91 protein-coding genes, 1 tRNA gene and 1 pseudogene are annotated in these 102,733 nt (G+C 67.0%); 47 read left to right on the forward strand and 46 right to left on the reverse strand.

Translation table 11 applies throughout. The features are described 5' to 3' along the window. Positions 1 to 527: 527 nt before the first annotated feature. The 4 genes from LR948_RS14105 to eno all read left to right on the forward strand — a co-directional run bounded on the left by LR948_RS14105 (position 528) and on the right by eno (position 4,921). Positions 528 to 1,331 carry a DUF533 domain-containing protein gene (locus tag LR948_RS14105; protein WP_232754716.1) on the forward strand — a complete coding sequence of 268 codons (804 nt, stop codon included), beginning with the start codon at positions 528 to 530 and terminating at the stop codon, positions 1,329 to 1,331. An 11-nt stretch (positions 1,332 to 1,342) separates the two neighbouring features. Further along, positions 1,343 to 2,230, forward strand: a complete 888-nt coding sequence (locus tag LR948_RS14110; RefSeq protein WP_232754717.1) for a DMT family transporter — start codon at positions 1,343 to 1,345, stop codon at positions 2,228 to 2,230. Positions 2,231 to 2,532: 302 nt separating this feature from the next. Continuing rightward, complete coding sequence (locus LR948_RS14115) at positions 2,533 to 3,489, forward strand: DMT family transporter (protein WP_232754718.1); 957 nt, start codon at positions 2,533 to 2,535, stop codon at positions 3,487 to 3,489. A 154-nt stretch (positions 3,490 to 3,643) separates the two neighbouring features. Further along, entirely contained in the window at positions 3,644 to 4,921 is a 1,278-nt protein-coding gene (gene eno, locus LR948_RS14120) for a phosphopyruvate hydratase (RefSeq protein WP_232754719.1), read from the forward strand. A 264-nt stretch (positions 4,922 to 5,185) separates the two neighbouring features. On the opposite strand, the gene ccmE is transcribed toward eno, so the two are convergent. The 4 genes from ccmE to LR948_RS14140 all read right to left on the reverse strand — a co-directional run bounded on the left by ccmE (position 5,186) and on the right by LR948_RS14140 (position 7,629). Continuing rightward, positions 5,186 to 5,644, reverse strand: a complete 459-nt coding sequence (gene ccmE, locus LR948_RS14125; protein ID WP_232754807.1) for a cytochrome c maturation protein CcmE — start codon at positions 5,642 to 5,644, stop codon at positions 5,186 to 5,188. A 61-nt stretch (positions 5,645 to 5,705) separates the two neighbouring features. Further along, positions 5,706 to 6,560: a lysophospholipid acyltransferase family protein gene (locus LR948_RS14130; RefSeq protein ID WP_232754720.1), complete on the reverse strand. Its 855-nt coding sequence runs from the start codon at positions 6,558 to 6,560 to the stop codon at positions 5,706 to 5,708. Then, complete coding sequence (locus LR948_RS14135; RefSeq protein ID WP_232754721.1) at positions 6,557 to 7,318, reverse strand: GNAT family N-acetyltransferase; 762 nt, start codon at positions 7,316 to 7,318, stop codon at positions 6,557 to 6,559. Before LR948_RS14135 ends, LR948_RS14130 begins: the two co-directional genes overlap by 4 nt. A 122-nt stretch (positions 7,319 to 7,440) precedes the next feature. Then, entirely contained in the window at positions 7,441 to 7,629 is a 189-nt protein-coding gene (locus LR948_RS14140; protein ID WP_232754722.1) for a DUF3553 domain-containing protein, read from the reverse strand. Between the two features lie 11 nt (positions 7,630 to 7,640). Between LR948_RS14140 and LR948_RS14145 the strand changes: the two genes are divergently transcribed. Further along, positions 7,641 to 8,315, forward strand: a complete 675-nt coding sequence (locus LR948_RS14145; protein ID WP_232754723.1) for a histidine phosphotransferase family protein — start codon at positions 7,641 to 7,643, stop codon at positions 8,313 to 8,315. A gap of 323 nt (positions 8,316 to 8,638) precedes the next feature. Here LR948_RS14145 and LR948_RS14150 read toward each other — a convergent pair whose 3' ends face one another. The 7 genes from LR948_RS14150 to LR948_RS14180 form a co-directional block, all read right to left on the reverse strand. Then, on the reverse strand, positions 8,639 to 9,904 hold the full coding sequence (locus tag LR948_RS14150) for a glutamate-5-semialdehyde dehydrogenase (RefSeq protein ID WP_232754724.1): 1,266 nt from the start codon (positions 9,902 to 9,904) through the stop codon (positions 8,639 to 8,641). A 40-nt stretch (positions 9,905 to 9,944) separates the two neighbouring features. Further along, positions 9,945 to 11,051: a glutamate 5-kinase gene (gene proB, locus LR948_RS14155; protein ID WP_232754725.1), complete on the reverse strand. Its 1,107-nt coding sequence runs from the start codon at positions 11,049 to 11,051 to the stop codon at positions 9,945 to 9,947. Then, positions 11,039 to 12,091 carry a GTPase ObgE gene (gene obgE, locus LR948_RS14160; protein WP_232754726.1) on the reverse strand — a complete coding sequence of 351 codons (1,053 nt, stop codon included), beginning with the start codon at positions 12,089 to 12,091 and terminating at the stop codon, positions 11,039 to 11,041. The genes proB and obgE overlap by 13 nt, the downstream gene beginning before the upstream one ends. 80 nt (positions 12,092 to 12,171) lie before the next feature. After that, positions 12,172 to 12,711, reverse strand: a complete 540-nt coding sequence (locus LR948_RS14165; RefSeq protein WP_232754727.1) for a GNAT family N-acetyltransferase — start codon at positions 12,709 to 12,711, stop codon at positions 12,172 to 12,174. Positions 12,712 to 12,910: 199 nt separating this feature from the next. Further along, positions 12,911 to 13,180, reverse strand: a complete 270-nt coding sequence (gene rpmA / locus LR948_RS14170; RefSeq protein WP_232754728.1) for a 50S ribosomal protein L27 — start codon at positions 13,178 to 13,180, stop codon at positions 12,911 to 12,913. Between the two features lie 28 nt (positions 13,181 to 13,208). Beyond that, the gene (locus tag LR948_RS14175; protein ID WP_232754729.1) at positions 13,209 to 13,859 is read right to left on the reverse strand and encodes a 50S ribosomal protein L21; all 651 of its coding nucleotides are present in this window, start codon (positions 13,857 to 13,859) and stop codon (positions 13,209 to 13,211) included. A gap of 250 nt (positions 13,860 to 14,109) precedes the next feature. Then, a complete protein-coding gene (locus tag LR948_RS14180; RefSeq protein WP_232754730.1) occupies positions 14,110 to 14,928 on the reverse strand; it encodes a DUF2059 domain-containing protein in 819 nt (272 codons plus the stop codon). A gap of 146 nt (positions 14,929 to 15,074) precedes the next feature. On the opposite strand from LR948_RS14180, the gene LR948_RS14185 reads away from it, so the two are divergent. The 10 genes from LR948_RS14185 to LR948_RS14230 all read left to right on the forward strand — a co-directional run bounded on the left by LR948_RS14185 (position 15,075) and on the right by LR948_RS14230 (position 25,675). After that, positions 15,075 to 15,164: transfer RNA gene (locus LR948_RS14185), tRNA-Ser, on the forward strand. A 154-nt stretch (positions 15,165 to 15,318) separates the two neighbouring features. After that, positions 15,319 to 15,900: a TetR/AcrR family transcriptional regulator gene (locus LR948_RS14190; RefSeq protein ID WP_232754731.1), complete on the forward strand. Its 582-nt coding sequence runs from the start codon at positions 15,319 to 15,321 to the stop codon at positions 15,898 to 15,900. 3 nt (positions 15,901 to 15,903) lie between these two features. After that, complete coding sequence (locus tag LR948_RS14195; RefSeq protein WP_232754732.1) at positions 15,904 to 16,986, forward strand: efflux RND transporter periplasmic adaptor subunit; 1,083 nt, start codon at positions 15,904 to 15,906, stop codon at positions 16,984 to 16,986. A 4-nt stretch (positions 16,987 to 16,990) separates the two neighbouring features. Then, positions 16,991 to 20,035 carry an efflux RND transporter permease subunit gene (locus LR948_RS14200; protein WP_232754733.1) on the forward strand — a complete coding sequence of 1,015 codons (3,045 nt, stop codon included), beginning with the start codon at positions 16,991 to 16,993 and terminating at the stop codon, positions 20,033 to 20,035. Between the two features lie 229 nt (positions 20,036 to 20,264). Continuing rightward, positions 20,265 to 20,972: an ABC transporter permease gene (locus LR948_RS14205; protein ID WP_232754734.1), complete on the forward strand. Its 708-nt coding sequence runs from the start codon at positions 20,265 to 20,267 to the stop codon at positions 20,970 to 20,972. Continuing rightward, positions 20,965 to 21,735: an ATP-binding cassette domain-containing protein gene (locus LR948_RS14210; RefSeq protein ID WP_232754735.1), complete on the forward strand. Its 771-nt coding sequence runs from the start codon at positions 20,965 to 20,967 to the stop codon at positions 21,733 to 21,735. The genes LR948_RS14205 and LR948_RS14210 overlap by 8 nt, the downstream gene beginning before the upstream one ends. 42 nt (positions 21,736 to 21,777) lie before the next feature. Next, positions 21,778 to 22,596, forward strand: a complete 819-nt coding sequence (locus LR948_RS14215; RefSeq protein WP_232754736.1) for a substrate-binding domain-containing protein — start codon at positions 21,778 to 21,780, stop codon at positions 22,594 to 22,596. 724 nt (positions 22,597 to 23,320) lie between these two features. Beyond that, the gene (gene paaI / locus LR948_RS14220) at positions 23,321 to 23,770 is read left to right on the forward strand and encodes a hydroxyphenylacetyl-CoA thioesterase PaaI (protein ID WP_232754737.1); all 450 of its coding nucleotides are present in this window, start codon (positions 23,321 to 23,323) and stop codon (positions 23,768 to 23,770) included. After that, positions 23,767 to 25,074 (forward strand): phenylacetate--CoA ligase PaaK, encoded by a 1,308-nt coding sequence (paaK, locus tag LR948_RS14225; protein WP_232754738.1) that lies wholly within the window; start codon positions 23,767 to 23,769, stop codon positions 25,072 to 25,074. The genes paaI and paaK overlap by 4 nt, the downstream gene beginning before the upstream one ends. A 1-nt stretch (position 25,075) precedes the next feature. Beyond that, the gene (locus LR948_RS14230) at positions 25,076 to 25,675 is read left to right on the forward strand and encodes a TetR/AcrR family transcriptional regulator (RefSeq protein ID WP_232754739.1); all 600 of its coding nucleotides are present in this window, start codon (positions 25,076 to 25,078) and stop codon (positions 25,673 to 25,675) included. Positions 25,676 to 26,036: 361 nt separating this feature from the next. On the opposite strand, the gene paaZ is transcribed toward LR948_RS14230, so the two are convergent. The 7 genes from paaZ to LR948_RS14265 all read right to left on the reverse strand — a co-directional run bounded on the left by paaZ (position 26,037) and on the right by LR948_RS14265 (position 32,860). Continuing rightward, positions 26,037 to 28,097 (reverse strand): phenylacetic acid degradation bifunctional protein PaaZ, encoded by a 2,061-nt coding sequence (gene paaZ / locus LR948_RS14235; RefSeq protein ID WP_232754740.1) that lies wholly within the window; start codon positions 28,095 to 28,097, stop codon positions 26,037 to 26,039. A 52-nt stretch (positions 28,098 to 28,149) separates the two neighbouring features. After that, positions 28,150 to 29,223: a 1,2-phenylacetyl-CoA epoxidase subunit PaaE gene (gene paaE, locus LR948_RS14240; RefSeq protein WP_232754741.1), complete on the reverse strand. Its 1,074-nt coding sequence runs from the start codon at positions 29,221 to 29,223 to the stop codon at positions 28,150 to 28,152. Between the two features lie 13 nt (positions 29,224 to 29,236). Then, complete coding sequence (gene paaD / locus LR948_RS14245) at positions 29,237 to 29,782, reverse strand: 1,2-phenylacetyl-CoA epoxidase subunit PaaD (protein ID WP_232754742.1); 546 nt, start codon at positions 29,780 to 29,782, stop codon at positions 29,237 to 29,239. Between the two features lie 2 nt (positions 29,783 to 29,784). Then, on the reverse strand, positions 29,785 to 30,591 hold the full coding sequence (gene paaC / locus LR948_RS14250; RefSeq protein ID WP_232754743.1) for a 1,2-phenylacetyl-CoA epoxidase subunit PaaC: 807 nt from the start codon (positions 30,589 to 30,591) through the stop codon (positions 29,785 to 29,787). Beyond that, the gene (gene paaB, locus LR948_RS14255) at positions 30,591 to 30,875 is read right to left on the reverse strand and encodes a 1,2-phenylacetyl-CoA epoxidase subunit PaaB (RefSeq protein WP_232754744.1); all 285 of its coding nucleotides are present in this window, start codon (positions 30,873 to 30,875) and stop codon (positions 30,591 to 30,593) included. The genes paaC and paaB overlap by 1 nt, the downstream gene beginning before the upstream one ends. 26 nt (positions 30,876 to 30,901) lie before the next feature. After that, on the reverse strand, positions 30,902 to 31,894 hold the full coding sequence (gene paaA / locus LR948_RS14260) for a 1,2-phenylacetyl-CoA epoxidase subunit PaaA (protein WP_232754745.1): 993 nt from the start codon (positions 31,892 to 31,894) through the stop codon (positions 30,902 to 30,904). Positions 31,895 to 31,984: 90 nt separating this feature from the next. Next, positions 31,985 to 32,860, reverse strand: coding sequence for a PaaX family transcriptional regulator C-terminal domain-containing protein (locus tag LR948_RS14265; RefSeq protein ID WP_232754746.1), 876 nt, complete (start codon positions 32,858 to 32,860; stop codon positions 31,985 to 31,987). Between the two features lie 136 nt (positions 32,861 to 32,996). On the opposite strand from LR948_RS14265, the gene LR948_RS14270 reads away from it, so the two are divergent. From LR948_RS14270 to LR948_RS14280, 3 genes are read left to right on the forward strand one after another with little or no spacing between them, the layout of a single operon-like run. Then, a complete protein-coding gene (locus tag LR948_RS14270) occupies positions 32,997 to 34,418 on the forward strand; it encodes a cytochrome ubiquinol oxidase subunit I (RefSeq protein ID WP_232754747.1) in 1,422 nt (473 codons plus the stop codon). Positions 34,419 to 34,428: 10 nt separating this feature from the next. Then, on the forward strand, positions 34,429 to 35,430 hold the full coding sequence (cydB, locus tag LR948_RS14275; RefSeq protein ID WP_232754748.1) for a cytochrome d ubiquinol oxidase subunit II: 1,002 nt from the start codon (positions 34,429 to 34,431) through the stop codon (positions 35,428 to 35,430). Further along, the gene (locus tag LR948_RS14280; protein ID WP_232754749.1) at positions 35,430 to 35,558 is read left to right on the forward strand and encodes a DUF2474 family protein; all 129 of its coding nucleotides are present in this window, start codon (positions 35,430 to 35,432) and stop codon (positions 35,556 to 35,558) included. The genes cydB and LR948_RS14280 overlap by 1 nt, the downstream gene beginning before the upstream one ends. 3 nt (positions 35,559 to 35,561) lie before the next feature. Here LR948_RS14280 and LR948_RS14285 read toward each other — a convergent pair whose 3' ends face one another. Then, positions 35,562 to 36,164, reverse strand: a complete 603-nt coding sequence (locus LR948_RS14285; RefSeq protein ID WP_232754750.1) for a gamma-glutamyl kinase — start codon at positions 36,162 to 36,164, stop codon at positions 35,562 to 35,564. 184 nt (positions 36,165 to 36,348) lie between these two features. Between LR948_RS14285 and recA the strand changes: the two genes are divergently transcribed. The 3 genes from recA (at position 36,349) to LR948_RS14300 (ending at position 40,926) form a co-directional block, all read left to right on the forward strand. Further along, entirely contained in the window at positions 36,349 to 37,413 is a 1,065-nt protein-coding gene (gene recA / locus LR948_RS14290; protein WP_304621978.1) for a recombinase RecA, read from the forward strand. A 548-nt stretch (positions 37,414 to 37,961) separates the two neighbouring features. Beyond that, positions 37,962 to 40,619: an alanine--tRNA ligase gene (alaS, locus tag LR948_RS14295; protein ID WP_232754751.1), complete on the forward strand. Its 2,658-nt coding sequence runs from the start codon at positions 37,962 to 37,964 to the stop codon at positions 40,617 to 40,619. A gap of 1 nt (position 40,620) precedes the next feature. After that, positions 40,621 to 40,926, forward strand: coding sequence for a DUF1330 domain-containing protein (locus LR948_RS14300; protein ID WP_232754752.1), 306 nt, complete (start codon positions 40,621 to 40,623; stop codon positions 40,924 to 40,926). 412 nt (positions 40,927 to 41,338) lie between these two features. Here LR948_RS14300 and typA read toward each other — a convergent pair whose 3' ends face one another. The 11 genes from typA to LR948_RS14355 all read right to left on the reverse strand — a co-directional run bounded on the left by typA (position 41,339) and on the right by LR948_RS14355 (position 55,626). After that, positions 41,339 to 43,156 (reverse strand): translational GTPase TypA, encoded by a 1,818-nt coding sequence (gene typA, locus LR948_RS14305; RefSeq protein ID WP_232754753.1) that lies wholly within the window; start codon positions 43,154 to 43,156, stop codon positions 41,339 to 41,341. Positions 43,157 to 44,232: 1,076 nt separating this feature from the next. Next, positions 44,233 to 45,588, reverse strand: a complete 1,356-nt coding sequence (locus LR948_RS14310) for a TRAP transporter large permease subunit (protein WP_232754754.1) — start codon at positions 45,586 to 45,588, stop codon at positions 44,233 to 44,235. 3 nt (positions 45,589 to 45,591) lie between these two features. Next, positions 45,592 to 46,902: a TRAP transporter small permease subunit gene (locus LR948_RS14315; RefSeq protein ID WP_232754755.1), complete on the reverse strand. Its 1,311-nt coding sequence runs from the start codon at positions 46,900 to 46,902 to the stop codon at positions 45,592 to 45,594. Positions 46,903 to 47,011: 109 nt separating this feature from the next. Next, on the reverse strand, positions 47,012 to 48,109 hold the full coding sequence (gene dctP / locus LR948_RS14320) for a TRAP transporter substrate-binding protein DctP (protein WP_232754756.1): 1,098 nt from the start codon (positions 48,107 to 48,109) through the stop codon (positions 47,012 to 47,014). Positions 48,110 to 48,451: 342 nt separating this feature from the next. After that, the gene (locus LR948_RS14325; RefSeq protein ID WP_232754757.1) at positions 48,452 to 49,993 is read right to left on the reverse strand and encodes a UdgX family uracil-DNA binding protein; all 1,542 of its coding nucleotides are present in this window, start codon (positions 49,991 to 49,993) and stop codon (positions 48,452 to 48,454) included. Next, positions 49,993 to 51,225: a putative DNA modification/repair radical SAM protein gene (locus LR948_RS14330; RefSeq protein ID WP_232754758.1), complete on the reverse strand. Its 1,233-nt coding sequence runs from the start codon at positions 51,223 to 51,225 to the stop codon at positions 49,993 to 49,995. Before LR948_RS14330 ends, LR948_RS14325 begins: the two co-directional genes overlap by 1 nt. Positions 51,226 to 51,305: 80 nt before the next feature. Then, entirely contained in the window at positions 51,306 to 51,986 is a 681-nt protein-coding gene (locus LR948_RS14335) for a DUF1045 domain-containing protein (protein WP_232754759.1), read from the reverse strand. Between the two features lie 99 nt (positions 51,987 to 52,085). Next, complete coding sequence (locus LR948_RS14340; protein ID WP_232754760.1) at positions 52,086 to 52,913, reverse strand: metal ABC transporter permease; 828 nt, start codon at positions 52,911 to 52,913, stop codon at positions 52,086 to 52,088. Then, on the reverse strand, positions 52,910 to 53,773 hold the full coding sequence (locus tag LR948_RS14345) for a metal ABC transporter permease (protein ID WP_232754761.1): 864 nt from the start codon (positions 53,771 to 53,773) through the stop codon (positions 52,910 to 52,912). Before LR948_RS14345 ends, LR948_RS14340 begins: the two co-directional genes overlap by 4 nt. Beyond that, positions 53,770 to 54,663: a manganese/iron ABC transporter ATP-binding protein gene (locus LR948_RS14350; RefSeq protein ID WP_232754762.1), complete on the reverse strand. Its 894-nt coding sequence runs from the start codon at positions 54,661 to 54,663 to the stop codon at positions 53,770 to 53,772. The genes LR948_RS14345 and LR948_RS14350 overlap by 4 nt, the downstream gene beginning before the upstream one ends. 66 nt (positions 54,664 to 54,729) lie before the next feature. Further along, positions 54,730 to 55,626 carry a metal ABC transporter substrate-binding protein gene (locus LR948_RS14355; protein ID WP_232754763.1) on the reverse strand — a complete coding sequence of 299 codons (897 nt, stop codon included), beginning with the start codon at positions 55,624 to 55,626 and terminating at the stop codon, positions 54,730 to 54,732. Positions 55,627 to 55,729: 103 nt separating this feature from the next. Here LR948_RS14355 and LR948_RS14360 point away from each other — a divergent pair, with 103 nt between their 5' ends. Beyond that, the gene (locus LR948_RS14360; RefSeq protein ID WP_232754764.1) at positions 55,730 to 56,173 is read left to right on the forward strand and encodes a Fur family transcriptional regulator; all 444 of its coding nucleotides are present in this window, start codon (positions 55,730 to 55,732) and stop codon (positions 56,171 to 56,173) included. A 203-nt stretch (positions 56,174 to 56,376) separates the two neighbouring features. On the opposite strand, the gene LR948_RS14365 is transcribed toward LR948_RS14360, so the two are convergent. The 4 genes from LR948_RS14365 to LR948_RS14380 form a co-directional block, all read right to left on the reverse strand. Next, a complete protein-coding gene (locus tag LR948_RS14365) occupies positions 56,377 to 57,702 on the reverse strand; it encodes an aspartate aminotransferase family protein (protein WP_232754765.1) in 1,326 nt (441 codons plus the stop codon). Positions 57,703 to 57,705: 3 nt separating this feature from the next. After that, entirely contained in the window at positions 57,706 to 58,134 is a 429-nt protein-coding gene (locus LR948_RS14370; protein ID WP_232754766.1) for a universal stress protein, read from the reverse strand. Between the two features lie 10 nt (positions 58,135 to 58,144). After that, positions 58,145 to 60,781, reverse strand: coding sequence for a TRAP transporter permease (locus LR948_RS14375; RefSeq protein WP_232754767.1), 2,637 nt, complete (start codon positions 60,779 to 60,781; stop codon positions 58,145 to 58,147). Positions 60,782 to 60,893: 112 nt separating this feature from the next. Further along, positions 60,894 to 61,865, reverse strand: coding sequence for a TAXI family TRAP transporter solute-binding subunit (locus LR948_RS14380; RefSeq protein ID WP_232754768.1), 972 nt, complete (start codon positions 61,863 to 61,865; stop codon positions 60,894 to 60,896). A gap of 144 nt (positions 61,866 to 62,009) precedes the next feature. On the opposite strand from LR948_RS14380, the gene LR948_RS14385 reads away from it, so the two are divergent. Then, complete coding sequence (locus tag LR948_RS14385) at positions 62,010 to 62,858, forward strand: MurR/RpiR family transcriptional regulator (RefSeq protein WP_232754769.1); 849 nt, start codon at positions 62,010 to 62,012, stop codon at positions 62,856 to 62,858. Between the two features lie 226 nt (positions 62,859 to 63,084). Here the strand turns inward: LR948_RS14385 and fahA are convergent, their stop codons facing one another. The 3 genes from fahA to putP form a co-directional block, all read right to left on the reverse strand. Continuing rightward, positions 63,085 to 64,377 (reverse strand): fumarylacetoacetase, encoded by a 1,293-nt coding sequence (gene fahA / locus LR948_RS14390; protein WP_232754770.1) that lies wholly within the window; start codon positions 64,375 to 64,377, stop codon positions 63,085 to 63,087. Between the two features lie 97 nt (positions 64,378 to 64,474). After that, positions 64,475 to 65,380: a DMT family transporter gene (locus LR948_RS14395; RefSeq protein ID WP_232754771.1), complete on the reverse strand. Its 906-nt coding sequence runs from the start codon at positions 65,378 to 65,380 to the stop codon at positions 64,475 to 64,477. Continuing rightward, the gene (gene putP, locus LR948_RS14400) at positions 65,377 to 66,834 is read right to left on the reverse strand and encodes a sodium/proline symporter PutP (RefSeq protein WP_232754772.1); all 1,458 of its coding nucleotides are present in this window, start codon (positions 66,832 to 66,834) and stop codon (positions 65,377 to 65,379) included. The genes LR948_RS14395 and putP overlap by 4 nt, the downstream gene beginning before the upstream one ends. A 235-nt stretch (positions 66,835 to 67,069) precedes the next feature. On the opposite strand from putP, the gene LR948_RS14405 reads away from it, so the two are divergent. Both LR948_RS14405 and LR948_RS14410 read left to right on the forward strand, forming a co-directional pair. Further along, positions 67,070 to 68,008, forward strand: a complete 939-nt coding sequence (locus tag LR948_RS14405; RefSeq protein ID WP_232754773.1) for a LysR family transcriptional regulator — start codon at positions 67,070 to 67,072, stop codon at positions 68,006 to 68,008. A gap of 128 nt (positions 68,009 to 68,136) precedes the next feature. Next, on the forward strand, positions 68,137 to 69,615 hold the full coding sequence (locus LR948_RS14410) for an aldehyde dehydrogenase family protein (protein ID WP_232754774.1): 1,479 nt from the start codon (positions 68,137 to 68,139) through the stop codon (positions 69,613 to 69,615). 311 nt (positions 69,616 to 69,926) lie between these two features. Here LR948_RS14410 and LR948_RS14415 read toward each other — a convergent pair whose 3' ends face one another. The 6 genes from LR948_RS14415 to LR948_RS14440 form a co-directional block, all read right to left on the reverse strand. Beyond that, positions 69,927 to 70,676 carry an SDR family oxidoreductase gene (locus LR948_RS14415; RefSeq protein ID WP_232754775.1) on the reverse strand — a complete coding sequence of 250 codons (750 nt, stop codon included), beginning with the start codon at positions 70,674 to 70,676 and terminating at the stop codon, positions 69,927 to 69,929. 12 nt (positions 70,677 to 70,688) lie between these two features. Continuing rightward, a complete protein-coding gene (locus LR948_RS14420; protein WP_232754776.1) occupies positions 70,689 to 71,357 on the reverse strand; it encodes an ABC transporter ATP-binding protein in 669 nt (222 codons plus the stop codon). Beyond that, the gene (locus LR948_RS14425; RefSeq protein ID WP_232754777.1) at positions 71,357 to 72,109 is read right to left on the reverse strand and encodes an ABC transporter ATP-binding protein; all 753 of its coding nucleotides are present in this window, start codon (positions 72,107 to 72,109) and stop codon (positions 71,357 to 71,359) included. Before LR948_RS14425 ends, LR948_RS14420 begins: the two co-directional genes overlap by 1 nt. Further along, entirely contained in the window at positions 72,106 to 73,110 is a 1,005-nt protein-coding gene (locus LR948_RS14430) for a branched-chain amino acid ABC transporter permease (protein ID WP_232754778.1), read from the reverse strand. Before LR948_RS14430 ends, LR948_RS14425 begins: the two co-directional genes overlap by 4 nt. Positions 73,111 to 73,121: 11 nt before the next feature. Next, positions 73,122 to 74,027 (reverse strand): branched-chain amino acid ABC transporter permease, encoded by a 906-nt coding sequence (locus LR948_RS14435; protein WP_232754779.1) that lies wholly within the window; start codon positions 74,025 to 74,027, stop codon positions 73,122 to 73,124. 66 nt (positions 74,028 to 74,093) lie between these two features. Next, complete coding sequence (locus tag LR948_RS14440) at positions 74,094 to 75,392, reverse strand: ABC transporter substrate-binding protein (protein WP_232754780.1); 1,299 nt, start codon at positions 75,390 to 75,392, stop codon at positions 74,094 to 74,096. Positions 75,393 to 75,643: 251 nt separating this feature from the next. Between LR948_RS14440 and LR948_RS14445 the strand changes: the two genes are divergently transcribed. Beyond that, positions 75,644 to 76,786 carry a CaiB/BaiF CoA-transferase family protein gene (locus LR948_RS14445; protein ID WP_232754781.1) on the forward strand — a complete coding sequence of 381 codons (1,143 nt, stop codon included), beginning with the start codon at positions 75,644 to 75,646 and terminating at the stop codon, positions 76,784 to 76,786. 254 nt (positions 76,787 to 77,040) lie between these two features. Here LR948_RS14445 and LR948_RS14450 read toward each other — a convergent pair whose 3' ends face one another. Next, complete coding sequence (locus LR948_RS14450) at positions 77,041 to 78,531, reverse strand: fumarate hydratase (protein WP_232754782.1); 1,491 nt, start codon at positions 78,529 to 78,531, stop codon at positions 77,041 to 77,043. Between the two features lie 858 nt (positions 78,532 to 79,389). Between LR948_RS14450 and LR948_RS14455 the strand changes: the two genes are divergently transcribed. From LR948_RS14455 to LR948_RS14550, 21 genes are all read left to right on the forward strand, one after another. Further along, positions 79,390 to 79,743, forward strand: a complete 354-nt coding sequence (locus LR948_RS14455; protein ID WP_232754783.1) for a MarR family EPS-associated transcriptional regulator — start codon at positions 79,390 to 79,392, stop codon at positions 79,741 to 79,743. 99 nt (positions 79,744 to 79,842) lie between these two features. Next, entirely contained in the window at positions 79,843 to 81,234 is a 1,392-nt protein-coding gene (ahcY, locus tag LR948_RS14460; protein WP_232754784.1) for an adenosylhomocysteinase, read from the forward strand. A 17-nt stretch (positions 81,235 to 81,251) separates the two neighbouring features. After that, a complete protein-coding gene (gene metK, locus LR948_RS14465) occupies positions 81,252 to 82,436 on the forward strand; it encodes a methionine adenosyltransferase (RefSeq protein ID WP_232754785.1) in 1,185 nt (394 codons plus the stop codon). Between the two features lie 39 nt (positions 82,437 to 82,475). Continuing rightward, positions 82,476 to 83,768: a nucleotide sugar dehydrogenase gene (locus LR948_RS14470; protein WP_232754786.1), complete on the forward strand. Its 1,293-nt coding sequence runs from the start codon at positions 82,476 to 82,478 to the stop codon at positions 83,766 to 83,768. An 11-nt stretch (positions 83,769 to 83,779) separates the two neighbouring features. Continuing rightward, a complete protein-coding gene (locus LR948_RS14475) occupies positions 83,780 to 84,727 on the forward strand; it encodes a Gfo/Idh/MocA family protein (RefSeq protein WP_232754787.1) in 948 nt (315 codons plus the stop codon). After that, positions 84,724 to 85,347: an acyltransferase gene (locus LR948_RS14480; protein WP_232754788.1), complete on the forward strand. Its 624-nt coding sequence runs from the start codon at positions 84,724 to 84,726 to the stop codon at positions 85,345 to 85,347. The genes LR948_RS14475 and LR948_RS14480 overlap by 4 nt, the downstream gene beginning before the upstream one ends. 1 nt (position 85,348) lies before the next feature. Continuing rightward, entirely contained in the window at positions 85,349 to 86,467 is a 1,119-nt protein-coding gene (locus LR948_RS14485; RefSeq protein WP_232754789.1) for a DegT/DnrJ/EryC1/StrS aminotransferase family protein, read from the forward strand. A gap of 4 nt (positions 86,468 to 86,471) precedes the next feature. After that, complete coding sequence (locus LR948_RS14490; RefSeq protein ID WP_232754790.1) at positions 86,472 to 87,506, forward strand: polysaccharide biosynthesis protein; 1,035 nt, start codon at positions 86,472 to 86,474, stop codon at positions 87,504 to 87,506. Continuing rightward, positions 87,503 to 88,624 (forward strand): NAD-dependent epimerase/dehydratase family protein, encoded by a 1,122-nt coding sequence (locus LR948_RS14495; protein WP_232754791.1) that lies wholly within the window; start codon positions 87,503 to 87,505, stop codon positions 88,622 to 88,624. The genes LR948_RS14490 and LR948_RS14495 overlap by 4 nt, the downstream gene beginning before the upstream one ends. Before the next feature lie 14 nt (positions 88,625 to 88,638). Then, on the forward strand, positions 88,639 to 89,757 hold the full coding sequence (wecB, locus tag LR948_RS14500) for a non-hydrolyzing UDP-N-acetylglucosamine 2-epimerase (protein ID WP_232754792.1): 1,119 nt from the start codon (positions 88,639 to 88,641) through the stop codon (positions 89,755 to 89,757). 27 nt (positions 89,758 to 89,784) lie between these two features. Then, a complete protein-coding gene (gene wecB / locus LR948_RS14505) occupies positions 89,785 to 90,876 on the forward strand; it encodes a non-hydrolyzing UDP-N-acetylglucosamine 2-epimerase (protein WP_232754793.1) in 1,092 nt (363 codons plus the stop codon). 92 nt (positions 90,877 to 90,968) lie between these two features. Beyond that, entirely contained in the window at positions 90,969 to 91,445 is a 477-nt protein-coding gene (locus tag LR948_RS19020; protein WP_370634973.1) for a GNAT family N-acetyltransferase, read from the forward strand. Further along, positions 91,442 to 92,590 (forward strand): DegT/DnrJ/EryC1/StrS aminotransferase family protein, encoded by a 1,149-nt coding sequence (locus tag LR948_RS14510; RefSeq protein WP_232754794.1) that lies wholly within the window; start codon positions 91,442 to 91,444, stop codon positions 92,588 to 92,590. The genes LR948_RS19020 and LR948_RS14510 overlap by 4 nt, the downstream gene beginning before the upstream one ends. 3 nt (positions 92,591 to 92,593) lie before the next feature. Further along, on the forward strand, positions 92,594 to 93,352 hold the full coding sequence (locus LR948_RS14515) for a class I SAM-dependent methyltransferase (protein WP_232754795.1): 759 nt from the start codon (positions 92,594 to 92,596) through the stop codon (positions 93,350 to 93,352). A gap of 32 nt (positions 93,353 to 93,384) precedes the next feature. After that, the gene (locus LR948_RS14520; RefSeq protein ID WP_232754796.1) at positions 93,385 to 94,242 is read left to right on the forward strand and encodes a transketolase; all 858 of its coding nucleotides are present in this window, start codon (positions 93,385 to 93,387) and stop codon (positions 94,240 to 94,242) included. Continuing rightward, entirely contained in the window at positions 94,235 to 95,161 is a 927-nt protein-coding gene (locus LR948_RS14525) for a transketolase family protein (protein ID WP_232754797.1), read from the forward strand. Before LR948_RS14520 ends, LR948_RS14525 begins: the two co-directional genes overlap by 8 nt. Beyond that, positions 95,151 to 95,939, forward strand: a complete 789-nt coding sequence (locus tag LR948_RS14530; RefSeq protein ID WP_232754798.1) for a sugar transferase — start codon at positions 95,151 to 95,153, stop codon at positions 95,937 to 95,939. Before LR948_RS14525 ends, LR948_RS14530 begins: the two co-directional genes overlap by 11 nt. Before the next feature lie 39 nt (positions 95,940 to 95,978). Next, positions 95,979 to 97,241, forward strand: a complete 1,263-nt coding sequence (locus tag LR948_RS14535; RefSeq protein ID WP_232754799.1) for a lipopolysaccharide biosynthesis protein — start codon at positions 95,979 to 95,981, stop codon at positions 97,239 to 97,241. Between the two features lie 83 nt (positions 97,242 to 97,324). Then, the gene (locus LR948_RS14540) at positions 97,325 to 98,608 is read left to right on the forward strand and encodes a hypothetical protein (RefSeq protein WP_232754800.1); all 1,284 of its coding nucleotides are present in this window, start codon (positions 97,325 to 97,327) and stop codon (positions 98,606 to 98,608) included. After that, entirely contained in the window at positions 98,605 to 99,771 is a 1,167-nt protein-coding gene (locus LR948_RS14545; protein WP_232754801.1) for a glycosyltransferase family 4 protein, read from the forward strand. The genes LR948_RS14540 and LR948_RS14545 overlap by 4 nt, the downstream gene beginning before the upstream one ends. 9 nt (positions 99,772 to 99,780) lie before the next feature. Then, entirely contained in the window at positions 99,781 to 101,031 is a 1,251-nt protein-coding gene (locus LR948_RS14550) for a glycosyltransferase family 4 protein (protein WP_232754802.1), read from the forward strand. A 46-nt stretch (positions 101,032 to 101,077) separates the two neighbouring features. On the opposite strand, the pseudogene LR948_RS14555 reads toward LR948_RS14550, so the two are convergent. Together LR948_RS14555 and LR948_RS14560 are read right to left on the reverse strand one after the other, a co-directional pair. After that, positions 101,078 to 102,298, reverse strand: a pseudogene (locus LR948_RS14555) (IS3 family transposase). A 77-nt stretch (positions 102,299 to 102,375) separates the two neighbouring features. Next, positions 102,376 to 102,733: calcium-binding protein (locus LR948_RS14560; RefSeq protein ID WP_232754803.1), on the reverse strand; the 358-nt coding region annotated here is incomplete at its 5' end.

Consider the following 102,733-nt stretch of genomic DNA (forward strand, 5'->3'; position numbering starts at 1 on the left):
GGCTGGTCTGGTTCGGCTGATTGGCCTGGTCGGACTGATTGGTCCGGTCGGACTGGTTGGGCTTGCCGGGCAGGTCTGGCCCGGCTGATTGGGCTGGTTAGGCTGGTCGGGCCGGTTGGGCCGGTTGGGCCGGTTGGGCCGGTTGGGCCGGTTGGGCCGGTTGGGCCGGTTGGGCCGGTTGGGCCGGTTGGGCCGGTTGGGCCGGTTGGGCCGGTTGGGCCGGTTGGGCCGGTTGGGCCGAGACAAGTCTGGGCAGAGCGCCTCCGTCAAGGCCGCACCCGAGCAGCCGCTCCTCACACGCCCCTCACACGTCCCTCACCTGTCCCCAACGCCAACCACCACCAAACACCCACCGCCCTCACCGCCCACACCCTTGGTCGACACCAACCTCCGCCATATATCCTCCCCCATCACCCGCCGGGAAAAATGGCTGCGCGGCGGGGCGTTCTGTGCCACCCTCGGCCTCAGAGCACCCCGGAGCACCACGCATCCGCAGGCCCCGGTTCAGCATTCAAGGAGTCCCGCCCATGAGCCTGATGAAGACCCTCACCAAAGTTGCCATCGGCTATGCCGCCGCGCGGGGCGTCGACCGGCTCTCGGGCGGCAAGGGCCTCTCGGGGCTCTTCGGCGGCGGGGCGCAGATCAAGGGCCACCACCCCGCCACCCAGGCGGGCAGCCAGATGACCGAGCAAATGCAGGCCGGGGCCACCCAGGCCTCCGCGCCGATGCAGTCGCTCCTGGGCAACCTCAGGACCGCGGGCTTCGACCTCTCGGCGATGATGGGCGGCGCCGCGACCGGCGGCGGCCAGGGCGGCGCGCAGGGCAAGGGCAAGGGTCTTCTGACCGCCATGCCCTCGACGGGCTCCGGCGGGCTCGCGGGGATGCTCGCCGCCGCCGGCGGGGCCGCGGCCATGGGCGGCAAGGGCGCGGGCGCGCTCATCGACCAGTTCAACGTCGACAAGACCGCCCCCGACCTCGAGAAAAGCGCGGGCCTCATGCTGCGCGCGATGATCCAGGCCGCCAAGGCCGACGGCCATATCGACGCCGAGGAGAAGGCCAAGATCCTCGAGCTCGTGGGCGATGACGCCACCGAGGAGGACCTGGCCTTCGTCAAGGCCGAGCTCGAGGCGCCGATCGACATCGCGGGTCTCGCCGAGGCGACGCCGGAAAACCAGAAGATGCCGGTCTATTCCGCCTCGCTGATGACCATCCGCGTCGACACCGACGAAGAGGCCGAATATCTCGACCGGCTGGCCAATGCGCTGGGGCTCGACGAGCCCACGGTCAACGCGCTGCACCTGCAGATGGGCAACAAGCCTCTCTACGTCTGATCCGAGGCCCCATGCCGACGAAACACCCGGCCTTCGGGATCGGGCTGGCGGCCTTCGGCGCGCTGGTCCTCTCCCCCGACGCGCTTTTCATGCGGCTCTCGGGCATGGAGGGGCTGCAGATGGTCGCCTGGCGCGGCAGCCTCATGGGCCTTCTGTTCCTTGCGGCCTGGGCACTGACCCGGCGCGGCGCGCCGCGGGCGCGGGCGGGCGACCTGGCGGCGCTGGCCAGCGGCGCGGGCCTCGCGGTCCTTGGCGCGCAGGTGGCGAGCGTGCTGCTCTTCCCGACCGGCATCGCGCTGGCGCCGGTGGCGATCATGCTGATCGGCGTGGCCACCTCGCCGGTCTGGGCGGCGCTCCTGTCGCGGTATTTCTTCGGCGAGAAAACCGGCCGGGCGACCTGGATCACCATGGCGGTGGTGCTTGTCGGGATCGCCATCGCGGTCAGCGGGCACGGCGATGTGGCGATCTCGCCCCGGGCGCTTCTGGGGGCGCTTTGCGGGGTCGGCGTGGCCTTCATGCTGGCGCTCAACTTCACCATCCTGCGCTTCGTGAGCGAGATCCCGATCCTCTTGGTCATGGGCCTGGGCTCGGGACTGGCGGGCCTGCTGGCCCTGGTGGTGAGCGGCCCGGCGGGGCTGACCGAGGGCCATGTGCCGGCGATCCTGGTCACGGCGCTCCTGATCCTGCCCATCTCCTTCTTCGCGCTGTTCCTCGCGCCCCGGCACACGGCGGCGGCCAACGTCAGCCTGTTGATGCTGCTCGAGACGGTGCTCGGGCCGCTCTGGGTCTGGGTCGGCATCGGCGAAGCGCCCACGCCGCGCATGCTGGCGGGCGGGGCGCTGGTGATCGGGGCGCTGGCGATCTACCTCGCGCGCCCGAAGCGCCGCGCGCGGATGTGAGCGGAGCGCGGGCGGGCGTGAGACGGCACCGAGGCGGGCGGCTCCGCGCGTCCGGCTGAGGGCTGCTCGTCGCGTCCGGGCTTAGGGCTCGAGGCTAGGCCCCTGAGATTTTCTGTCTTTGGCATAGTAACCCACGCCTAACGGCGCTCTGCCGCATGCAGCGCGCAATCGCCCCCCAAGCAGCCCCTCGCCTCCAGCCGGAGCCTCTGCCCTTCACACCTCGCCCAGCCCCACCCCGCCGAACCGCCTTTCCCCCGGCGCCGACACAGGATACCGCTGGCCCCGCAAGCATCGGAGATCCCATGGACAATCTGCGCGGCGCCCTTCTGATGATCCTGGCCATGGCGGCCTTCGCGGTGGAGGACGCCTTCATCAAGACCGCCGCGCGGGAGCTGCCGACCGGGCAGATCCTGATCGTGATCGGCGTCGTGGGCGGGCTGTTCTTCGGGCTCCTCGCCCGGCGGCGCGGCATCCGGCTTTTCACCCGCGACCTCCTCGATCCGCCGATCATGGTGCGCAACATCTCCGAGATCCTCGGCACCATCGGCTTCATCACCGCGATCACCACGATCCCGCTGTCGACCGCTTCGGCGGTGGCCCAGGCCATGCCGCTGGTGGTGACCCTGGGCGCGGCGTTGATCTTCGGCGAGCCGGTGGGCTGGCGGCGCTGGTCGGCGATCTTCGCGGGGCTCGCGGGCGTCCTGGTGATCATCCGCCCCGGGCTTCAAGGCTTCGACCCGAACGCGCTCTGGGCGGTGCTGGCGGTGGTGGGCCTCGCCGGGCGCGACCTCTCGGCCCGCGCGGTGCCCGGACGGGTGCCGCATATGCAGCTCGCCGCCTACGGCTTCCTGACGCTGATCCCGACGGGGCTCATTCTGCTCGCGGCCTCGGGCGCGCGGCTAGTCTGGCCGGACCTCCTGCACGCGGGGCTTCTGGCGGGCGCGGTGGGGACCGGGATGATCGCCTACTACGCGATCACCTCGGCCTCGCGGACGGGGGATGTCTCCTTCGTGACGCCCTTCCGCTTCACCCGAATGCTCTTCGCGCTGGCGATCGGCATCGCGATCTTCGGCGAGCGGCCGGACGCGCTGACCTATCTCGGCGCCACGGTGATCGTGGGCGCGGGCATCTACACCTTCCTGCGCGAGCGCCGCCTCGCCCAGCAGGGCGCCAAGACCCCGGCCCGGGGCGGCGCGGCCGGCACGCCGGGCGCCCCGGCCCCCGCCGAGAGCCAGGGCAAGGGCCGCCCCCCGCGCTGAGGCGCGCGTCACCGGCGCGCAGGACACCATGCCGACGTTCACCCGGTGTCGTTACCGCTAACAAATTCCCGCCGAGCCGCGTTTACAGCCACGCCCGGGCTGGTATAGGTCGATACCGACCGGACATGCCCCAGGCACAGAGGAGGCCTCATCCATGAGCATCATCATCGACATCCATGCCCGCGAGATCATCGACAGCCGCGGCAACCCGACCGTCGAGGTCGACGTGACGCTCGAGGACGGCACCATGGGCCGCGCCGCGGTGCCCTCGGGCGCCTCGACCGGCGCCTATGAGGCGGTCGAGCGCCGCGACGGCGACCAGGCGCGCTACAAGGGCAAGGGCGTCCTCGAGGCCGTCGCCGCGGTCAACGGCGAGATCGCCGAGGAGATCATCGGCATGGAGGTCACCGAGCAGGTCGGCATCGACCGCGCGATGATCGAGCTCGACGGCACCGACAACAAGGGCCGGCTCGGGGCCAACGCGATCCTCGGCGTGTCGCTGGCCGTCGCCAAGGCCGCCGCCGACGATTGCGCCCAGCCGCTCTTCCGCTACGTGGGCGGCACCTCGGCGCGGGTCCTGCCGGTGCCGATGATGAACATCATCAACGGCGGCGAACACGCCGACAACCCGATCGACATCCAGGAGTTCATGATCATGCCGGTCGCCGCGGAGAACATCCGCGAGGCGGTCCGCATGGGCTCCGAGGTCTTCCACACGCTGAAGAAGGAGCTCGCCGCGGCGGGCATGTCGACGGGCCTCGGCGACGAGGGCGGCTTCGCGCCCGAGCTGAAGGGCACCCGCGACGCGCTCGATTTCATCCTGAAGTCCATCGAGAAGGCCGGCTACACGCCCGGCGACGACATCTGCCTGGCGCTCGACGCCGCCTCGACGGAATACTTCAAGGACGGCAAATACGAGATGAAGGGCGAGGGCCTCTCGCTCACCCCCGAGGAGAACGTCGACTACCTCGCCAAGCTCTGCGCCGACTACCCGATCATCTCGATCGAGGACGGCTGTTCCGAGGACGACTGGGAGGGCTGGAAGATCCTCACCGAGAAGCTCGGCGCCAAGGTGCAGCTGGTGGGTGACGACCTCTTCGTGACCAACCCCAAGCGGCTCTCGGACGGGATCTCGCGCGGGGTGGCGAACTCCATGCTGGTCAAGGTGAACCAGATCGGCACGCTGACCGAGACCCTGCAGGCGGTCGATATGGCGCATCGCGCTGGCTATACCAACGTCATGTCGCACCGCTCGGGCGAGACCGAGGACGCCACCATCGCCGATCTCGCGGTGGCGACGAACTGCGGGCAGATCAAGACCGGCAGCCTCGCGCGGTCGGACCGGCTGGCGAAATACAACCAGCTGATCCGCATCGAGGAAATGCTCGCCGAGACCGCGGAATACGCGGGCCGGTCGATCCTGAAGGGCTGAGGCCTTCTGTTTGGCGGACTGCGGGCGCCGCGCCTTGTCAGGCGCGGCGCCCGCAGGCGTTTTGGCCTCGTCCGGGGCCTGGCGGCCCCGGCCTCAGGTTGCCTCCGGCGGGAGGTATTTGAGGCCCGGTCAAGCCTGGAGGGGTGGCGCGCCGGGGGAGAGGGCGCGGCGCGGATGGCGGGCCGGGGATATTTGGTGGGTGTGTGACTGGCGTCGCGTGGGGCGCGTGTGGCGCGGTTCGCGAGGGACCGCGCGGGCCCTGGCTCAGCTGCCGGGGGTGCCGCCGCTTTCCGGCTGGTAGACGCCTTGTTCCTTCAGCGCGTCGACCACTTCCTTCGGCATATAGGTCTCGTCGTGTTTGGCGAGGATTTCCGAGGCCTCGAAGGTGCCGTCCACGTAGCGCCCGGTGCCGACCATGCCCTGGTTCTCCTCGAAGAGGTCGGGCAGCACGCCGGTGTAGCTCACCGCCACGCTGGCGCCGCCGTCGGTGACGCGGAAGCGCACCGTCTCGCCCTGGCCGCGCACCAGGCTGCCCTCTTCGACCAGCCCGCCGATGCGGAAGACCTCTTCGGGGCCCGGGGGGGCCTCCGTCACCTGGCTCGGCGAGCGGAAGAAGTTGATCCCGTCGCGCATCGCGTAGCCGATCAGCACGGTCGCCACCACCAGCGCCGTGGTGGTCAGCGCCAGGATCTGGATGCGGCGGGTCTTCTTGAGCGAGGTCAGGGCCATGGGTCTTCCGGTCTGGGCGTCACGTCCGAGATATAGGCAAAAGCGCCGGGCCCGCCTAGGGGCGGTGCTGCCGCAGGGGCGCGGGCGCGGCGCCGGCGCTCTCGAAACCCGCGCGGACATGGGCCTCGAGCGCGCGGGCCAGCGACTTGCGGTTGGGGTAGGCGTCGACCCGGAGCGGCGGGTGGTAGACCAGCGTCACCGAACCGTGGCGGCGCCGCGCCAGCATCTGCACCAGGTGGCCGCCGAAGGTCATCTCGCCCCACCAGCCGTAGAGGTCGGCGCGGGCGCCCTCGGGGGCGTGGTAGCAGAGGCTCACCGCCTGCAGCCGCATCTCGTGGCGCAGGCCCTCGGCCAGGAAAGCCTCGAAGAGCGTGGTCTTGAACGGCAGGACCCGGCGCCCGTCGGTCGAGGTGCCCTCGGGGAAGAACAGGAGCCTGTGGCCGTGGTGCAGCCTTGTCTCGAATAGCCGCGCCTGGCGGGCGGCCTCGCGGCGGTCGCGGGCGATGAAGACCGTGCCGGTGGCGCGCGCCAGCCAGCCGATGCCGGGCCAGCCCGAGACTTCCGCCTTGGAGACGAAATAAAGGTTGGCCTGGGCGTTCAGCACGAAGATGTCGAGCCAGGAGGAATGGTTGGCCACCATGGCGCCGCGCTCGGCGAGCGGGCGGCCGCGGCGGGTGACCTTGAGGCCCAGGATCGCGAGCGACACGCGGCAGACCCCTTGGGTGATCCAGGGGGTGACCGGGCGGCGGGTGCCGAAGATCGGCGCCTCGATGAGCCGCAGGAGGAGAAGCAGCGCCAGCCCGCCGAAGACCGTGGTGCCCATGGCGAGGCCCCGGAGCGCTACCCGCAGCCAACCGAGCGGCCCGGGCGGAGCGTCCTGCGGCAGGGGCCGCGCGTCCCAGGGCGTCACGTCCGGCCCTCGGCGTAGAGCGCCCGCCGCTTGGGATCGAGCGCGGCGGTGTCCATGACCAGGCAGATGTCGACGGTGTTGAAGGCGCGGTCGATGAAGGCGCCCTCGCCCACCATGCCGCCGAGCCGCAGATAGCCCTTGATCAGCGCCGGGGTCTCGCGCACCGCGCGGGGGCGGTCGATGGCCGCTTCGGGCAGGAGGTCCATGGGCTGGAACTGGCGCGAGCGCACCCGCAGTGCCTCGGGCGCGAGGTGGCGGTAATGCAGGTTCGACAGCGGCTGCGCCAGGTCCTCGGGGTCGGTGCCATGGAAGCTCGCCACGCCGAAGAGCAGCTCGATGCCGCGCGCCTGGACGTAGTCCGCGAGCCCCTGCCAGAGCAGCATGACCCCCGCCCCGCCGCGGTAGTCGCGGTGCAGGCAGGAGCGGCCAAGCTCGAGAAGCCGCCGGCCCGAGGCGCGGAGCGGCGCGAGGTCGTATTCGTCCTCGGAATAGAACTGGCCGATCTGCGCGGCGCCCGCCTCGGTCAGGAGCCGGTAGACACCCACGACCGGGGCCTCGGGGCGGGCGTCGTCGAAGAGCAGGAGATGGTCGAAGACCGGATCGAAGCGGTCGCGCTCGAGCCGCGCGGCGTGGTCGACCAGGGCGCCGGTGCTGCCCAGTTCCGCGACGAAGACCTCGTAGCGCAGACGCTGGGCGGCGCGGATCTCGGCCTCGGTCTGGGCCAGGGCGACGCGGAAGCGCGGCGCGGTGGTGAGCATGGGCCGGTCCTCCGGGGTCCTCTGGCCCGAGGGATAGGCAGCGCGGACGGCATTTGCAACTCGGGGCCGGCGGGTCCCGGGGCGCTGCGGGCGGCGGTTAACCTTTCCCTTACCCGGGGGCGCTAGTCTTCGCCGAAGACCGGAAGCAGCGCGACCCGGCGGCCGTCGATCACCACCTTGCCCTCGTCGGGGAAGTTCACGGTGATCCGCCCGCCGATGTTCGACTGCACCTGGCCCCGGCCCCATTCGGGCTTTCCGGGATGTTCCACGAGCATGCCGGGCTCGAGCAGGGCGTTGAGGTCGTTGGACATGGAGGTGCCTCATGGATGAACGGGTGCTGCAGGACAAGGCCCGGAACGGGACGGCGGGCGCCGACCCGCCGGGCCAGGGCGGGCCTGGCCGCGAGGCTAACGCAGAACTCTGGCCGCTGATAGCCGCGCGGATCTGCCACGACCTGGTCTCGCCCCTGGGCGCGATCGGCAACGGGCTGGAGTTGCTGGAACTGGCGGGCGGCGCGGGCCGGGCCGAGGCGGCGTTGATCGCCGAGAGCCAGCGTGCCTGCACCGACCGGGTGGCCTTCTTCCGGGTGGCCTTCGGCGCGGGCGGCGATGCGCGCAGCTTCTCGGCCGAGGAGGCGGGGGCCATGCTGCACCGCTTCGCGCTGTCTTCCGGCGCGGCGCGGCCGCATTGGCAGGTGTCCGATCCGGTCACCCGGGCCGAGGCGCAGCTGGGCTTCCTGGGCTATCTCTGCCTCGACCGCTGCCTGCCCGCGGGCGGCGCGGTGACGCTGGCCCGCGCCGCGGGACGCTGGCGGCTGAGCACCGAGGGGGCGGAGCTGCGCGCCCTGCCCGACCTCTGGCGCGCGGCACGGGGCGGGCCCGCCCCGCCGCTCAGCCCCGCCGAGGTGCAATTCGGCCTGCTGCCCCGCTGTGCCTTGGCGCTGGGGCGCGAGCCGGAGCTGTCCGAAGGCGCGGGCGGGCTGGTGCTGACGGTGTGACTTGGGCGGTGCGATGGGCGCGGGGATTGGTGGAGCGGGCGTGGAGGCGGATCACGCTCCGGCAGGGTCGTCGCAGAGGCAGCGTCGAGGCCGGCAGCCCTCTTGAGGGCGCGTCATGCCTTGGAGGGCTCCAGTCGAAGCGCCTTGCCCACTCGGGAGCACGTCGGGCCGGCAACTGCGACGCCACCGCCGCCCCGCCGGCTCAAGTCGACGCCGCCCTGCCCGTTCAGGCCGACGCCGCTGTGCCCGTTCAGACCGACGCCGCTCTGCCGGTTCAGGCCGTCGCCGCGCTGCCCCGGTCAGGCCCGCGCCGCCTGCCCCGCTCAGGCCCGCGTCGTCCCGTCGCCTTCGACGATATACTTGAAGCTCGTGAGCTGCTCGACGCCGACCGGCCCGCGGGCGTGCATCTTGCCGGTGGCGATGCCGATCTCGGCGCCCATGCCGAACTCTCCGCCGTCGGCGAACTGAGTCGATGCGTTGCGCATCAGGATCGCCGAATCGACCCGCGCGAAGAAGCGCTCCGCCGTGGCGTCGTCCTCGGTCAGGATGCAGTCGGTATGCGCGGAACTGTAGCGCCGGATATGCGCGATGGCGCCGTCGACATCGGGCACCACCTTGGCGGCGATGATCATGTCGAGGTATTCGCAGCCCCAGTCGGCCGCCTCGGCCGGCTTCACCCCGGGCACCTCGGCGAGCCGCGCATCGCCGCGCACCTCGACGCCCGCGTCGACCAGCGCGCGCAGGACGCCCTGCCCGATGGTGTCGACCACCTCCTCGTGGATCAGCAGGCATTCCGCCGCGCCGCAAATGCCGGTGCGGCGGGTCTTGGCGTTCATCACCACGTCGAGCACCTTTTGCGGGTCGGCGCCCTTGTCGATATAGACATGCACGATGCCCTCGAGATGGGCGAAGACCGGCACCCGCGCCTCGCGCTGCACCAGGCCGACGAGCCCCTTGCCGCCGCGCGGCACGATCACGTCGACATGTTCGGTCATGCCCAGAAGATGGCTCACCGCCGCGCGGTCGCGGGTCGGCACCCGCTGGATCGCCGCCTCGGGCAGGTCTGCCGCGCGCAGCCCCGCGGCCAGGCAGGCGTGGATCGCCTCGGAGGAATGGAAACTCTCGGAGCCGCCGCGCAGGATCACCGCGTTGCCTGCCTTGAGGCAAAGCGCCCCGGCGTCGGCGGTCACATTGGGGCGGCTCTCGTAGATCACCCCGATCACGCCCAGGGGCGTGCGCACCCGGCGGATCTTGAGCCCCGTCGGGCGGTCCCATTCGGCCATGGTGGCGCCCACCGGATCGGGCAGCGCGGCGATCTCGCGCAGGGCCTTGGCGATGCCCGCCACGCGGGCCTCGTCCAGCATCAGCCGGTCCATCATCGCGGGGCTCAGCCCTTTCTCGCGCCCGAACGCGAGGTCTTGCGCATTGGCGGCGATGATCGCAGCGGTCTGCGCCTCGATCTCGTCGGCCGCGGCCTCCAGCGCCCGGGTCTTGGCCTCGGGCGCGGCAAAGGCCAGCTCGGCCGCGGCATCCCTGGCCCGCGCGCCGATCTCCTCCATCAGCGTCTCGATCTCGCCCTGGTCCTTCATCGCCTTCCGCCTTTCTTCAGCGCGCCATGCCTAGCACGGATCACAGCGCCATGTCGTCCCTGTGGATCAGCACCGCCCTGCCCGGATAGCCGAGGATCGCCTCGATCTCCTGGCTGCGGTGGCCGCGGATCGCGCGGGCCTCCTCGGCGGTGTAGCGGGTCAGCCCCTGCCCCAGCGCCGCGCCCTCGGGCGTGCGGATCGCCACCGGGTCGCCGCGCCCGAAGGCGCCCTCGACCCGCGCGATGCCCGCCGGCAGCAGCGACCGCCCGGCCCGCAGCGCCGTCACCGCTCCCGCATCCAGCGTCAGCGTGCCGCGCGGCTTCATCGCCGCGATCCAGCGCTTGCGCGCGGTATGCGGGTCGCCCTGCGGGGTGAACCAGGTGGCCGGCGCGCCGTTTTCCAGCGCCGCCAGGGGGTTGAGGCCCGATCCTTCGGTGATCGCCATGGCGCAACCCGCCGCGGTGGCGGTCTTGCCGGCCATGAGCTTGGTCTTCATCCCGCCTTTCGACAGGCCCGAGCCCGCGTCGCCGGCCATGGCCTCGATCTCGGGGGTGATGGTCTCGATCACTTCGAAGCGCCGCGCCGAAGGGTCCTCGGCGGGATTGCCGGAATAGAAGCCGTCGACGTCCGACAGCAGGATCAGCTGGTCGGCGCCCACCGTCACCGCCACCTGGGCGGCCAGCCGGTCGTTGTCGCCGTAGCGGATCTCGTCGGTGGCCACGGTGTCGTTCTCGTTCACGATGGGCACGACGCCATGCGCGAGAAGTGCCTCCATGGTGGCGCGGGAATTGAGGTAGCGCCGGCGGTCGGCGCTGTCCTCGAGCGTGACCAGGATCTGCGCGGTGGTGATGCCGTGCGGCGCCAGCCCCTCTTCCCAGGCGCGGGCAAGACGGATCTGCCCCACCGCCGCCGCCGCCTGGCTTTGCTCGAGCGGCAGCTCGGCGCGCGGCAGCCCGAGGATCCCGCGCCCCAGCGCGATCGATCCCGAGGAGACCAGCACCACATCGGTGCCCCGCGCGCGCAGCCGGGCGACATCCTCGGCCATGGCGCGCAGCCAGGCGTCGCGGAAGGCCCCCGTCGCCTTGTCGACCAGGAGCGCCGAGCCGATCTTGACGACGACCCGGGCCGCCTCGCTCAGGGCTGCCATCCGCCGCGCTCCTGCTCCTCGTCCTCGCGGTCCTCGCGGCGGCGCAGGGCGCGGGTCTCCTCGACCTCGGCCTTGAGCGCGCGCAAGACGCCGGTTACCCCGTCGCCCGAGATGCCCGACATGGTGAAGACGCGGCACTGCGCGACCTCCTCGAGCTCCTCGCGCAGGAAGGCGCGCTCTTCGTCGTCCATGGCGTCGACCTTGTTGAGGACGGTGATCCGCGGCTTGTCGGCCAGCCCCGCGCCATATTCCTCGATCTCGTTGATGATCGTGCGGTAATCTTCCAGGAGCGAGCCCGAGGTGCCGTCGACCAGGTGCAGCAGCGCCGCGCAGCGCTCCACGTGGCCGAGGAACAGATCGCCGAGCCCGCGGCCCTCATGCGCGCCCTCGATCAGACCGGGGATGTCAGCCACGACAAATTCCACGTTGTCGACGCCCACCACCCCGAGGTTGGGGTGCAGCGTGGTGAAGGGATAATCCGCGATCTTCGGCCGGGCGTTGGAGGTCGCCGCCAGGAAGGTCGACTTGCCGGCGTTCGGCAGGCCCAGGAGCCCGACGTCGGCGATCAGCTTCAGCCGCAGCCAGAGCGTGCGTTCGACCCCGGCCTGGCCGGGATTGGCCCGGCGCGGCGCCTGGTTGGTGGCGCTCTTGAAGTGGATGTTGCCCCAGCCGCCGTTGCCGCCGCGCGCGAGCTGCACGCGCTGGCCCAGCTCGGCCAGGTCGGCGATCACCGTCTCCTGGTCCTCGTCGAGGATCTCGGTGCCGACCGGCACCCGCAACACGATGTCGCCGCCGTCGCGCCCGGTGCGCTGGCGGCCCATGCCCTGCTTGCCGTTCTCGGCGAAGTAATGCTGCTGGTAGCGGAAATCGATCAGCGTGTTCAGCCCGTCGACGGCCTCGGCCCAGACCGAGCCGCCCGAACCGCCGTCGCCGCCATCCGGCCCGCCGTATTCGATATACTTCTCGCGCCGGAAGCTCGCCGCCCCCGCGCCGCCGGAGCCGGAGCGGATGTAGACCTTGCAGAGGTCGAGGAATTTCATCGGGGCGCCCCTTGAGTGATGCGTCAGAGGCGATACTGGACAACGCCCGGTCCCTCAAGTCCCGGGCGCGTCCACGCCTCTCAGTCGAGTTTTTTCAGATAGGTCCAGGTCGGCACCGTGGCCTGCCGCGCGATGCAGAAGACCTCGGCATCGCCGATGTAGTCGAAGCCGCAGTTCACCAGCACCCGCGCCGAGGCGACATTGTCCTGGAAGACCGTGGCGAACATCGTGGCGTTCTGCATCGGGTTGGCCTCGACCAGCGCCTGCACGGCGTCCGAGGCGAGCCCGGTGTTCCAGAAGGCCGGCGCCACCCAGTAGCCGATCTCGGACTGGTTGCGGTCCATGCGCTTTAGCGCGATCACACCCATCAGCTCGGGCGCATCCATGCGCTGGCCGTCGATGGCCCAGATGTCCTCGGTCCGGTCGGGGGCCTGGGCGCGGGCGATATAGGCCTCGGCGGCGCCCGGCGGATAGGGATGCGGGATCGCCCCGGTCATGCAGGCCACGCGCTTGTCCCCGGCGTAAAGCTCGATCAGGCCCTGATCCGAGCGGCGCAGCGGGCGCAGCTGGAACCGGTCCGTGTCGATGACGGGCTGGGCGAGGGTCTGGTCGAGGCTCATCGGGTTACTCCTCCGGGGGTCGGCGCCGCTCCTCCACGGCTACCGGGATGCCTTAGTATCTGGGTGCGGACGGGGCACATGTCATCGCCCTATCCGGGAAAAATGTCTTAACGCGTCCCGTCAGGTGCCTGATCCGGAACGAAAAAGGGGACCGGCGGTATCGCCGATCCCCCTGCTTTTCGCTGCATGCCGGGTCGGCTTACTCAGCGGCCTCCGCCTTGGGAAGCACGGATACGAAGGTGCGGCCCTTGAACCCCTTGCGGAAGTTCACGGCGCCCTCGGTGGTCGCAAAGAGGGTGTGGTCCTTGCCGATGCTCACGCCCGCGCCGGGATAGAACTTCGTGCCGCGCTGGCGGACGATGATGTTGCCCGGGATGGCGCTCTGGCCGCCGTACAGCTTCACGCCGAGGCGACGACCGGCAGAGTCGCGACCGTTGCGGGAGGAACCGCCTGCTTTTTTGTGTGCCATTGGTAAATCTCCTTGATCTTGCCGGCTCTTACGAGCGCGCCTTGGCCTCTTCGACCCACTCCGGCTTCACCTTCACCGCGTCGAAGCTGTCGACGTCGAGGGTGGCGAGCTGGGCGAAGGTCAGGATGCCCGCTTCGTTCAGTTTCTTCTCGGCCGCGGGGCCGATGCCGTTGATCTCTTTCAGGTCGTCCTTCGCGCCTTCGGCGACGGCGGCCTTGGGCGCGGATTTCTCCTGCGCCGCGTCGTTCTTCACGCGGGCCTTCATGTCGGCCTGCTCGGCACGGTTGGCGGTGTAGCGGCTTTCGCCTTCGCCGCGCGGCAGGACGCCGGCGCCGACCGCGGCCTTCACGCCCGACTTGTCCGCGCCCGAGGCGAGGATGTCGGTCACGCGGATCATCGTCAGCTGCTGACGGTGGCCCTTGGTGCGCTTCGACGAATGTTTCCGGCGGCGCTTCACGAAGTGGATGACCTTGTCACCCTTGATCTGGTCGACGATCTCGGCCTGCACGGCCGCGCCATCGACGAAGGGGGCGCCGACCGTCAGGTCATCGCCGCCCAGCATGAGAATCTCGTTGAACTGGACCTTGTCGCCAGCATCGGCCGCGAGCTTTTCGATCCGCAGGGTGTCGCCTGCCTGGACCTTGTACTGCTTGCCGCCGGTCTTCATCACCGCGAACATACGCGTCTTCCTTGTCTTCTACCGCGTTCTTCGGCCCCGGGAGCACTCCCGGTCGTTCTGGGGTCGGACCCCGCCTCGAACAGCGCGCCCTGGCGGGCGTCGTTGGGTTTAAAAACGACAATCGGGGCCGTGGCCCCGTTGTCAGAGCCCCGCGTATGCCGCCCTCGGCCCTGCATGTCAAGCGCCGCAGGGGCGTTGCGGGGGCTTTTTCGCCCGCGCGCGGGGGCGGGCCCGCAGGGCCCGGTCCGCCTCAGAGGTCGGTGCCTGCCATCTGCCCTGCCGCGGCCAGTCCCATGGCATAAGAGATGTCGTTATACATCTGGTTAAAGCCCGAGAAGAGCGCCCGGTTCAGCGCCCCGCCCTCGGGGCTTTCGGACATCTCCACATAGGCGCCCAGTTCCTCGGAGCTGAGCGGGCCATAGGCCATGAGCAGGTAGCCGTGCACCCATTCCACCGTGTCGGCGCGCGTCTCTTCCTCCTGCCCCCAGATGTCGGACAGCATCTCGGCCTCGCCCATCTCCAGCGCGCCGCCGTCGGCCAGCCCCTCGTAGAAGGCGAAGGAGGCATTGAGCGCGCCCGAGACGTTCTGCTCCACCAGGTCGTTGACCTCGATGAAGCGCGAGACCTGCGCGAGCCGCGCGTCCTCGGTCCCGGCCAGCTCGGCGTAGCGGTCGCGGGCGGCCTCCTCGACCTCGCTGTCGAGCATGGCGCGGCGGGCCTCGATCTCGAGGGTCACCACCTCCTGCCCGAGGTCCGAGGAGAAGAAGTCGATCAGCGGCTCGATCTCCTCCGCCGTCAGCTCTTCGTCGAAGCCCGCGCGCACCGCGGCGCGCATGGTGCCCATGTCGTAGATCCGGTCGACCGCCTGGTCCCAGCCGCGGGTCGGCCCGCCGAACATCTCCTGCGCAAGCGTGTCGCCGTAGTCGAGCCCCTCGGCGCGCATGACCGTCAGCGTCTCCTCGATGCGCAGCGCCTCGAGGAGGTCGTCGACCGGCGCGGCGGCCAGCGGGGCGGCCAGCGGAAGGGTCAGAAGCGCGAGGGCCGCGGGGGCGAAGGCGCGTTGGCTCATGGGGCTGTCCTTGTCATGCTGCCCTTCACAGATACGGCGCGCGGGGGCGTTTTCCAAGAACCCGCAGGGGGCAGTGAAATTTTCCGCATTGCCCGGGTTGCACACCCCCGCAGCCTTCGTTACATCGCCGCCTCACAGACCCCCGCGGAGAGGTGCCGGAGTGGTCGAACGGGGCGGTCTCGAAAACCGTTGACCCTTCACGGGGTCCGAGGGTTCGAATCCCTCTCTCTCCGCCACTATCCCTCCAGACAGACCACGTTTCTTCCCCGGCTTTCCGCCGAGGGCCATGGCCCTATGTGCCCGGCCCGGGCCACGCCTCGGCCACTGCGGCGGCATTTTTTCACCGCCGCACTTCTTGACATCTGTCAAAAAACTCCGATTTCGCCTGCCATGGACCCGCGCCGACACAGAACCCGGCTGCGCCTGCAGGCCGCCCTGCGCGCGCTTCTGGCCGAGAAGCCGCTTTCGACGATCTCGGTCGAGGCGCTGGCGCGCCGCGCCGGGACGACCCGCCAGAGCTTCTACAGCCATTACGGCGACCTGGCCTCGATGCTGGGCGACTACCTCGACGGGCTCCTGGCCGAGATCGAGCGCCGCAACCTCGAAATGTTCGGCGAGGGCGGCGATTGCCCCAGCTACGACGACCACCTGCGCAAGTTCACCCGGCTCTTCGGCGACCTCGACCGCGACGACCCGCGGCTGCATGCGCTTTTCGACGGGGTGCCGGGGCTCGCGCCCGAGGACCGCTTCGCCGAGCTGATCGAGACCCTGATGGGCCGGCTGCCCGCGGGCCCCGGCGTGCCCGACCCGCAGCTCCGGCGCATCGCCGCCCGCTTCTACACCGGCGCCTTCGTCGCCGTCTTGCGCGACTGGCTCCGCGCCCGGGAGCCGATCCCGCCGCACGAGCTGGCCGCCGCCTTCACATCGCTGGCCTTCGGCGGCTGGCCCGACGCCCCTCAGAGTGGAACCTGACCCATGTTGCATCGCCCCCTCCTCCGCCGGCTCCTGCCCCTTCTGCCCGCGCTTCTCCTGGATGCCGGCGCGCTCCAAGCCCAGACCGAGGCGCCCGAGGCCCCGCCGGTCCGGCCCGCCAAGATCATGACGCTGGGGGCCGATGCCGCCGCCATCTCGCGCGAGTTCTTCGGCCGGGTCGCCGCCAAGGAGACGGTCGAGCTGGCCTTCCAGGTCAGCGGCCAGATCGCCCGGCTGCCGGTCACCGAGGGCGAGACCTATGACGCGGGCACCCTGCTGGCCGAACTCGACCTCGAGCCGCTGGAGCGCAACGTGCGCCAGGCCGAGGTGCAGCTCAATAAGGCCCAGCGCGACCTCGACCGGCTCGAGAACCTCTCGAGCGCGACGGTCTCGGCGGTGCAGATCGAGGACGCCCGCACCCAGCGCGACCTGGCGCAGATCTCGCTGGAGAACGCCCAGAACAGCCTCGACGACGCCAGCCTGCACGCGCCTTTCGACGCGCTGATCGTGCGGCGGCTGGCGGCGGAGTTCGCCACCGTCTCGGCGGGCCAGCCGGTGCTGCGGGTCTCGGACATGTCCGAGATCCGGGTCGACATCGACGTGCCTGAGGTGCTCTTCCGCCGCGCCCAGGACACCGACAGCGTCGAGTTCCGGGCCAGCCTGCCCGGCCGCGACGAAAGCTTCGCGCTGATCCCGCGCGAGTTCGAGGCCGAGACCGCCGACGTCGGCCAGACCTACCGCACCACGCTGGCCTTCGCCGAGGACCCGGGCGACTACGTGCTGCCCGGCTCCTCGGTCACGGTCACCGCCGAGGCGCGCTATGCCGGGCGCAGCCAGATCGTCGTGCCCGCCACCGCGCTGGTCTACCAGCCCGACCGCAGCCCCACGGTCATGGTCTTCACCCCCTCCGAGGAGGACGCCGACCGCGGCACCGTGCGCCAGACCCCGGTCGAGATCGAGATCCGCGACGACGGCCAGGTGGTCCTGACCGAGGGCCCCGAGGCCGGCACCGAGATCGTCATGGCCGGCGCCTCGATGCTGACCGACGGCCAGCGCGTCCGCCGCTTCACCGGCATCGGGGAGTAAGCCCATGTCCATCGCACGCGCCGCCATCGACCGGTCGCTCCTGACCTGGATGCTGATGATCGGCTGCCTCCTGGGCGGCCTCTGGGGCTTTGCCACCATGGGGCGGCTGGAGGATCCGGCCTTCACCATCAAATCCGCCGTGGTCTTCACCGAATACCCCGGCGCTTCCGCCGAACAGGTCGCCACCGAGGTCAGCGAGCCGCTGGAATCGGCGATCCAGCAGATGGCCGAGATCGACTTCATCACCTCGTCCAACAAGCCCGGGGTCAGCCGGATCACGGTGCAGATCGAATCGACCTACGACGGCACCGAGCTGCCGCAGATCTGGGACAAGCTGCGCAAACGGGTCGAGGACGCCCAGGCGCAGCTCCCGGGCGGCGCGGGCCCGAGCCGGGTCAACGACAACTTCGGCGACGTCTACGGCATCTTCTACGGGGTCACCGCCCCAGGCTTCACCGACGCCGAGATCCACGACCTCGGCGATTACCTCCGCCGCGAGCTTCTGACCGTGGAGGGCGTCGCCGACGTGGCGCTGGCGGGCCTGCCCGAGGAACGCATCTTCGTGGAGCCCAACAAGGCGCTGATCACCAACCTCGGGCTGCCGCCCGGGGCCATCGCCCAGGCCATCTCGAACTCCAATGCGGTCTCGGACGCGGGCTCGGTCACGCAGTCCGGCCAGGAGGTGCGCATCGACGCCCCAGAGGGCTCGGGCACCGTCGACGACATCCGCAGCCTGACCATCGGGGTCAACGGCGAGGTGGTCGAGATCACCGACTTCGCGCGGGTCTACCGCGACCGGGTGGCCGAACCCTCGACGGTGATCCGCTTCGACGGCACCGAGGCCTTCACCCTCGGCGTCTCGGGCAAGGAGGGCGAGAACATCGTCGACGTCGGCCGCGCGGTCGACGCCAAGCTCGACGCGCTGGAGCCCGACATCCCGCTGGGCGTCAGCCTGCACCCGATCTACCAGCAGCACGTCGTCGTCGACGAAGCCTCGACGAGCTTCCTTCTGAACCTCGCGCTTTCGGTGTCGATCGTGGTGGTGGTGCTGGCGCTTTTCATGGGCTGGCGCGCGGCGGTCGTGGTGGGCAGCACGCTCCTGCTCACCGTCGTCGGCACGCTGTTCTTCATGGCCCTGGCCGATCTGCAGATGCAGCGGATCTCGCTCGGGGCGCTGATCATCGCCATGGGCATGCTGGTCGACAACGCCATCGTGGTGGCCGAGGGCATGCAGGGCGACATGGACCAGGGCAAATCCTCGCGCGAGGCGGCCTCGGATGTCGCGGGCAAGACGCAGATCCCGCTGCTGGGGGCGACCGTGATCGGCATCATGGCCTTCGCGGGCATCGGCCTCTCGCCCGATGCGACGGGCGAGTTCCTCTTCTCGCTCTTCGCGGTGATCGGGATCTCGCTTCTGTTGTCCTGGGTGCTGGCGATCACCGCCACGCCGCTCATGGCCCATTACGTCTTCAAGCGCGGTTCGGGCGAAGGCGGAGATCCCTACGGCGGGCCGATCTTCCGGGCCTATGGCGCGGTGCTGCGCGGCGCGCTGCGGGTGCGCTGGCTGGTCATCGCCGGCCTCGTGGCGTTGACGGTGGTCTGCTACTGGGGCTTCGGCCAGGTGAAGCAGCAGTTCTTCCCCGACAGCAACACGCCGATCTTCTACGTCCACTACAAGCTGCCGCAGGGCGCCAGCATCAACCAGACCGCCGCTGACATGGAGGTGCTGGAGGGCTGGCTCGACGAGCGGGAGGACGTGGTCTCGGTCGCGACCTTCGTGGGCGGCGGGGCGACGCGCTTCATGCTGACCTATGCGCCCGAGGAATCGCTGCCGACCTACGGCCACCTGGTGATCCGCACCGAGGCGCTCGAGGACATCCCGCCCCTGCGCGACGCGCTCGAGGACTTCGGGCGCAGCGCCCTGCCCCAGGGCGAGTTCCGCACCGAGCGGCTGGCCTTCGGCCCCGGCGGCGGCGCGCCCATCGCGGTGCGCTTCTCGGGCGCCGACGCCAATGTCCTGCGCGAGCTGGCCGCCGAGGCCAGCGACCGGATGCGCGCGGCCACCGACCAGGTCCAGGACCTGCGCACCGATTGGCGCGAGCGCGAACTGGTGCTGCGCCCGGCCTATGCCGAGGCCCGCGCCCAGACCGCCGGGGTCGCCCGCGAGGACCTGGCCACCGCCTTCCTCACCGCGACCGATGGCGCCCGCGCGGGCGTCTACCGCGAGGAGGACCGGCTGATCCCGATCCTGGTGCGGATGCCCGGCGGCTCGGAAACCGGCGCCGAACACCTGATCGACCAGGTGGTCTATTCGGAGGCCGCGCAGAGCTTCATCCCGGTCGAGCAGATCATCGACGGCTTCGACCACGGCGTCGAGGACACGCTGATCCAGCGCCGCAACCGGGTGCCCACGATCACCGTGGAGGCGGGCGTGCCCGCGGGCGTCAACGCCTCGGCGGTCTTCACCGAGATCCGCCCGGAGATCGAGGCCATGGAGCTGCCCGACGGCTACGCGATGGAATGGGGCGGCGAGTTCGAAAGCTCGAGCGAGGCGCAGGAAAGCCTCGGCCAGCAGCTGCCCCTGTCGCTGATCATCATGGTGGTGATCTCGATCCTGCTCTTCGGGCGGTTGCGCCAGCCGCTGATCATCTGGCTCCTGGTGCCGATGGCGGTGAACGGCGTGGCGATCGGGCTCTTGGGGACAGGGCTGCCCTTCTCCTTCACCGCGCTTCTGGGGCTCCTGTCGCTCTCGGGGATGCTGATCAAGAACGGCATCGTCCTGGTCGAGGAAATCGACCTCACCCGCGCCGAGGGCCTGCCCTTCCGCGAGGCCATCGTGCGCGCCTCGACCTCGCGTCTGCGCCCGGTGGTGCTGGCGGCGGGCACGACGATCCTGGGGATGATCCCGCTCCTGTGGGACGCCTTCTTCGCCTCGATGGCGGTGACGATCATGGGCGGGCTCGGCTTCGCCTCGGTGCTGACGCTGATCGCGGCGCCGGTGGTCTATTCGCTGATGTTCCCCAAGGCCGACCGCGCGGCCCGGGCCTGAACCTCCGGCGGGCGCTCCAAGACCGGGGAGCCCGCCGGTTCGTTTTCCTCTCTTGCGCGGCTTCGGGGCCTGCCCCGGAACCCGCGCCGGAAATTATGCAAGGTTGCGCGCCGGGCCACCCGGCCCGCCCCGCACCCTGAATTTCACCGCAAAACCCGCTTCTCCCCTTGCCTCTCCGTCCGCGCGAGGCATAGTCTGACGCTGCAGCGTTTTCGGGAGGCGGGAAATTTTGCAAGGCATCGCAGAGGCCATATCCCTCGCGCTGGAGCTTGTGCTGCGCGCCGATGCCGACCTTCTGGAGATCGTCGTCCTCTCGCTGCGCGTCTCGCTCACCGCGACGCTCACCGCCTGCCTGATCGGCCTGCCGCTCGGCGCGCTCCTGGCCGTGGCGCGCTTTCCCGGCCGCCAGGCCGCCATCGTCGTGGTCAATGCTCTCATGGGGCTGCCGCCGGTGGTCGTGGGGCTGCTGGTCTACCTGCACCTCTCGCGCGCGGGCCCGCTGGGCTTCCTGGGCCTTCTCTACACCCCAAGCGCCATGATCATCGCCCAGACCATCCTGATCGCCCCGATCGTGACCGCGCTGTCGCGGCAGGTGCTCGAGGACCTGCACGGCGAATACGCCGAGCAGTTCCGCTCGCTCTGCCTCAGCCGCAGCCAGATGGTCGGCGCGCTTCTCTGGGACGGGCGGTTCTCGCTGATGACCGTGGCGCTGGCGGGCTTCGGCCGCGCCGTGGCCGAGGTCGGCGCGGTGATCGTCGTGGGCGGCAATATCGACCATCTCACCCGGGTGATGACCACCGCCATCGCGCTCGAGACCTCGCGCGGGGACCTGGCGCTGGCGCTGGCGCTCGGCATGGTGCTCCTGGTCATCGCGCTCGGGGTCAATGCCGCCGTCCAGGGGGTCCGCATCAACGCCGCGAGGCACGCCCATGTCTGACGCCGCCATCCTGCCCTTCGAGCGCGCCGAACCCAGCGCGTCCCTGCCCCGGCCGATCTTTCCGCTCGCGGTGCGCGGGCTGGCGCTCAGCTACGGCGCGACGCAGGTGCTGGCGGGGGTGGACCTCGATCTGGGCGCCCGCGGCTGCACCGTGGTCATGGGGCCGAACGGCGCGGGCAAGAGCCTGCTTCTGAAGCTCCTGCACGGGCTCATCGCGCCCAGCGGCGGGGTGATCGACTGGGCCGGGCAGAGCCCCTCCGAGGTCACCCGCCGCCAGGCGCTGGTCTTCCAGCGCCCGGTGCTGCTGCGCCGCTCGGTCGGGGCCAATATCGACTTCGTGCTGAAGGCGCGCGGCTTGCCCCGGGCGACGGTGCGCGAGCGCCGCACGGCGCTTCTGGCCCATGTCGGGCTGGCCGAGAAGACCGACCTGCCCGCCCGGCGCCTCTCGGGCGGCGAGGCGCAGCGGCTGGCGCTCGCCCGCGCGCTCGCCACCGAGCCCGAGGTGCTGTTTCTCGACGAGCCGACCGCCAGCCTCGACCCCGCTTCGGCGCTGGCCATCGAGGAGATCGTGACCCGCGCCCGCGACCTCGGGACCCGGGTGATCTTCGTCACCCATGACGTGGGCCAGGCCCGGCGCCTGGCCGATGACGTGGTCTTCCTGCACCGGGGCCGCGTCGCCGAGCACCGCCCCGCCGAGGCCTTCTTCGCCGCGCCCCGTTCCGAGGCCGCCGCCGGCTACCTCGCCGGCCGTATCGTCGTCTGACCACCTGTTTCCTTTGCCCCTCGACCCCCAGGGAGATTGCCCATGTTCACCCGCCCCCTCGGCGCCCTTTGCGCCGCGCTCTGCCTCGCCGGTCCCGCCTTTGCCCAGGACGACCGGATCATCGTGCAATCGACGACGTCCACAGCGAATTCAGGGCTTTACGACCACATCCTGCCGCGCTTCGAGGCGGCGACCGGGATCCGCGTCAGCGTGGTCGCCGTGGGCACCGGCCAGGCGATCCGCAACGCCGAGAACTGCGACGGCGACCTGCTCCTGGTGCACGCCAAACCCGCCGAGGAGGCCTTCGTGGCCGCGGGCCACGGCAGCTGGCGGCGCGACCTGATGTACAACGATTTCGTCATCGTCGGCCCCGAGGCGGACCCCGCCGGGATCGCCGGGACGCAGGACGCCGAGGCGGCCCTGGCCCGGATCGCCGAGGCCGGGGCGCTCTTCGCCTCGCGCGGGGACGACAGCGGCACCCACAAGAAGGAGATGGCGCTTTGGTCCGCGTCGGGCGTCTCCCCCGAGGGCGCCTCGGGCACCTGGTACCGCGAGACCGGCTCGGGCATGGGTGCGACGCTCAACGCCGCGGTCGGCATGGGGGCCTATACGCTGACCGACCGGGCGAGCTGGATCAGCTACGAGAACCGGCAGGACTTCGCGGTGCAGGTCGAGGGCGACGCGGATCTCTTCAACCAATACGGCGTGATCCCGGTGAGCGCCGCGCATTGCCCCTCGGTGAAGGCGGAGGCGGCGGAGGTCTTCGCGGGATGGCTGTTGTCGGACGAGGGACAGGCCGCGATCGCCGGGCACGAGGTGGCGGGGCAGCAGTTGTTTTTCCCCAACGCTGGGGCGGAGTGAGCGGGCGGTTTTCGTAGGGTTTTGGGTGCGTCGGGACTGAGTGCATCGGTTGTTGGGTGCATCTTGGCGGGGGAATGGATTCATCCTGACGGGGCAGTGGGTGCATCCTAACGTGTGTCATCTCGTGGGGGCTTGGCGGCGGGCGTCGGTTCGCGGTGGCATGGCGGCGGCCTGACGGGTTGAGCGCCCTGCCCCGCTGAGCACAGAGCCACGTTGCGGCCTAGGACCCCGAGACCCGGTGCAGCCCTGTGAACTCCGTCGGCCTCCCGGCCGAAAGCCCACCCTCTCAGCAAGGGCGCGCGCCGGACCGGGGGCCGGCGCTTCTGACCTTCGAGCGATGCGCTTTATCCGGGCAAGGTCAGGACGAAAGACGAACTAGGTACGCCATCCCAAGGAGCGCCGGCCCAAGGGGCCGGTCCGGCGCGCGCCCGGCACCTTCGGTGCTGTTCGGGCGCAAGGGGGTGGGCTGGCCCCTGCCGCCGCGCGCCGGGGGCTAGGTAGCTTGTGCTCCGGCACTGCCCGTCTCACTCCAAAGGCACACCGGCGACACCCGCGAGACATGCACGCCAGACCGGCTTGCCCGGCGCCGCAGCCGCCTTGCCAAGCCAAGTGCCTCACATACTGTGCCAACAGCCCCCTCCCCCCCACAAATTCGTTGACCGACCGGACGGTCTATGTATTCTACCGCCGCCGGAAGAGGAGCCGGCGACAGGGAGGAGTTAGCATGTCGGACGCCGATCCGGACGCGCTCGCGCGCGCCTGCGCCGAGGCGATGTGGCAGGAGGACCACGCGAGCCGCGGGCTCGGCATGGAGATCACCGCGATCTCCGCCGGCCGGGCCGAGATCGCCATGACCCTGCGCCCGGAGATGGCCAACGGCCATGGCATCGCCCATGGCGGCTTCATCTTCACCCTCGCCGACACCGCCTTCGCCTTCGCCTGCAACGGCTATGACGACGTGACCGTCGCCCAGTCGAACAGCATCACCTATCTCGCGCCCGGCCGGGTCGGCGACCGGCTGATCGCCCGCGCCCGCGAGATCGCCCGGCCCGGCCGCTCGGGCCTCTACGACGTCACCGTGACCCGCGCCTCGGACGGCGCAAGGATCGCCGAGTTCCGCGGACAGTCCCGGGCCTCCGGCAAGCCGCTTCTGCCCAAGGGAGACCAGAGATGACCGACCTGACCCCGCCCCGCGAGATCCTCGACCCGATCGAAGTGGCGAGCCGCGACGAGATCGCCGCCCTGCAGCTCGAGCGCATGCAGCGCTCGCTGGCCCACGCCTACCAGAACTCGCCCTTCTACCGCGCCAGGTTCGACGCGGCGGGCGTGCATCCAAGCGATCTGAAATCCCTCGCCGATCTCGGCAAGTTCCCCTTCACCACAAAGCAGGACCTGCGCGACACCTATCCCTTCGGCATGTTCGCCGTCCCGCGCGAGCGCATCGCCCGGCTGCATGCCTCCTCGGGCACCACCGGCAAGCCCACGGTGGTGGGCTACACCGAGGGCGACCTGAAGGTCTGGTCCGAGGTCGTGGCCCGCTCGATCCGCGCCTCGGGCGGGCGCCGCGGCGACATCTGCCACGTCGCCTATGGCTACGGGCTCTTCACCGGCGGGCTCGGGGCGCATTACGGCGCCGAGACGCTCGGCTGCACCGTGGTGCCGGTCTCGGGCGGCATGACCGAGCGGCAGGTGACGCTGATCACCGACTTCAAGCCGCGGATCATCATGGTCACGCCCTCTTACCTTTTGTCGATCCTCGACGAGTTCCGCCGCCAGGGCCGCGACCCGCGCGAGAGCTCGCTCGAGATCGGGATCTTCGGCGCCGAGCCCTGGACCAACGCCATGCGCGCCGAGATCGAGGAGGCCTTCGGCATGCATGCGGTCGACATCTACGGGCTCTCCGAGATCATCGGCCCCGGCGTCGCCAATGAATGCGTCGAGACCAAGGACGGGCTGCACATCTGGGAGGACCACTTCTACCCCGAGATCATCGACCCCGAGACCGGGGCGGTGCTGCCCGACGGCGAGCTGGGCGAGCTGGTCTTCACCACGCTGACCAAGGAGGGCCTGCCGATCGTGCGCTACCGCACCCGCGACCTCACCCGGCTCCTGCCCGGCACCGCGCGCTCGATGCGGCGCATGGAGAAGGTCACCGGGCGCTCGGACGACATGATCATCCTGCGCGGCGTCAACGTCTTCCCGACCCAGATCGAGGAGCAGATCCTGAAGTGCGAGGGCCTCGCCCCGCATTTCCAGATCGAGCTGACCCGCGCCGGCCGGATGGACAACATGACCGTTCACGCCGAGGCCCTGCCCGAAGCCGCGACCGAGGACGGCCAGGCCGCCTCGCGCGCGGCGCTCGCCCATCACATCAAGTCGGTGGTCGGCATCTCGGCCGAGGTCCAGGTGCACCGCCCCGGCGGCGTCGCCCGCTCCGAGGGCAAGGCCAAGCGCGTCGTCGACAACCGGGAGGGCTGAGATGGCCCGCCCCCGCGCCGAGGACTTCGACGCCAAGCGCCACGGGCTCCTGCTCGACGCCGCGCGAGTCTTCGCCACACAGGGCATGGACAAGGCCTCCATGGCGCAGATCGCCGCCGAGGCGGGGGTCTCCAAGTCCTTGCTCTATCACTATTATCCCTCGAAGGACGCGCTGATCTTCGCGATCATCCACGACCACCTCGAGGCCCTCGACGCGGCCCTGGCGGCGGCGACCGACCCCGCCGCAGCCCCCGAGGTGCGGCTCGAGACACTGATCGCCGCGGTGCTCGAGGCCTACCGCGGCGCCGACCATCAGCACCAGGTGCAGATCAACGCGGGCCAGGTGCTCTCGGGCGAGGACCGCGCGCGCATCCTGGCGCTGGAACGCCGCATCGTCGGGCGCTTCGCCGAGGTCCTGGCCGAGCTGCGCCCCGATCTGACCGAAGGCGCGCCGCCGCGGCTGAAGGCGGTGACCATGTCGCTCTTCGGGATGCTGAACTGGGTCTACCTCTGGTTCCGCGACGACGGCCCGCTCAGCCGCCGCGACTACGCGCGGATCGCGACGGACCTGATGCTGGGCGGGCTGCCGGGGCTGCGCTAGGCGGGGGTTGCTTGCGCGGTGTGCTTGGGGCCGGGCGGTGGTGTTTGCGGGGTGGCTGCGCTTTTGCATTTTTGGGTGTGGGGGGCTCTGCCCCCTCTTCGGGCCTGCGGCCCGAATTCACCCCCGAGGGTATTTGGACAAGCTGAAGGGCAAGAGGGCGGCGCGCTTCGGGCCCGCGGGGGGCGCGGGCTTTGGGGTGTGGAGGCGGCGCGGTTTTTTGAGCGGATTGGCGCGGGAGGCCGGGCGCGCCTTTTCCGGTGGGCGGCGCGGAGGCCGCGGGCGCGCCTCGTTGCGGGCGCGGGAGGCCGAGCGCGCCTTTTCCGGTGGGCAAGCGCGAGGGCCGCGGGCGGCGCCCATCACCTCAGGCGGGCGGCCAGTCCTTGGCGACCATGGTCAGCACCTCGTAGTCGGCGACCAGCTCGTCGTTTTGGTTCACCACGCGCGCGGCCCAGCGCACCTCGCCGTGGTCGGCCCCGGCGCGCGGGTTGATCGCCTTGCAGCTCAGCGTCACCGACAGCGCGTCGCCGAAGTAGACCGGCGTCAGGAAGCGCAGGTTGTCGACGCCGTAATTGGCCAAGACCGGGCCGGGGTTCGGCTCCACGAAGAGCCCGGCGGCGAAGGAGACAATCAGGTAGCCATGCGCCACCCGGTCGTCGAAGAAGGGATTCTCCCGCGCGGCGGCGCTGTCCATATGGGCGTAGAAGGTGTCGCCGGTGAACTCGGCGAAATGCTCCACGTCGGCGCGGGTGATCTGGCGCGGGCCGGCGCTGATCCGGTCGCCGAGGCGCAGCTCGGAAAGCGGGCGGCGGAAGGGATGCACGTCCTCGCGCGTGGGCGCGCCGGGGGCCCATTCGCCGGTCACCGCCGAGAGAAGTTCGGGCGCGCCCTGGACGGCGGTGCGCATCATGAAATGCTTCACCCCGCGCATGCCGCCCATCTCCTCGCCGCCGCCGGCGCGGCCGGGGCCGCCGTGCACCAAGGGCGCGAGCGGCGAGCCGTGGCCGGTGGAGCTTTTGGCCGAGTGGCGCGAGCCGATCAGCACCCGCCCGTGATGCGGCGCAAGGCCGGTGACCACCTCGGCGGCGACGCCGGGATCGGCGGTGAAGAGCGAGGAGACCAGCGAGCCCTTGCCCTTGGCGGCGAGCGCCACGGCTTCCTCGGGGCTGTCATAGGCCATGAGGGTCGCGACCGGGCCGAAGGCCTCGATGTCATGCACGGCATGGGCGCCCATGGGGTCGCGGGCGCGCAGCAGGATCGGCGACATGAAGGCGCCGCTCTCGGCGCTGCCCGAGGCGAGCTCCACCCGCTCGGGGTCGCCCGAGACGATCTCGGCCTCGGCCCGGAGCGCGGCGACCTGGGCGCGCACGCCCTCGCGGTCGCCGAGGCTGACCAGCGCACCGATGCGCGTGGCCTCGTCTTCGGGCAGGCCCACGGCAAGCCGGGAGAGCCGCTCCGAGAGCGCCTGGGCCAAGGCCTCTTCCCGGGCGCGGGGCACGATGACGCGGCGGATCGCGGTGCATTTCTGCCCGGCCTTCACGCTCATCTCGCGCGCCACCTCGCGCACGAAGAGGTCGAACTCGGGGCTTTCGGGCCCTGCGTCGGGGCCGAGGATCGCGGCGTTGAGGCTGTCGGCCTCCATGGTGAAGGGCACCGAGTTGGCGACCACCGCCGGATGGGCGCGCAGCTTCTGCCCCGTGGCCGCCGAGCCGGTGAAGGTCACCACGTCCTGCACGTCGAGATGGTCGAGCAGTTCGCCCGCGCCGCCCGCCAGGAGCTGCAGCGCGCCCTCGGGCAGGATCTCCATATCGAGGATGGCGCGTACCACGCGTTCGGTCAGATATGCGGTCTGCGAGGCGGGTTTCACCAGGCAGGGCATGCCGGCGATCAGGCTCGGGGCGATCTTCTCGAGCATGCCCCAGACCGGGAAGTTGAAGGCGTTGATATGCACCGCCACGCCCTGGCGCGGGGTCAGGATGTGCTGGGCGGAGAAGCTGTCGTCCCCCGAAAGCGGCTCCACCGGGCCCTCGGGGATGACGCGGGCGTTGGGGAACTCGCGCCGCGCGCGGCTGGCGAAGGTCAGAAGGGTGCCGATGCCGCCGTCGATGTCGATCCAGCCGTCCTTGCGGGTGGCGCCGGTCCAGAAGTTCTCCTGGTAGAAGACCTCCTTCATCTCCATCAGGCGCAGGCCGATCTCCTTCAGCATCAGCGCGCGTTCGTGCAGCGTCTGCGCGCGCAGCGCCGCGCCGCCCTGGTCGCGGCCCCAGGCGAGCGCCTCGCCCAGGTCGAGCCCCTCGGCGCCGATCTCGGCCACCACCTCTCCGGTCGCGGCGTGATGGAGCGGCCGTGCCGCCCCCTGCCCCTGGCGCCAGTCCCCGGCCAGATAGCTTTCGAGCCGGCGCGGCCCCGTGATCTCGTCGCGCATGTGTCCTCCCTGTCCCTGTCGGCGCGCGCCCTGTCCCGGGCGCCCGGAAATGTCAGGCGTCGTACGTCAGAACCACCCGGTCCGAGAGCGGCAGGCACTGGCAGCTCAGCACGTAGCCCTCGCGCAGCTCGTAATCCTCGAGCGCGTGGTTGGTCCGCATCTCGACCTCGCCCTCGAGCACCTTGGCGCGGCAGGTCGAACAGACCCCGGCCTGGCAGGAGAAGGGCGCGTCGATGTCTTCGGAGAGCGCGGCGTCGAGGATCGCCGTGCCGTCGCGCGGCATGGTGAAGCGCCGCGTGGTGCCGTCGAGCGTCAGCTCCACCTGCGTGCCCGCGCCGTTGCCCGCCCGCGCCGATGTCGGCGGTGTCTTGGCCCGGCCGGGCTGGGCCGCGGCGAACAACTCGAACTTGATCTGCGCGTCACTCAGCCCCGCCGCGCGCAGGCTCTCGGCGATGGTCAGCATCATCGGCTCGGGGCCGCAGATGAAGGCCATGTCGACCGAGGCCGCGTCGATCCAATGGGTGAAGAGCGCCTGCATCTTCTCGGCGTCGACCCGGCCCGAGAAGAGGTCGATCTCCTGGCTCTCCTCCTCGAGGACATGGATCACCGAGAAGCGCCCGAGGTGGCTGTTCTTCAGGTCCTCCAGCTCCTCGCGGAACATGATCGTGCCGATCCGGCGGTTGGCATAGACCAGCGTGACCCGCGCGCCCGGCTCGCGGGCGAGCACGGTCTTGATGATCGACAGGACCGGGGTGATGCCCGAGCCGCCGGCGAAGAAGAGGTAGCTCTTCTCGGCCGCGGGATCGAGCGGGGCGTGGAAGCGGCCGGCGGGCGGCATGGCCTCGAGCGTGTCGCCGGGCTTGAGGTTGTCGTTGGCCCAGCTCGAGAAGGCGCCGCCGTCGACGCGCTTGATGCCGACCCGCAGGACACCCTCGTCGAGGCCCGCGCAGATCGAGTAGCTGCGGCGCAGCTCCTCGCCGTCGAAGTCGCGGCGGAAGGTCAGATATTGCCCCTGGATGAAGTCGAAGGCCGCCTGGTCGTCGGCGCGGGGACGCAGCGTGACCACCACCGCGTCGCGGGTGGTGCGGGTCACATCGATCACGTCGAGAGGATGGAAACGAGCCATGCCGGCACCTCGCTCAGATGCACTTGAAATAGTCGAAGGGCTCAAGGCAGTCGGTGCAGCGCCAGGCCGCCTTGCAGGGGGTGGAGCCGAAGCGGCTGACCTCCTCGGTGCGGGCCGAGCCGCAGCGCGGACAGGCCGGGGAGGCATTGCCGCCGCCCGCAAGCCGCGCCGCGCGGGCCGCGAGGCGGCCGTCGCTGGCCGTGCCGTCGATCGGCGGCGCGATGCCATAGGCGCGGAGCTTCTCGCGGGCCTCCGCGCCGATCCAGTCGGTGGTCCAGGGCGGGGAGAGCTGTCGCTCGACCCGGAGCGAGGCCACGCCGCGCTCGGCCAGGTGCCGCTCGATCTCCATCTCGATGACCGAGGTGGCGGGGCAGCCGGAATAGGTCGGCGTCACGCGCACGACCAGGGTGCCCTCCTCCCAGGCGACGTCGCGGACGATGCCGAGATCGGTGATCGAGATCACCGGGATCTCGGGGTCGGGCACCTCCGAGAGCCAGTCCCGCACCAGGGCGGGATCGGGGCGCGGGGCGGCGCTGTCCGTGGTCCGGGGCGCGGTCATGCTCACCACTCCGCGCCCGGGTAGGCGCGCTGCAGGAACTGCATCTCGGCCAGCAGGAAGCCCAGGTGTTCGCTGTGGCGCCCCTTGCGGCCGCCGTTCTGCACATCGGCGCGGCCCTCGGGGCGCTCCAGCGTCGCCTCGCGCAGGGTCTCGTCGAGGATCTCCTGCCAGGTGGCGGAGACGGCTGCCATGTCGGGCACGAGCCCCGCCTCGACCAGCGCGGCATCGCCCGGCGCGGGCTGGCAAAGCTCGCCCGCATAGGGCCAGAGCCGCTCCAGCGCGGTCTGCATCCGGGCGTGGCTTTCCTCGGTGCCGTCGCCGAGGCGGATCACCAGGTCCTGGCTGCGCTCGAGGTGATAGGCCACCTCCTTGCGCGCCTTGGCGGCGATCTCGGCGAGCCGCGGGCTGGCGCTTTCGGAAAGCGCGTGCAGCATCGGCAGGTGCCAGGCGTCGAAGAGGAACTGCCGCATGGTGGTCACCGCCATGTCGCGGTTGGGCAGCTCCACCAGCAGCGGATTGCGGAAGCGCAGGGCGTCGCGCAGATAGGCCAGATCGTCGGCTGAGCGGCCCTGCCCTTCGACCTCGCCGGCGAGCGCCAGCCACATCTCGGCATGGCCGATCAGGTCAAGCGCGACATTCGCCAGGGCAATATCCTCTTCGAGCGCGGGCGCCTTGCCGCACCACTCCGAGAGCCGGTGACCGAGGATCAGCGCCCCGTCGCCCAGCCCGCAGAGCCAGTCGAAGGCGGCATCGCGGTGCTCGGGGGCAAAAAGCGGATCGCCCGGGCGCGGGTCAGCGGCGCCCGCCATCACATGTGCCCCACGTCGTCGGGAATGTCGTAGAAGCTCGGGTGGCGGTAGGGCTTGCTTTCCGCCGGGTCGAACATCGGGCCCTTCTCGGACGGCGCCGAGGAGGTGATGTCGGCCGAGCGCACCACCCAGATCGACACGCCCTCCTTGCGGCGGGTGTAGACGTCGCGGGCGTTGCGGATCGCCATCTCCGCGTCGGGCGCATGCAGCGAGCCGACGTGGCGGTGGTTCAGCCCCTGGCTGCCACGGATGAAGATTTCCCAGAGGGGCCATTCCTTGGACATGCTGTCGCTCCCTTGTCGCGCCGGGCTCACTCGGCCGCGGTGGCCTGGCCGGCGCGCCGCGCGGCCCGTTTCTCGGCATAGGCGCTGAGCCCGTCGCGGAACCAGGCGCCCTCGTCCCAGGCGGTCTGCCGCGCCTCGAGCCGCTCCTGGTTGCAGGGGCCGTTGCCCTTGAGCACCTCGAAGAACTCCTCCCAGTCGGGCTCGGAGAAGTCGTAATGCCCGCGCGCCTCGTTCCAGGCCAGGTTCGCGTCGGGCACGGTGAGGCCCAGGAACTCGGCCTGGGGCACGGTCTCGTCGACGAACTTCTGGCGCAGCTCGTCGTTGGTGTTCATCTTGATTTTCCAGCGCATCGACTGGGCGGAATGCACGGAGTCCTTGTCCGAAGGGCCGAACATCATCAGCGCCGGGCCCCAGAAGCGATCGAGCGCATCCTGCGCCATTTCCTTCTGTTCGGGCGTGCCCTGGGCCATCTTCATCATGATCGCGAAGCCCTGCCGCTGGTGGAAGCTCTCTTCCTTGCAGATGCGGATCATCGCGCGGCTGTAGGGCCCGTAGGAGGTCCGCTGCAGCGGCACCTGGTTCATGATCGCCGCGCCGTCGACCAGCCAGCCGACCGCGCCCATGTCGGCCCAGGTCAGCGTCGGGTAATTGAAGATCGAGGAGTATTTCATCGCCCCCGAGAGGAGCTTTTCCGTCAGCTCGTCGCGGCTGACGCCCAGCGTCTCGGCGGCGGAATAGAGATAGAGGCCATGTCCCGCCTCGTCCTGCACCTTTGCGAGCAGGATTTGCTTGCGCTCGAGCGTCGGCGCGCGGGTGATCCAGTTGCCCTCGGGCAGCTGGCCGACGATCTCGGAATGGGCGTGCTGGCCGATCTGGCGGATCAGCGTCTTGCGGTAGCCCTCGGGCATCCATTCCTTGGGCTCGATCTTCTCGCCGGCGTCGATGCGGGCCTGAAAGGCCTGCTCTTCCGGGGTCGGCTCTCCCTCGGTGGGGTCGGATTTCACCATCTGGGCATACATGGCGCACCTCCTCTGATGCGGATCTGCCGATGTTATATACCGATTAAAGCATCACAGTCAAATGTGGCATCTCAACATTGCCGTGATGTTTCACGGCAGGGCGGCCTCGCGGCGCAGCCCGCCGAGCCTTGCGCGGGTGGCCTCGGTCTCGGGCGGCAGGAGGCCGTGGCGGTCCTCGAGCCGGGCACCGATGCAGCGGTCGGCCTCGGGGCAGAGCGCCAGGTAGGCCGAAACGAAGAGCCGCCGGGCCGCCGCCCCCTGCCAGCCTTCGGGCAAGGCGCCCTCGGGCAGGCGCGGATCGGCCAGCGCCGCCTGGCGGTAGTCATGCACCAGCCGCAGCCGCAGAAGGAGCGCCCCCTGCCCTTCGGCCGGGGCTTCCGCCAGCGCCTCGGTCACGCCGGACCAGGCCTCGGCGAAGGCGCGGTAGGCGGCATCCGCCTCGTCCAGGGACCAATGCGCGGCGCCGAAGTCGCGCAGCCCCTGCCCCTGCGAGACCGGGGCGGCGGACATCACGAGCCCCGCCGGCCGCTCTACCTCCGCGCGATCGGGCGCGGCCCAGACGGTGCCGCCGATGCGCGCCCAGGGGGCCGGCAAATCCCTTTCGCCAAAGGCCATGAGCCAGCCCAGCGGCTGCGGCGGCGGGGCGTAGATCAGCCGGTCGGCCCCGGCAAATTCCGCCTCCGCGCCCGGAGTCAGCCGGTAGTGCGAGACCCGGCCGACGCGGGTGCCCTCGAGCCGCTCGGCGCCCACCAGCCGCGAGACCGCGGTGCGCACCAGCGTCTCGCTCAGCCCGGCCTGGCGGCCCAGGGCGATCAGGCTGCGCATGGAGACCGTGCCGCCACGCGGCGCGACCGCGTCGCCGTAGATCGTCACCAGGTAGCCGGTGGCGCGCGGCACGGGGCCGTCGAGATAGCGCCGCAGAGGCTGCGGCAGCGGGTCCGAGGTATGGTCGAGGCGTTTCGTCATGGCACGCCATTGTAGCTCTTTGCGAAATGACTGTCATGTCAAATGCGCGTTTCACAACCCTCGCGCGAAGCCGCTGGCCACCCCCGCCCGCGGCGCTATCTCCTTCAAAAGTCGACGCGAACCCGGAGTGTCATCCATGTTCGAGAGCTTCACCGCCGAGACGCTGGCGCGCTTCCAGTTCGCCTTCACGGTGTCCTTCCACATCATCTTCCCGGCCTTCTCGATCGGGCTGGCGAGCTTCCTGGCGGTCCTGAACGTGCTCTGGGTGCGCAGCCGCAACCGGGTCTATCTGAACCTCTTCGACTACTGGAAGAAGATCTTCGCCGTGGCCTTCGGCATGGGCGTCGTCTCGGGCATCGTGATGTCCTACCAGTTCGGCACCAACTGGTCGGTCTTCTCGGACCGGACCGGGCCGATCCTCGGCCCGCTCATGGCCTACGAGGTGCTCTCGGCCTTCTTCCTCGAGGCGGGCTTCCTCGGCATCATGCTGTTCGGCCGCGAGAAGGTCGGCGAGAAGCTGCATCTCTTCGCCACGCTCATGGTGGCATTCGGCACGCTGATGTCGGCGACCTGGATCCTGTCGGTCAACTCCTGGATGCAGACCCCCGCGGGCTACAGCATCGCCGAGAACGGCCAGTTCGTGCCCGAGAGCTGGCTGGCGATCGTCTTCAACCCCTCTTTCCCCTACCGGCTCGTGCACATGGTGCTGGCGGCCTATCTCACCACCGCCTTCGTGGTCGGCGGGGTCGGCGCGCTGCATCTTCTGCGCAAGAGCGCCGACGCCGAGGCACGCAAGATGTTCTCCATGGCGATGTGGATGGCGGTGCTGGTCACCCCCGTGCAGATCCTCGCGGGCGACTTCCACGGGCTCAACACCCTGGAGCACCAGCCGCAGAAGGTCATGGCCATGGAGGGGCATTACCACAGCTACCCCGAGGGCGCGCCGCTGATCCTTTTCGGCATCCCCAACCCCGAGGAGAAGCGCGTCGATTACGCCATCGAGGTGCCGCAGCTCTCCTCCTTGATCCTCAAGCACGAATGGGGCGCGCCGATGGACGGGCTCGACACGATCCCCGAGGACGAGGAGCCGCCGGTGGCCATCGTCTTCTGGTCCTTCCGGGTCATGGTGGCGATCGGCTTCGCCATGCTGGCGGTCGGGCTCTGGAGCCTCTGGGCGCGGCGGCGCGGGCGGCTCTACGAGGACCGCGCGCTCCTGCGGTTGATGCTGCCCATGGCGCCCTCGGGCTTCGTCGCGGTCTTGGCGGGCTGGATCACCACCGAGGTCGGGCGCCAGCCCTACACGGTCTACGGGCTCTTGCGCACCTCGGACAGCCTCGCGCCGGTCGACGCGCCGGCGGTGGCGACCTCGCTCCTGGCCTTCATCGTGGTCTATTTCTTCGTCTTCGGGGCGGGCACCTTCTACATCCTGCGGCTCATGGGCAAGGAGGTCGGCGAAAGCAGCGCCGAGATCGACGACGGCCCGACCCGCACCGCCGGGATCACCCCGGCCAACCAGCTCCGCCCCGACGCCTGGGCGCCAGGCGGCGCGGGCAAATAGGGAGGGCGCGATGTTCGATCTTGCCAATATCTGGGCCGCGCTCATCGCCTTCGCGGTGCTGACCTATGTGATCCTCGACGGTTTCGACCTCGGGATAGGGATCCTCTTTCCCTTCGCCCGCGGCGAGGAGGACCGCGACGTCATGATGAACTCGGTCGCCCCGGTCTGGGACGGCAACGAGACCTGGCTGGTCCTGGGCGGCGGCGGGCTCTTCGCGGTCTTCCCGCTGGCCTATGCGGTGGTCATGCCGGCGCTCTACATCCCGATCATCGTCATGCTCTTGGCGCTGGTCTTCCGAGGCGTGGCCTTCGAATACCGCTGGAAGACCAAGCGCTGGAAACACGTCTGGTCGGTCTGCTTCTCGGCGGGCTCCTACGTGGCGACCTTCACCCAAGGCGTGGCGCTCGGCGCGCTCGTGCAGGGCATCGAGGTCGAGGGCCGGGCCTATGGCGGCGGCTGGTACGACTGGCTGACCGCTTTCTCGCTGCTGACCGGCGTCGCGCTGGTGGTCGGCTACGCCCTTCTCGGCGCGACCTGGATCAACATGAAGACCACCGGCCCCCTGCAGGAGGCCAACCGCCGCGCCGCCAAGCCCCTGGCGCTGGTGCTCCTGGCGCTGATCGCCTTGGTCTCGGTGCTGACGCCCTTCCAGGACGCGGTCTATTTCGACCGCTGGTTCAACTTCCCCGCCTCGGCCTGGACGGTGCTGGTCCCCGCGATCCTGCTCGCGGTCAGCTACAAGCTTTTCGCGGGACTCAGGAACCGCGAGGACGTCTCGCCCTTCCTGATGGCCAATGCGCTCTTCGTGACCTGTTTCATCGGGATCGGGATCAGCTTCTACCCGCACATCGTGCCGCCCGGGCTGACCATCGAGGAGGCCGCCGCGCCGGACTCGAGCCTGGCCTTCGCGCTGGTCGGCGCGGGCATCCTGGTGCCGATCATCCTGGCCTATACCGCCTATGCCTACTGGGTGTTCCGCGGCAAGATCGACGCCAGCTCGGGCTACCACTGATGGCGCGGGAGCGCCCCGAGGACCCTCGCCCCCGCTGGCAGCGCTACGCCTGGTTCGCCGGGCTTTGGCTCGCCTCGGTCGCGGTGCTGGCAGCGGTCGCGGCGCTGATCCGGCTGGTGGCGGTCTGAGCCCTAGCCCTGGGGCGCGATGCCCTCCCAGAGCGCAAAATCCGCGGCGCACTTGCGGCGCAGCTTGGCCTCGATCTCCGGGCTGAGCGCCAGGTCGCGGCGCGGCGAGACGTTTTCGCGCGGCAGATCGAGGCTGATCCCCAGCCGGTCCTCGAGGAAGGCCACGATCCGGCCCTGGTCCTCGTAGCGGAAGAACCGCGTGACCTCGGTGCCGTTGGGCCGGGGTTCGACGAACTTCGCCTGGCTGCCGACACTGGCGAAGGGCGGGCGTTCGCCCCGGCAATAGGCGTCGACGAAGGCGTCGAAGGACAGATCCCGGGTCGAGACCCGCTTTCCGTCGAGAAAGGGCCGCTGGCGGTAGCGATACCAGGAGCCCAGCCAGGAGATCGGCTCGCGGATCACCGCCACGACCTCCATCTCCTCGGCGCCCATCTTGGCGAACATCGGGCGGAAGAAGCGGTTGTAGCGGTAGACCGGCGCGTGTTTCAGCTCGGGCGGATCGCTGACCACCATGCCCGCATGGGGCCCGAGCGCGCGCGCATAGGCGGTGCTGCCCGTCTTCGGAACGGCCAGCATCACCAGCCGCGCTTTCCAGAATACCAGCATCGCCGGCCCGCCTCTCCTGCCTGTGCCGCTAAACTACTTGTTAACCCCGAAGCCCGAAAGTTCGACCTGTGGAATTTTCTTGAAATGTTCTCCTTTTGACCTCATAACATCGAGAACAAGAGGTGAACGACGCAGTCATTGCCGCCCGCTTCGCGGTGTGGAATAAGGACGGAAAGGCAAGCAAATGGCAGACCTACTCTCCATGGACAGCAAGCGTACGGCAGACAAGCAGAAGGCCCTCGATTCGGCGCTCGCGCAGATCGAACGGCAGTTCGGCAAGGGCTCGATCATGAAGCTCGGCGGCGAGAACGCCATGCGGGACATCTCGGCGACCTCGACGGGGTCGCTGGGGCTCGACATCGCGCTCGGCATCGGCGGGCTGCCCAAGGGCCGCATCATCGAAATCTACGGTCCCGAATCCTCGGGCAAGACCACGCTGACGCTGCACTGCGTGGCCGAGGAACAGAAGACCGGCGGCGTCTGCGCCTTCGTCGACGCCGAACACGCGCTCGACCCGCAATACGCCAAGAAGCTGGGCGTCGACCTCGACGAGCTGCTGATCTCGCAGCCCGACACCGGCGAACAGGCGCTCGAGATCACCGACACGCTGGTGCGCTCCGGCGCGGTCAACATGGTCGTGGTCGACTCGGTCGCGGCGCTGACGCCCAAGGCCGAGCTCGAGGGCGACATGGGCGACAGTTCGGTCGGCGTGCAGGCCCGCCTGATGAGCCAGGCGATGCGCAAGCTCACCGGCTCGATCGCGCGGTCGAACTGCATGGTGATCTTCATCAACCAGATCCGCATGAAGATCGGCGTGATGTTCGGCTCGCCCGAGACGACGACCGGCGGCAACGCGCTGAAGTTCTACTCCTCGGTGCGGCTCGACATCCGCCGCATCGGCGCGATCAAGGACCGCGACGAGGTGGTCGGCAACGCCACCCGCGTGAAGGTCGTGAAGAACAAGGTCGCCCCGCCCTTCAAGCAGGTCGAGTTCGACATCATGTATGGCGAGGGCATCTCCAAGACCGGCGAGCTGATCGACCTTGGCGTGAAGGCCGGCGTGGTCGAGAAATCCGGCGCCTGGTATTCCTACGGCGACGAACGCATCGGCCAGGGCCGCGAGAACGCGAAGAATTTCCTCAAGGAAAACACCGCGGTGGCCTATGATATCGAGGACAAGATCCGCGCCGCCCATGGGCTGGAGTTCCACATGGCCGACGAGGACAAGGACGAGGTGATGGAGGGCTGAACGCCCGGGCCATGGCCTCTCAGGAAGTGCTGCGGGCGTCCCCTTGGGGCGCCCGTTGTCGTTTCGGAGGGCGAGGCGGGGCGCGCTGTGTCGGCGGCGGCTGGAGGGGCACCTGCCCAAAGACCGCGCTCTGCGACCAATGTCTCAGGCAAATGGGGGCCTTCCACGCCCGGGGTGAGGAAATCCCCCATTGCCCCTGACGCGCGCGTAACGCAGGGTAAGGGCAGCCGGCGGGCCCCGGGTCTGGCGCGGCACGGGTGCACGGCGCGGCCCCCCGGGCCGCAAGAAGCCGCATCACGCCCGGGTGCCGCCGGCCGCTTCTCCGAGATTTTGGTTTGGAGTGGGCCCCGTTTGGGTGCGGACCCGAGCGCAGATTTCCTGTGGTCCCGAAGCCCGGCTTCGCATGGCCCCCGAGGCGCAGCCTTTACCCGATCTTGGCCGCCCGCCCCCCTCGCAAGCGCCGCTTACCGCCCGCAGCCCGTGGACAGCCGCGCAACCCGGCGCTACACCTCGGCCAACCTGCCACACCGCACCAACAAGAGCCGCGAATGCCAAGCCTCAACGATATCCGCTCCACGTTCCTCAGCTACTTCGAGAAACAGGGGCACACGGTGGTGCCCTCCTCGCCGCTGGTGCCGCGCAACGACCCGACGCTGATGTTCGCCAACTCGGGCATGGTCCAGTTCAAGAACCTCTTCACCGGGGTCGAGACGCGCGACTACACCCGCGCCACCACCTCGCAGAAATGCGTGCGCGCCGGGGGCAAGCACAACGACCTCGACAACGTCGGCTACACCGCGCGCCACCACACCTTCTTCGAGATGCTCGGCAACTTCTCCTTCGGGGATTACTTCAAGACCGAGGCGATCCCCTTCGCCCACGAGCTGATCACCCGCGAGTTCGGCATCGACCACAAGCGGCTCCTGGCCACGGTCTACCACACCGACGACGAGGCCTTCGAGCTCTGGAAGAAGGTCGGCATCCCCGAGGACCGGATCATCCGCATCGCCACCTCGGACAACTTCTGGCAGATGGGCCCGACCGGCCCCTGCGGCCCCTGCACCGAGATCTTCTACGACCACGGCGACCACATCTGGGGCGGTCCGCCGGGCTCACCCGAAGAGGACGGCGACCGTTTCATCGAGATCTGGAACATCGTCTTCATGCAGAACGAGCAGTTCGAAGACGGCACCATGCGCGAGCTCGACATGCAGTCGATCGACACCGGCATGGGGCTCGAACGGATCGGCGCGCTTCTGCAGGGCAAGCACGACAACTACGACACCGACCTGATGCGGGCGCTGATCTGCGCCTCGGCCGAGACCACCTCGACCGAGGCCGACGGGCCGGGCAACGTGCATCACCGGGTGATCGCCGACCACCTGCGCTCGACCTCCTTCCTGATCGCCGACGGGGTGATGCCCTCGAACGACGGGCGCGGCTACGTGCTGCGGCGGATCATGCGCCGTGCGATGCGGCACGCGCATCTCCTGGGCGCCAAGGATCCGGTCATGTTCCGCCTGGTGCCGGCGCTGGTCCGCGAGATGGGCGCCGCCTACCCCGAGCTGCACCGCGCCCAGCCCTTGATCGAGGAGACGCTGAAGCTCGAGGAGACGCGCTTCCAGCAGACGCTCGACCGCGGGCTGAAGCTGCTCGACGACGAGCTGGGCAAGCTCGACGAGGCCGAGGCCCTGCCCGGCCAGGCGGCCTTCAAGCTCTACGACACCTACGGCTTCCCGCTCGACCTGACCCAGGACGCGCTGCGCGAAAAGGGCCGCAGCGTCGACACCGATGGTTTCGACGCCGCCATGGCCGAGCAGAAGGCCAAGGCCCGCGCCGCCTGGTCGGGCTCGGGCGAGGCCGCGGATGCCGCGATCTGGTTCGACCTCGCCGACCAGCACGGCACCACGGATTTCCTCGGCTATGACACCGAGACCGCCGAGGGCGTGGTGCTCGACATCGTCAAGGAGGGCGCCGCCACGGCCTCGGCCGCCAAGGGCGAGACCGTGCAGCTGGTGCTGAACCAGACGCCCTTCTACGCCGAGGCCGGCGGCCAGGTCGGCGACACCGGCGAGGTGGTGACCGAGGGCGGGACGGCCCGGATCACCGACACCCGCCAGGTCGCGGGCGTGGTCATCCATTTCGCCGAGGTCACCGAAGGCGAGATCGCCCGCGGCGCCGCGGCCAAGCTCGAGGTCGACCACGCGCGCCGCACCAAGATCCGCGCCAACCATTCGGCCACGCACCTTCTGAACGAGGCGCTGCGCCGGACGCTGGGCGATCATGTCGCGCAGCGCGGCTCGCTGAATGCGCCGGACCGGCTGCGCTTCGACTTCAGCCACGCCAAGGGGCTGACCGAGACCGAGATCGCCGGCGTCGAGCGCGAGGTGAACGACTACATCCGCCAGAACACGGCCGTCGAGACGCGCATCATGACGCCCGACGACGCCCGCGCCATGGGCGCCCAGGCGCTTTTCGGCGAGAAATACGGCGAGGAGGTCCGCGTGGTCTCCATGGGCCGCCAGGACGGGTCCGGCAAGGGCACCGACGGGGCGACCTATTCGATCGAGCTTTGCGGCGGCACCCATGTGGGCCGCACCGGCGAGATCGGGCTTTTCGTGGCGCTCGGCGACAGCGCGTCCTCCTCGGGGGTGCGGCGCTTCGAGGCGCTGACCGGCCAGGCGGCGCTCGATTACCTGCGCGGCCAGGACCGGCTGGTGAGCCGGCTCTCGGGCGAGCTGAAGACCTCGGCGGGGGATCTGCCCGACCGGCTGAAGGCGCTGCTCGACGAGCGCAAGGCGCTGCAGAACGAGGTCGCCCAGCTCAAGCGCGAGATCGCCATGGGCGGCGGTGACGGTTCGGGCGGGATCGAGCCGCGCGAGGTCGCAGGCGTGAAGTTCCTCGCCCAGACCCTGACCGGCGTCTCCGGCAAGGACCTGCGCCCGCTCATCGACGAGCACAAGCGCCGGCTCGGCTCGGGCGCGGTGCTGCTGGTGACCGAGAGCGACGGCAAGGCCGCGGTGGCCGCGGGCGTGACCGACGATCTGACCGGGCGGGTCTCGGCGGTGGACCTGGTGAAGGCCGCGGTCGGCGCGCTTGGCGGCAAGGGCGGCGGCGGCCGTCCGGACATGGCCCAGGGCGGTGCCGCCTCGGCCGAAAAGGCCGATGAGGCCATAAAGGCGGCGGAAGCCGTGATCGGAGGATAAGATGCCCGCACTCTGGATCGCCCATGTGCATGTGACCGACGCCGAGGCCTACGGCAAATACGCCGAGCTGGCCGGCCCCGCGATTGCCGCCCACGGCGGGTCCTTCGTGGCGCGCGGCGGCAAATACGTCGTGCTCGAGGGCAACAAGACCCGCGACGGCGCCGACCGCGAGCGCCACGTGGTGGCGCGCTTCCCCTCGGTCGAGGCGGCGGAGAGCTGCTACCGCTCCGAGGCCTACCAGGAAGCGCTGAGCCACGCCCGCGACGCCTCCGAGCGCGACCTGCTGATCCTGGAGATCCCGGAGTAAGGGGTTGGGGCCGCTGCGCCGCCCTCAACCCGCACAACAGAGGGCGCGCGCCGGACCGGGGGCCGGCGCTACTGAGCTCTGAGCTGCGCGCTTTATCCCAGCAAGCTCAGGGCTAGGGCTGATCCAAGCACGCCACTCCAAGGAGCGCCGGCCCATCGGGCCGGTCCGGCGCGCGCCCGGCACCTTCGGTGCTATTCGGGCGCGAGTGGCCGCAATTGGGCATGGTGTTTCTCAGACCAAGCGTTTGCACCGGTCGCGGTCTTGGCTTGTGGCTCGAGAAAGTCAGGGCCATAGCCAGCACATTCTCCCCGGCCTGAGCGGCACCCCCCAAACGAAAACGCAGCCACCAGGTGGGGGCGCCTCCGCCAGTTCCGTCAATCCAACCCCCGGGCGCCCTGCCCGGCCCGGCGCCTCACTGCGCCCTGGCCATCCGCTTGCGCTCGTGCGGATCGAGGTAGCGCTTGCGCAGCCGGATCGCGTTGGGGGTCACCTCGACCAGCTCGTCGTCGTTGATATAGGCAATCGCCTCCTCGAGGGTCAGCACCGTCGGCGGCGTCAGCCGCACCGCGTCGTCCGAGCCCGAGGCGCGCACGTTGGTCAGCTTCTTGCCCTTGAGCGGGTTCACCTCGAGGTCGTTCTCGCGCGAGTGCTCGCCGATCACCATGCCCTCGTAGACCTTCTCCTGCGGACCGATGAACATCTTGCCGCGCTCTTCCAGGTTCCAGAGCGCATAGGCCACGGCGTCGCCCGATTCCATCGAGATCAGCACGCCCGCCCGGCGGCCCTCGATGGCGCCCTTGTAGGGCGTCCAGCCCTGGAAGACGCGGTTCATCACGCCGGTGCCGCGGGTGTCGGTCAGGAACTCGCCCTGGTAGCCGATCAGCCCGCGCGCGGGCACATGGGCGACGATCCGGGTCTTGCCGGTGCCCGAGGGCTTCATCTCGACCAGCTCGCCCTTGCGCACGCCGGTGATCTTCTCGATCACCGCGCCGGAATAGTCGTCATCGACGTCGATGGTGACCTCTTCGACCGGCTCCTCGCGGCCGGTCTCGCCGTCGCGCATGATCACCTGCGGGCGGGCGATCGAGAGCTCGAAACCCTCGCGGCGCATGTTCTCGATCAGCACGCCCATCTGCAGCTCGCCCCGGCCCGAGACCTCGAAGGCCTCGCCACCCGGCGTGTCCTTGACCTTGATGGCGATGTTGCTCTCGGCCTCTTTCATCAGCCGGTCGCGGATCACCCGGCTCTGGACCTTCTTGCCGTCGCGGCCCGCCAGCGGGCTGTCGTTGATGCCGAAGGTCACGGTGATGGTCGGCGGGTCGATAGGCAACGCCTCGAGCGGCTCGTCTACCGCCAGCGCGCAGAGCGTGTCGGCCACGGTGGCCTTCTGCATGCCGGCGAGCGTGACGATGTCGCCCGCGCGGGCCTCCTCGATGTCCTGGTAGGAGAGGCCGCGGAAGGCCTGGATGCGCGAGACGCGGAACTGCTCGATCTTCTGGCCGACGCGGGAGAGCGCCTGCAGCGTCGCGCCGACCTTGAGCCGGCCGCTTTCGACCCGGCCGGTGAGGATGCGCCCGAGGAAGGGGTCGGCCGAGAGCGTGGTCGCCAGCATGCGGAAGTCGTCCTCCTCGTGCTTGACCTGCTTCGGCGCGGGCACGTGGTCGACGATCAGCTTGAAGAGCGCGGTGAGGTCCTTGCGCGGGCCGTCGAGCTCGAAGTCGGCCCAGCCGGCGCGCCCCGAGGCATACATATGCGGGAAGTCGAGCTGGTCGTCATCGGCGCCGAGATTGGCGAAAAGGTCGAAGCATTCGTCGAGCGCCCGGTCGGGCTCGGCGTCGGGCTTGTCGACCTTGTTCAGGACCACGATGGGCCGCAGGCCGAGCGCCAGCGCCTTGGAGGTCACGAACTTGGTCTGGGGCATCGGGCCCTCGGCGGCATCGACCAGGAGCACCACCCCGTCGACCATCGACAGGATGCGCTCGACCTCGCCGCCGAAATCGGCGTGGCCGGGGGTGTCGACGATGTTGATGCGGGTGGATTTCCATTCGACCGAGGTCGCCTTGGCGAGGATGGTGATGCCCCGCTCGCGTTCGAGGTCGTTGGAATCCATCGCCCGTTCCGCCACCTGCTGGTTTTCGCGGAAGGCGCCGGATTGTTTCAGAAGCTCGTCCACGAGGGTGGTCTTGCCGTGGTCGACGTGGGCGATGATTGCGACGTTGCGCAGATCCATGGGGAGTCCGTCTCGATTTGTGTGGTTGCGCGCGGCCTATCGCTGGGAGGGCCAAAAGGCCAGCCCTATTCGCAGAAGGGGCGGTTTGGGGGGCTGGGCTGGGGGAGTGGGTGGTTTGGGGGGATGTGCTGGGTCCGGGGGGTGGGCGGTTAGGTGATGTGCTGCACCTGGGGGTTGGGCGGTTTGGGGGCTTTTGGGTGCACAGTGTCGGAGAGGCGCGCGGCGCGGTTGCGGGTCGATGTCCGATCCGGCGGCGGATGGGTGTCCGGTCCAGTGGCGGATAGATGTCCGGGCGAGCGGCGCGGCCAAGGTTGAAGGGCAGCGGAACTGGCGGGCGAGGGCCAAGCGGTCGCGGAATTGCAGTGAAGAACACTCTCGGCCCGCCATCTCGGGCACTTCTCCGAGTGGTGAAGAACGCCCGCAAGATACCCATAGCCCTTTCCCAACCGAGCCCACTAGCCCCGGCATGCACAACCGCGCGCCCAGCCCGACCCGCCCCCACTTGCGCCCGAATAGCATCGAAGATGCCGGGCGCGCGCCGGACCGGCCCCTTGGGCCGGCGCTCTTGTGGGCGAAGCGCATAGATCGCCGCTAGCCCTGACCTTGTTGAGATAAAGCGCCTCGCTCAAAGGGCAGCAGCGCCGGCCCCCGGTCCGGCGCGCGCCCTCTGGTGGGGAGGGTGTGAGGGCGGCGGGTGGGGCTTCCGGGGTATCCGCGAAAAGACGGAGCATTGCGCCTGGGGGATCCGTGGCGGCAGTCCACGCTCGCGCCCGGACTCCACCAGAGGCCCGTCGGCAAACCGGGCACCACCAGAGGCCCGTCGGCACACCGAGCACCACCAGAGGCCGGTCAGCACACCGGCGACCACCAGAGGCCGGTCACACCGGACACCACCAAAGGCCCATCAGCAAACCCGACAGCAGCGGAAGCCTGTCAACACGACAGCCCCATCAGCACGACGAACCGCACCAGCGGACCGCCCCACCCTCCCCAAGAAATGGGGGCGGCAGCCGCAGCCCCCGCCCCTCTCTCTCAAATCTGCCAACGGACACACAACCAGCGCCCGCCGCGCGGCCTCACCCGTAGACCAGCCTCGGCAGCCAGATCACCGCCTCGGGGAAGAACATGCAGATCGCCAGGCCCACGATCTGCAGGAACAGGAAGGGCAGCGCCGCCTTGAAGATGTCGGTCATCGGGATCTCCGGGGGCGCCACGCCGCGCAGGTAGAAGAGCGCGTAGCCGAAGGGCGGCGACAAAAAGCTCATCTGCATGTTCACGAGGTAAAGCACCCCGAACCACAGCACCAGGTCGTCGGGGCTGTCGAGCCCGAAGGCCTGCGCCCCGAGCGCCTTCACGATCGGCACGAAGATCGGCACGCAGAGCAGCAGGATGCCCACCCAGTCGAGGAACATCCCCAGCGCCACCAGCAGGATCTGCATCAGGATCAGGATGCCCCAAGGCCCGAGACCCGTCGCCGCCAGCGCGTCCTGCACGAACTGCTGGCCGCCCTCGAGCACGTAGAGCCCGACGAAGATGGTCGCGCCGAACATGATCCAGATCACCATGGCGCTGGCCTTGAGCGTGGTCAGCGAGGCCTCGCGGATGGTCTGCCAGTCGAGCTTGCGGTGGATCGCCGCGACGATGAAGGCGCCGAAGGTGCCGATGCCCGCGGCCTCGACCGGGGTGGCGACGCCCGAGAAGATCACCCCCAGCACGATCACGATCAGCGCGATGGGCGCCGACATGTTGCCCAGAAGGCGGATCTTCTGCCGGGTCGGGATGCGCTCCTCGATGGGGATCGGCGGGCCGACCTGCGGGTTGATGTAGCTGCGCACCACCACGTAGACGATATACATCCCCGACAGGATCATCCCCGGGATCACCGCCCCGATGAACAGCTCGCCCACCGATTGCTCGGCGACCACCGCGTAGATGATCGCCAGGATCGACGGCGGGATCAGGATGCCCAGCGTGCCGCCGGCCATGATCGAGCCCATGGCGATCTTCGGGTCGTAGCCGCGCTCGAGCATGGCCGGAAGCGCGATGATGCCCATGGTCACCACCGCCGCCCCGATCACGCCGACCATGGCCGCGAGCACCGTCGAGGCCAGGATCGTCGCCGCCGCGAGGCCGCCCTTCACGCCGCCCAGCACCTTGTAGATCACGTCGAACATGTCGTTGATGATCCCCGCCCTCTCGAGCATGGCGGCCATGAAGATGAACAAGGGGATCGCCGAGAGCTGGTAGTTCGTCATCAGCGGGAAGATCCGCGAAGGCACGATGTTCAGCGCCCGCTCGTCGCCCAGCACAAACAGGAAGACGCAGGCCAGGCCGCCGGTGACGAAGGCCAGCGGCAGCCCCGCCATCAGCAGCGCCAGGAGCGAGCCGAACATGATCAGGGTGAGCCACCCGATTCCGATCTCAATTCCCATGGATCAGGCCTCCCCGCGCACGAGGGTGCGGACGTCTTTGGACAGTTTCGACACGCCCTGGAGCACCAGGAGCACGGCGCCGACCACCATCACCCATTTCATGGGCCACAAGGGCACCTCCCATTCGTTGAAGGAAATCTCGCCCCAGCGGATGTTGGGGTCGGTCCATTGCGACAGCGACCACCCCGAGAGCATCTCGGTCGTGGCGATCTCGCCGCGCGCCCAGCTGCTGATCAGCCCGTTGCCCGAGGGCACGGCGATGGCGTCCATCGCGAAGATGTAGCTGGTCGCCAAGAGCGTGCCGGCGAAGATGAAGAAGAAGATCGAGGTCAGCAGGTCGACCACCGCCTTCCGCCGGGTCGAGAGCTCGGCGTAGAAGATGTCCACCCGGACGTGCTGTTCGGTCAGCATCGCGTAGGAGCCCGCGATGAGATACTGCATGCCGAACATCAGATACATCGCCTCATGCGCCCAGTTGGTCGGCGCGTTGAAGACGTAGCGCGAGATCACCTCGAAGTAGTAGACGAAGACCGCGATCACCGCCCAGTAGGCGGTGAACTCGCCGGCATAGAGGCAGAGCCGGTCGATCCAGTTCGAGGCGTAGCGCGCGTCGTCCTCCATGACGCCGATGCCCGCCTCCTGCAGCTTGCGGTCGTTCTCGGAGAGCGTGTCGTCGGGCAGCTGCGCATTGGCCTTGGAGACCAGGCGCGGCAGAAGCAGCGCATCGAGCAGGATCAAGGCCAGGAGCAGGTAGAAGGCGTAATCCGCCACCTGGTTCCAGAACAGCCGGTCACCGCGCGCGGCGCTCAGCGGCGCCTCGAGCTCGGTCAGCGCGACGCCGGCCTCGTCGATCCGGGCCTGGCCCTGTTCGATGGTCCGCTCGGCGCGCTCGACCCGGCGCTCGGCGGCGCGTTTCTGGAAGGAGCCCTCCTCGGCGGCCTCGAAATCCGCCCGGTAGCCCGCGATCTCCGAGCGCGCCTCGGAGACGCGTTCTTCCTCGCGCTCGAGCGTGCGCAGCGCGACGCGCTCCTCGTTGGCGTAGTTCGAGACCTCGGTGCGCGCCTCCTGGCCCTGGCCGTTGGCGAAGAGGATCGCCAGGAAGATCGGCAGGAAGATGAAGCCCAGGAGGTTCTTGAGGTAGAACCTGTGCAGCCCCAGCATCCCGCCGGTCACCAGGATCATGTAGCCCAGCGGCAGCGAATAGGTCTTGCGTTGGACCTTGGGGCGCCGCGCCAGCGACATGGCGATGAGCGGGAAGACGATCAGCCCCACCCAGTAAAGCCAGTGCGGCAGCGTGAAACTCAGATCGGGCATGGAATGTCCCTTGTTGTTGTCGCGCGATCGCCCCTCGGACACGGGGCATCCGCCCGGCGCGGGGCAACGCGCCGGGCGGCTCTCTGGGGGCGGCCGGGCCGCGCCCGGCTCAGAGGTCCAGCGTCAGACCGTCGGTCAGCGCCGGGTCGACATAGCCGAGCGAGCCGGACTGCATGTAGTCGAGCTGGATCTTGAAGACCCGCGCCGCGTTCGGATCGCGGTTGGCATAGTCGAACCAGATCGGCACGGCGACCTCGGTCATCAGCGCCACGTCGTCCTGGCTGAGGCGGGTGACCTCGGTGCCGTCGGCCTCGAACTTCTCCCAGGCCTCCTGGTCGGCCTTCTGGATCGCCGCGTGGTGCATGTCGGAATAGACGTGGGTCTCCATCTCGACGAATTGCTGCATCTCGGGCGAGAGCGCGTTCCAGGCGTCCATGCCCACGGTGATGTCCATGAGGTCGACCGGCTGGTAGAGCGACATGAAGCCCGGCGGGCCCATGACGATGTAGTCGGTCACCTGGCTGAAGCCGAGCGCGTAGTTCACCGCCGGGCCCACGTAGTCGGCCACGTCGATGGTGCCCTTCTCCAGCGCCGGGAAGATCTCCGAGCCCGGCAGAACCGTGGTCTCGGCTCCGATCTCGGTGAAGACCTCCGCCACCATGCCGCCCGGCAGGCGCATCTTGCGGCCGGCGAAATCGTCGATCGAGCGGATCGGCACCTTGGAGTGGATGATGTTCGGCCCGTGGTGCACGGGGCCCACGAACATCATGTTCTGTTCGGCGAAGAGCTCGCGCGCGATCTCGAGCCCGCCGAGGCCGTAGTAGAAGACGTCCCATTCGTGCGGGTTGCGCAGACCCAGCGGATAGGAGGTCAGGAAGGTGGCCGCCGGCACGATGCCCTGGCCGTAGATGGTGAAGGGGTTGATCGCGTCCAGAACGCCGTTCTTCACCGCGTCGTAAAGCTGGAAGTCGCCCACGACGTCATTGGCGCCGAAGGGCTGGAAGGCCAGCTCGCCGCCGGACTTCTCCTGGATCGTGGCGCACCAGTCCTTGAAGATCTGCAGGCCGGCCCCGCCGGGCCAGGAGGTCTGGATCTTCCAGGTGGTGCCATGCGACGCGGCTGACGCGACATGCGGCGCGGCAAGCGTCGCCGCCCCCGCCCCTGCAATCGTGCGCAGCGCGGAGCGCCGTGTTGTGATGGTCTTCATGATGTCCTCCCAAGATATTCTTGCTTTTGGGAGGAGAAGGGACATGCGTCACGCGCGCCGCTCAGGCGCGGCGCGGGCCCGCAGGAACCATCGACCGTCTGGTCGGGCTGCGACCCTCCTCCCGCAGCCAAGGCTAGGGGTTGCGACAGTCGCGGCAAGGAATTTCGTAGCTGCGGCGCGGCGTTACCGCTCTCAATCGGGGGCCTTTGGCGGGGGAATTTGGGTTCCAGTTGGGGAAGGTTGGCGGGGTAGGTTTTGCCGTGCGCCGGACACGCATTCGGTGGGTCGCACCAAGTTTTCCACGCAAAGCGCCCTGCCCTCACACTCCGCTCAGCGCGGGCTTCAGCCCTGCTCCGAGAGCTGCCGCGCAAGCGCCAGGTCGCCCGCGATCTCGGCCTCGGCGCGGGCCTGGGCGTCGCGTTCGCGCAGGCGCAGCACGTAGGAGGGATGCCAGGTCACCAGAAGCTCGGTGCCGTCGGCCAGCGTCTCGACCCGGCCGCGCCGCCGCGACAGCGCCCCGCCCTGCCCGGTCAGCGCCTCGGCGGCGGTGGCACCCATGGCCAGCACCACCCTGGGGCGCACGAGCTGGCGTTCGAGGTCGAGCCACCAGCGGCAGGCCTCGACCTCGCCCGCATCGGGGCGCTGGTGGATGCGCCGCCGCCCGCGCGGGGTGAACTTGAAGTGCTTGACCGCATTGGTGACGAAGGCCGCCGAGCGCTCCACCCCGGCGCGCGCCAGGCTCCGGTCGAAAACTGCGCCCGCGGGCCCCACGAAGGGCCGCCCCGCGAGGTCCTCGCGGTCGCCGGGCTGTTCGCCAACGATCATCAGGGGCGCGCCGACCGGCCCTTCGCCGGGCACCGCCTGGGTGGCGTGACGGCAGAGCCCGCAGCGGGCACAGGCGCCGACCTCCTGCGCGAGCGTCGCCACCGGCCCTTCGGGCGCGGGCTTGGCCAGCACCCGGGCGGCATGGTCGCGCAGCGCCAGCGCGCGGCGGTCGGGCGCGGCGGCGGGGGCGGCCTCGGCCATGGCACGCACCCGCGCCTCGGCTCCGGCGACAAGCCCCGGGATCAGCTCGGCCTCGGGCAGGTTCTTCCAGTATTTCTTGGGCATTTCCGCGCACATGGCCTTCACCATGAGCCGCGCGGGATTGAAGATCGAGGCGTAGTAGGTGCGCCAGAGATCCTCGGTCGCATCCTCGGGCGGAGGACGGGTCTCGCCGGTCTCCTCGAAGCTGAGGCGGCCATTTTCGAAGCGGGCGGTCAGATGCGGGGTGGCGATGACCCAGTCCATGTCGCCGAAGCGCTTGGCGAAGAAGGGCGCGCCGCGTTCGAGGCAGGGATGCTCGGGCTCGAACCAGGCGGCGAAGGCGCGGCGCGGGCCCCGGGCGGGCAATTCGCGGAAGCGCACGAAGGCGTGCATCTTGTGCACGTCGCGGCCCACGGATCTCGCCGCCTCAAGCGCCCAGCGCACGTCCCGGTCGGAGCGGTCGCCCCAGGCCGCGCGGCCCGCCGAAAGCGCCAGCACCAGCCGGTAGGCCCGGGCGAAGCGTTCGGGGTCGGAATGGCAGAGCGCCGCTTCGATGGTGGCGATGGCGGCCTTGGGCAGGCGCAACTCGCGCGACGGGTCGGACGAAGGGGTGGCCGTGGCTGAGGCTGCCCCAGCCGCGCCGTCCCCGGCCGCAAACAGGCCGTCGCTCATCCCGGCAACCGGCGCGTCACCGGCCCCGGCCCCTCCATCCCCCGCCGCATCCGCGAACAGATCCGGCGCCGCCTCGCCCACCGACCAGACCAGGTCCTCGGGCGCGACACCGGCCCGTGCGAGCGCCCGCGCCTCGCGGCGCCAGGCGGCCACCGTGCCGACCCGGGGCAGAACCACCCGCCGCATCAGATCAGCGACAGCTGCTCGGGCGGCGGGGCGAAGCGGGCGCGCAGGTGCTCGGCCTCGAGCAGGCCGCGCGGGCTCCAGCCGGCGCAGGTGATGAAGGGCTGCGCCTTCTTCATCACCGCGCCCATGGCCTTGAGGTGTTCGTAGCGCACCAGCCCCCGCCGCCGAGCCGAAAGCACCCGCCCCACGGTCTTGGTGCCGAAGCCCGGCACCCGCAGCAGCTCCTCGCGGCTGGCGCGGTTCACGTCGACCGGGAAGTGCTCCCGATGGGCCAGCGCCCAGGCGGTCTTGGGGTCGATGTCGAGGTCGAGCATCCCCGAGGCGCCGCCGATCTCCTCGACCCCGAAATCGTAGAAGCGCAGGAGCCAGTCGGCCTGATAGAGCCGGTGTTCGCGCAAGAGCGGCGCGGGCTTCAGGGGCAGCGCCTTGGCCGGGTCGGGGATCGGCGAGAAGGCCGAGTAATAGACCCGGCTCAGCCCGTAGCTTGCGTAGAGATCCGAGCTTTGCGTCAGGATCGTCCGGTCGTTGGCCGCATCCGCCCCGACGATGACCTGCGTCGACTGGCCGGCGGGCGCGAAGCGCGCGGGCCGCTTGCCGCGCCAGCTCCGCCCGCTGCGGCTGTCCTCGCGCTTCATGCGCACATCGGCCATGGAGCGCTTGATCCCGCCCGCGTCCTTCTCCGGCGCGAGGTCCTTCAGCGAGGTCTCGGTCGGCATCTCGATGTTGATCGACAGCCGGTCGGCGTAGCGCCCGGCGGCGTCGATCAGCTCGGGGCTGGCGTCGGGGATGGTCTTGAGGTGGATGTAGCCGCGAAAGCCCTCCTCCTCGCGCAGCTTCCGGGCGATGCGCACCATGTCGGCCATGGTGTCGTCGGGCGAGCGGATGATGCCCGAGGACAGGAACAGCCCCTCGATGTAGTTGCGGCGGTAGAACTCTACCGTCAGATGCACGACCTCCTCGACCGAGAAACGCGCGCGCTCCACCCGGCTCGAGGCGCGGTTGATGCAATAGGCGCAATCGTAGATGCAGAAGTTCGTCATCAGGATCTTCAGAAGCGAGATGCAGCGCCCGTCCGGGGCATAGGCGTGGCAGATGCCCGAGCCGCCCGAGGAGCCGAGCCCGCCGCCGTCGCGGCTGTCGCGCCGCTCGCCCCCCGATGACGCGCAGGAGGCATCGTATTTCGCCGCATCGGAAAGGATCGCGAGTTTTTCGGAAAGTGACCGCTGTGCCATGTGTTCACTTTATGTTCCGGCCTGCGGGCAAAGCAAGCGCCCAAGCGATCACGGCTGCGTTTCAGCGCCCGGATGCGGCGTCAGGTCGCGACCCGGGCGCGGTTCAGCGCCAGATCGGCGATGCGGTGGAAGCGGCCCAGCCCGTCCTCGCCGAGAAGCGTCACCGCGCCCATGGTGGCGGGTCTGCCGAGAACCGGGGCGAAATGCGCCCGGGCGCGGGTCTCGATGTCCTCGGGGCCGCGCGCGCCGGAGAGGGTCAGATGCGGGCGGAACTCCTCCATCACGTAAGGATAGCCCCAGGTCGTCAGGTTGGCCTCCTGCGTCGGGCTGAGCCCCCGGCCCCGGCGGCGGGCGAGCTCCTCGGCGGCGGGCAGCGCGCGGAAGGGATCGAGGCCGCGCACGAGCGTGGCCGCGAGCTCCGAGATGCCCTCGGTCCGGCTGGGCTGCAGGGTCCAGATCCGGCCCAACTGGCGCAGTTCGAGCGTGCCGAGATCGACCGTCTCGGCAGCCCCGGCCAGGCTTTCGAGCTGCGCCAGAAGTGCGACCTCATCCTCATCCGGCGCCAGGTGGAACGGCGGCTTCAGCGTCGCGTGGAAGCCGTAGCGCTTGGGCCCCGGGGCCTTGATCTGCGGCGGGTCGATGCGGCGCGCGTGGCGCGCGTCCCAGCCGAGCCAGCTTGCGCCCAGCTCGCCCAGTTGTCCGTCCGGCAGCCAGTAGACGGCATAGCGTTGCCAGCCCGATGAGGTCCCCGAAGAGGTCATTGCGCACTCCCATGCTGCGTGGCCCCTGCCGGATCGCTCCCGGGGGATTCGCGCGGAAAGCCTAGCACAGCCCCGCTTGGGCGCGGAGCCATGCGCCCCTCATAACGTCTGCCGCCGGACCTGCAACTGGCGCCGCAGGAAGGCGGCGATGAAGAGGATCGTCAGGATCAGCACGATCGTCGGCGCCGGCGCGGAGTCGATGAAGAACGAGGCGTAAACCCCTGCCACCATGGAAAAGATATTGACCGCCACCGCGACCAGCAGCATCCGCCGGAAGGTCCGCGCGACCAGGAAGGCGATGGCCCCCGGCGCGATCAGAAGCCCGATCGCCAGGATCAGCCCGGCCGCCGACAGCGTGGCCACGATGCTCAAGGAAAGGGCAGCCAGGAGACCGTAGTGCAGAAGCCCCACGCGCAGCCCGCTGGCCCGCGCCTGGGCCGGGTCGAAGCTTTGCAAAAGCAGGTCCTTCCACTGCAGCCCGATCAGCACCGCGATGCCCGCCGAGATCGCCCCCGCGGTCCAGAGCTCGCGGGTCTCGACCCCCAGCATGTTGCCGAAGAGCACGTGATCGAGGTGCATGTTGGTCTCAACCGAGACGTAAAGCACGATCCCCAGCCCGAACATGCCCGAGAAGACGACACCCATGACGGTGTCCTCCTTCACCCGGCTGTTGCCCGAGAGGTAGCCCGTCGCCAGCGCGCAGATCATCCCCGCCACGAAGGCCCCGAGGATCAGCGGCAACCCGAAGATATAGGCCAGCACGATGCCCGGCAGGACCGCGTGGCTCACCGCGTCGCCCATCAGCGCCCAGCCCTTGAGCACCAGGAAACAGGAGAGCATCGCCGTGGGCACCGCCACGATCACCCCGATCAGGAAGGCGTTCTGCATGAAGGGGAACTGGAAGGGCAGAAGGGCTGTCTCGATCATGCCTCGACCTCCTTCAGGGCCGCGCGGGCCTTGGCGCGGGCGGCAAGCCGCCCGTGTTTCGGGGCGAAGACGAAGACCAGAAGGAAGATCAGCGTCTGCAAGGTGACGATGATCCCGCCGGTCGCGCCATCGAGGAAATAGCTGATGTAGGCGCCGAAGAAGCTGGTGCCCGCGCCGATCACCACCGAGGTCGCGATGAGCCGCGGAAAGCGGTCGCAAAGCAGATAGGCCGTGGCCCCGGGCGTCACCACCATGGCGATCACCAGGAAGGCGCCGACGGTCTGCATCGCCGCCACCACCGAGGCCGAGAGCAGCACGAAGAACACCCCCTTCAGAACCCCGGTGTTGAGCCCGATGGTCCGCGCGTGGGTCTCGTCGAAGAAGGTGACCATGAGGTCCTTCCAGAGGACCAGCAGCACCGCCAGCGACACCAGCCCGATGATCGCAAGCTGCAGCGTGTCGCCCGGCGTGATCGCCAGGATATTGCCCATGGTGATGGTCTGCACCGAGATCGACATCGGGTTGATCGAGACCAGGAACAGCCCGAGCCCGAAGAAGGAGGTGAAGATCAGCCCGATGATCACATCGACCTTCAGCCCCGAGCGGTCCGACAGGAAGAGCATCGCCGCCGCCGCGAGCCCGCCCGCGATGAAGGCGCCAAGCGCGAAGGGCAGCCCAAGCATGTAGGCGCCGGCGACGCCCGGGACGACCGAATGCGAAAGCGCGTCGCCGATCAGCGACCAGCCCTTGAGCATCAGGAAGGAGGACAGGAAGGCGCAGACCGCGCCCACGAGGGCCGAGACCCACATGGCGTTGGTCATATAGCCGTAGGTGAAGGGCTCATACAGCGTCGAGATCATTCCCGCGGCTCCCGGGTCCGGGTCTTGTCGCCGTATTGCACCAGCGGGCGCTCGTCGTCGGTGAAAATGGTGACGCTGCGGGCGTCCTCGTCCTCGTGCAGGGTCTCGCCGCCGAGGGTGAAGTGCCGCAGCACGCCCCCGAAGGCCGCCTCGAGGTTCTTGCGGGTGAAGACCTTCTCGGTCGGTCCATGCGCCAGGACCGTGCCCTTGACCAGCACCGTGCGGTCGCAGAACTCGGGCACCGACCCGAGGTTGTGGGTCGAGACCAGCATGACCCGGCCTTCCTCCTTCAGCGCGCGCAGAAGCGCCACGATCTGCTCCTCGGTCTTCACGTCGACGCCGGTGAAGGGCTCGTCGAGCAGGATCACCTGCCCTTCCTGCGCCAGCGCGCGTGCGAGGAAGACGCGCTTGCGCTGCCCGCCCGAGAGCTCGCCGATCTGGCGGTGGCGCAGGTCGGTCAGGTTGACCCGCTGCAGCGCCGCTTCGACCGCCGCGTGATCGGCCGGGCGCGGACGCCGCAGGATCCCCATGTGCCCGTAGCGGCCCATCATCACCACGTCCTCGACCAGCACCGGGAAGGACCAGTCGACCTCCTCGGCCTGGGGGACATAGGCCACGAGGTTGCGCTTCAGCGCCGCGCGCACCCCCATGCCGAGGATGCGGATCTTGCCGCGCGCCGCCGGCACGAAGCCCATGATCGCCTTGAACAGCGTGGATTTGCCCGCGCCGTTCACGCCGACAAGCGCTGTGACGGTGCCGCGCGGGATGGTGAAGCTCGCGTCGGTCAGCGCGGTATGGCCGTTGCGGTAGGTGACGGTCACATGCGCTACGTCGATCCCTTCCGCCAGCTCTGGCGGGCGGGTCTCGGTGATCGCCTGGTCGTCGCGCATGGGGGCCCTTTCCTTGGTCCAGAACAGAAATAAGGCCCGCCGGTCATCCGGCGAGCCCTCTTAGGCTCAGTCGCCCGCGCCGGTCAGCCCTTCGACCACCGTGCGCGAGGTCACCTCGAGCAGGTCGAGGTATGTGGGCACCGGCCCGTCGGGCTCCGACAGCGAGTCCACGTAGAGGACGCCGCCGAAATCCGCCCCGGTCTCGCGCGCCACCTGTTCGGCGGGCCGGGTGCTGACGGTGCTTTCGCAGAAGACCACCGGGATGTCGTGCTCGCGGACCCCGTCGATCACCGCGCGGACCTGCTGGGGCGTGCCCACCTGGTCGGCGTTCATCGGCCAGAGGTAAAGCTCCTTCAGGCCGAAGTCGCGGGCGAGGTAGCTGAAGGCGCCCTCGCAGGTGACAAGCCAGCGGTCGTCCTCGGGGACTTCCTCCAGCGCCTCACGGAGCGGCCCGATGGTGTCGCGCAGCTCCTCCTTGTAGGCGGCGGCATTGGCGGCATAGGTCTCGGCGTTCTCGGGGTCGGCCTCGGAGAGCGCCTCCTCGATATTGTCGATGTAGATCAGCGCGTTCTCGAGCCCCATCCAGGCGTGCGGATTGGGCGCGCCCTCGTAGGCGCCGCTCTGGATCGAGATCGGATCGATGCCTTCGGAGACGGTGACCGAGGGCACGTCGCCCAGGTTGGTCAGGAACTGCTCGAACCACAATTCGAGGTTCATCCCGTTCCAGAGGATCAGGTCCCCGTCCGAGGCACGCACGATGTCCCCCGGCGTCGGCTCGTAGCCGTGGATCTCGGCGCCGGGCTTGGTCACCGAGACCACCTCGGCGGCATCGCCGGCGACATTTCCGGCCATGTCGGCGATCACCGTGAAGGTCGTGACCACCTTGAGTTTGTCCTGCGCCTGGGCCCCGCCCGCAAGGGTCGCCGCGAGAGCGGTGGCCAGCCAGAGGGATCTCTTCGTCATCGCACTGCCTTTCCTGCTTGCTTGCCCCTCTCTAGATGCAAATAATTCGCAATGTCAAACTTTTTGCGAGTGGTTCGCAGAAAAACTTGAGCCCGGTCGCGGCATGCTTCATGGTTCGGCCATGGCCTCGGATTTCTACAGCAGTGAAGGCGATGCGATCCTGCGCGAAGCGGGCTTGCGGGTGACCCGGCAGCGGCGCGCCATCGTGCGCGTGCTCTTCGAGGCCGAGGACCACCCGGACGCCGAACAGGTGCTCGGACGCGCGCGCGACAAGGACGCCAGCGTCAGCCAGGCGACCGCCTACCGCACGCTCGCGGCGCTGGCCGACAAGGGCCACCTGCACCGCCATACCTTCGACGGCGGGGTGACCCGTTACGAGCTTGCGAGCCGCCCGCACCACGACCACATGATCGACGTGGAGACCGGCGAGGTCATGGAGTTCGTCTCGGAAGAGATCGAGCGGCTGCAGAAGAAGATCGCGGCCGAACACGGCTACGACATCGTCGCGCACCGCCTGGAGCTTTACTGCAAGCGGCGCCGGCGCTGAGGCGCGGGGTGTGCCGCTAGGCGTGGGCACAGAGGCCCGGTTGCGTGGGGCAGCGCGTGGGCATCTTCAGAGATAGAAGAACCGAGAAACGCCCGCCGTAGCGCATCGCGACGGGCGCAGGCTGTCACCAAATCACAGCAAACCGGTTCACGGGGCGCGATCCACGCCCCCTGCCCGCCCGCCACCTCAGGCGCGCCCGGCCCCTAGTTCGCCAGCGTCCGGTCGATCGCCCGGGCGAGCTTGCCGACGAGCTCGTCGATCTGCGCCTCGGAGATGATGAAGGCCGGCGCCAGGAGGATGTGATCCCCGTGCCGCCCGTCGATCGTGCCGCCCGCGGGATAGCAGATCAGCCCTTCGTCCAGCGCCGCCGCCTTGATCTTGGCGTTGACCTTGCGCGCCGGATCGAAGGGCGCCTTGGTGCCCCGGTCGGCGACCAGCTCGATGCCGCGGAAGAGCCCCCGGCCCCGGATGTCGCCGACATGCGGGTGCTGCCCGAACTGCGCCTCGAGCGCGGCGACCAGCTGCTCGCCCCGCGCGCGCACCTGCGGCAGGAGATTGCGGTCGAGGATCGCGCTCAGGACCGCGCGGCCCGCCGCGGCGGCCAGCGGGTGGCCGTGGTAGGTATGGCCGTGCTGGAAGGAGCCCGACCCCTGGGCGATGGCCTCGTGCACATGCGCGCCGCAGAGCATCGCGCCGATCGGCATGTAGCCGGCGCCCAGCCCCTTGGCGATGGTCACGATGTCCGGGGCCACCCCGTCCTGTTCGCAGGCAAAAAGCGTGCCGGTCCGGCCCATGCCGCACATCACCTCGTCGAGGATCAGGAGCACGCCGTGGCGGTCGCAGATCTCGCGGATGCGCTTGAAATAGCCCGGCGCGGCGGGCACCGCGCCGGCGGTCGCGCCCACGACCGGCTCGGCGATGAAGGCCATGACGCTCTCGGGGCCGAGGCGCTGGATTTCCTCTTCCAGCTCGTCGGCGGCGCGGCGGCCGTAGGCCTCGAGGCTCTCGTCCTCGGCGCGGTGGCGGTATTCGTAGCAGGGCGCGATATGCGTGGTCTCGACCAGAAGCGGCGCGTATTTCTCGCGCCGCCAGGCGTTGCCGCCGGCGGCCAGCGCGCCCAGCGTGTTGCCGTGGTAGCTTTGCCGCCGGGCGATGACCCGGTGCCGCCCGCTCTCGCCGCGTTCGAGGTAATACTGCCGCGCGAGCTTGATCGCCGCTTCCACCGCCTCGGAGCCGCCCGAAAGCAGGTAGACCTTATCGACCCCCTCGGGCGCATTGGCGGCCAGGAGGTCCGCCAGCCCCTCGGCGGGCTCGGAGGTGAAAAAGCCGGTATGGGCGAAGGCCAGCCGGTCGAGCTGTTCGTGGATCGCCGCGCGCACGTCCGGGTCGGAGTGCCCGAGGCAGGAGACCGCCGCCCCGCCCGAGCCGTCGAGATAGGCGCGGCCCTGGCTGTCGTAGAGATAGCAGCCCTCGCCGCGCTCGGCGGTGGCCAGCTGGGCCGAGGAGCGGCCGAAGACATGCCCGCCCATGGCTCAGTGATCCCTGACGACGTAGACCGAGCGCTTGGCGTGGCGCACCACCCGCGCGGTGTTCGGGCCCAGCAGGTAGTCGGCCACATCCGGCGTCTGCGCCGCCATGACCACCACGTCGACATCCAGCCGCTCGGAGGCGCGCAGGATCTCGTCGTAGACCCGGCCATGGGTCACATGCGGATGCACCTCGATCCGGCCGGGCACATTGTCGTTGACCCAGCTCGTGAGCTTCTCGCCCACCTCGTGCAGGGCGCGCTTCTCGAACTCCTGGTCGAAGAAGCTGCCGACCACCGACATCCCGAAGTCGGGGATCACGGTCAGCACGTGCAGGGTCATATTGGCGCCGCCAAGCTCGATGGCGGCGGGCAGCGCCTTGGCCCAGCTCGGCTGGGACGACAGGTCGATCGGCAGGAGGACGGATTTCGGCATGGTCGTTTCCTCAGAAGGCCGGCTTGGTCTGGCGGTGGCGCTGCAGCAGGATCACCAGACCCAGAAGCAGAAGCGCCGGTATGTAGAAGATCTGCGCCGGAAGCCGGTCCTGCGGGACCTGCACCTCGGCCAGCCGCACCGGGTCATCGGCGTAGAAGTCGAAGTCCGAGAGCTTCTCGGCGGTGGCGGTGCCGAACATCGGCTCGTCGAGCCGCACGGTGTCGCCTTCCGGGAAGAGCATCAGCCCGGAGTTGTCGATGCGCTCCTGCGCGGTCGCGCCCTCGGCGTTCATCACCAGCGTGGTCTCGGCGGTCTCGCCGGTGTTGAAGTCCGGCCCTTCGACGCGCAAGCGGATGCGGGTGCCCTCGTCAAGCTCGCCCAGCGTCTGTTCGAACTGCGCCGGCGGCACCTCGCGGAAGGGGCTCTGCACCATGTCGAGCCAGACGTTCGGCACGAAGAGCGTGAAGGCCACCAGAAGCAGCGCCGCGCTCTCATAGATCCGCGACCGCGCCAGGAAGTAGCCCTGGGTCGCGGCGGCGAAGAGCAGCATGGCGAAGGTCGCGGTCACGAAGACGAAGACCGCCTGCAGGATGCCCGCCGTCGTCCCGAGATCGACCCCGTAGAGGATCAGCGTCGGGTTGAAGATGAAGAGGAAGGGCAGCGCCACGGTCCGCAGGCTGTAGAAGAACGCCGTGAAGCCGGTGCGGATCGGATCCCCGCCCGAGACCGCCGCGGCGGCGAAGGAAGCGAGGCCCACGGGCGGCGTCACATCGGCCATGATGCCGAAGTAGAAGACGAAGAGATGCGCCGCGATCAGCGGCACGATCAACCCTTCCTGCGCGCCGAGCGACACCACCACAGACGCCATGAGCGAGGAGACCACGATGTAGTTCGCCGTGGTGGGCAGCCCCATCCCGAGGATCAGCGAGAAGAGCCCCACGAGGATCAGCATCACGATCAGGATGCCGCCCGAGAGCTGCTCGACGAGGCCCGCAAGCTCGGTGCCGATCGGGGTCTTGGTGACGGTGGCCACGATGATGCCCGCCGCCGCCGTGGCGACGCCGATGCCGATCATGTTGCGCGCGCCCGCGATCAGACCGTCGCGCAGGTCGGTGAAGCCGTTCTTCATCTCGCTCGCCACCTCGCCGCCGAGGCCGCGGAACAGCGCCTTGAGCGGGCGCTGGGTGACGATGATGAAAAGCATCAAGGACGTGGCGTAGAAGGCTGATTTCGCGGGACTTTGCCGCTCGACCATCAGGAACCAGACGAGCACCAGGATGGGCAGCACGTAGTGCAGCCCGGTGGCATAGACCTCGCCCACGGTGGGCAGCTTGATGTTGGGATCATTGGGGTCGTCCTCCTCGAGGTCGGGGCGCCTGGCCGCGACCGACAGGAGGCCCAGGTAAACCAGCCCGAGAAGCGCCATCATCACCACGCCGGTCAGATCGCCGAGGCCCGCGCGCAGCGCGCCGACCAGGTAGATCAGCGCGGTGAAGCCCGCGCCGGCGATGGCGAAGCCGATGAAGAACTTCACGATCATGCCGAGGAAGCTCTTGCTCTCGCCCAGCGCCGGCATGTCCTTCTTCAGCGCCTCGAGGTGCACGATGTAGACCAGCGCGATGTAGGAGATCACCGCCGGGATGAAGGCGTGCTTGATCACCTCGATGTAGGAGATGCCGATGAACTCGACCATGAGGAAGGCCGCGGCGCCCATGACCGGCGGCATGATCTGGCCGTTGACCGAGGAGGCGACCTCGACCGAGCCGGCCTGTTCGTTGGAAAAGCCCACCCGCTTCATCAGCGGGATGGTGAACGTGCCGGTGGTCACCACGTTGGCGATCGAGGAGCCCGAGATCAGGCCGGTCATGGCCGAGCCGACCACCGCCGCCTTGGCCGGGCCGCCGCGCAGGTGGCCGAGGCCCGCGAAGGCCAGCTTGATGAAGTAGTTGCCCGCGCCCGCCTTATCGAGCAGCGAGCCGAAAAGCACGAAGAGGAAGACGAAGGCCGTGGAGACGCCCAGCGGGATGCCGAAGACCCCTGCGGTGTCGAGCCACTGCGCGTTGATCAGCGCGGTGAAGCTCAGGCCCTCGTGTTCGATGAGCTCGGGGATCAGCCAGCCGGTGCCCATGTAGGCGTAAAGCAGGAAGAGCGAGCCGACGATGGTCAGCGCCGGGCCCAGCGCCCGGCGCGAGGCCTCGAGCAGGATCAACAGGCCCGCGGCCCCGATGACCACCTGCGTCGGCGTCGGCAGGCCCGAGCGCGCGGTCATCGCCAGGTGATCGGAGAAGAGGAAGATGTAGAAGGCGCAGAAGCCCCCGCCGAGCGCCAGGATCCAGTCGACCACCGGGATGTGGCCGCGGGGCGAGCTCTTGAAGGCGGGATAGGCCAGGAAGGCCAGGACGATGGCGAAGGTCAGGTGGATCGGCCGGGTCTCGGAGGAGTTCAGCACCGGCACGTATTGCGCGAACCAGAGCTGCGGCTGCGCGATCCAGAGCTGGAACAGCGACCAGGCCAGCGCCAGGCCGGCGATCAGCTTGGCGAGGTTGGGGTTGGTCGGCGCCCGGGCGCCGCTGTCGGTGCTGGCGACAAGATCCTGAAGTTCCTCGTCGCTGAACTGGCGGCCTTCACCCTTCGGATTGTCCGACATGCGCGTTCCCTCGTCCCATCGGCCCAGAAGGTCCGGGCCCGTCGCGGGCCCGGACCTGTCGGTCATTGTCGCGGGGCCCCCGCCTAAAGCGGCAGGGGCACCCCGGTCCTTGTTATTCGATCAGACCGGCTTCGCGGAAATATTTCTCGGCGCCCGCGTGCAGCGGTGCGGAGAGACCGTCATTGGCCATTTCCTCGGGCACGAGGTTGGCGAAGGCCGGGTGCAGGCCCTTGAACTGGTCCATGTTCTCGAAGACCGCCTTGACGACCTCGTAGACCACTTCGTCGGCCACCTCGGCCGAGGTCACGAAGGTGGCGCCGACGCCGAAGGTCACGGTGTCCTCGTCGTTGCCGCGATACATGCCGCCGGGGATGGTGGCCTGGCGGTAGTAGGGGTTGGCCTCGATCAGCGACGCGGTGGCGTCGTTGTTCACCTCGACCAGCACGCTGTCACAGGCGGTGGTCGCCTCCTGGATGGAGCCGGAGGGGTGGCCGACGGTGTAGACCATGGCGTCGATGTTGTTGTCGCAAAGCGCCTGGCTCTGTTCCGCTGCCTGCAGCTCGGAGGCCACGGCGAAGTCGTCCATCGACCAGCCCATCTCTTCCATCAGCACTTCCATGGTGCCGCGCTGGCCGGAGCCGGGGTTGCCGACGTTGACGCGCTTGCCCTCGAGGTCCTCGAAGCTCTCGATGCCTGCGTCGGCGCGGGCCACGACGGTGAAGGGCTCGGGGTGGACCGAGAAGACCGCGCGCAGGTCTTCGAAGGCGCCCTGCTCTTCGAACTGCGAGGAGCCGTTGAAGGCGTGATACTGCCAGTCGGACTGCGCCACGCCGAACTCGAGCTCGCCGCCGCGGATGGCGTTGATGTTGTAGACCGAGCCGCCGGTCGACTCGACGCCGCAGCGGATGCCGTGCTCGGAGCGGCCGCGGTTCACCAGGCGGCAGATCGCGCCGCCGGTCGGGTAGTAGACGCCCGTGACGCCGCCGGTGCCGATGGAAATGAAGGTCTGGTCCTGCGCCGTGGCGGCAGTTGCGCCGAAGGCGGTAGCGGCGGCCATGACGGCGCCGAACATAACTTTGGTCATGTCAATCTCCCTGTGCGTTCCGAGAATCGAAACTCGTATGGCTAAGGGAAACAATTCATTGCAATTGGTCAAGCCGACAATACAAATGTATCCCCAGACGCAGCCAGGGGATCGGAGGACGCGCTGACCGGCCAACCCGCCACATTGGACGACCTGCGCCGCGCCCTGCGGGCGGTGGCGGCCTCGGGCGCGCCCCGGGTCGCGGACCTCGCGCATTGGCTGTCGGACCAGCCCGAGGAGATCGCCTTCAACTCGGTCCGGGGGCTGGCCGACCGCTCGGGCGCCAATGCCAACACGGTCGTGCGGCTGGCCCATGCGCTGGGGTTCGGCGGCTACGACGCCTGCCGCTCGGCCTTCCAGGACGCGCTGCGCCACGGCGGCGACATCTACGGACGGCGGGCCGACAAGCTGCACGGCCGCCCCGGCCCCGCCGCTTTCGAGGCGCTGCGCGAGGCGGCGCATCGCAACCTCGCGACCGTCTTCAGCGACGAGACCCGCGAGGCGGTGGAACGGGCCGCCGAGCTGATGATCGGCGCGCGGCGCATCCATGTGATCGGCGTGCGGAGCTGTTTCGCCATCGCCGATTACCTGGTCTACACGCTGCGGATGGCGGTCGAGAACGTCGGCCCGCGCACCGGCGCGCCGGGCGACATCCGCGACCAGATCGCCGGCACCGGCCCCGAGGACGCGGTGCTGTCGATCACCTTCCCGCATTACTCGATCGAGACGGTGGCCGCCCACGAGCTGGCGCGCCAGCGCGGCGCCCGGACCATCGCGGTGACCGACGGGCCCGGAGCGCCGACGGCGCGCGGGGCGGATGTGCTGCTCTGTCCGGGCATGCACGGCCCGCAGCCCCTGCCGAGCATGATCGCCGCCTTTGCCCTGACCGAGGCGCTGACCGCGGCAATGATCCTGCGCTCCGAGGGCGCGCATCGGAACGTGGCGCGCTTCGAGCAGCGGCTGATGGAGGCCGGCGCCTACTGGCGCGGGTGAGCGGGGGCGGGTTCTCTCGAATGGTGGCAAGCGCGAGCTGGTTTGGGCGCGCCCAGATGTCTCGAGCGACGGAACTGGCGTGAGCGGGGTCACATGGCTTCGATGAGATGGATCGCCGCGGGGCGGAGACGTCGCTTAGGGGCAGCGCCCCGGTTGCGCCGCTAGCCATGACCGCAGACGAGGAGCCCCCGTCACGCGCCGCAGGCGCCTCACCGCCCTGCCCCGCTCAGTCCCCCGGCGCCCCCGGCGCCTCCGGCGCGGGCAGCACCGTACCCTCGCAGGAGCCGAAGCCGATGCGATAGGCCCCCTCGCACCAGCCGCGCAGGGTCACGCTGTCGCCGTCCTGCAGGAAGCCGCGTTTCTCTCCGCCCAGATCCAGCGGGTCGCGCCCGTTCCAGGTCATCTCGAGGAGCGAGCCGCAGCTCTCCGGGCTCTCGCCCGAGATCGTGCCCGAGCCCAGAAGGTCCCCCGGCCCCATGGCGCAGCCCGAGAGCGCGTGATGCGTGAGCTGCTGGGCGGCGGAATAATACATGCCGCGGTAGTTCGTCCGGCTGACCGTCACCGGCGTGCCGCCCGCCGGCGCCAGGTCGATCTCCAGGCGGATGTCGAAGTTGTTCGGCGTCGCCTCCTGAAGGTAGGGCAGCAGCTCGCGCTCGCGCGGCGGCGTCGGGCAGCGGTAGGGCTCCAGCGCGTCGCGCGTCACCACCCAGGGGCTGATCGAGGTGCCGAAAGCCTTGGCCTGGAACGGCCCGAGCGGCTGGTATTCCCAGACCTGGATGTCGCGCGCCGACCAGTCGTTCAAGAGCACGTAGCCGAAGATCATCTCGTAGGCCTCGGCGGTGCTGACCGGCTGGCCCATGGGATTGCCGGTGCCGACCAGCGCGCCCAGTTCCAGCTCGATGTCGAGCCGCGCCGAGGCACCGAGCCGCGGGGCGTCATCCTCGGGGCCCTTGAGCTGGCCCAGCGGGCGGCGGATCGCCGTGCCCGAGACCACCACCGTCGAGGCGCGCCCGTTGTAGCCGATGGGAATGTGCAGCCAGTTCGGCGTCAGCGCGTTCTCGGGGTCGCGGAACATGCTGCCGACATTGGTGGCATGCTCCTTCGAGGCATAAAAATCGGTGTAGCTGCGCACGAAGACCGGCAGGTGCATCTGGGCGGCGGCCTGCGGCACCAGCGCCGCCTCGAGGGGCGCGCGCAGGCGTTCCTCGACGCCCGCCTCGAGCAGCCCCGCGATCTGCCGGCGGGTCTCGGTCCAGACCTCGGGGCCCAGCGCCATGAAGGGGTTCAGCACGCCCTGGTCGAAGACCGCCGTCTCGCCGCCCGGGCGCACCAGCCCCACCGCCTCGAGCGCGGTCAGATCGAGGATCGCCTCGCCGATGGCCACGCCGATCCGCACCGCCCCGTCGCCGGTCGAGAAGGCGCCGTAAGGCAGGTTCTGGATCGGGAAGTCGCAGGCCGGATCATTGGCGCTGTCGACCCAGGACCGGCGGGCGGGATCGTGGGTGTCGTCTTGGGCCATCTCTGTCCTCGCGGGGGTTGGGGGTGTGGGGGGCTCAGGCAGGAGGTGTCGCGCGGCGGCGCCTGGTCCAAGGTCTCCGCCGCGCGCGGGCGTCTTGTCAACCGCCGGCCCGGGCCTCGCGCCAGACGATGAAGATGCCGCTGGCGATGATCACCGCCGCGCCCGCGTAGGTGAAGCCGTCCGGCACCTCGCGCCAGATCAGCCAGCCGAGCAGCGTCGCCCAGATCAGCGCGGTATAGTCGAAGGGCGCGACCACCACCGCCTCGGAGAGCCGGAAGGCCTGGGTCATCATGGTCATGCCCGCCGTGCCGAAGACCGCCACCCCGGCGAAGAGCCAGAGGTCTCCGGGGGCCACAGGCTGCCAGACGAACAGGCTTGCGATCCCGCTCAGCACCGCGCCCATGCCGACGAGGTAGAGCATCATCGTCCAGACGCTTTCGCGCGGATCGACCCAGCGGGCGCTGATCATCAGGACCGCGTAGACGAAGGCCGTGGCCAGCGGATAAAGCGAGGCCGGCTGGAAGGTGGCGCTGCCCGGGCGCACCACGATCAGCACGCCGAGAAAGCCCACCAGCACCGCCGACCAGCGCTTCCAGCCGACCTCCTCGCCGAGAAACAGCGCCGAGAGCGCGGTGATGAAGACCGGCGCCGCGAAGATCAGCACCGTGGCCTCGGCCAGGCCCAGGTGCCTCAGCCCGGTGAAGAACAGATAGGCCGCGACCACCCAGAGGAGGCCGCGCACCAGATGCGCCCCCGGCCGGTGGGAGCGCAGCGCCGCCCGCCCGCCGAGGCCCAGCGCGATGACCACCGCGATGGGCAGCGCGATGAGGTTGCGCAGGAACAGGATCTGCACCGCCGAATAATCGGCGGTGAGGGTCTTTCCGAAGGCGTCGTTCACGCTCAGGCAGGCGACGCCGATGCACATGAGCGCGATGCCCCGCGCGGCGCTGGGGCGGGCCGCGGCCTGTGCCGCCGCGGCCTGCCGGGCGCCCGCCCGCGTCATTCCGCCGGCATGGCGCGGAACTCGCCCTGTTCGCGGGTCATCAGGCTGACCGCGACGATCGCCGCGAAGGCCGCGAGGAAGCCGGGGATGATCTCGTAGATGCCGGTCGCCGCCGCGAGGCCCGTCCAGATCCAGAGCATCACCACGCCTGCGCCGGTCACGAGCCCCGCGACCGCGCCCGCGCCGGTCATCCGCCGCCAGGTCAGCGAGAGGATCACCAAGGGACCGAAGGCCGCGCCGAAGCCCGCCCAGGCGTTGGCGACAAGGCCCAGCACCTGGCTCTCGGGATCCGCCGCGATCAGCGCCGCGACGATGCCGACGGCGGCCACGGCAACCCGGCCCACGGTCACGATCTCGCCTTCGCTGGCCTCCTTGCGCAGGAAGAGCCGGTAGAAGTCCTCGGCCAGCGAGGAGGAGGAGACCAGGAGCTGGCTCGAGACCGTCGACATGATCGCCGCCAGGAGCGCGGCGAAGAGGAAGCCCGTCACCAGCGGGTGGAACAGCATCTCGGCGAGCACGATGAAGATCGTCTCGGAATCCTCGACCGCGATCTCGTTGCGCTCGATATAGGCGCGCCCGAGGATGCCGACGCCCACCGCGCCGATCAGCGAGAGCCCCATCCAGGTCATCGCGATGTTGCGGGCGGTCGAGACCGCGGCCACCGATTTCACCGCCATGAAGCGCACGATGATATGCGGCTGGCCGAAGTAGCCGAGCCCCCAAGTCACCGCCGAGAGGAAGCCGATAAAGGTCAGCCCGCCGGTCAGCGACAGGAAGTTCGGATCGACCTCGGAGAGCGTCGCCGCCGCCTGGTCGGTGCCGCCGCCGTCACCGGCATACAGCACCACGAGCGGCATGATCACCAGCGCCAGCATCATGATGCAGCCCTGCACGAAGTCGGTCAGGCTCACCGCGAGGAAGCCGCCGACCACGGTGTAGACCAGCACGATCCCCAGCGTCAGCCAGACGCCGGTGAGATAGCCGCCGTCGAAGGCGCTCTGGAAAAGCTTGCCGCCGGCCACCAGGCCCGAGGCGGTGTAGACGGCGAAGAAGATCACGATGATCACCGCCGAGACGAGCCGGAGCGCCGTCGCCTGGGTCGGGAAGCGGTTGGCCAGGAAGGACGGGATGGTCAGCGCGTTGTCGTAGCGCTCGGTCTGCTCGCGCAGGCGCGGGGCGACGACGATCCAGTTGATCAGCGCGCCGACAAAAAGGCCGATGCCGATCCAGGCCTCGATGAGGCCGGTGGCGTAAAGTGCGCCGGGCAGGCCCAGGAGGAGCCAGCCGCTCATGTCGGAGGCGCCGGCCGACAGGGCCGCGACCGCGGGCGGCAGGTTGCGCCCGCCCAGAAGGTATTGTTCGGAATTGGAGGTGGACTTGCGATAGGCATAAAAGCCGATGCCCAGCATCAGCGCGAAATACGCGATGAGGCTGATCCAGACGCCGATTTGCATGAAATATCCCTTTCTTCGCTCCGTGCCTTGGGGACAGGGCGTCCCGGGGCCACAGGTAATCCGCGGACGCTAGCAGACATGGCCCGGGGGTAAACCCGCAGGCCGCTTGTGGCGGGCTTTGGCGTTGAAAAGACGGGGGAAACGGGGGCGGCCGGGGTGTCGCCCCGGGGGAGCGTCCCGCCGCCACGGCTTGCGCATCCCGCCGCTTCGGCGAAAGCTGCGCGCGGGAGGAGCCATGAACTTACGACAGTTGGAATATTTCATCGCCATCGCCGAGGAGGGCTCGGTCTCGGCCGCCTCGCAGAAGCTGAACGTCGCGCAGCCCTCGCTGTCCCAGCAGATCAAGAAGCTCGAGGACAGCCTCGGCGTGCAGCTTCTCGAACGCTCCTCGCGGGGGGTGACGCTGACCGAGGCCGGGCTTCTGGCGCTCGACCGGGCCGAGCTGATCCTGCAGACGGTGGAGCGCGCGCGCTCGGACATCCGGCAGATGGGCTCGGACCCGGCGGGCGGGGTCAGCTTCGGGCTGCCCTCCTCGGTCTCCATGGTGCTCTCGGTGCCCTTGGCCGAGACCGTCCGCGCCGAGCTGCCGCTGGTGCGGCTGCGCGCGGTCGAGGCGATGTCGGGCTTCATCCAGACCTGGCTCGCCGACCAGGAGGTCGACCTGGGCATGCTCTACGACGTCTCGGGCGTGCGGCACCTGACCTATCGCGCCATCGTCTCGGAAGAGCTGCACTTCTTCTCGGCGCCCGATGCCTGGCCTTTCCGCAGCCGCGCGGGCGCGCCGGTGCCGATGGCGGATCTCGCCAAGGTCGACCTGGTGCTGCCCTCGAAGACCCATGGACTTCGGGCGCTGATCGACCGGGTGACCCGCGCGCATGGGGTGCACCTCGACGTGGTGACCGAGATGGACGCGCTGAGCCAGATCAAGACGCTGGTCTCGCGCGGGTCGGGCTACACGGTGCTGGCACCGGCAGCGGCGCTCGACCGGGTGGAACGGGGCGAGCTCCTCATGGCGCCGATCGTCGATCCGGCGATCAGCCGCTCGGTCTACCTGGTGCACAACCCGGCCAAGCCGCAGACCCGCGCCGCCCAGGCGGTCGAGGAGGTCACCATGGAGGTGGTCCGCGACCTCGTGCGCCGCGGCATCTGGCGGGCGGAGCAGATCGACCCATAGACGAAACCTATGGGCGATAGCGACGAACCGTCTTTCCGCCCGTCCCGCCGCCTCCCTATCGTCGCGGCAACCGGCCCTGCCGGCGCTGTGCGCCGCGCGGGCCGCTCACGCGAGGGAGGAGAACGGCCATGAACGTTCAGAACGACGCGCGGGGGGCCTCGGTCACGGCCGCCTCGGACGGTATATTCATCGACAATGGCTGGCGGGCCTCGGCCTCGGGCAAGACCCTGGCGGTGCTGGCCCCGGCCACCGGCCGCGAGATCACCCGCATCGCCGATGGCACCGCCGCCGACATCGACCTGGCGGTCGAGGCGGCGCGCCGCGCCTTCGAGGGCGCCTGGGGCGGCCACAGCGCCACCGAGCGCGGCCGCATCCTGCAGCGGCTGGCCCAGATCATCACCGAGAACGAGGACGAGCTGACCGCGCTCGAGGCCACCGACACCGGCAAGCCGATGAGCCAGGCGCGCGGCGACGTGCGGGCCTGCGCGCGCTACTTCGAGTATTACGGCGCCGCCGCAGACAAGGTGCACGGCACGCAGATCCCCTTCATGCAGGGCTATCTCGCGGTGACCGAGCACCTGCCCTACGGCGTGACCGGGCATATCATCCCCTGGAACCTGCCGGCGCAGATGTTCGGGCGGACCATCGCGCCGGCGCTCGCCATGGGCAATGCCTGCGTGCTGAAGCCCGCCGAGGACGCCTGCCTCTCGCCGATCCGGCTTTGCGAGCTGGCCGCCGAGGCGGGGCTGCCGCCGGGCGCGCTGAACTGCGTGCCGGGCCGGGGCGAAAGCGCGGGCGCGGCGCTCTCGGGCCATCGCGGCATCGACTACATCTCCTTCACCGGCTCCCCGCAGGTGGGCGAACTGGTGCAGATCGCGGCGGCCAAGAACCACATCGGCTGCACGCTGGAGCTGGGCGGCAAGAGCCCGCAGGTGATCTTCGAGGACGCCGACCTCGACGCGGCGATCCCGGTCATCGTCACCGCGATCACCGTCAACGCCGGGCAGACCTGCTCCGCCGGCAGCCGCGTGCTGGTGCAGGAAGGGCTGAAGGACGCGCTTCTGGAGCGCCTGGCCGCGGCCTTCTCGGAGGTGGTCGCCGGCCCGCCCGAGGCCGACTGCAAGCTCGGCCCGCTGGTCAACGCCACCCAGAAACGCCGGGTGGAGCGCTTCTTCTCGCAGGCCGAGGCCGACGGCATCCCGATCGTCGCCGAGGGCAAGATCGCGCCCGGCGCCGACCCCGAGGGTTATTTCGTCGTGCCCCGCGTCTACGGGCCGGTGCCGCATGACAACGTGCTGAGCCAGGAAGAGGTCTTCGGGCCGGTCCTGTCGGTGGTGACCTTCCGCGACGAGGCCGAGGCCATCGAGAAGGCCAATGACACCGACTACGGGCTGGTCGGCGCGGTCTGGTCCAAGGACGGCAGCCGCGCGATGCGCGTGGCGCGCCGGATCGTGGCGGGCCAGGTCTTCGTGAACGGCTACGGCGCCGGCGGCGGGATCGAGCTGCCCTTCGGCGGCATGAAGAAATCCGGCCACGGGCGCGAGAAGGGCTTCGAGGCGCTCCTGGATTTCTCGACCACCCGGACGCTGGTGGTGAAACACGACTGAGGCTTTCGACCCTCTCCCTGAGCTGCGCGCCGGTCCCTCGGATCGGCGCGTTTTTTGTGCCGGGAGGTAGGGCAAGCGGCGGGCTACGGAGCGGTGCGCGTTGAAGGTGAGGTCGGGATTTCAGAAAGCGCCCCACCCCGTCTTTGACTTAATATCAGAGACTTGGCGGCACACCTTCATCCTGACTGCGCGGCACTGTCAGCGCCGCGCCCTTCCCCGCACAGCCCTCTCACGCCGCTCCCGCACACCCACCACACAACAAAAGGGCCGCCCCGCGGGACGGCCCTTCCGGCAGAATATGCAGCCAAGGCTCAGACGCAGCGACCGCCGTCGACCTCCATGACCGTGCCGGTCAGGAACTCCGCCTCGTCCGAGGCCAGGAAGGCCGCCGCATTGGCCACGTCGCGCGGCTCGGAGAGCCGGCCCATGGGCACGCTGGCGATGAACTTCGCGCGGTTCTCGGGCGTGTCGGGCAGCCCCATGAAGTTCTCCAGAAGCGCCGTCACGCCCATCACCGGGGCCAGCGCGCAGACCCGGATGTTGTCGGGCGCCAGCTCCACCGCGAGCGACTTGGTCATGATGTTGGCCGCACCTTTCGAGCTGTTGTACCAGGTCAGGCCCGGACGCGGGCGGATGCCGGCGGTCGAGGTCACGTTGATCATCACGCCGCCGTCGCCCTCGCGCCAGCGCGGCACGATCGACTTGGTCATGTGGAAGATCGACATCACGTTGACGTCGTAGAGCTTCCGCATGGTGGCCTCGTCGGTCTCCATCAGCGGCGCGTTCTTGTTCGACCAGCCGGCGTTGTTCACGATGACGTCGATCCGGCCGAATTCCTCGGTGACGCGGGCCACGGCGGCCTCCACGTCCTCGGCCTTGGAGACGTCGCAGGTCACCGCGATGGCGCCGTTGCCAATCTCGCCGGCAACGCGCTTGGCGCCCTCGGCGTTCATGTCGACGATGGCGATCTTGGCGCCCTCGGCCGCGAATTTCTGCGCGATGCCTTCCCCGAAGCCCGAGGCGGCCCCGGTCACGAGGCAGATTTTGTCCTTCAGTCGCATGTCTCTCTCCTGTCAGGCGGCTTGGTGTTCGGCCTCCGCGATCTCGCCGCGCTCGATGACGAGCGTGCGGCGCGCGAAGGATTTCAGAAGCGCGGGGTTCGACTCGGTCACGATCACCGTGACCTCGGGATCGACCTCGCGCAGGCGGCCCAGCGCCTCGCCGTAGCGCTGCGCCAGCGCCGGGGCGAGGCCCTGGAAGGGTTCGTCGAGCATCAGCAGCCGGGTGCCGAGCATCAGCGCCCGGCCGAGGGCCACCATCTTGCCCTGCCCGCCCGAGACCGCGCCCGCCGGGCGGTCGGCCATCTCGCGCAGTTCGGGCAGGACCCGGTAGACCTTGTCGAGCCGCGCGGCCTGGGTGTCGGGGTCGAGCTTGGCGACCTCGCCCGGCAGGCGGATGTTTTCTTCCACGGTGAAGCCCGAAAACAGGCGGCGGTCCTCGGGGGCGTAGCCGATGCCGAGGCCGGGACGGCGCGAGGCGCGCATCCTGGTGATGTCCTCGCCGCCGATCAGGATCTGGCCTTTCACGTCGGTGAAGCCCATGACGCTGCGCAGCGTGGTGGTCTTGCCCGCGCCGTTGCGGCCGATCAGGGCCACGGTCTCGGAGGGGGCGATCTTCACGTTGAGCCCGCGCAGGATCGGGACATTGCCGATATGCACGTCGGTATTGCGGAACTCGAGCATCAGGCGGCCTCCTCTCCGATCACGTCGCGGATCACGTCGGGGTGGGCCAGGATTTCCTCGGGGGTGCCGCGGAGCTGCACCTCGCCGGAGTTCCAGACCGCCACCTCGTCGGCGTAATTCTTCACGATGCCCATGTCGTGTTCGACGAAGACCGCGGTCACCGCGGCCTGCGACAGCGCGGCCACGAGGATCTCCATGATCTCGAATTTCTCCGAGCTGGCGACGCCCGAGGTGGGCTCGTCCATGAGCAGGAGCCGGGGTTTCAGCGCCAGCGCCACGGCGATGTCGATCAGCTTGCGCTGCCCCTCGGAGAGCTCCACGACCGGACGGTCGGCCACATCGGCGCAGCCCACCAGGTCGAGCAGCTCCAGCATCTCGCGGCGCTCGGGCTGGGCACCCATCGACAGAAGCGGCGACTGCCGCCCCTCGCGGGCCGAGACGGCGATCATCAGGTTCTCCAGCGCCGTGTGCTCGGTGAAGAGCTGCGGGATCTGGAAGGCGCGGGCGACGCCCCGCCGGACGATCTTGCGCGGCGGCAGATGGGTGACCTCCTCGCCGCGGAAGAAGACCTGCCCCTTGGTCGGCTTGATCCAGCCGGTGCAGATGTTGAGGAAGGTGGTCTTGCCCGCGCCGTTCGGCCCGATGATCGCGAGGTTGCGGCCCTCGGCGATGGTCAGGTCGACATGGTCGGCGGCCACCACGCCCCCGAAGCGGATCTCGAGCCCGCGGGCTTCCAGAAGCGGCGTCGTCATGTGCGGGCCTCCTTGGTTTGCACGGCGGCTTGCGCGGAGGTCTTCTCCTCGCGCGCGGCGGCGCGGCGCGGCGAGATGCGGTCCATCAGCGCGCCGTAGATGCCCATCAGGCCCGAGGGCGCGAAGAGGATGATCGCCAGCAGGAAGGCCCCGAGCACGAGCTGCCAGACATCGGCGGCGAAGGCCGCGGCGTAGATGCGGACCACCTCGTAGGCGATGGCGCCGGCGACCGCGCCGGGGATCGAACCGACCCCGCCCAGGACCGCGATGAAGACCATCTCGCCCGAGCGGATCCAGTAGGCATAGGCCGGGGTCACGATGCCCTGGGCGGTGGCGACCAGCACGCCGCCGAGCCCGCAGAGCACCGCCGAGAGGATGTAACCCTTTAGGAGCGTCGCCTGGGCCGAGATGCCGAGGTATTCCAGCCGCGTCTCGTTGGTCTTCACGGTCTGGAACAGCTGCCCCACCGGCGAGCCGAGCCAGCGCGTGGCGAACCAGCCGAGCCCCAGCGTCAGCGCCAGCGCCAGGTAGTAGAGCAGAAGCTCGAAGGGCGCGCGGTCGAGCGCCAGGCCCAGGACCTCGGGCCGGGCCAGCCGCAGGCCGTCGGCGCCGCCGGTCAGGTGGTAGAACTTCTCGAGCACCGACCAGAAGATCATCGAGAAGGCGAGGTTCAGCATCCCGAAGAAGATCCCCCGGTAGCGCACCACGAAGAGCCCCACGAGCAGCCCCGAGACCGCCGCGCCGGCGGCTCCCACGAAGAGCAGCAGGAACAGGTCGTCGAGGTTCGAGGCCGCCGCGAAGGCCGCGGCATAGGCGGCGATGCCGAAGAACAGCGCGTGGCCGAAGCTGACCTGGCCCGCGCGCAACAGGAGCGTGACGCCCATGACCGCGATGCCCTTGGCCAGGGCCAGGGTCATCAGCACCTGGAGCGAGGGCGCCAGCATCGGCACCAGCGCCAGGGCGAGGATCGCGAGCACGGGAATGAGGATGCGGATCTGCATGGCGGCCTCCTTCAGATCTTGCGGGCCGCGGGCGTGCCGAAGAGCCCCTCGGGACGCACCAGCAGGACGGCGAGCATGATGAGATAGGGCACGAGCACCTGCAGCTCGGGCATGGCGTAGGTCGCGGCCGAGCGCCCGAGCCCGATCAGGAGCGCGGCAACCGCCGCCCCCTCGATCCGGCCCAGCCCGGCGGTGGCGACCACGGCGAAGCTCAGGACGATCATCTCGGCGCCGATGCCCGGCAGGACGCTGGTGGTCGGCGAGGCGAGCGCGCCGCCGAGCCCGGCGAGCGCGGCGCCCAGGACGAAGGTCATCAGGTAGACCCGATCGGCGTCGATGCCGATCGAGCGCGCGGCCTCGCGGTCCTCGGTCACGGCGGTGATCAGCTTGCCGGTCAGCGTGCGGCGCAGGAAGAGCCGCAGCCCGATCAGCGTCAGCAGCGCGACCACCGGCAGCAGGACCAGCTGGTAGCTGGTGTAATAGACCCCGAAGACCTGGATATTGCCCAGGAGCTGCAGCGCGGAGCTTTCGAAATAAGGCTGGTTGCCCCAGACCAGGCGCTGCACGTCCTCGAGGATCATGAAGACCGCGAAGGTCACGAGAAGCTGCAGCACCTCGGACTTGGCGTAGATCCGGCGCAGGAGCAGCCGCTCGATCGGCGCGCCCAGAAGCACCCCCACCAGCGCGGCGGCGATCAGCATCAGCGGGAAGGCCAGGATCGGCGAATAGCCCGCCGCGACCACGGCCCCGCCGATCGAGGCGGTCAGATAGGCGCCGATCGCGTAGAGCGAGCCATGCGCCACGTTGAGGATGCGCAGGACGCCGAAGATCAGCGTCAGTCCCACCGCGACCATGAAGACCAGCGCGGCATAGGAGACGCCGTCGAAGACGGCGAGAAGGATCAATGACAGGTTCATGTCGGGCCTAAGTCTGGGAACGTGAGAAGGCCCGGCCCCCGCAATGGGGGACCGGGCGGATGACGATCAGTCGAAGGTCGTCGGTTCGATCTTCTCGACGAAGTCGGGGCTCAGCGCGCCGACCCAGTCGATGGAACTTTCGCCGACAGGGGTGGTCAGCTCGGCGCCGTCGAAGATCATCATGTTCTCCAGCGTGGCGAAGGGATAGTCGCCGCTCTGCACCGTGGTGCCGATGAGCTGCGCCTCGACGCCCTGGTGGTCCCCCTCGCGGATGGTCACCGGACGGCCCATGCCCTGGAACTCGAGCCCCTCGTAGGCCGCGATCAGCTCCTGGTCGTTGGGCCAGCTGCCGCCGTTCTCTTCCATGGCCTCGGCATAGGCTGCCTTCAGGGCCTCGAAGGCCTGGACCATATGGAAGACCGAGTAGATCGGATAGGCGCCGGTCTCTTCCTTGAAGGACGACACGAAGCTGTCGAAACGCTCGGTGCCGACCATCTCGGGATGGGCGAAGTAGTGGTCACCGCGGCCGCCGACGATCACCCCGTCGGGCAGCGCCGGGCCAAGCGCCTCGAGCGAGCTTTCCGCCAGCGGCAGGACGAACTGCGACTGCTGGGTCAGCCCGCGCTGCGCGGCCTGCTGCACGAAGGTGTTGAGATCCCCGCCCCAGGAGGTCGAGAGGATCACGTCCGGCCGGGTGGCCGAAAGCCGCGAGATCTCGGTCGAGAAGTCCGGCGCGCCGAAGGCCGGGAAGAACTCGCCCACCACCTCGACGTCGGGCTTCATCGCCTTGAGCGCGGTCGAGAAGATGTCCCAGCTGTCGCGGCCCCAGGCGTAGTCCTGGTTCACCACGGCGATGGTCTCGAAGTCGGGCTGGGTCTTCAGCAGGTAGAGCACGACCGCCAGCATCTCGGCGGTGGCGTGGCTCTGGGTGCGGAAGACGTAGTCGTAGTCGCCCTCCTCGAAGACCCGCTGCGTGCCGCAGTCCCACATGATGTTGATGACCTCGAGGTCCTCGGCCAGCGGGGCGATCTGCATGCAGTTGCCCGAGGAAATCCCCGAGAACATGATGTCGGCGCCCTCTTCCTCGACCAGGCGGCGGTATTCGGTGGTCAGCGCCTCGCCGCCCGCGCCCTCGTCGATGAAGCTGATCTCGAGCGGCACGCCCGCGATCCCGCCCTCGGCGTTGATCTCCTCGGCGAGCATCTGGGCCGCGTCGCGCGCCGGCACGCCGAAGACCGAGGCCGGCCCGGTCAGGAAGGTCGCGACGCCGATCTTGAGGGCGTCGGGCTTGTCCTGTGCCTGGGCCGCCCCGGTCCCGAGGGCCGTGGCGAGAATGGTTGCGCTGAGCAATGTGCGTGTCAGCATCGTGGTCTCCTCCCTAGAAGCGCTGCCACCGGACACCGGCGCAGCCTTGCAAGGACGATAGGCACGGGGGAAGGAGCGGTGGAAATAGCGTCTGGATGCATCGGCTATACCTCTGGCCTATGGCCGGGCCTGACGATCCGCCGCAGCGCGGGGTGATAGGATTTCTCTATGGGCGACCCATCTTGCGCATATTGGCCCGCGCGGACGGGATGCGGGACAGTCGGTGAAGGACAGCGAAAGGAGATCAGGCGATGGCGGACCTCGAGGGAGTGACGGTTGTCAGCGTGGAACATGCGGTGGCGGCCCCCTATGCCTCCTCGCGGCTGGCCGATGCCGGCGCGCGGGTGATCAAGGTCGAGCGGCCCGAGGGCGATTTCGCCCGCGGCTACGACTCCCTGGCCAAGGGCTCGAGCGCCTATTTCGTCTGGCTCAACCGCGGCAAGGAAAGCATCGCGCTGAACCTCAAGGACGCGGGCGACGCGGCGATCCTCGACACCATGCTGGCCGAGGCGGATGTCTTCATCCAGAACCTCGGGCCCGGGGTGATCGAGCGGCTGGGCTTCGACTACGCACGGCTCTCCGAGGCCAATCCCAAGCTCATCATGTGCGCGATCTCGGGCTACGGCAGCGAGGGGCCGCGCGCCAAGCAGAAGGCCTACGACCTGCTGATCCAGGCCGAAAGCGGGCTGGCGGCGATCAACGGCACGCCCGAGGGCCCGGCCCGGGTCGGCGTCTCGGTCTGCGACATTGCCGCGGGGATGACCGCCTACCAGTCGATCCTCGAGGCGCTGATCGGGCGCGGCATCACCGGCAAGGGGCGCTACATCGAGGTCTCGCTCTATCACGCCATGGCGGACTGGATGAACGTGCCTTACCTGCAGCACCATTACGGCGGCAAGACACCGGGCCGGCAGGGGCTGCGGCATCCGACCATCGCGCCCTATGGCGCCTTCGAATGCGCCGACGGCAAGGTCATGCTGCTCTCGATCCAGAACGACCGCGAATGGGCGAAGCTCTGCGCCGCGCTCGGCGCGCCGGAGATGGCCGAGGAGCCGGCGCTGGCCACAAACACGCTCCGGGTCGAAAACCGTGCCCGCACCGATGCCTTCGTCGCGGGCGAGATCGCCAAGCGCGACCGCGAGGAGAACATCCGGCTACTCGAGGAAGCGCGCATCGCCGTCGGCCGGCTTTCGGACATGCAGGACGTTGTGGAACACCCGCAGAACCGCTTCATCGAGGTCGAGACCAAGGGCGGGCCGGTCTCGCTCCTGAGCCCCGGCGCCGTGGTGCGCGCGGGCGCCGAGCCCAAGAGCTATGGCCCGGTGCCCGAGCTCGACGAACACGGCGAGAAGCTGCGCGGCGAGTTCGGCCGGCGGCGCGCCGCGACGGGGTGAGAGGGCGCGCGGGCCTCGGCGGGGCGACAAGGCGCGCGGGCTGAGGGCCGCCTGCGCGTGCCCTGCCAGCTGCGCTTGGCGCCCTCTGCCCCGCACTTCGCGGCTCCTGCGCCGCGCCTGCCTCAGCGGTTCCTGCCCCGTGCCGACCTCAGCGGTTCCTGCCCCGTGCCGACCTCAGCGGCCCCTGCCCCGCCGCTTCGCGGCGCCTGTCCCGCACCTGACGGGGCGGGACAGCACCCGCCCTTAGTTCCCCCTCAGGCGCTCCGCCGCCAGCGCTTCGGCCCGATCTCGTGGATCGACTGCCCCTTGGTATCCACCGCGACCGTGACCGGCATGTCCTCGACCCGGAGCTCGTAGATCGCCTCCATCCCGAGGTCCTGGTAGGCCACCGGCGTCGAGGATTTGATCGCCTTGGAGACCAGGTAGGCCGCCCCGCCCACCGCGATCAGGTAGACCGCGCCGTGCTTGCGGATCGCCTCGATCGCCGCCTCGCCGCGCTCGGCCTTGCCGACCATGAGCTTCAGCCCGGTCTCCGAGAGGATCCGGTCGGTGAACTTGTCCATCCGGGTCGAGGTCGTGGGCCCCGCGGGGCCGATCACCTCGCCGCGCACCGGGTCGACCGGGCCGACATAGTAGATCGCCCGGCCCTTCAGATCGACCGGCAGCGGCTCGCCCCGGTCGAGCGTCTCGACCATGCGCTTATGGGCCGCGTCCCGCCCGGTGTAGAGCGTGCCGTTCAGAAGCACCGTCTGCCCCGGCGCGAGCCCCGCCAGCGTCGCCTCGTCGAGCGCGTCGAGGTCGAGCCGCACCGCATCGCCGGTCTCGGAGGCGATCTCCTCCGGCCAGAGCGACAGATCCGGCGCGGCGAACTCCGCCGGCCCCGAACCGTCGAGAGTGAAATGCAGGTGCCGCGTCGCCGCGCAATTGGGAATGAGCGAGACCGGCAGCGAGGCCGCATGGGTCGGGAAATGCCGGATCTTCACGTCCAGAACCGTGGTCAGCCCGCCGAGCCCCTGCGCCCCGATCCCCAGCGCGTTGACCCTATCGAGGATCTCGAGCCGCAGCTCCTCCACCCGGTCGCGGGGGCCGCGCGCGCGCAGCTCGGTGATGTCGATGGGTTCGTTCAGCACCGCCTTGGCCATGGCCATGGACTTGTCGACCGAGCCCCCGACCCCGATGCCCAGCATGCCCGGCGGGCACCAGCCCGCGCCCAGCGTCTCGACCGTGTTCACCACCCAGTCGGCGATGGAATCCGAGGGGTTCAGCATGGCGAACTTCGACTTGTTCTCCGAGCCGCCGCCCTTGGCCGAGACGGTGATCTCCACCTTGTCGCCGGCCACCATGTTGACCTGCACCATCGCCGGCGTGTTGTCCCCGGTGTTCTTCCGCGCATCGAGCGGATCGCGCACGATCGAGGCCCGGAGCGGGTTGTCGTCGTGGGTGTAAGCGCGCCGCGAGCCCTCGTCGACGATCTCCTGCAGGGGGCGGGTCCAGGCCAGTTCCGCCTCGACGCCAATGTCGACGAAGACATTGACCGAGCCCGTGTCCTGGCAGATCGGCCGATGCCCCAAAGCGCACATGCGGCTGTTGGTGAGGATCTGCCCGATCGCCTGCTTGGCGCCGGGGTTTTCCTCGCGGGCATAGGCCTCGGACATGGCGGCGATGAAGTCCGGCGGGTGGTAGTAGGAGATATACTGCAGCGCCTCGGCGACGCTCTGGGCGACGTGCTCCTCGGTGATCGGCATGGGGGTCCTCCCTGGGGGTGGTGTGGGGGCGGTTGGGGGTTTGGAGTGAGGTTGGTGTTGGTGTTGAGTGGGGTTGGTGGTGGTAGCTCGTGGGAGCGGGTTGGGTTTGGCCGGGCCTTGGGTTTGGGCCAGCTTGAGGCAGTGATTTTTTGGCGTCGTCACAGGCGGTATGGGCGGCTCGATGTTGCGTGATCTCGCCGGGCCCAGCTGAGTGTCAGGCAGGTTACTCCAAACACCCGGTAGGCCTCTGGCCCGCAGCACATCTTCTCGTCTCGGCACGCGGCGCGCTTTTCTCCACTCCGTTTAGCCCATGGCTCGCTGCGCCCCTCCTCCTTCGTCAGACCTCAGCCCCGAGCCGCGCAGGTCCACGCAACACGACAAGCCCGGCAGACCGGCAGCCCGGCAACAGGACCCGCCTCGTAGCCCGTTGATACGCCCCGCGCCCATTCAGGCCAAGGGTCCCCGGAACGCAGAGCACATCACCCCAGCCACGGCCCACCCCGCGCTTGCACTGATGCGCCCGACATCCCCGGCAACATCACACACAGTTCCCGGGCAACGCGCCTCCGCATCCCCGGCCCAACTCCGCTACAACCCAAAAGAGAGTCTTGCGCTAACACCCCCACTGCCCCAGAGTGCCCCGGCGCACCCGGGCCCCGCCCCGCAGCCGTGAGGCCGGCCTTTGCACACCAAGGCATCGCCCCAAGCGGGCCTTCGCCGCCCCTGCCCCACGCCCCCAGAATTTCCTTTCGATTTCCCCTCGAATCCGCTAAGCGTTCAGCCATGAACAAGGCCTCTCACCGCGCCTTCTTCACCGGACCGCCACGGCGAGCTCCGATGCGGTAGCCGTACCGACGCATGCCCCAAACCACAGACCGAGAAATCTCCGACGACGTCCGCTTCCGCGTGCTGCGCGCGCTCGAACAGGACCCCAACCTCTCCCAGCGCGCACTGGCGGAAGAAACCGGCGTGAGCCTCGGCCTCGTCAACTACTGCCTCCGCGGCCTGGTCGAGAAAGGCCACATCAAGGTCCGCAACTTCCGCAATTCGCGCAACAAGCTGGGCTATGCCTATGTGCTGACCCCGCAAGGGATCGCCGCGCGGGTCACCCTGACGCGGCGGTTCCTGAAGCGGCGGGTGGCGGAGTACGAGGTGCTGAAGGCGGAGATTGAGGGGCTTCGGCGGGAGATTGGGGAGGATGGTGAAGGGTGAGGTGCGGGGACTTACGTTATCGGGGGTTGATCGCCCGCAGGCTTTCCAGAAACGCCCCATCAACTTTTCTCTGATTAATGTTAATTTTGGATTGTTGAATTGACCAAAGACTACATCGTGAAGGACATCGCGCTCGCGGAGTACGGGCGCAAGGAACTCGACATCGCCGAGACGGAAATGCCGGGCCTCATGGCCTGCCGCGAGGAGTTCGGCGAGAGCCAGCCGCTCAAGGGCGCGCGCATCGTCGGCTCGCTGCATATGACCATCCAGACCGCCGTGCTGATCGAGACGCTGGTGGCGCTGGGCGCGGATGTGCGCTGGGCCTCCTGCAACATCTTCTCGACACAGGATCACGCCGCGGCGGCCATCGCCAAGGGCGGCACCCCGGTCTTCGCGATCAAGGGCCAGACGCTCGAGGAGCACTGGGATTACCTCGACCGCTCCTTACAGTTCGAGGACGGGCCGAACATGATCCTCGACGACGGCGGGGATGCGACGCTCTACGTGCTGCTCGGCGCGCGCGTCGAGGCCGGCGAGAGCGAGCTGATCGCCGCGCCGACCTCCGAGGAAGAAGAGGTGGTCTTCGCCCAGATCAAGAAGCGCATGGCCCAAAGCCCGGGCTGGTTCACCAAGGTCCGCGACCAGATCCGCGGCGTCTCCGAAGAGACCACGACCGGCGTGAACCGCCTCTACCAGCTGATGCGCGACAAGCAGCTGCCCTTCCCGGCGATCAACGTGAACGACAGCGTCACCAAGTCGAAGTTCGACAACAAGTACGGCTGCAAGGAAAGCCTGGTCGACGGCATCCGCCGCGCCACCGACACGATGATGGCCGGCAAGGTCGCCGTGGTCTGCGGCTACGGCGACGTGGGCAAGGGCTCGGCCGCTTCGCTCGCCGGGGCCGGCGCGCGGGTGAAGGTCACCGAGGCCGACCCGATCTGCGCCCTGCAGGCGGCCATGGACGGCTTCGAGGTGGTGCTTCTCGAAGAGGTGGTCGGCAGCGCCGACATCTTCATCACCACCACCGGCAACAAGGACGTCATCCGCATCGAGCACATGCGCGAGATGAAGGACATGGCGATTGTCGGCAACATCGGCCACTTCGACAACGAGATCCAGGTCGCCAACCTGAAGAACCACAAGTGGACCAACATCAAGGACCAGGTGGACATGATCGAGATGCCCTCGGGCTCGCGCATCATCCTGCTGTCCGAGGGCCGTCTTCTGAACCTCGGCAACGCCACGGGCCACCCGTCCTTCGTGATGTCGGCCTCCTTCACCAACCAGGTGCTGGCGCAGATCGAGCTCTGGAAGAACGGCGATGACTACGAGAACCAGGTCTACATCCTGCCCAAGCATCTCGACGAGAAGGTCGCGCGGCTGCACCTCGGCCGGATCGGCGTGAAGCTGACGCAGCTCAGCCCCGACCAGGCGGCCTATATCGGCGTGGCGCCCGAAGGGCCCTTCAAACCCGAGCATTACCGCTACTGAATTTTGAAAGCATCAATATGTCCCGCAACGACTATATCTTCACCTCCGAATCGGTTTCGGAGGGGCACCCCGACAAGGTGTGCGACCGGATTTCGGACGCGATCCTCGATGCGCTTCTGGCAGAGGACCCGCTGGCGCGCGTCGCTTGCGAGACCTTCGCGACCACCGACCGCGTCGTGATCGGCGGCGAGATCGGGCTGACCGATCAGGCCAAGCTGTCCGAATACATGGATCGCATCCCCGACATCGCCCGCGCCTGCATCCGGGATATCGGCTACGAGCAGGATAAGTTCCACTGGAACACCTGCGAGATCACGAACCTTCTGCACGAGCAATCGGCCCATATCGCGCAGGGTGTGACCGGAGAGCGCGGCGACGAGGGCGCGGGCGACCAGGGCATCATGTTCGGCTATGCGACGAACGAGACCGACGCGCTGATGCCCGCGCCGATCCTGTTCAGCCATGCGATCCTGAAACGGCTCGCCAAGGTGCGCAAATCGGGCGCGGAGCCGCTTTTGCGGCCCGACGCAAAGTCGCAGCTTTCGGTGCGCTACGAGAATGGCAAGCCTGTCGGGGTGACGCAGATCGTGCTCTCCACCCAGCATGCGTACGAGAGCCAGACCTCGGAGGACATCCGCGCCATCGTGGAGCCCTATATCCGCGAAATCCTGCCCGAGGGCTGGATCGACGCCTCCACCGAATGGTGGGTGAACCCGACGGGGACCTTCGTGATCGGGGGCCCCGACGGCGATGCGGGCCTCACTGGGCGCAAGATAATCGTGGACACCTATGGCGGCGCGGCCCCGCATGGCGGCGGCGCGTTCTCGGGCAAGGATCCGACCAAGGTGGACCGTTCGGCGGCCTATGCGGCGCGCTACCTTGCGAAGAACGTCGTGGCGGCGGGCCTGGCGGAGCGCTGCACGATCCAGCTGTCCTATGCGATCGGCGTCGCGAAACCCCTGTCGATCTATTGCGATACGTTCGGCACCGGCGAGGTGGATGCAGCGGCGATCGAGCGGGCGATCCCGAAGGTCATGGACCTCACGCCGCGCGGCATCCGCACGCATCTCGAGCTCAACAAGCCAATATACGAGCGCACCGCGGCTTATGGGCATTTCGGGCGCACGCCCGAGGCCGACGGCGGTTTCTCCTGGGAGCGGACGGATATCTCTGATGCCCTCAGGGAACTTCTTAACAGTTGATGCATCACGCATGAAACTCAATCGACAAGGCTAGATGAAGTGTTGAAAACGAAAATTTCTGATCGCAGCGCCAAGGTCGGTATTCTCGGGATGGGATATGTTGGGATCCCACTCGCTATTTCCGCTGCAACCGCGGGATATTCAATTATTGGCTTCGACATAGTGCCTGAGCGCGTTCAACTACTGAACGACGGGAAAAGCCCGATTAAGCATATTACTGGCAAGGATATAAATGAACTTCGGGCTAGAGGATTTGAGGCAACCACTAACTTTTCTCGCGCCAGTGAATGCGATGTTTTAATTATCTGCGTTCCGACGCCATTAAACCAATACCGAGAGCCGGATCTCAGCTTCGTGATCTCGACAATGGCGAGCATAGCGCCACATCTACGCGCTCAACAGATGCTAAGCCTAGAGAGCACTACATGGCCGGGAACGACAAAACAGGTGTTAATGCCGTACATAGAGAAATCTGGACTCGAGATCGGCATAAACTTTTTTCTAGTATACTCTCCAGAAAGAGAAGACCCAGGGAATTCCCAATTCAATACGCGATCTATACCTAAAGTCGCCGGCGGACACACAGCCTCCTGTCTTGCCTTAGCCGAGGAATTTTATGGAACATTCATCGATAAGATTGTTCCGGTAAGCTCGACAGATGCAGCAGAGATGGTAAAACTACTTGAGAACATTCACAGGTCCGTTAATATTGGACTTGCAAATGAAATGAAAATCGTAGCTGATGCGATGGGCCTCGATATATTTGAAATTATTGATGCAGCCAAAACAAAGCCATTTGGCTTCACAGCATATTATCCTGGCCCTGGAATTGGTGGCCACTGCATACCAATTGATCCCTTTTATCTCACTTGGAAAGCTCGAGAGTTTGGCCTGCATACACGCTTCATTGAGCTTGCGGGAGAAATTAATGCGGCAATGCCACAATACGTTGTTGACAAGACCATACGAGCACTTAACGAAAATGGCAAAAGCCTTCAAGGTGCGAAAATACTTGCCTTGGGCATCGCCTACAAGAGAGACGTGGATGATATGCGCGAAAGTCCTTCGGTATTTGTGATGGAGCTTCTTCGCGATTGGGGTGCAGAAGTGCAATATTCTGATCCGAACGTACCGGTTTTCCCCGAAATGCGAGAGCATTCCTTTGATTTGATTTCAGTGAACCTTACACCAGAAGTAGTGACCGATTTCGACGCCGTGCTTATCCTCACTGACCATTCGGACATTGACTATGAAATGATCCGGGCAAATGCCCGCATTCTTGTCGACACGCGCGGGAAATTTCGCGGTGATGGCGCCATAGTCCGAGCCTGAGGAAAGAACAAATGAAGCAGCAATTCGCCCTCATCGGCGCGGCCGGCTATATCGCGCCCCGCCACCTCAAAGCTATTCATGATGTTGGCGGCAACCTCGCTGTTGCCTACGATATAAACGATAGCGTCGGCGTTATGGATAGTCACTTCCCTGACGCTGCCTTCTTCACAGAGTTTGAACGTTTCGAAGCACATGTGCACGCATTGCGCCATGCTGGTCAGGGCATCGGCCATATTGGCATTTGCTCGCCAAACTATTTACACAAATCGCATATGTCCTTCGCCCTCCGTAGCGGCGCCGATGCCATCTGCGAAAAGCCTCTGGTTTTGAATCCTGAAGATCTTGACGATCTGGCCGATCTTGAGAAAGAAACAGGGCGGACGATCAACTCGATCCTGCAGCTGCGACTTCATCATTCAATTATCGCGCTACGCAACAAGATCGCGAATGGCCCTACTGATAAAGTCTATGATGTCGACCTTGGATATTTCACATCCCGTGGTGCCTGGTATTATGCAAGTTGGAAGGGCTTCGATCATAAATCGGGAGGCATTGCAACGAACATCGGCGTGCATTTCTACGACATGTTGAGCTTTGTGTTCGGCCCGATCCGCGAAAATATTGTGCATTTTCGGGGCCCGGATGCGGCAGCGGGATACCTTGAATTTTCTCAAGCACGCGTGCGCTGGATCCTGTCCATAAATCGCGATCATCTGCCGGATCATACTCCGCCAGGTCAAAGTACGCACCGCTCGATTACCGTGGAGGGCGAGGAAATCGAGTTTTCAGGCGGCTTCACGGATCTCCACACCGCGAGCTATCAAAACATTCTGGAGGGCAATGGGTATGGCTTGGAAGTGGTACGTCCCTCGATCGAGGTCGTCAGCCATATCCGTGACGCACCAATCGAGCCCGGCCGTGGTGAGCAACATCCCGAAATTAAGAAAATCCTGAGATGAGCGAAGCGCAGAAAAATATTAATCACCCCGGTATCGCAGATGGCGCGGAAATCTCCACTGAGGCTTTTGTTCACCTAAGCGCATGGGTGGATGCAGGCGCAAAAATTGGAGCCGGAGTGAAGCTCTGGCACTTTGTGCATGTTCTTTCCAACACTACTATCGGCACCGGATCTATTCTCGGCCAGAACGTAATGGCGGGTCCTGATGTTCGTATCGGCAAGGCGTGCAAAATCCAAAACAATGTCGCACTTTATAAAGGTGTTACGCTCGAAGACGATGTCTTCTGTGGCCCGTCATGCGTATTTACAAATGTTCTCACGCCGCGCGCTCATGTGGAACGCAAGAGTGAGTTTGGACGTACAATAGTCAAGCGAGGCGCCACGATTGGAGCCAATGCCACGATCGTTTGCGGAAACACTCTGGGCGCTTATTGCATGATCGCAGCAGGTGCCGTGGTCACAAAGGACGTACCTGATTACGCGCTGATGGCAGGCGTGCCGGCCCGACGCGTCGGATGGGTGGGGCGATCCGGAGATCGTCTTGATGATAACCTGATCTGTCCGCGAACTGGCGAACGGTATTTTCTAAATGACGGCTCATTGCGGATGCTGGAAGACTAACATGCAATTCATCGATCTCGCCGCACAGCAGGCACGTATCCGAGACCGGCTCGACGCCCGAATCGCTTCCGTTCTGGATCACGGAAAATACATCATGGGACCGGAGGTCCGCGAGCTAGAAGAAAAGCTTGCCGCGTTCTGCGGCGCGAAACATTGCATCGCTTGTGCCAACGGGACCGATGCGTTGCAGCTGGCACTGATGGCTCTCGGGATCCGGACTGGGGATGCGGTCTTCGTGCCATCTTTCACCTTTGCAGCCACAGCCGAGGTCGTGCCATGCATGGGGGCCACCCCGGTCTTCGTCGATATCGACCCAACCACCTACAATATGGACCCGGCCAGCCTAGACCGCGCCATTGCCCATGCCCGCGAGCTAGGCCTAAGGCCGGCGGTCGTTGTCCCGGTTGATCTATTCGGTCTGCCGGCGGACTACCCGGCGCTGCAGGCGATTGCCAACGACGAGGGACTAAGCCTGATCGGCGACAGCGCACAGGGCTTTGGCGGGATGATCAACGCGCAAATGACCGGCACATTCGCTGATATCACTACGACCAGCTTTTTTCCGGCGAAACCTCTGGGTTGTTATGGCGATGGAGGGGCTTTATTTACGGACGACGCTGAAACGGCGGCCCTTTTGGACAGCTTGCGGATCCACGGCAAAAGCACCGAGAAGTACGACAACGTGCGGATCGGGATGAACTCAAGGCTGGATACGCTTCAGGCCGCTATCCTGATAGAAAAGCTCGCGATCTATGATGACGAGATCAAGGCTCGCCAGCGCGTAGCTGAGGCTTATACCGCCGCGCTGTATGATTGCTTTGTCACGCCCCATGTGCCCGAAGGCTATCGTTCGATCTGGGCGCAATACACACTTGGTGCCGAAGATGGCGCGGCGCGGGATCGAATCATGAATTCGCTCAAGGCTAAGAAAATCCCGACCGTTGTCTATTACCCGCGCCCCTTGCACACTCAAGGCGCCTATGTCGAGTTTCCGCGCGATCCGGCTGGCCTGCCCGCCAGCGAGGCAGCAGCCCGACGCGTCTTTTCAATACCAATGCACCCTTATCAAAGTGTGGATGACCGATCCCGTGTCATCGCCGCCCTGACGATTGAGAGCTGAACCAATGAAAAGCCTTGACAAACCTATCCTTATCACCGGAGGTACTGGCTCCTTCGGCAAGACTATGCTGCGTGCGCTTCTAAAAAGAGGTGCGCCTGAAGTCAGGGTCTTCAGCCGCGACGAGGAAAAACAGGATGCGCTCCGCAATGATTTGCGCGACGGGCGCGTGCGCTTTTTAATTGGCGACATTCGCGACCGCGACAGCTTGGACCGCGCGATGCTTGGGGTAGGTTCGGTCTTTCACGCGGCCGCCCTGAAACAGGTGCCGTCATGTGAGTTTTTCCCTATGGAGGCGATCAAGACTAATGTGATCGGCTCGGAAAACGTGATCCGCTCGGCCATAGGGGCTGAGGTCGACAATCTAGTGTGTCTTTCGACCGACAAGGCGGTCTTCCCTATCAACACTATGGGCATGTCGAAGGCGATCATGGAGAAGGCGGCTCAGGCCGCCGCGCGCGAAATCGGCGCAGATGCCAAGACCACGATTAGCTCAGTGCGGTATGGCAATGTTATGTATTCGCGCGGCTCGGTCATTCCTTTGTTCATCCGCCAGATCAAATCTGGTCGCCCGATCACTATCACCGAACCCTCGATGACCCGATTTCTGATGCCTTTGCGCGACAGTGTGGCGTTGGTCCTTTTTGCCTTCGAGAACGCTCGTCAGGGGGATTTATTCATCAAGAAGGCGGCAGCCTCGACTATTGCTGATCTGGTCGAAGCGCTCAAAGGTCTGTTTGGGGTGCCCGATCACCCGGTTGAGGTTATCGGCTGGCGCCATGGCGAAAAACTCTATGAAACTCTGGCCAGCGCCCAGGAACAGGCCCAGTCTGAGGACATAGGTGATTTCATCCGAATCCTGATGGATGAGCGAGATCTGGACTACCAAGCGTACACGAGCGAGGGCGACAGTCACACCGCAGCCTTCGAAGATTACCATTCGCACAACACTGAGCGACTGGGAGTGAAGGAGGTGATGGCCCTTCTGCAGAGCCTGCCGGAAATTCAATCCGACCTCGCACTCTGGAAGGAGCGCCGATGAAACGGATCGTCGTTACTGGGGCAGGCGGCCTGCTAGGGTTTCATGCCAGCGCGCACCTGCATGCCGCCAACTGCGCCGCCCGCTTCAGAGACGCGACCGCGCCCTTTGAGCTTCTTCGCCTCGACCGAGCGGGTTTCGAAACCGACGCAACTCTGCAAGCGGCGCTGACAGGGGCCGACATCGTGCTGCATTTCGCCGGTGTCAATCGCGGTGATCCGGCAGAGGTCGAGGCTGCTAACCCGGCCATTGCTCAACGGCTCGTCACGGCCTGCCAGGCGGTAGCGGCCACGCCGCACGTAGTCTATGCCAATTCAGTCCATGCCGCGGGCGATACGCCTTACGGGCGCGGCAAGGCCGCTGCCGCGAGGATACTCGCCTCGTCGGATTGCGGTTTTACCGACCTAGTGCTGCCGCATATCTTCGGCGAAGGCGCACGGCCCTTTTACAACAACGTCACTGCCACGCTGATCGACCGGGTTCTCAAGGACATCACCCCCGACATCACCCCCGACGGCCGGGTCAACCTGTTGCATGCGGGCGCTGCGGTCGACATCGCGATTGACGCAGCGCTGGCAGGACGGACCGGGCAGGAGTTTCCCGCTGGCCGCGCAATGTCGGTTCCCGACCTTTACGCGCGGCTGCTGGTATTCCACGACGGCTACGTAGCCAACATCTATCCGGCGCTAACCGATGATTTTGATGTGGCGCTTTTTAACACCTACCGTGCGGCTACCTATCCAGACAGTTGGCCGCGCCCGCTCAAGATGAACACCGATTCTCGAGGCACGCTTTTCGAGGCGGTAAAAGGGGGAGGCGGGCAAACCTTCCTATCCACCACCCATCCCGGAATCACCCGCGGTGACCATTTTCACCTGTCTAAGGTGGAACGGTTTCTCGTCGTTCAGGGCGAGGCGGTGATCCGGATGCGACGGGTGCTGGATGGCACGGTCCAAAATTACCACGTCACCGGCGACGCACCGGCCCCCGTGGACATGCCAACCCTATACACCCATTCGATCGAGAATGTTGGTAGCGGGCAGCTGTTGACGCTGTTCTGGACCCATGACCTGTTTGACCCGCAACACCCCGACACGTTTGCAGACAAGGTCCTGTCATGACAAAGACAAAGGTGATGACCATACTCGGCACCCGGCCCGAGATAATCCGCCTCAGCCGAGTGATGGCGCGGCTTGACGCCTGCACCGACCACGTGGTCGTGCATACCGGACAGAACTGGGACTACGAACTTAACGAGGTCTTTTTCGAAGAGCTCAGCGTGCGCAAACCCGATCATTTCCTAGGCGTCGGCGGCGGGTCGCTGGGGGAAACGCTAGGTGCGATCCTGACGCAGACCGAAAAAGTGCTGGTTCAGGAAAAACCCGACGCGGTGCTAATCCTTGGCGATACGAACTCGGCGATTTCTGCGATCATGGCGCGGCGGCTCAAGATCCCCGTATATCACATGGAGGCGGGTAACCGTTCTTATGACCGCAACGTCCCCGAGGAGACCAATCGCCGTCTTGTCGATCACATCGCCGATTTTAACTTGGTCTATACCGAACATGCCCGGCGACACCTGCTCTCCGAAGGGCTGGAGCATCGCCGCATTTACCTGACTGGCAGCCCGATGCGCGAAGTTCTGGAATACCATCGCGCCGAGATCGCTGCTTCAAACATCCTGCGAAAATTGCAACTGACCGCGCGCGACTATTTCATCGTTTCGCTGCACCGCGAAGAAAATGTCGACCATCCAGGACGTCTTCAAACGCTGATCGACGCGCTTGGCGAACTGGCGAAGTTGCATGACATGCCGGTGATCGTGTCAACCCATCCGCGCACTCGCAAGCGGATGGAACAGACCGGTGCGACTTCGGATGACCGGATCCAGTTTCTGAAACCGTTCGGATTCTACGATTATAACCACCTTCAGATGCAGGCCTTCTGCTCCATTTCCGACAGCGGCACCATCGCCGAAGAGGCGTCCATTCTGGGGTTTCCCGCAATCACGCCACGCGATGCGATCGAACGACCCGAAGGGTTAGACACAGGCTGTATTGTGATGACCGGTGTCAACCGCGCGGCAATTGTAAATGGCGTGGCGCTGGCGACGCAGCTTTTCTCTGGACACGACACCGGCGCAAACCCCGTGCCCAGTGATTACTGCATTACCAACACCTCCGAACGCGTGGCCGCCCTGTTGATTGGCACTGCGCATCTGTCCAACGACTGGGACGGTATCCGCCGGTTCTGAGGTGCAAGCTCTGAAAGGCCTCCTGCCATGAAGAAGATCATCACAATCGTCGGCGCCCGACCCCAGTTCATCAAGGCTGCGATGCTGTCGCGTGTGCTCGCCGACTACCAGGGGCTGGAGGAAATTATCCTGCACACAGGCCAGCATTACGATCACGGCATGTCTGACGTGTTCTTCAGCGAAATGAACATCCCGCGGCCGAAATACAATTTGGGTGTCGGCGGCGGAAACCAAGGCGCGATGACCGGGCGACAGCTAGAGGGAATCGAAACCGTCCTGATCGATGAAAGACCCGATTGTGTGCTTGTTTACGGCGACACCAACTCGACACTGGCAGGATCGCTGGCGGCGGCTAAACTGCATATCCCCGTCGCCCATGTCGAAGCCGGATTGAGATCCTACAATCGCAGGATGCCCGAAGAGGTCAACCGCGTGCTCACCGATCATTTGTCGCGGTTCCTGCTTACCCCGTCGCACAAAGCGGCTCTGAATCTTGCGCGCGAAGGGCTGGAGGACGGTGTGCACTTTGTCGGTGACATTATGTACGATGCCGCGCTGTTCTACGCCGGGCAGACGGCAAGCCGTGTGGGTACGATTCTGGACAGGGTCCACCAGACGCTGGACAATTTCGTGCTGGTGACCGTCCACCGCCAAGAAAACACCGATGCTCCGGACCGGCTGGAAGCGATTCTCGACGCCCTCCGCCAGCTGGCCGCCGACCGACCTGTCGTTTTGCCGATCCATCCGCGCCTGCGCAAGATGCTGGAGGCGGGCGGGAAGTTCGACGAGATGACGCTTGGGCTAACGATTATCGCCCCGGTCGGCTTCGTCGACATGATCTCGCTGCTACAAGCCGCGTCGCTGGTGCTGACGGATTCGGGTGGGGTTCAGAAGGAAGCCTACTTCCACGGCACGCCCGCGGTGATCCTGCGCGACGAAACCGAATGGGGCGAATTGGTGGATCTGAATTGGGCGACTCTTTGCCCACCGAACAGCCCCGCCCATATCCTGGCCGCTGCCGACGCGATGACCGGTCGCACCGGCGACACCGAAGCCACGCCTTACGGATCGGGCGACGCCGCGGAACGCATCGCTGCAATCCTGCTGGATGAATTGTGACATCGCCAGGTGCCGACGCGGTGGTGCGGTTTTACCGCTGTTCCAACCCGGACACGTTGGGCGTGCCTCCAGACGGTGCGCTCACGTCACAGGTGCGGCTCTGGCGGCCAGGAGATGCGCCTCCGGGACCAGACATTTTCATTGGTCGCGCGCACCTAGCCTACATTGCTTTTCACCGTCTGGGCATTTTTGCAAATCCAGATTACAGCGCGCTCTGCTTGGATGACGACAGCGGCAGGCCACTGCATGTTAGCTGCATCTTCCCACGGTACTTCCGCTTTCCCTTCATGGCGGCTGATGACTTGCAGATTGGCGCAACCCATACCGAACCGGACGCCCGCGGCCGGGGCTTGGCGCAACGCGCTTTGATCGAGGCTGTGCGCCGGTTGGCCCGCCCTGGGCGAGCTTTCTGGTACTTGACCGAGGCCACCAACGTGGCCTCCTGCGCCGTGGTAGAAAAAGCCGGTTTTGATTGGGTCGGCAGTGGGGCCCGTATCCCCAGACTTGGAATTGGCGCGTTGAGCGCCTATCGGCTAACGCGACCGGATCCACGCGCGGCGCTGAAATGATCGTTGACGAGAAGGAATTGAAAATTCAAATGAAGAACGTCCCCTTTTTCAACTACCCCGCGCTATATGCGGAACGGTCCGAAGTCTATGACAGCACCGTGCAGGACGTTTTACGACGCGGCGCCTACATTATGCAGAAGGACCTGGCCGAATTCGAGGCGAACCTCGCTTCCTACTTGGGCTGCAAACACGCCATAGGTGTCGCCGACGGCACCGCGGCGCTGGTCTTTGCTCTGCGTGCAGCCGGCGTGGGACCCGGAGACGAGGTGATCTTGTCCTCTCACACCTTCGTAGCCACCGCGGCAGCCGTGCATCACGTCGGTGCCGACCCGGTAGTATGCGACTGCTTGCCCGACAGTATGATGGATCCCGACAGCGCCGAGCGGATGATTTCCGACCGTACGAAGGCGATCATGCCGACCCAGTTGAACGGGCGCACCTGCGACATGGAACGTTTGATGGCGATATGCGAGAACCATTCGTTGGAGATGGTCGAGGACAGTTGCCAAGCGATGGGCGCGCGGTTCAACGGCACGCCTGCGGGGTTATTCGGCAAGGTCGGCTCCTACAGCTTCTTTCCAGCCAAGACGCTTGGATCGTTCGGCGATGGCGGCGCGGTCGTGACCAACAGCGACGAGGCCGCCGCCCTGATCCGCCAGATGCGCGATCACGGTCGCAACCCACGGGGCAAGGTTACTCTGTGGGGCCACAACGGGCGGCTCGACAATCTCCAGGCCGCGGTGCTCAACGTGAAGCTCGCCCACTACGACGAGGCCATCACGCGGCGCCGCGCCATCGCGGCGATCTACCAGGACCGGCTGAATAACCTTAATTCGCTGCGCTTGCCGCCAGCTCCCGACAGCGATCCACGTCGGTTCGACATTTTCCAGAACTACGAGATCTGGGCTGAGGACCGAGACAATCTACGGACGTATCTCGCAGATCATGGCGTAGGCACAATATTGCAATGGGGCGGCTGGATGCTGCATCAATTCGACGATCTAGAGATGCGCAGCGACGCCCCGTTCGCAGAAGATTTTTCGAAGCATTTCATGATGTTACCCCTGCACCACATGCTATCAGACGACGACGTGCACCACGTCTGCGACACGATCATACAATTCTACCAGGGCCAGGAGGCTTGAGCCATGTCTAACCCTATCAACGTCGCAGGCGGGCTGCGCACCGACGCCGAAGCTCAGGAGGGTCCGCGCAACCGGGCCATTTTCGAGGCGAACCCGTCGCCCTGGGAAACCAAAATGGAGAATTTTCCGAAATACGTCCGTCGACAAAACCTGACCCGTTTTCTCGCGCTCTACGAAATCTTCAAGCGAACCCTGCAGGTGAAAGGCTCGATCGTGGAATGCGGAGTGAACCACGGGTTTGGCCTCATGAGCTGGGCGAAATTCTCCGCAATTCTCGAACCGGTCAATCTGACGCGGCGGATTTATGGCTTCGACACATTCGAAGGTTTCCCTGGCGTGAGCGAAAAAGACCGCTCTGCCAGCTCCATGCATGTCAAGGAAGGCGACCTGAGGGCCGACGTGCATGACGAACTGTCTGAATTAATCGACGTCTACGACAGCACCCGGTTCATCGGTCACGTTAACAAGGTGAACCTCATCCGCGGCGACGCGACCACGACGATCCCGCAATTTGTTGAGGACAATCCGCACGTTTTGGTTTCGGTGCTGTTCATGGATTTCGATCTTTACGAGCCGACCAGGGTGGCGCTGGAGTACTTGTTGCCCCGCATGCCCAAGGGCGCTGTGCTTGCCTTCGACGAATTGGACAATCCGCTATGGCCGGGCGAAACGCTGGCCATGCTCGAGGCCCATTCCAAACGCTCGCTTCGGATCGAGCGGGTCGAATTCGACCCCTATATCGGTTTCGCGGTTCTCGACTGACCCCGGCCGTACAGGCGAAAGGAACAAAACCCTTGAACAACAGTCCCGATTTCGATGCCGTGCGTGAGGTCGCGCACCGCGTGCGCCGCCACGTGCTGGACATGACCAGCAAGGGCAAGAGCTCTCATGTCGGGTCGGCCCTGTCGATGACCGACATAGTGACGGTGATCTATGGCCACTTGATGACCTATGATCCGGCCTACGCAAAATCCCCGACACGCGACCGTTTCATTCTATCGAAGGGGCATGCCGGCGCGGCCGTCTATGCGACACTGGCGGAATTTGGATTCTTCGAGCCAACCCGGCTGACGGATCATTACCAGAACGGGTCGGTGTTTTCGGGCCACGTCAGCCACAAAGGCGTGCCGGGCGTCGAACTCTCGACCGGGTCGCTGGGACACGGGTTGGGCGTGGCGGTGGGCATGGCGATGGCCGCGCTACGCCAGAAGAAAACCCACCGGGTCTATGCATTGCTGTCGGACGGGGAATGTGATGAAGGTTCGAACTGGGAGGCGATCCTGTTCGGCGCCCATCACAAACTGTCGAACCTCACCGTGGCGGTGGATTACAACAAGATCCAGTCGTTGGCGCCGGTTTCCGAAACGCTTGCGCTGGAACCTTTCGCGGACAAGTGGCGTGCGTTCGGCTGGCACGTGGAGGAATGCGACGGCCACGATCACGAGGCACTGTTTGCCGCCTTCGGGAACGCCAATGCGGCTCCCGCTCCGGGCGTCGTGATCTGCCACACCACCAAAGGCAAAGGCGTGAGCTTCATGGAAGATTCAGTCCTTTGGCATTACCGCAATGCCCAGGGCCAGGAATATGAGGATGCTGCCGCCGAGCTTGAACATCTTGCGGCCATGGACAGGAAAGGTCAGGCCGATGCGTGACGCTTTTCTCAAAGAACTGACCCGACAGGCGGCCGAGGACCCGTCCGTAATGCTGATCACGGGCGATCTTGGGTTCGGCGTGCTGACCGAATATTCACAACGTTTTCCGAACCAATTCATAAATGCAGGTGTGGCCGAACAGAACATGACGGCGATGGCATGCGGGCTTGCGATGGAAGGCTACCGGGTATTTACATATTCGATCGCCAACTTCACCACGCTGCGCTGCCTCGAACAGATCCGCAACGACGTGTGCTACCACGATGCCGATGTCACCGTGGTCAGCATTGGAGGCGGATTTTCCTATGGTCAGCTGGGTGTGTCGCATTTCGCGACCGAAGATCTCGCAATCCTGCGCGCGCTGCCAAATATGACCGTGATAGCGCCCACAGACCCGTGGGAAGCCGAAGAACTGGCACGCCAACTGCCCGCTACTCCCGGGCCTAAGTACATGCGCATTGACAAGGGCGCGGCGGGACTTGCGCCCGATCCCGGGTCGATCTCACTGGGCCGAGCACGCCGTGTGCGCGAGGGCGCGGACGCCACGGTCATCTGCGTCGGCGGGATTCTATCGGAGGCGCTGCAAGCCGCCGAGATCCTGGCCCGGGAAGGCATCGAACTGCGCGTCGTGGGCATTCACACGCTCAAGCCACTGGACACCGAAGAAGTCACAGGTGCGGCTCGTGACACCGGAGGCATCGTGACGCTGGAGGAACATTCCATCATCGGCGGGCTTGGAGGCGTGGTGGCTGAAACCCTGCTGGAGGCAGGCTGCGCGCCCGGCTTCTTCCGCCGAATGGGGTTGCACGACATATATCCCAGCGTTGTGGGCGACCAGAATTTCCTGCGCGCCGAGTACGGCATGGACGCGGCCGCCGTCGTCGCCACGCTGCGAAAGGCGCTTTGTCGTGACGGATAAGTCCCTTCGCGTCGGTGAGCGCAGAGCCTATACGCTCAAACGGGTGTTCGACCTCTTCGTGGCGCTAGTCGCACTGACGCTGGCAGGGCCGATCCTGCTGGTATCGATTCTGCTGGTCTGGCTGCAGGATCGCTATTCGCCCTTCTATCTTGCACGCCGGATCGCACGGGGAGGCGGAAACTTCACGATGATCAAGGTCCGGTCGATGATCGTGCGGGCCGAAAGCACCGGGGTGAATTCCACTGGCACCCACGATACCCGCGTGACCAAAATCGGCAGGTTCATCCGCAAGTTTAAGATCGACGAGTTGTCACAATTCATCAACGTGCTTATTGGCGACATGTCCGCGGTCGGCCCGCGCCCAAACACCTGGGCCTGGGGCGTCGAGCTATATACAAAAACGGAAATGACGATCCTGTCGGTCCGGCCCGGCATCACGGACCTGTCCTCTATTGTGTTCTCGGATGAAGGCGACATACTCGACGGAGCCAAAAATCCCGACCTGCTCTACAACCAAATCATCCGGCCTTGGAAAAACCGGCTTGCCCTTTGGTACATTGCCAACATGACGCTCGCGATGGATATCCGCATCTGCTGGCTGACTTTGTTGGCAATCTTCGACAAGCCGAGCGCCATCGCGGGCGTGGTGGCTCTGCTGGAACGCGGCGAGGCCGATCCAGACCTGATTGCCGTTTGCCGTCGCGATGACGACCTGCCCGCTGTCCCGCCCCCCGGGGCAGACGAAGTGGAAACCGGCGAACGCTACTTTGGCGTCTGACAGGTCGACCCCGCCTGTGCCCCCGCTGCGGCGACGGCCATGATCTACACCCGGTTCGCCACCGTTCTGCAGACCGGCGGAGCGGCTGCCGCCGCACAGCTTATGGTGCTGGTGACGCTGCCCATCGCCGCGAGGCTTTTCGACGAAACGGCTTTTGGCGTGCTGGGGCTGATGGTAACGATGTCCAACATCCTCACGGTGGTCATGCATCTTGGATATGTGGACGCAGTGATCGCGGCAAACACAGATGAAAACGCCGATGACATTGTGCGCCTGGTTCTGGGCATCATCATGCTCACTTTCGTTCCTCTTGCTGCGTTGATTTATGTGGTTATCATTAATGACCTGCTGGGCTACGGTGAGATGCCCTACTGGACGATCGGCCCAATCCTCATTCAATCCGCGGCCATTGCAGCGGGCTTCACTTTTCAGCAGCGGATCATACGCGACCAACGATACCGCGTCCTGGCAGGATCGCATCTTGCGCTTGGAGGAGGACGCTCGATAGGACAAATTGCGGGCGGCGTGCTGCTACCCACGACGTTGGGACTGGTGATGGCGGAAATGTTCAGCCGCTGCGCGATGGCGGGGTTCGTAATTTCTCGATGTTCCCGGTCTCTGTGGTGCCTGTGGCCACGACGTGGACCTATTCTGCGCATGGCCGTGGATTTCCGGTCCTACGCGGCTATGCGCGCCGCCGGCACCTTCCTTAACATGCTTAATGTTTCGTTGCCGACGCTGATCGTCGCGCAGAACTTTTCGCTGCTCGAAGTCGGGTTCATCAGCTTCACGTTGGCGATCATCTATGCACCAATCGGCCTAATCCAGAAAGCCCTAGGCGATATCTTCACCGGTACCTATCGGGCGCTTTTGGAGATCAAAGTGGTTCAGGCCCGACGGTTATTCTGGCAAGCGCTAGGGCTATTATCTGTGCTCGGAATCTTCGCGGGGGGCGTTCTGCATTTCTTCAGTGAACCACTGTTTAACTTGATCTTTGGGGATAAATGGGCAGTTGCCGGGCTAACAGCCCAACGGTTCGCTCCACTCATTGCAGCGATGACGGTAGTCTTGCCTCTGTCAACCAGCCTCAACATACTGCGACGGGCCGACGTTAGCCTGTTTTTTAATGGCGCACGTTTACTTCTATTGATCGGGGCCTTGGTCCTGGTCGAGCAGCTTGGATTGAATTACTTGCAAACCGTATCCACCATCGTGATCCCGGCCGCAATTGCCTATTTGGCGTACGGCGTGACTGTCATTGTGATCAATGAGAAATTTTACCGGGCCCCGCCCCTAAGATGACTAAATCTCCCGACAAAATTAAGCTATGGCTCTTTGTGACTGTCGCCTATTGGATATTGGCTCTCAGCTACAATCAGCTGATCATGAACTCAGTATTCAGCCTCACATTGCGTTTGCCTCAAATCGATCTGATGTCAATTCTGCCCGACATCGCACTGGGCTATCTTTACGCGTTAATACCTCTGCTTTGGATCTCGCGAAGCGACCGTCCATCAAAATCCATTTATATCTTTCTGTACTTTTCGAACCTCATTCCAATCAGCTTTTTTCTCGTAGCAGACCACGAAATGTCGATCCTTGTCCGGCATTTCCGCGCACTATTTTGCGTACTCTGCTTCTTCATTATCTACTTTGCCTATTTGGTGCCCACGACAAGCATTAAGCCTCTAAGATACCAGTCGCAGATAGGTTGGGGCATCATTTGGGTGCTAGTCATCTTCGGGCCGACCTACTTGGTGCTGACCAACCCGACCGCCTTCGCCAATGTCTCGTTTTTCGATGTCTATGAAAAAAGGCTCGAACTGCGCGACGCGGTCAACGATGGCAGTTTCAGCAGGATCAATGTCTACGCCACCAACTGGATGGGCGTGGCGCTCGCACCATTCCTAGCCGTTTACGGCTTTCAGACACGCAGACCGGTCTATATTGGCATGGCTGTAATGATAGCCTTCGTGGCCTTTGCTGTCTCCACCCATAAAACGGTCTTCTTCACGACGATCATCGTTTTGCTGTTCGCCGCTTCAACCCGATATGCGCAGCGCCTCCGCCTATCGATCGACGGTATCGCGCTGAACTTGGCCTTCGTGATCGTCATCGGGTTCATCACGATTCCGTATTTCGTCGACATCTTGCTTGGGGCGGGACCAGTCACCAGCTGGCTAACGCATTTTAGGATATTCCAAAACAACGGATACCTGACGTCCGTCTACATGGAATTCTTCGGTGCGCAGCCAATACTATTGTATGCTGACAGCTTTCTGTCCGGAATTATTCAGTCGGATTTCGACCTGTCTTATTCCCGGCGTGTCGGTGACTATATTACGCAATACGAAGCGCGCAATAATGCCAACGCAAACTTTTTGGCGGATGGCTATGTCAATCTGGGCTATCTCGGAATGATCTTCTCGTCATTACAAATGGCCTTGGTACTGTGGCTGATCGACTCCCTGGCGCGCGGTCGTGACATGACTCTCGTCGCCTTCACGGTGTTGCCTGCGGGGCTGGTCTTTTCGAATGTTCCGGTCCACACCGGGCTGATCAGCAACGGCATCGCGATCAGCATGATGCTAATCACCCTGCTGCCAAAGAAAACACCTACTCCACGTTTGTCGCAAAACCCTTTACCCGGAGCACCGTATACTGCATGACCAAGGTTCTTTTCCTGTCCTCCGCCCATCCAAAATTCGACAAACGCGTCTTCCAGAAGGAAGCAGTCTGGCTCGCTGCTGAAGGCTATGAAGTGATCCACCTGTGTCCCGACGATAATGCGGAGGAACTGGACAAGGACGGCGTGCACATATCGACTTACACGCGGCGCCCCGGGCTTATCGGTCGATTTCGCAATTTTCCCAAGCTGTTTTTTACCGCACGCCGTCTGCGACCCGACATCATCCACGCCAACGAACTTGATTCCTGGATCGTCGCGCTAGCGCTCAAGCTGGTGTCGAACACGCGGGTGGTGTTTGACGTGCACGAGTTCTACCCGTCCATGTTCGCCGAAACCCGCATGCCACGGGTCCTTTCGCCACTGACCATCGGCAGCCTGCGCATGCTCTACCGTCTGCTCGCGCCGCGCACCGACCTGATCGTGGTTGCCAACCGCCATATCCGTCGGGACTTTCCAAACCTTCCAGACAGGATCATTTCCGCCGAGAACTTCGCCGTTCTGGACGTCGCCGCTCGCATGGACCGCATGTCCGCCGACCAAAACGCGGACCAGCAAACCGAAAGGGAGGGCTGCACGGGCGCTCCCTTCCGGATCATCCACGTAGGTCTGATGGCCGAAGAACGCGGCAGCAATGTTATCTTGGCCTGTGCACGCGACTACCTAGATGCCAGTACGCCCTTCACCCTTGTCGGCACAATTACGAACATGTCCAATACAGCGTTTCGCGACATGATCGTGGATGAAGGGCTAGACGACCGACTCGAAGTGATAGACTGGTTGCCCTACGAGGAACTGACCTGCAAACTCACCTCTTCGCACTTAGGCATCGTTTTCTTCCAATCCGGCTCTGAGACAAATGCCTACGGGTTGCCGCATAAACTGTTCGACTACATGGCCGCGGGACTGCCGGTGCTGGTGTCGAAATATGCCCGCTATGTATCCGAAATCGTAACCGAAGCGCAGTGCGGGATCATCATCGACTCCGAGGACCCAGCTGCCGTTGCGCGCGAAATTCGGGCACTGGCAGCCGATCCGGCGCGCACCCGCCAACTTGGCCAAAACGGACGGAAAGCGTTGCAAAAAAAATTCAACTGGGACTCAGAGTTCTCCAAACTATCAGAGGGCTATAAAAGGCTGTGCTAGTCCGGTCTTTTGCTTTTCGACATCATGCGTATAATTTTGCTTTCACAATGGTTTGACCCAGAGCCAGGTGCGACGAAGGGGCTGCCGCTTGCCAAATGGTTGCAGGCACGTGGTCACGACGTAAAGGTTTTGACTGGCTTTCCCAATTATCCCGGCGGCAAGGTCTATGACGGGTACAAGATCCGTCCATGGCAGCGCCAGACCATGGACGGGGTGCCGGTCCTGCGGGTTCCGCTTTATCCCAGCCATGATAATTCAGCTCGGGGGCGAATCCTCAACTTTACCTCTTTCGCGGCCAGCGCCGCGACAATCGGCACAGCCGGAATTGGCGACGCGGACGTCGGCTATGTCTATCATCCACCGCCTACGATCGGCCTGGCGGCGATGTCGCTAAAACTTTTCCGGCGGGTCCCGTTTGTCTATCACATCGCCGACATGTGGCCGGAAACAGTGATGGAATCGGGCATGGTAGGGCCGGGCCGGACCCGCGACCTTTTGGAACGCGCGATTCACGCCTGGTGCAACGTGGCCTATCGCCATGCCGCCGCGATCACCGTGCTGTCGCCGGGGTTCAAGGATATGCTGGTTGCGCGCGGCGTGCCCGCGGAAAAGGTGCACGTGATATACAACTGGACCGACGAAAAGGCGTTCAATCCCACCAAACCGAACCCCGAAATGGCGCGCGAGTTGGGTCTCGCGGGGCGGTTCAACGTGGTCTATGCTGGAAACCTGGGCCCGATGCAGGGGCTGGAGACGGTGGTCCGCGCCGCCGCCCTGCTGCGCGACAGGCCTGAGATCCAAATTGTCCTCGCCGGCACCGGCCACGAGGAGGACAGGCTGAAGGCGCTGAAAAGGGAGTTGGGGGCCGAGAACGTGCTTTTCCTAGGGCGGCGCCAGTACTGGGAGATGGCGGGGATCAACGCGCTGTCTGACGTGCTGCTGGTACATCTGCGCGATCTGCCGTTCTTTGCGGCGACGATCCCGGGCAAGACGCAGGTGGCGCTAGCTTCCGGGCGGCCGACACTAATGGCAGTGGCCGGGGACGCCGCTGCACTAATTGAACAGGCAGGCGCCGGGTTAGGCTGTCCGCCCGAGAACCCAGAGGCGATGGCCGCTGCGATCCGCAAGCTGTATGCATTGCCTGCCGAAGACCGGATCCGGATGGGCCGGACCGGTGCCGACTTCTACCAACGCGAGATCTCTCTCGAGGTCGGCGGCCAACGGACCGAGGCGCTGCTCGATAGCGTACGATGGAAATAGTTAACCTGCTTCTGATCTGCCCCAACCGCGTGGTCGACGTTAATTGCTAGTGCATCGCAGGCCGCCGGTCGGCGGCCACGACGCTCTCCGGGACTGGTGGCCTGTAGCCCAGGGCGCTGTGAGGTCGGGTTGCGTTGTAGTGACGGCGCCATCGCTCGATGAGGATCTGAGCCTCGCGGAACGAGTGGAAGACCTCCCTTTCAAGCAGCTCGTTGCGGAGCCGGGCGTTGAAACTCTCGCAGTAGCCGTTCTCCCGCGGGAAGCCGGGTTCGATGTAAGCAGTCTTCGCCCCCACTGCCTCGCTCCACTCCCGTACCTTGAGCGCGACAAACTCGGGGCCATCGTCGGACCGAATGAACTTGGGCGGCCCGCGCAGGATGAACAGGTCAGTCAGGGCATCGACCACGTCGGTTGAGTTGAGCTTCCTGTCGATGCGGATCATCAGCGCCTCGTTCGTGAACTCATCGATGATATTTAGGATGCGGTAGGCGCGACCGTCATGCGTGCGGTTCTGGACGAAGCCGTAGGACCAGACATGGTTGGGACGCTCGGGCCGCAGGCAAACGCAGGACCCGTCGTTGAGCCAGAGACGGCCTCGCTTCTTCTGTTTCTGCGGGACCTTCAGCCCCCAGTGTCGCCAAATGCGCTCGACCCGCTTGCGTTTCACCTGCCAGCCAGCCTGGTTCAGCAGCGCCGTGATAGGGCGATATCCGTAGCGGCCATACTGTCGCACCAGCTCGATGATATCCGCCGTCAGCTGCGCTTCGTCCGCCCGCCCCTGCGGCACCTTCCAGCTCGGGTGGAGCGATGCTGTCCGAGCGTGCGGGCTAAGCGCGGCGCTCGCTCGCCATCGTCCTCGGACCAATGTCGGACAAAGGCTCGCCGCCAAGCGTCTGCCGCAAGTGGTCGATGCACTTACGTCGGCGCGAGGGGCCTAGGGGCTCCGCCCGTTCGGACCTGAAACGGTCCCCCGGACCTTTTCCGAGACGGCCCTCACTCCCCGCACCGCTTCGCTCAGGATCATCTTGTCGAGGGTCAGGTCGGAGACAGCACGCCGGCGCCGCTGGTTCTCCGCCTCAAGCTCCTTGAGCCGCTTCAGCTAATCACGGCTCATGCCGCCATACTGCCTGCGCCAACGGTAGTAGCCCTGCTGCTTGATGCCGACCTGGCGCGCCGCATCGCCTACCGACAGACCTTGGCCTTGCAGCACCTCGACCTGGCGCAGCTTCAAGACGATGTCTTCGGGCTTTTCTCGCTTCCCAGCCATTCTCTGGTCCTCTCAAAGGTGGGATCTTTCTATCCCAGTGAGCGGACCACTCCAGTGGGGGCACTCCAAGCCATCGGCTAGAATGATAGCGTCGTGTCAAGAAATGTGAGGTGTTCGACGTCGAAGATGCGGTCGTCTTCGAAGGTTGTGAGGTTTACGATTCGCTTTCCGCCGCCGAAATCCGTCACGGAATAGTCGGACCGCGGTCCGTCTAAGAGCGCGCGGTCGATTCCAGCTCCGCCATGGATAGTGTCGTCTCCGGCAAGGCCTTGGAGGAAATCATTGCCACTCCCGCCCTCGATCACGTTGTTGCCAGCGTCGCCGAAGAGGAAGTCGTCGTGGTCCGAGCCGATCAGGTTCTCAAACTCCAGCAGCAGATCGCCTGCCGCGTCCCCACCATGCGCGTAACCCGCGATGTTCAATCGGACGTCGACC

The organism is Roseivivax sp. GX 12232, assembly GCF_021272185.1.
Classification (GTDB): Bacteria; Pseudomonadota; Alphaproteobacteria; order Rhodobacterales; family Rhodobacteraceae; genus Roseivivax.

Coding starts and splice junctions, on each gene's coding strand:
- LR948_RS14105 (WP_232754716.1), top strand. CDS start 528: ATGAGCCTGATGAAGACCCTCACCAAAGTTGCCATCGGCTATGCCGCC.
- LR948_RS14110 (WP_232754717.1), top strand. CDS start 1,343: ATGCCGACGAAACACCCGGCCTTCGGGATCGGGCTGGCGGCCTTCGGC.
- LR948_RS14115 (WP_232754718.1), top strand. CDS start 2,533: ATGGACAATCTGCGCGGCGCCCTTCTGATGATCCTGGCCATGGCGGCC.
- eno (WP_232754719.1), top strand. CDS start 3,644: ATGAGCATCATCATCGACATCCATGCCCGCGAGATCATCGACAGCCGC.
- LR948_RS14135 (WP_232754721.1), bottom strand. CDS start 7,318: ATGCTCACCACCGCGCCGCGCTTCCGCGTCGCCCTGGCCCAGACCGAG.
- LR948_RS14140 (WP_232754722.1), bottom strand. CDS start 7,629: ATGTCCAACGACCTCAACGCCCTGCTCGAGCCCGGCATGCTCGTGGAA.
- LR948_RS14145 (WP_232754723.1), top strand. CDS start 7,641: ATGGATGAACGGGTGCTGCAGGACAAGGCCCGGAACGGGACGGCGGGC.
- LR948_RS14150 (WP_232754724.1), bottom strand. CDS start 9,904: ATGAAGGACCAGGGCGAGATCGAGACGCTGATGGAGGAGATCGGCGCG.
- proB (WP_232754725.1), bottom strand. CDS start 11,051: ATGGCAGCCCTGAGCGAGGCGGCCCGGGTCGTCGTCAAGATCGGCTCG.
- obgE (WP_232754726.1), bottom strand. CDS start 12,091: ATGAAATTCCTCGACCTCTGCAAGGTCTACATCCGCTCCGGCTCCGGC.
- LR948_RS14165 (WP_232754727.1), bottom strand. CDS start 12,711: ATGAGCCTCGACCAGACCCTCGCCCAGCCCGTCATCGACACGGACCGG.
- rpmA (WP_232754728.1), bottom strand. CDS start 13,180: ATGGCACACAAAAAAGCAGGCGGTTCCTCCCGCAACGGTCGCGACTCT.
- LR948_RS14175 (WP_232754729.1), bottom strand. CDS start 13,859: ATGTTCGCGGTGATGAAGACCGGCGGCAAGCAGTACAAGGTCCAGGCA.
- LR948_RS14180 (WP_232754730.1), bottom strand. CDS start 14,928: ATGAGCCAACGCGCCTTCGCCCCCGCGGCCCTCGCGCTTCTGACCCTT.
- LR948_RS14190 (WP_232754731.1), top strand. CDS start 15,319: ATGGACCCGCGCCGACACAGAACCCGGCTGCGCCTGCAGGCCGCCCTG.
- LR948_RS14195 (WP_232754732.1), top strand. CDS start 15,904: ATGTTGCATCGCCCCCTCCTCCGCCGGCTCCTGCCCCTTCTGCCCGCG.
- LR948_RS14200 (WP_232754733.1), top strand. CDS start 16,991: ATGTCCATCGCACGCGCCGCCATCGACCGGTCGCTCCTGACCTGGATG.
- LR948_RS14210 (WP_232754735.1), top strand. CDS start 20,965: ATGTCTGACGCCGCCATCCTGCCCTTCGAGCGCGCCGAACCCAGCGCG.
- LR948_RS14215 (WP_232754736.1), top strand. CDS start 21,778: ATGTTCACCCGCCCCCTCGGCGCCCTTTGCGCCGCGCTCTGCCTCGCC.
- paaI (WP_232754737.1), top strand. CDS start 23,321: ATGTCGGACGCCGATCCGGACGCGCTCGCGCGCGCCTGCGCCGAGGCG.
- paaK (WP_232754738.1), top strand. CDS start 23,767: ATGACCGACCTGACCCCGCCCCGCGAGATCCTCGACCCGATCGAAGTG.
- LR948_RS14230 (WP_232754739.1), top strand. CDS start 25,076: ATGGCCCGCCCCCGCGCCGAGGACTTCGACGCCAAGCGCCACGGGCTC.
- paaZ (WP_232754740.1), bottom strand. CDS start 28,097: ATGCGCGACGAGATCACGGGGCCGCGCCGGCTCGAAAGCTATCTGGCC.
- paaE (WP_232754741.1), bottom strand. CDS start 29,223: ATGGCTCGTTTCCATCCTCTCGACGTGATCGATGTGACCCGCACCACC.
- paaD (WP_232754742.1), bottom strand. CDS start 29,782: ATGACCGCGCCCCGGACCACGGACAGCGCCGCCCCGCGCCCCGATCCC.
- paaC (WP_232754743.1), bottom strand. CDS start 30,591: ATGGCGGGCGCCGCTGACCCGCGCCCGGGCGATCCGCTTTTTGCCCCC.
- paaB (WP_232754744.1), bottom strand. CDS start 30,875: ATGTCCAAGGAATGGCCCCTCTGGGAAATCTTCATCCGTGGCAGCCAG.
- paaA (WP_232754745.1), bottom strand. CDS start 31,894: ATGTATGCCCAGATGGTGAAATCCGACCCCACCGAGGGAGAGCCGACC.
- LR948_RS14265 (WP_232754746.1), bottom strand. CDS start 32,860: ATGACGAAACGCCTCGACCATACCTCGGACCCGCTGCCGCAGCCTCTG.
- LR948_RS14270 (WP_232754747.1), top strand. CDS start 32,997: ATGTTCGAGAGCTTCACCGCCGAGACGCTGGCGCGCTTCCAGTTCGCC.
- cydB (WP_232754748.1), top strand. CDS start 34,429: ATGTTCGATCTTGCCAATATCTGGGCCGCGCTCATCGCCTTCGCGGTG.
- LR948_RS14280 (WP_232754749.1), top strand. CDS start 35,430: ATGGCGCGGGAGCGCCCCGAGGACCCTCGCCCCCGCTGGCAGCGCTAC.
- LR948_RS14285 (WP_232754750.1), bottom strand. CDS start 36,164: ATGCTGGTATTCTGGAAAGCGCGGCTGGTGATGCTGGCCGTTCCGAAG.
- recA (WP_304621978.1), top strand. CDS start 36,349: ATGGCAGACCTACTCTCCATGGACAGCAAGCGTACGGCAGACAAGCAG.
- alaS (WP_232754751.1), top strand. CDS start 37,962: ATGCCAAGCCTCAACGATATCCGCTCCACGTTCCTCAGCTACTTCGAG.
- LR948_RS14300 (WP_232754752.1), top strand. CDS start 40,621: ATGCCCGCACTCTGGATCGCCCATGTGCATGTGACCGACGCCGAGGCC.
- typA (WP_232754753.1), bottom strand. CDS start 43,156: ATGGATCTGCGCAACGTCGCAATCATCGCCCACGTCGACCACGGCAAG.
- LR948_RS14310 (WP_232754754.1), bottom strand. CDS start 45,588: ATGGGAATTGAGATCGGAATCGGGTGGCTCACCCTGATCATGTTCGGC.
- LR948_RS14315 (WP_232754755.1), bottom strand. CDS start 46,902: ATGCCCGATCTGAGTTTCACGCTGCCGCACTGGCTTTACTGGGTGGGG.
- dctP (WP_232754756.1), bottom strand. CDS start 48,109: ATGAAGACCATCACAACACGGCGCTCCGCGCTGCGCACGATTGCAGGG.
- LR948_RS14325 (WP_232754757.1), bottom strand. CDS start 49,993: ATGCGGCGGGTGGTTCTGCCCCGGGTCGGCACGGTGGCCGCCTGGCGC.
- LR948_RS14330 (WP_232754758.1), bottom strand. CDS start 51,225: ATGGCACAGCGGTCACTTTCCGAAAAACTCGCGATCCTTTCCGATGCG.
- LR948_RS14335 (WP_232754759.1), bottom strand. CDS start 51,986: ATGACCTCTTCGGGGACCTCATCGGGCTGGCAACGCTATGCCGTCTAC.
- LR948_RS14340 (WP_232754760.1), bottom strand. CDS start 52,913: ATGATCGAGACAGCCCTTCTGCCCTTCCAGTTCCCCTTCATGCAGAAC.
- LR948_RS14345 (WP_232754761.1), bottom strand. CDS start 53,773: ATGATCTCGACGCTGTATGAGCCCTTCACCTACGGCTATATGACCAAC.
- LR948_RS14350 (WP_232754762.1), bottom strand. CDS start 54,663: ATGCGCGACGACCAGGCGATCACCGAGACCCGCCCGCCAGAGCTGGCG.
- LR948_RS14355 (WP_232754763.1), bottom strand. CDS start 55,626: ATGACGAAGAGATCCCTCTGGCTGGCCACCGCTCTCGCGGCGACCCTT.
- LR948_RS14360 (WP_232754764.1), top strand. CDS start 55,730: ATGCTTCATGGTTCGGCCATGGCCTCGGATTTCTACAGCAGTGAAGGC.
- LR948_RS14365 (WP_232754765.1), bottom strand. CDS start 57,702: ATGGGCGGGCATGTCTTCGGCCGCTCCTCGGCCCAGCTGGCCACCGCC.
- LR948_RS14370 (WP_232754766.1), bottom strand. CDS start 58,134: ATGCCGAAATCCGTCCTCCTGCCGATCGACCTGTCGTCCCAGCCGAGC.
- LR948_RS14375 (WP_232754767.1), bottom strand. CDS start 60,781: ATGTCGGACAATCCGAAGGGTGAAGGCCGCCAGTTCAGCGACGAGGAA.
- LR948_RS14380 (WP_232754768.1), bottom strand. CDS start 61,865: ATGACCAAAGTTATGTTCGGCGCCGTCATGGCCGCCGCTACCGCCTTC.
- fahA (WP_232754770.1), bottom strand. CDS start 64,377: ATGGCCCAAGACGACACCCACGATCCCGCCCGCCGGTCCTGGGTCGAC.
- LR948_RS14395 (WP_232754771.1), bottom strand. CDS start 65,380: ATGACGCGGGCGGGCGCCCGGCAGGCCGCGGCGGCACAGGCCGCGGCC.
- putP (WP_232754772.1), bottom strand. CDS start 66,834: ATGCAAATCGGCGTCTGGATCAGCCTCATCGCGTATTTCGCGCTGATG.
- LR948_RS14405 (WP_232754773.1), top strand. CDS start 67,070: ATGAACTTACGACAGTTGGAATATTTCATCGCCATCGCCGAGGAGGGC.
- LR948_RS14410 (WP_232754774.1), top strand. CDS start 68,137: ATGAACGTTCAGAACGACGCGCGGGGGGCCTCGGTCACGGCCGCCTCG.
- LR948_RS14415 (WP_232754775.1), bottom strand. CDS start 70,676: ATGCGACTGAAGGACAAAATCTGCCTCGTGACCGGGGCCGCCTCGGGC.
- LR948_RS14420 (WP_232754776.1), bottom strand. CDS start 71,357: ATGCTCGAGTTCCGCAATACCGACGTGCATATCGGCAATGTCCCGATC.
- LR948_RS14425 (WP_232754777.1), bottom strand. CDS start 72,109: ATGACGACGCCGCTTCTGGAAGCCCGCGGGCTCGAGATCCGCTTCGGG.
- LR948_RS14430 (WP_232754778.1), bottom strand. CDS start 73,110: ATGCAGATCCGCATCCTCATTCCCGTGCTCGCGATCCTCGCCCTGGCG.
- LR948_RS14435 (WP_232754779.1), bottom strand. CDS start 74,027: ATGAACCTGTCATTGATCCTTCTCGCCGTCTTCGACGGCGTCTCCTAT.
- LR948_RS14440 (WP_232754780.1), bottom strand. CDS start 75,392: ATGCTGACACGCACATTGCTCAGCGCAACCATTCTCGCCACGGCCCTC.
- LR948_RS14445 (WP_232754781.1), top strand. CDS start 75,644: ATGGCGGACCTCGAGGGAGTGACGGTTGTCAGCGTGGAACATGCGGTG.
- LR948_RS14450 (WP_232754782.1), bottom strand. CDS start 78,531: ATGCCGATCACCGAGGAGCACGTCGCCCAGAGCGTCGCCGAGGCGCTG.
- LR948_RS14455 (WP_232754783.1), top strand. CDS start 79,390: ATGCCCCAAACCACAGACCGAGAAATCTCCGACGACGTCCGCTTCCGC.
- metK (WP_232754785.1), top strand. CDS start 81,252: ATGTCCCGCAACGACTATATCTTCACCTCCGAATCGGTTTCGGAGGGG.
- LR948_RS14475 (WP_232754787.1), top strand. CDS start 83,780: ATGAAGCAGCAATTCGCCCTCATCGGCGCGGCCGGCTATATCGCGCCC.
- LR948_RS14480 (WP_232754788.1), top strand. CDS start 84,724: ATGAGCGAAGCGCAGAAAAATATTAATCACCCCGGTATCGCAGATGGC.
- LR948_RS14485 (WP_232754789.1), top strand. CDS start 85,349: ATGCAATTCATCGATCTCGCCGCACAGCAGGCACGTATCCGAGACCGG.
- LR948_RS14490 (WP_232754790.1), top strand. CDS start 86,472: ATGAAAAGCCTTGACAAACCTATCCTTATCACCGGAGGTACTGGCTCC.
- LR948_RS14495 (WP_232754791.1), top strand. CDS start 87,503: ATGAAACGGATCGTCGTTACTGGGGCAGGCGGCCTGCTAGGGTTTCAT.
- wecB (WP_232754792.1), top strand. CDS start 88,639: ATGACCATACTCGGCACCCGGCCCGAGATAATCCGCCTCAGCCGAGTG.
- wecB (WP_232754793.1), top strand. CDS start 89,785: ATGAAGAAGATCATCACAATCGTCGGCGCCCGACCCCAGTTCATCAAG.
- LR948_RS14510 (WP_232754794.1), top strand. CDS start 91,442: ATGATCGTTGACGAGAAGGAATTGAAAATTCAAATGAAGAACGTCCCC.
- LR948_RS14515 (WP_232754795.1), top strand. CDS start 92,594: ATGTCTAACCCTATCAACGTCGCAGGCGGGCTGCGCACCGACGCCGAA.
- LR948_RS14525 (WP_232754797.1), top strand. CDS start 94,235: ATGCGTGACGCTTTTCTCAAAGAACTGACCCGACAGGCGGCCGAGGAC.
- LR948_RS14535 (WP_232754799.1), top strand. CDS start 95,979: ATGATCTACACCCGGTTCGCCACCGTTCTGCAGACCGGCGGAGCGGCT.
- LR948_RS14540 (WP_232754800.1), top strand. CDS start 97,325: ATGAACTCAGTATTCAGCCTCACATTGCGTTTGCCTCAAATCGATCTG.
- LR948_RS14545 (WP_232754801.1), top strand. CDS start 98,605: ATGACCAAGGTTCTTTTCCTGTCCTCCGCCCATCCAAAATTCGACAAA.